Source organism: Pseudomonas siliginis, from assembly GCF_024072275.1.
GTDB lineage: Bacteria > Pseudomonadota > Gammaproteobacteria > Pseudomonadales > Pseudomonadaceae > Aquipseudomonas > Aquipseudomonas siliginis.
Genome location: NZ_CP099598.1, coordinates 3,787,800 through 3,899,296, shown reverse-complemented (window position 1 = coordinate 3,899,296; position 111,497 = coordinate 3,787,800). Strand labels below are relative to the sequence as shown.

The following is a 111,497-nucleotide window of genomic DNA, read 5'->3' as shown; positions in this document are numbered from 1 at the left end:
CCAACGAAACGATGCGCCAAATGGTGACGTTCGGGTCGATGCTTGGCCTCGATCCAGCCAGTCGAACGCGATTGATCGGGGGGAACAAGGAGAAAGAAACCAACGAATTCGCCAAACTGCTGAGTAGCTGATGACCAAATCCGCCCACCCAAACGTCGACAAGGCGATGGCGTGGGGTCGGTCATTGCTCCGTGGAAAGGTCCCTGCCTGCCGTTACATTCATCAAGCGGTTCAGCGCCACTTCGACGACTTGGCCGCCAGTCGCAAGCGCGGGTTTCGATTCAAGTTCGACCCGGCCAAAGCCGAAAAAAAGCTCAAGCTGATGCAGCTCCTACCGCACACCAAAGGGGAGTGGGCATTCAAGCGTCAGCTGATCACTCTGGAGCCGTGGCAGCTTTTCGGCCTTGCCGTGACATTCGGTTGGGTGAAGAAGAAAGGCGGCCACCGCCGGTTCCGTGAAAGCTACTGGGAAGTGCCAAGGAAGAACGGTAAATCCGTTGTCGCGGGCGGTGTGGGCATCAGCATGTTTGTTGCCGACGGCGAATTCGGCGCCGAAGTTTACGCCGGCGCGACCACAGAGAAGCAGGCGTGGGAGGTTTTCCGCCCTGCAAAGCTGATGGTGAGCAAGTCGCCGATGCTGATCCAGGCCGCTGGTATCGAGGTCAACGCCTCGAACATGAACATTCCATCCGACTTCAGCCGCTTCGAACCACTGATTGGGAACCCAGGCGACGGGGCATCACCAAGCTGCGCGATCGTCGACGAATACCACGAACACCCGACGTCGGCCCAGTACGACACCATGCTCACCGGTATGGGCGCACGCCGGCAGCCGCTGATGTTCATCATCACCACCGCCGGCGCCGATATCGAAGGGCCTTGCTACGACAAGCGCCGCCAAGTGGTCGAAATGCTGGCTGGCACCGTGCCTGACGATGAGTTGTTCGGCTGGATCTGGACGCTCGACGAGGGGGACGATTGGACCGATCCGAAGATGCTGGCCAAGGCCAACCCTAACCATGGCGTCTCGGTGTTCCAAGAATACTTGGAGAGTCAGCAGGCCAGGGCCATACGCTCGGCGCGGTTCGCGAACACCTTCAAAACGAAGCACCTCAACCTCTGGGTGAGCGCGAAGTCCGGGTTCTTCAACATGGAAGACTGGAAATCCTGCGAAGACACCACGCTCACGCTCGAGCAGTTCGAGGGGCAGGAGTGGATTGCAGGCTTCGACCTGGCGCGCAAGTTGGACATGAACTCACGGGCGCGTCTGTTCTGGCGAGTGATCGATGGCAAGACCCATTACTACAGCATCGCGCCGAAATTTTGGGTGCCGTATGACACCGCGTACGACAGCGACAACAAGCGCATGTCAGAACGGTTTCAGGCCTGGATCAACTCCAAGCATTTGGAAATCACGGACGGCGCCGAGATCGATTATCGCGAAATCTTCGAAGACACAAAGGAAGCCAATCATCAGGCGCCGGTTCGCGAGTGCCCAATCGACCCGCATGGTGCCACCGGCCTCAGCCACGATCTCGACGACGAAGGCTTCAACCCGATCACGATCACGCAGAACTACACCAACATGTCGGACCCGATGAAGGAACTGGAGGCGGCGATCACCGCGGGCCGGTTCCACCACGATGGGCATCCGATCATGACCTGGTGTATCGCCAACGTGATCGGCAAAAACATGCCCGGGAACGACGATGTCGTGCGGCCCATAAAGCAGGGCGACGACAACAAGATCGACGGCGCCGTTGCTCTGATCATGTCCATAGGGCGGGTACTGGCGAGCGTCAGCGTCCCTGATACAAGCGGCTTCTACGAAAACCCAATCATGGTAGGAATCTAATGGCGCGCGAAAAGAAGCCTGGGCGGGTCAGATCTGCCTTACAAAATTGGCTCGGCGTGCCAGTCGGTCTCAACGACAAAGCGTTTTGGCAGGAGTGGTTCGGCACGTCCGCCAGTGGCCAGGTGGTAACTGTCGACAAAGCCCTTCAGTTGTCAGCGGTATGGTCCTGTGTCCGATTGCTGTCTGAGACCGTATCAACGCTTCCGCTGAGGCTGTACGAACGTGGGGCGAATGGTGAGCGTGTCGCAGCAAAGAATCACCCGCTCTATGACATCCTCACCAAGCGCCCGAACGCTGAAATGACCCCGGGCCGCTTCATGCTCATGGTTGTGGCCAGTATCTGTTTGCGCGGCAATGCATTCGTGGAGAAGAAGCGCATAGGTACGCGCATCGTAGCGCTGAACCCTTTGCTCCCTCAGCTCATGACCGTCAAGCGTCTGGATACAGGAAGGCTTGAATATAAGTACAACCTTGACGGGAAGCCCCGGGTGATCCCCGAGGATGATCTTATGCACATCCGAGGCTTCGGTCTCGATGGGGTTTGCGGGATGCTGCCGGTATCAACTGGCAAAGAGATCATGGGCGCGGCCATTTCCGCCGAGGAAGCAGCGGCCAAAGTGTTTGCCCAGGGGATGCAGGCTTCCGGGATATTGAGCAGTGATACCGCGCTCAAGCCGGAACAGCGAGAGCAACTTCGAGCGAGCCTTCAGGCGTTCATGGGGTCGAAGAACGCCGGAAAAATCATGGTGGCCGAAGCCGGTCTGAAGTACCAAGGCATCACCATGAACCCAGAAGCCGCTCAGATGCTGGAATCCCGTGCCTACGGCATCGAAGAGGTTTGTCGTTGGTTCCGGGTGCCTCCGTTCATGGTTGGCCACATGGACAAGCAGAGCAGCTGGGCCTCGAGCGTCGAAGGCCAGAACCTGCAATTTCTAACCAACTGCCTGCGGCCTTTGCTGGAGAACATTGAGCAGGAGATCGGACGGTGCCTGCTGGATCGTGACGACCGCTATTTTGCGGAATTCGCGGTTGAAGGCTTGCTACGCGCCGACAGCCAGGGTCGGGCGAGCTACTACAACATCTGCTTGCAGAATGGCTGGATGAGCCGTAACGAGGTTCGGCGTCTTGAAAATCTGCCGCCCATTCCGGGGGGAGACGTTTACACCGTGCAATCGAACCTGCTGCCTATTGAGCAGCTTGGACAGGGAGCAGATAGCGGCGAGCGAGTCAGGGCCGCGCTGTCCGACTGGCTCAACCCAACCGATAAAGGCCGATCCCCCGGCAGTTCTGGAGACTGACCCATGACAATTCGTAGCCTTCCGGCAGCGCCGGCGGGTCGCCCGTGCGCGGGCGTTTCCTTCGATCTGATGCCACAGGCAATGGAGCGCTGGAATTCAACTATCCAGGCTGCTGACGCGGATGCCAAGAACACCATCTCCATGCTCGACGCGATCGGCTTCGATCCATGGTCGGGGGAGGGTGTTACTGCCAAACGTATTTCAGCTGCCTTACGGAGCATGGATGGCGCTGACGTAACTGTGAACATGAATTCGCCAGGTGGCGATATGTTCGAGGGGTTGGCGATCTACAACATCCTTCGAGAGTACAAGGGTCACGTGACAGTGAAGGTCCTCGGCCTGGCCGCCTCGGCAGCATCAATTATCGCAATGGCTGCAGATGAACTACAGGTGGCGCGATCTGGTTTTCTGATGATCCATAACGGCTGGACCATCGCCGCCGGTAACCGGCATCAGTTCCGTGAGATCGCGGACATGATGGAGCCCTTCGACGCCGCCATGGGCGATATCTACTCTGCGCGCACCGGCAGTGACCTGAAGTCGATGCAAAAATTGATGGACGCGGAAACTTGGATAGGTGGCTCTGCTGCCGTTGAACAAGGCTTCGCCGATTCACTTCTCGAGTCCGACTCCATCAAAGAAGGCACCAAGGCACAAGCTGGCCTGATCGCCGCCAGAAAGCTCGATTTGATCCTCGCAAAGCAGGGTATGCCCCGAAGCGAGCGACGTTCATTAATTCAAGAAATCAAGTCAGGCACGCCATGCGCTGCCGGGCCCGGTACGCAAGACGCTGCCGACACGCTGGCCAATCTGGCCGAACCGATAGCCGATCTGGAACGAGCGCTCGCTCGCTTCTCGGCAGCCGCCACCAAATAAAGGAAATTCAGTATGTCCGAACAAGCCCAACTGCTTGCGAAAATGAGCGCCGAACTGGAAAAGGCTTCCAGCGAATTCAGCGCCAAGGCCGAATCTGCCTTGGGCGAGGCCAAGAAGGCCGGCGCCTTGTCAGCAGAAACCAAAGCTGCTGTCGATGAGATGGCCCTGAAGTTCAACACCCTTACCGAGGCTGAGAAGCAGCTCAAGGCCCAGCTCGGCGAGCTGGAGCAGGAGTTCGCTCGAATTCCAACCCAGGCATCCGCCGCTCAGCGCGAAACCCTCGGCGGCACCGTAATTAAAAGCGAAGCCCTCGCCGAATTTGCCAAGAGCATTCAAGGCAATCGCCGCGTCAGCGTTCCGGTCAACGCAGCGCTTCTGAGCACCGGTGTTGCCGAAGGCGTGGTCGAGCCTCAGCGTCTGCCAGGCATTGATGTGATGCCAAAACAGCGTCTGTTCATCCGCGATCTGATTGCTCCCGGCCGTACCACTTCCCCAGCAATTTTCTGGGTGCAACAGACCGGCTTCACCAACGCCGCTCGCGTTGTGGCGGAGAACACCACCAAGCCATACAGCGATATCGCATTCGATACCAAGATCACGCCGGTTACCACCATCGCGCATATGTTCAAGGCCTCGAAACAGATCCTCGACGACTTCGCTCAACTGCAATCGACCATCGACGCCGAAATGCGTTACGGCCTGAAGTACGCCGAAGAGTCGGAGATTCTGTTCGGTGACGGTACAGGTGTGCATCTGCACGGTATCGTGCCGCAGGCCCAAGCTTACTCGGCGGCCTTCGAGCCCGACGCGATGACACAGATCGACCAGCTGCGCCTGGCCATGCTCCAGTCTCAACTGGCACGTCTGCCCGCCAGCGGCCATGTGCTGCACTTCACCGACTGGGCGAAAATCGAGCTGACCAAGGACACCCTGGGTCGTTACATCATCGGCAACCCGTTGAGCCTCGCCGGCCCAACGTTGTGGGGCTTGCCAGTTGTTGCGACTGAACTGGCAGCGTTCCTCGGTAAGTTCCTCACAGGCGCCTTCCAGACCGGCGCCCAGATCTTCGATCGCGAAGATGCCAACGTGGTGATCTCCACCGAGAACGCTGACGACTTCGAGAAGAACATGATCTCGATCCGTTGCGAGGAGCGTCTTGCTCTGGCGGTCAAGCGTCCGGAAGCGTTCATCTACGGCACCTTCGCCACTCCAACCCCTTGATGTAGCGGGGCCGCCCGAGCGGCGGCCCCTCGGAGGCCGACATGAAATTGAAGACCCTCAAACCTCTGTACCTCGGCGGTAAAACTCTGATCGAAGGCACCTCGTTTTTAACCGGCGAACAGCACGGGCGGCAGTTGCTTCAGAAAGGTTATGCCGAACCTGATGACGGCAAGGATGCTGCGGTTGTGGATTTGACTGACTCTGAAGCCGAGCCAACGCCCATGACCTCCACCAGTGTGGTTGCCGACACCAAGCCTGGCACCAAGGCGAAAACCGAAAAGAAAAAGGCTGACTAAGCATGAGCGTGATCGACATTGAACTCGCGATGAAGCATTTGTTGGCAGAGCCGGAAGACCAAGTGCTTGTGCAGGCTCAGCTCGATGCTGCCGAAGAGGCTGCCCAGCAGTTCCTTCAGCGACGGTTCTTTGTCGATCAAGCCGCTGTGATTGCGGCAAAGTCAGAAACCGTCCAACGCACCCGAGCTGCCCGTGACGCTTATGCCGCGGCGGTAGCGCTTGCGGATTTACCCGATAATCATGAATTCCGCTGCCGACTGCGCGAGCAAGCAAGGCAATCGCTTGCTGACACTTATGAATCCATCGACATGGACGAGTACGGCATCGTCATCAACGCCGCGATCACGGCAGCCTGCCTGCTGAAGCTGGGCCACCTGTTCGCGAATCGTGAAGAAGTGGTAACCGGGACCATAGCTACCGAATTGCCTCTGGCCTCCAAGTCTCTGCTGATGCCATATCGCATCCGGATGGGTGTCTGATGAGAGCGGGTCGATTGCGCCACCGAATCACTTTCCAAGCGCCGGCCGAAGTTCAAGATCAGGAATCTGGTGAGATGCTTCCTGGATGGCAAACCGTCTGGGAAAAGGTTCCGGCCGAGGTTTCGGCGCTCAGCGCTCGCGATTTGATTGCAGCGCAGGCGGGCCAGTCCGAAGCGTCCGGGCGAGTCGTGATTCGATACCGCCCCGGTGTCGTACCTACGATGCGCATTATCCATCGTGGTGAAGTGTACGAAATCCAAGGTCAACCAATGCCTGATCCAGTGTCCGGCCTTGAGTACCTAACGATGCTGGTGGCGAAGGGAGTGAATGATGGCTGAAAGCATTGAGTTCAGCCTGATCGGCATCGATTCCCTTCTTGGGAAACTCCAGTCTGTTAACTACGACATCAAGCGGAAGGGTGGCAGATCGGCACTTCGCCGGGCTGCGCAGCTGGTTGCGGAAAACGCCCGGGAAGGTGCCGCCCGACTAGACGACAAGGAAACCGGCAGATCCATTGCCCAGAACATCGCTGTTCGTTGGAATGGTCGCCGATTCAGAGCCACCGGCGATTTAGCGTTTCGCATCGGTGTCCTGCATGGGGCCGTTCTGAAGGATGGGGGGAATAAGGCAGAAAACTCTCCAACCCCGCACTGGCGGCTGCTCGAGTTCGGCACAGAACGGATCCGTGCTCAGCCCTTCCTGCGTACGGCTCTCGCCGACCACATCAGCGCAGTGACCGACGAATTCTTGAGTCAGTACGAAAAAGCGATTGACCGAGCTATTCGCCGTGCGCAGAAAGCCCGAGGAAGCAGCTGATGAATACCGCCCCCATTTTCGCAGTGTGCGCAGCAGATGCTGCGGTCATCGCTTTGCTTGGCGCTCAGCCAACACGTTTATATCCGTTCGGCGAAGCGCCTGAAGGGGTGATCAAGCCATACGCGGTTTGGCAGCTCCTGACCGGCTCGCCAGACAATTATCTTTCGGGCAGGCCGGACATCGACGGTTACACGCTTCAGGTCGATGTGTACGCCACAACGGCAGGTGATGCCAGGGCTGTGACGCAGGCGATAGCCCGCGCGATCGAGCTAAAAGCCAACATCACCCGTTGGGGCGGCGAAACGAAAGACACTGCGACAAAGCTTTACCGGTCGAGCTTCGATATCGACTGGCTTGTACCCAGATAACGAACACCCCCTGAACCAGCCCGCCGAGTGCGGGTTTTTTTGTGCCCGACATTTGGAGAATGCCATGTCGATCCTTTCCCAAGGAACCCAGATCTACGCGCTCGTGCCGTCTGCTTCGAACCCTGCAGTGTTTGAAATCCTCGAGATCGAATGCGCCACCGCGTTCAGCCCTGGCGGTAACCCTGCTGACCAAATCGAAACCACCTGCCTCAGTGGCAAGGTGCGCACCTACATGCGCGGCTTGCGCACTCCCGGTCAGGCGTCGTTGACGCTGAACGCGGATCCCCGTAACGCCTCTCACGTGCGCCTGCATCAGTTGTCCGAAGACGACAGCATCGAAAACATCCACTGGGCAGTCGGCTGGTCGGACGGTACTGGCATCGAGCCGACCGTCGCCGTGGCAGGCTCTCTGGCAGAAATCAGCCTCACTGCTGGCGGCACCGGTTACACGACCGCTCCGACCGTGGCCATCACTGGCGGCGGCGGTACCGGCGCGACTGCAACGGCGATCATTAGTGGTGGCTCGGTGACTGGCTTCAACATCACCAACCCTGGCACCGGTTACACCTCGACTCCAGCTGTTGCGCTCACGGGCGGCGCGGGCACCGGTGCGACTGCGGCGGCTGAACTGGCTGAAAGTAACGACTTCGTGCTCCCGACCGGCCGCACCTGGTACGTGTTCGACGGCTACGTCTCCGATTTCCCGTTCGACTTCTCCGCCAACACCGTGGTCACCACGGCCGCAACCATCCAGCGTTCGGGCGGCTCCGCCTGGATTCGCAAAACCACGAACGTTTAAGGCGCCGCTATGCAGCTGAGTATCAAGGCATTGATGGAAAACGGGGCGTTCACCGGGCGTCCCGTCGAGAAAGAGATCGTCTGGGTCCAGAACGGCACCGAGCTGAAGGCCACGGTCTTCGTTCGGCCGCTGGGATATCGGTCTGCCGTGAGCGACGTGCTGTCGTCTTTCGGCAAACAGGACGGGGCAGCAGGCCGCATTGCCGCGTGCATCTGCGACGAAACTGGCGTGCCGGTTTTCACGGTCGGCGACATTACCGGTGAGGCTGATCCGGAGCGCGGTGAACTGAACAGCGAACTTTCCAAAGCGTTGCTCTCTGCCATTGGCGAGGTAACGCAGATGGGAAAGACGAAAAGCTCACCGACACCGACGAGCTCTGGCACGAAATCGCCATCTCGATCGGCGCAACGGTCGCGGAAGCCCAAGAGCGCGTAAGCCTGGCCGAGTTCCGGAGTTGGAATCGGTACCGCGCCAAGCGCGGGTCTCTCAACTTCGGTATGCGGATCGAGTACGGCACCGCAATGCTGGCCAGCCTGTATGCCAACACCCACACGCAGCATGGTGGCTACACCGTTGTGGACTTCATGCCGCACGAATCGGAGCGTCCGGTAACGCTGGAGGAAGCGATGAAATCGTGGGGGTGAGCGCAGCCCTTTTGTAAGCCCGAACGGGTGGTCTCACTTGGAGTTATAAATGGCCAATTCACTGGGCACGCTGACGCTCGATCTGATCGCGCGCATCGGTGGCTTCACTGGTCCGCTCGACAAGGCCGAGGCCTCTGCTCGCAAGTCCGGCAAAGGCATCGCTGAATCGGCCAACGTCGCGTCGCTGGCATGGACTGCGCTCGGCGAGGTCATCGCTGGGGCGGTGGCGGGCTTCTCGGCCGGCGCCGTGTTTACCAGTTTCATCACGGAAACTCGTGACGCAGAAAAAGAACAGGCGCAGCTGGCGGCCGTGCTCAAATCCACAGGCGAGGCTGCCGGGTTCAGCCGTGATCAGCTGAACGATATGGCCGACGCCATGGAAAAGGCGACCACCTTTTCCGGCGGCGACATCAACCAGGCGCAGACCGCGCTTCTGGCGTTCACCGGCATCGTCGGCGACCAATTTACGCGGGCATTGAAGTCTGCGTCTGATATGGCCGCGCGCACCGGAACATCGGTTGTTCAGGCTGCTGAGACGATCGGTCGGGCGCTTGACGTGCCAACCGATGGCCTCGGTGCGCTGAGCAAGCAGGGATTCAGGTTCACCGATGATCAGAAGAAACTGGCTGAAGCCATGGAGTCGACCGGCGATATTGCCGGCGCCCAAGGCATCATCCTGAAAGCGCTGGAAGAATCCTACGGCGGCGCGGCGGCGGCTGCGCGCGACACGTTCGGCGGTTCCCTGGATGCGTTGCGCAATACCGTTGCCGGGCTGTTGACTGGCGAGGGTGGTCTAGATGGCGCACGTGCTTCCATCGAAGCTGTGAATACAGCTCTTGCCTCACCTGCGGCTCGCACTGCGCTGGGCCTTACCGCTCAGGCGGCAACAGCGCTGGCCGTAGTTCTGGCCACACGCCTTGCTGCTGGTGCGGTGGCAAGCGGCGCCGCGTTCGCAATGGCTCAGGTCGAAGCGGTGCGTTACCAGCTCGCTCTTGCTCGAATGGCAGGCGTGGCTCCCGCAACCGCTGCTGGACTTGTGAGTGTCGGCGTTGCAGCGCGTGGTGCGTCTGCGGCCATGGCGTTGCTTGGCGGCCCGGTAGGGGTTGCCCTGCTCGCGGCCAGTGCTCTGGCGTACTTCGCCATGAGCGGGGACGATGCCGAGGAAACGGCTACGTCCCTCGGCCAGAAAGTCGACCTGCTGAATCAGTCGTTCGACGGGTTCACGAAGAACCAGGCTGCCGGCGCGCTGCAGGACATCAACAAGGATTTGATGGATGCCCAGCTGCTCGCGATCGATGCGGAAAGCTCGGTGGCCCTATATCAGCGACTGCTACGTGAGCATCCTGATGACTCACGTCAGCGAGAGTGGAATGAGTCGCTGGTCACCGCGCAGGCCGAACTGGACACCGTACGCCAAAAAGCTGAGGCCTACGGCAATCAAATCAAAGTGCTCAACGGAATCATCGCTGCACCGGTTTCCGTCGAGCAGTCGAAGGCATTCAAGGAACTCGCAAAAAACCTCGACGAACAGATCCTGTTGTCGGGCAAGAAAACCACCGCTGACAAGCTTGCTGCCCGCATTGGTGCCGGTCTGGTTACAGACCTCAAACAGGGCGAGGGTGATCTGCTGATCGCCAAAGCCAAAACACTGGATGCCAGTGAGGCCGCGCTCGACGCTCAGAAGAAATACGCCGCCGAGGCTTTGCAGGCTTCGAAGGCTGCGGAATCTGAAGCCAAAGCGCTGGCGAAGCGCGGCGACGATGCGGCTACGGATTACCAGCGGCAGATCGCGCTGATCAATACTAGCGGCGAGGCGCAGAAGAAGGCCACCGAGACGGACAAGCTCCGTTTCGAATTGGCGTCCGGCAAGCTGACCGGTCTGAACGCTGAACAGCAAAAGCGCTTGCAGGGCTTGGCTGCCGAGATCGACGCCCTGCAAAGCCTGAAGGTTGCGAACGAGGAAGAAGCGAAAGCGGCTGCATTCGCGGCGACGCTGAAATCTGCCAACGACACCACTCGTTCCGGATTCGACATGGAGCTGGCTGGCGCCGGCATGGGCGACAAGGCCCGCGACCGGCTGCGCGAGGATCTCGCCATTCAGCAGGATTACAACCAGCAAATGGCGGATCTGCAAAAGCAGATGAACTCCGGCGATATCACCAAGGAGCTGTACGACAAGGAAACCGGTTTGCTCAAGGAGGCCTTGGCAGAGCGGATGGTGCTGCAGCAGGACTTTTACAACCGTCAGGACGATGCGCAATCAAGCTGGGTAGATGGCGCGTCGGATGCATTCAACGACTACGTCGACAATGCCCGCGACCTGACCACCCAAACACGGCAGGCATTCAGCTCCCTTTATGACGGCCTCACCGACGCGGCTGTCGAGTGGGCATTCGGCGCTGACATGACCTTCAAGGACGTCGCGACCAGCTTCGCGAAGATGATCGCCAAGATGGCCTTGCAGTCGGCGGCGTCCAACGTATTCGCCAGTGTTGCGGGCAGTGCAGTCGGTGCAGCGTTTGGCGGCGGTGGCGGTGCAGCGGCATCGGCGGGCAGCACGGCCGCAGGATACAGCAGCGCATACGGATTCTCTGACGGCGGGTACACCGGAGATGGTGGAAAGTTCGAGCCGAAGGGCGTTGTCCATGGTGGCGAGGTCGTGATCCGCAAGGAAGTGGTACAGCAACCAGGTATGCGGCGGTACCTCGAGCAACTGAACAAAAACGGAAAGGGCTACGCCGATGGCGGTTTCGTCGGATCGTCTTCTGGAGCCGGCGGCGCACCGTCGGCGCCAGGTGTGGTTATCCAGCAATCGTTCGCGATCCAGGGTGCTGACTCTGGCGCGACGCCGCAGGATTCTCAGGCGCTCGGACAAGCCTACGCCGACGTTGCGCGTCGCGGTGCCCAACAGGAAATCGCAAAAGAAAGCGCAGTAGGCGGATCAATCTGGAGGCTCGTAAATGGCCGTTGAGACTTTCACCTGGTGCCCACTGATTTCTACCACCAGCGCCCCGGAGTATCGGAACCGAAGCTCTAAATTCGGCAGCGGTTACGAGCAGGTAGTGGGAGATGGCCCGAACAATCGGGTTGATTCGTGGCCGCTGACCTTTGTCGTGAAAGAGGCCGTCGCGGTGCAGATCAAGGGGTTCCTTGATCGTCACGCTGGGCACAAGTCGTTCTTCTGGACACCGCCACTCGGTGAGCTCTCGTTCTTCCGCGCGACCGCTCCAACCATTACCCCCAACGGCGCCGGCGTATTCACGCTGGCGACCACCTTCACCCAATCGTTTCTTCCATAAGGGGCAACCATGCCGCTGATCAGTGACATCCAGGTGCTTGAGCCTGGCAGCGAAGTGCTGCTCTTTGAACTGGACGGGACGGACTACGGCGCGGATGTTCTGCGCTTTCATGGGCATTCAATTCCGCATACACCGGCCGAACTGATCGCTGCCGGCGCCGATGCCGACCAACTGCCGGCGAAGGCGATCTACTGGCAGGGTAACGAATACAGCGCCTGGCCGATGCAGATCGACGGCATCGAAACCAACGGGGACGGCACTGCGGTTCGTCCGACTCTGTCGGTTGGCAACGTCAAAGGGCGCATCACCGCACTCTGTCTGGCGTTCGAGGATCTGCTCGAGTTCAAGTTGACGATGCGCCATACGCTCGGGAGTTACCTAGACGCGGCGAACTTCCCGGCCGGCAACCCAACGGCCGACCCTACCCAGGAGACGATCGAGGTCTGGTACATCGACCAGAAAACGAACGAGGACGGGGAGAACGTCAGTTGGGAATTGGCCAGCCCGGGCGACGTGGGCAATGAGGCGATCGGACGCCAAGCCACGACCCTTTGCCATTGGTGTCTCACCGGCGGGTATCGCGGGCCGAACTGCGGTTACACCGGCCCGTACGTCACGAAGGACGGCGTCATCACCGACAATCCTGAGCTTGACCAATGCGACGCCACACTGGGCAAGGGCTGTATCCCGCGCTTCGGCGAAGGAAACCCGCTGCCGTTCGGTGGCTTCCCGGCCGTTTCCCTGATCGCACGGAGCTGACATGCGAAAGCACATCTTGAATGCGATCCAGGCGCACGCGGCGGCCGAGTACCCGAAAGAGTGCTGCGGTCTGCTGCTGGCGATCGGGCGCAAGCAGCAATACTTCCCCTGCATCAACGTCTCGACCGAGCCGAACGAAGAGTTCCGAATCGACCCTGAGCAGTACGCAGCAGCCGAGGACATCGGTGAGGTGATCGGCGTGGTGCATTCGCATCCGGACGCTACCAGCAGGCCGTCACCGCGCGACCTCGCCATGTGCGAAGCGACTGCGATGCCCTGGCACATCCTGAGCTGGCCAGAAGCCGATCTGCGCACCATCGTGCCGACCGGCGAAGTCCCTTTGCTGAAGCGGCCATTCGTGCACGGGGCCTGGGACTGCTGGCAGGTTTGCGCCGATTGGTACAAGCGCGAATGGGGGCTGGAGTTTGAGGCCTTCAAGCGCGCCGATGGCTGGTGGGAGAGCAAGGAAAACACCAGCCTTTACGAAGCGAACTACGAGGCCGCCGGTTTCTACCGCGTGGACCAGCCGCAGCGCGGTGACATGATCGTGATGCAAGTGGGGCGCACGGTTTTCCCGAACCACGCCGGGATTTTCCTCGGCACTGATCCGAAGCTGCCGGGCGAAGATGCCGAGACGTTCGGCCCCGGCCCGTTCCTGCTGCATCACCTATATGGCAGACCATCTGAGGTCATTGTCTTCGGCGGGCCATGGCTCGACCGCATGCGGCTGGTGCTTAGGCACAAAGATATTGCAAGCATCTAGGTTAATCTGATGCTTGCATTCTGGGTTTCCAGGTCTATTATGCAAGCATGGCGAATTGGAGATGCTTGCATGTCAGATAAAAACGAATCGAAAGCAGTTGGCGGAAAAGCTCGGGCGAAGGCGCTTTCTCCCACTGAAAGGTCAGCGATTGCGAAGGCCGCAGCGAATGCAAGGTGGGGTCTGACTGTTACGCATAAAGGCAGCTTCCTTGACGCCTTCGGAATCGATGTGGACTGCTATGTCCTAAACGATTTGAAAAAAACAGCCGTGATAAGTCAGCGCGGAATGGCTGAAATCCTGCTCAATGCTGATTCCGGCGGCAGTGCATTACCGCGCTTTGCCAAGGGCCAAACGGTCTCGAAAGCCTTGGGAGCGGAAATCCTTGAAAGGATAGATAACCCTTTGATTTTCAAGGGTGACCACGCGGGAGCGGGAGCTCAGTTTCAGGGGCAAATTAACGGTTACGAAGTGGGGCTGTTGATTGATATTTGCCAAGCTCTCATCATGGCAGATGGACGAGGCGAGCTTGTACCGCGATACCGTTACGAGCGAATCGTCAATCAAGCTCGAATCATTCTAGGGGCATCCGCGAAAGCTGGTATTCAAGGGCTGGTTTACGCTCTTGCTGGCTATGATCGGACAAAAGAAGATGTAATCGAAGCGTACAAACTCTACGTGAGAGAAGAGGCGCGTGAATACGAGAAAGAGTTTTCGCCGGAGCTATATGAGCAATGGTATCGGCTGTACGGCCTGACGAAGCCTGAGCGCGGTCGCCCCTGGGAATTTAAGTATCTGACGATGGACCATATCTACAAGCCCCTCGCTCGCAGCCATGGCAAGGTCTTCGATCTCGCCAAATCAAGCAAGCAGATCAACGGCGAGAAGGGTGACAAGGTCCACATGTTTTTGTCTGAAATTGGCGTGAAGGCTTTGCGAACCCAAATTGGTAAAATTATTGGTATCGCGACGGTTTCAGACTCAAGAGCTGAATATGAAAAATACATCGCTGAAAAGATCTATGGCCAACAGAGCCTAGACCTCAGAGAGTGATGGTATGAGACACGCTCAAGCCCGGCCCAGCGCCGGGCTTTTTCTTTTCCGCCTGCGCCAGTGATATCGTGCATCCTTTCCCACAGGAGTGACCTGCATGAAATTGATCGTAGGAGCGCTGGCGGTAGCGCTGTTGGCGGGGTGTACGTCGCCCGGCGACGTGAAGAAGAATGACCCGACAATCAGTGCTACAACTGGCAAGTCTGCCAAGAAGTACGCGCTATGCGTTTTCCCAAAATGGCAAGAGCAGCGCTCGACGGCGACAATGTCCGAAACTGAGAACGGATATCGGTTGGTGATTGCTACCGACATGATGACGGATGAGGTTCTTGAGGTTTCCAGTGCTGGATCCGGCAGCAAGGTCGCCTTATACCAGCGGATGCCGTGGTCCAAGATGTGGGGCCGAGGCGCGTTGGAAGCCGCTGTCCGCGAGTGTTTGTGACACGATCAAATCAATCAAACCGCCATATGGCGGTTTTTTTTCGTCGGGAGAAAATGCGTAATGGCGGCGACAGCGTCGAATCCTTCAATGACAACCATCCTACTATCAGGGCCTCTGGCAAAACTGTTCGGGCGCACTCATTACCGGGAACTTGGAACAAAGTCAGTGAGCGAAGCCTTTAAAGCTTTGAAATGCACGCTCGATGGATTTGAGCAGGCGATCAAAGATTTAGATCTGCGCGGCATGCGTTTCGCGATTTTCCGTAATAAAAAGAACGTCGGCGAGAAGGATTTCTCATTGGGCGGCACACAGGAAATTCGTATCGTCCCGGTGATTACGGGGAGCAAACGCGCCGGAGTACTCCAAACAATCATTGGGGTGGTGCTCATCGCGGCTTCTTTCTTCGCGGGCGGTGCTGGGCCGACCCTCTTTTCAGCAGGTGTTGGTCTGACCATTGGTGGTGTCGTGCAACTTCTCAGCCCGCAAGCGACTGGACTGAAGCAAAGCGCCTCCCCCGAAAACTCCCCTTCCTACGCCTTCGGCAGCGCTAAGAACACCACAGCCAGCGGCAACCCGGTACCGATCTGCATCGGCGAACGCCGGTGGGGTGGGATGATCATCTCGGCTTCGATCCTGGCTGAAGACAAAGTGTAATCAGGACAGCAGCACAACGACCGCCCGCGAGGCGGTTTTTTTATGCCTGGAGGAAAGCATGGGCGCAGCAGCACAGATCGATATCCACGGCGAAAAGGGCGGCAGCAGCAAGCCGAAGTCGCCGACCGAAGCCAGCGACAGCCTGCGCTCGACCAACCTGGCCAAGCTGCTGATCGCCGTGGGCGAGGGTGAGTTCGACAGCGTCCCGACCGATTACGACATCTACCTGGACAACACGCCGATCCGCGATGCCAGCGGCAACTACAACTTCCCGAACGTGAAGTGGGACTGGCGCCCAGGCTCGGTGGATCAGACCTACATCCCGGGCATTCCATCTGTTGAGAACGAGACGTCGCTGAACATTGAGCTGCGCAGCGATTCGCCGTGGGTGCGCTCGATCACCAATACCCAGCTTTCCGCCGTGCGCATGCGCTTGGCCTGGCCAGCGCTGCAACGCTCGGATGACCAGGGCAACGTCGGCGGCTACCGGATCGAATACGCAATCGACGTGGCCACCGACGGCGGCGCTTATCAGCAGGTGCTGGTGGACGCAGTCGACGGCAAGACCACCACGCGCTACGAGCGCTCGCGCCGTATCGATCTGCCGGACGCTACCACTGGCTGGCAGATCCGTGTGCGCCGCCTGACGCCGAACCAGAACACCAACAAGATCGCCGACACCATGCTGGTGGCTGGTTACACCGAAGTCATCGACGCCAAGCTGCGCTACCCCAACACCGCGCTGCTTTACATCGAGTTCGACGCCGAGCAGTTCACCAACATCCCGGCGGTGACCGTGAAGTGCAAGGCGCGGCGCTGGATGGTGCCGAGCAACTACGACCCGATCCTGCGCACCTACACCGGGACGTGGGACGGCTCGATGAAATCGGCCTGGACCAATAACCCGGCATGGATCACCTACGGCATCTGCACCGAAGACCGCTTCGGGCTGGGCAAGCGCATCAAGCCGTTCATGGTCGACAAGTGGGAGCTGTACCGCATCGCCCAGTATTGCGACCAACTGGTGCCGAACGGACTGGGCGGCCAGGAGCCGCGCTTCCTCTGCGACATGAACCTGCAGGGCAAGGCTGATGCCTGGTCGCTGCTACGCGATATCTCGGCGATTTACCGAGGCATGACGTACTGGGCGCAGGGCCAGTTGGTGATGCAGGCGGACATGCCGCGCGCGCAGGACTTCGACTACGTCTTTACCCGGTCCAACGTGATCGATGGCAAGTTCTCGTATGGCAGCGCCTCGGCGAAGACGCGTTACACCCGGGCGCTGGTGAGCTACGACAACCCGGCGAACAACTACGACACCGACGTCATCCCCTTCGCTGACCTAGATCTCCAGCGCCGCTACGGCGACCGGCCGACCGAGCTGAGCGCCATTGGCTGCACACGCGCATCCGAGGCCCAGCGCCGGGGAAAGTGGGCGATCCTCAGCAACAACCAGGATCGCACCGTCTCGTTCAAAACTGGTATGGAAGGCGTTATCCCGCTGCCCGGGCACATCATCCCTGTGGCGGATTCGCTGCTGGCTGGTCGTGAAGTGGGCGGCCGGATCTCGGCGGTGGCGGGGCGGGTGATCACGCTCGATCGCGACACCCAGGCCAAGGCCGGTGATCGACTGATCATCAACCTCCCCGGCGGCCGCGCCGAAGGTCGGACCGTGCAGAGCGTCAATGGCCGCGCCGTGACTGTCACGGTTGCCTACAGCGAACCGCCGGCGGTGCAGTTGCAATGGGCGCTCGACGCGGACGATCTGGCAATCCCGCTGTATCGCGTGCTGCGCACCAAGCGCACCACCGAGGGCGATTACGAAATCAGCGCGCTCCAGTTCGAGCCGAGCAAGTTCGCTTTCATCGACACCGGCGCACGCCTGGAAGAACGCCCGATCAGCGTGATCCCGATCACCGTTGTGCCGGCTCCGGCGAGCGTGTCGCTGTCGTCGACTTCATCGGTCGTGCAGGGCCTGGCCGTGGCCACCATGACAATCACCTGGCCTGCGGTGGACGGCGCGGTCGGCTACGACGTCGAATGGCGCAAGGACAGCGGCAACTGGATCAAGCTGCAGCGCACCGGCATGACCAACGTTGACGTGGTCGGCATCTACGCCGGTGCTTATGTGGCCCGGGTGCGCGCGGTGAGCGCGTTCGATATCACGTCGCCGTGGCGCAACTCGATCCTGACCAACCTCAGCGGTAAGCAGGGGCTGCCGCCGGCGCTGGCGTTCCTGACTGCCACGCCGCTGTTGTTCGGCATCTATCTCAAGTGGGGCTTCCCTGCTGGCGCCGAGGACAGCCAGCGCACGGAGATCTGGTACGGGCCGACGACTGATCTGGAAGCAGCGACCAAGCTGACAGACCTGGCCTATCCGCAGAGCGATTTCTCCATGCTTGGCCTGCGCGCCGGCGTGACCTTTTACTTCTGGGGCCGGATCGTCGACAAGATCGGCAACATCGGGCCGTGGTATCCGATCGGCATCGGAGTGCAAGGGCAGTCCAGTTCTGACGCTGCGGCGATTCTGGAAATGATCGCGGGCGAGATCGGCCGTACCGAGTTGGGGCAAGACATCCTCGACGAGATCGACAAGATTCCGGGGCTTCAAGCGCAGATCGACGCGCTGGATGGGCTGAAGGGCTACGACCCCGAGGCGACCTACGAGGAATACGATCTGGTTGTGGTTGGCAAACGGATCTATCAGGCGACCGGCCCGGTGCCGAAGGATATGCCGCCGCCGAACCCTGCTTACTGGCTTGACGTCGGGCAAACCGTGCAAACCGCAAATGGCCTGGCTCAGCAGGTCGCAACGAACTCGTCGGATATCACCGAGCTCGACGGAGTGGTCACTGCCCAGGCAACAGCGTTTCAGGCACTCCGGGCTTCCTATCGCGACGAAGATGGCGAGGGTGAAGCGCAGGATGCTCTGCGCGGCTGGAATGCCACGACCAGCTTTGCCGAAGAGGTCAAGGTTCGGGCAACGCAGAACAGCGCACTGACGCAGCGGGTCACAACGCTTGATGCGGAAGTGGGCGAGAACTCGGCCAATCTGACTGAGCTCGAACAGACAGTCGCCACAAACGAAGAAGCCACAGCCACCAAAATCACGCAACTGACCGCCACGGTCGGAGAGAACACATCCGCCATTCAGGAAACCTCCGAGGCTTTTGCAGATCTCGACGGCAACCTGAAAACGATGTGGTCGGTGAAGATGTCGGTTACTGCGAATGGTCAGTACGTGGCAGCGGGCATCGGGTTGGGTATCGAGAACGTGAACGGTGTTTTCCAAAGTCAATTCTTGGTGGCTGCTGATCGGTTCGCCATCGTCAACACGATTGCGGGCGGTGCGATCTCGGTGCCCTTTGCGGTGCAGGGTGGCCAGGTCTTCATGAACTCGGCGTTCATCGCCGACGGCACGATCACCAACGCCAAGATCGGCAGTTACATCAGCTCGACCAACTACATTGCCGGCGTACAAGGCTGGATCCTCAACAAAGACGGAACGCTTGAAATCAACGGCATCGTGCCCGGTCAGGGGCGGCTGGTGATCAACTCGCTGAACGTCTCGGTCTACGACGCAAACAATGTACTGCGTGTCCGTCTTGGCTATCTGGGGTGAACTATGGCTTATGGAATGAGGATCTGGGGCGCTGATGGCGTACTTCAGGTCGATGAGAATTCATTCACCATTCGGGTGCTGTTCTCCGCGCTGGTCACGTTCGCTCTTGGGGCCAGCAAAGGGAATCAAGATTTCTCGGTTCCTGGCATATCGCCGGGCAACGGGACGGCAATCGTGGTTCCCATCGGCGCATACCCAGATTCGCAAATGCAATTTGAAACTGAAGTCCTCGACGGCTTGGTGCGGGTTTACAACCACACGCGCACCTATGCCGCCAGCTTCACGTCGTCTGGCACTATGCGGTTGATCGTAATGAGGTGGGGTTGATGGCTTTTGGACTGCAATACACCAACAACACCAACACAGTGGTCATCGATTCTGAGTTCGCCAGGCTAATGGTGATCTCCACCGGCAGGTTTGCTCCCACGGAAGAGGGAGGTCTTGGGTCGACGACTTATTTCGTTCGCCCCGTGATTTCGCAGGAGCCACCCTTGGTGTTCGTGCGACCCGACACTGTTGGCGGCGTTGCTGGCCTGTGCAGGATGCGGCTTATCGGTTCGCCGGGGAACTGGATCGGCTTTTATGTTCGGGCGTATGACGCAAATACCGCTCAACCGAACGGGCGCTACTTCGTTGCAGCTTTCGCTGCGCAGCCGGTGGCGCAATACGGCATGCGTCTCTGGGATGGTGCGGGGAAGTTGCTTTTTGATTCGGGCACACCCAACGCGACATTCAGCCGGGCTTTCCAGAACTGGAACTACGTCAAATATGACACCACCCCACAAGGGCTGACACGAATCTACTACTCGGTACCGTTCAACTTTCCGCAAAACGAATACATGCTGCTGAACAACTTCGGCATGCCGATGACTTCCGGCAGCGGTATTCCCCGAGAACTCTATTGCTGGTGGGACTTTACCAATAGCACGCTCTACGCAATCACCATTGCGGCGTCGAACCCGTCTGCGTTCTTCCTGCCCGCCGTCTTCGCAAAAATCGCTGCTTAAGCCCTCAAAGGAAAATATCCATGACCTGGTACAAATCAGGAACGGTCTCTGTTGCCCAAAATTCCAATGCGGTGATGGGTGTCGGCACGGCTTTCATCGCGAACTCACGTGTTGGTGATGCTTGGATCGGCCCAGATAGTGGGCTGTACGAGGTCACCAACATCGCGAGCGATACCGCTCTATCGATCTCGCCGCCGTACAAAGGATCTACGGTCGCGGGCGGAACCTACGCCCTCGCACCGATGCAGGGCTATTTGAAAGCCACCGCCGACGCGCTCCGCCAGGCATCGCTTGAGGTGGGCGATGCGCTCGATGGATTGGAGGAGAGCGTGCAGTCGGCGGCTGAGTCGGCTGCGGCCGCGTTTTCTTCCAAAAACACGGCAGCTCAGTCGGCAGCCGCTGCTGGTCAATCCGAAACTGCATCGTTGGATTATAAAAATGCGGCGGGTCTTTCGGCAAACGCGGCGGCGCAGTCCGAAGCGGCATCGCTTAACTATAAGAATGCTGCCGGTACGTCCGCAACCAACGCCGGACAATCGGAACAGGCTGCCCTTGGTTACAAGGACGCTGCGGCAAACTCAGCACTCAGCGCCGCTGCTTCGGCCGGAGCAGCTGCAGCGCTCGGCGTTGGCCGGGGCTACATCGACGGACTAACGCTCGGCTGGGTGTCAGCTACGTCGATAAGCGTTGGAGCGGGCAGTGCGTACATCCCGTCGGTCAACAAGGTTGTTAGTTACGCAGGCGGCACTTTCACGCCATCGGGGGCGGCCAACAGCTTTATCCATGTTTACCTGACCGCTGCCGGCGATATCGAGCAGGCCGCCACGGTGCCTTTACGTTATTACAACCAGGCACACCAGAAAACAGGGGACAACTCACGCCGTTACATCGGCTCGCTGCTGGTAGGAGCGGCGAACAACATCTACAAGTTTCATCACCATCCGCTCGATTCGTCGATGAGTTACACGTTCGGCAACCCATCCATAGCGCCGTTCCGAATTCTCAATGGGGTAACAGGGATCGGCAGCGTCAGCACAGCGGCAAGCTGCCCGACGACAGCGCACACGTTGGCCGGTTCTTTCCAGACAAGCTCGGGCGGTATCGCGCAGTTCACGCCATCCGACGCTGGCACGGCGGCGTCGGTAGGGTGGCAGGTGTTCGTTTCAGCGGGGACGGTGCAGAACGGAACCTGCCGTATCGCTGACGATAGGACCATCACCTATTGGACGTCTTCTTCGAACCTCGCCTACATCTACACGCTCGGCTACTACTTCGACAGGTGACGAATATGCCTTATGCAATTACAGCTACCGGCTGGAGAGCGATTAACCCCGACATGGAGCTGCAGGACGGGGAAACTTTCGCTGAGGAGATTCCGCAGTGGCTCATAAATGCGAGTGCCGCTGCGGATGCGCTGCGCGAGGTATCACGCATTGAGGAGGAATGGCGAGCTACCGAGATTTTGGAGATCAACGACCAGTTGATGGCGCTGGAGGAGGGGGCCGACGCGCTTCCGGGTACGCGTGAACAGTGGCTGGCCTACCGAACCCGAGTCAGGAACTGGAAGGAAGGGGCAGAGGGATTCCCCGAACCAGCCAACAGGCCGTGGCGCCCAGCCGCATAAGCCAACCGCAACCTGCCATTGAGCGGGTATTTTTTTGCTTGGAGAAAAGCACATGCCTGTAAACGAACGAGATCGCGACATCCTCGCGCGCACGCTGTGGGGCGAAGCTCGCGGCGAAGGGACTGCCGGCCAGATTGCCGTAGGATGGACGATCCGCAACCGCGTGTTCGACGGAAAGGAGAAGTCGTGGTGGGGGGAGGGGTATGCCGGCGTGTGCCAGAAGCCGTACCAGTTCAGTTGCTGGAACAAGACCGACCCGAACTATCAATTCCTTATCGGCGTGAAAGAGATCCCGTTCCGCGAGCTGGCGCAATGTCGGATCGCTGCTGACCAGGTGATCGACGGCAAGGTGCCTGACCCAACTGGCGGCGCCACTCATTACTACGCCACCAGCATCAAGGCGCCGGCTTGGGCGGCGAAGGCCAAGCAGACACTCAGGCTTGGCCACCACATCTTCTTCAAGGATGTACCTTGATCAGTTGCGGACGAACAGCTCTTACACAAAAGGCGTATCAGCATAGAATACTGTTTGCCCATACAGCCCCGAGCCGACCATGAACGCCCCTGACCATCTCGAAATATCCCTCGATCAATTACTGAACATTCGAGATCCCGGTACTTACCTGGTGATGTGCGAGGGCGACAGCATGAAAGGCGCCGGCGTTTTCAGCGGCGATTTGCTAGTGGTGGACAGGGGGCGAGAGGCAGTTGCTGGCAACATTGTCATCGGCGTAGTCAACCAGGAGCCAGCAGTGAAGTTTCTCAGCTACGTGCACGGCCGGCCTGTCCTGAGGTCGGCCAACCGTGGCTACCCGGATCGGCACATCCTCGAAGGCGACACATTTGAAGTGTGGGGCGTGGTCACTCACAGCATCCGTGATCACCGGCAATCCGCTTAAGCTCGCTCGGGCGTCACCAGATCAGCCCACTCCTGCATCATTGCCCGTCGCTGTTCGAGATAGGAAGCATGGTTGTAAACGTCTCGGATGAAGCTGCTGTCTGCGTGCGCAAGCTGACGCTCGATCCAGTCTCGGTTATAGCCCCTCCCGTTCATCTCGGTTGAAAAGAGATGGCGGAAACCGTGTGGAGACTGCTTTCCGGTCAGGCCGCAGGCATCCAGAACGTTGTTGGCATAGTTGGTGCCGATCGGCATCGTCGAGTCACTGCGATTGACGAAAACGTAACGAAGGTGGCCCGTGATCGGCAGCATTGCTTTCAAAAGATCAACCGCTTGAGTAGGTAGAGGCACCGAGTGGTCTCTGCGCATTTTCATTTTGGCGGCGGGGGTCGTCCATACGGCGGCATCTAGATCAATCTCCGACCATTCGGCGCGACGCACCTCTCCGGGGCGGGACGCGGTGTAGATCATCAACATGAATGCCGCGCGAAGCTGCTGGCCTGAAGATGATTCTTGAACAGCAGCTATCGTTTTCGGCATTTCGCTGAGTGGCAGGAAGGGGTGAGGCTTGTGCTGGCCCATGCGCTCAGTGACTGCGTGCATCTCTGCGGTAGGGTTGACGTCAATCAAGCCAATTGCAATGGCATAGCTGAAAACCTGGCCTGTTCGCTGACGCACCTTGACGGCGGTGGCCACCGAGCCGCGCTTCTCAATCTTGCGTATCAAGCTGATGACGTCAGCGCGCTTGATGGAGTCGATCTGCCGTGTGCCGAACACCGGCAGTACATCCAGTTCCATCAAGTTGCTGATGATTCGGTATGTCCCAGGCGAAATGCTCCCCTTCCTGAATGCCAGCCACTCGTCGTAAACACGACGAAAGGTCCGGCCCCAGGCCTCGATCATCTCGGCCTTCTTCTCCCTTCTCGAATTGCGCGGGTCGATCCCGCTGGCAATGTCTTCCCGTGCAGCGTCTCGACGCGCGCGCGCTTCCTTAAGGCCTGTATCCGGGTAAGTCCCGAATGAAATCCGCGCCTGTTTACCAAGCCAAGTAAATCGAAAGTGCCAGCTTTTTATGCCGCTGGTGGCTATATAGAGGGAAAGCCCCAAGGAGTCGGCGATTGTGTATGCCTTGTCCTTCGGCTTGGCCTGCCTGGCCGCAGTGTCCGAGATTGCCACTAGTACATCCTCTGCTTTCAATTCTCAATGTACTGGATGATGTACTAAGTCTTTGCCACTGGGAAGGTATCGCACGGTACAGCTTGGTACATGAATGTCGTGTAAAGCAGCGGTTTTGTGGGGAGTTGTGAAACGGAGGGGTTTTAGGCGGGAGGCTACCGTGGAATCTTTGAAGATTTCCACGGTATTTTCGGCTCTGTTCAGATGGCGTTCGCCGCAGCGATTCGGGCAGGCGGCGAGTTTATCAGCTTGTCTTTGGCCGTGCTGACTAAAGGGTCAGCAAGCGGTCGGCGAGGCGTCCGTTGGCCGTCAGCTCGAGGAATTCGTCACCCAGTCTCCGGCTCTCGTCCATCGCCGTGTGCCAGTATTTCTGCCGGCCCGGCGCATCGCCCATGAAGCGTTTGAAGTCGTTGCGATCGGGCAGCTTGCCGTAGGGCAGGCGCGCCAGATATTCCTTCGATGGCGCGACCAGCAGCACATCCTGCAGACGCTGCACCGAAGCGCGGCGCCATGGCAGCGTCTTGTCGAACCAGCCGGGAATCACCCGATCGGTGAAGTGCGGATACAGCACGATGCCGTCGCCGCTGTAGGGCAGGTCGAGGTGGTAGTCGAGCAAACCGCCGTCACGGAACGTACCCGCGCCGGCGCCGGGCAGGTCGCGCACGCCTTCCATCACCATCGGAATCGACCCGGAAGCGAGCAGGGCCTGGCGCAGGTTGCCGGTATTGAGCGCAACGAAACGCGAGGGGAAATCGGTCAAGGCATCAAGCGGCGGCGCCAGGCGTGGATCGTGGATGATCAGCCGCTCAAAGTGTCGCGACAGCCGTGCACGGCCGCGCAGGTTGTCGGCGATCACCGAACCCAGCGCCAGACCGAGGCGTCCGCGATGGTCTTCGGCGAGGCGGCCCTGGCTTTTCACCACCATGATGTTCAAGCGGTAATCGGCGTTCTCGAGGATGCTCGCATCGCGGCCGTCGAGCAGGTCATTGAGCATGCGCTGCGAGCTCTGGCTGATCTCGGCCATGGTCACGCCTTTGTTGAAATGCTGCTCGGCGTACAGCTCACCGAGGCGGCGAATGCCTTCGGTGGCGACCGGCAGGCAGGCGCTGGCGAAGCGCCAGGAACCCACCGAGGCGCCGATCAGCGAACGCTCACGCGGCGCATCCGGCAGCCACTCGCCGAACAACGCCAGATCCAGCCCCTGAATCCCCAACGCCTTCGGCCCACCGGCCGCACCGGGCAGGGTGCCGACGTCAGCGGCGTGCAATCCCTGCGCACGAATCCGCGCCATGGCCCGTGGGCCGGCCTTGAGGGTGAGGGCGGGAAACTTGATGTGGATGGCGGTCATACCGGTCTCGATCGTTAGCAAGCTGGCGATTATAAGCACATGTTGCAGGCCCATGTAGGAGTGAGCCTGTCCCACAAACGGGGCAGACGCAAAACCAGTGTGGGAGCGAGCCTGCTCGCGAAAGCGGCGGGTCAGAAACATCGCTGCAGCTGACACTCCGTCTTCGCGAGCAGGCTCGCTCCCACAGGGAATCTTGCCAACAGTGGGGCACAATGATGGCCATTCAGTTTCAGTTAAGTTGACCTCGCTATGGTGCCCACCGTAAGCAACATATAAGAATTCGGAGACACCATGAAAACCCTGACTGCCCTGACCACTGCCTCGATCCTCGGCCTTGGCGCCAACACTGCGCTGGCGCGCGATCTCGGGCCTGACGAAGCGCTTCGTTTGCGAGACGCTGGTACTATCGTCTCCTTCGAGAAGCTCAACGCCATCGCGCTGGAAAAACACCCCGGTTCGGAAATCACCGAGACCGAGCTGGAGGAAGAGTACGGCAAGTTCATTTACCAGATCGAACTGCGCGACCCGAAAGGGCTGAAGTGGGATCTGGAGTTGAACGCGGTCGATGGTGAAGTGCTCAGGGATCATCAGGATACGTAATGAAGCTGAATAGTCGCGCCACCCGCCTGACGGCGCTGGCGCTGGTGTTGTTGTGCAGTACGGCCATGGCTCGCGACCTCGATCAGGACGAGGCGCTGGCCCTGCGTCGCGATGGTGTGATCCTGCCGCTGGAGCAAGTGCTGCAGCAGGCCATGGATCGCTACCCCGGCGCCAAACTGCTGGAAGTCGAGCTGGAAGAAAAACACGACGTGTACATTTACGAAGTCGAATTGCTGACGGTCGAAGGCGTGGCGCGCGAGCTGCACCTGAAGGCCGATACCGGCGAGTTAGTCAAAGACAAGGAAGATTGATCGATGCGTTTGCTTCTGGTGGAAGACCACGTACCGCTGGCCGACGAATTGCTCGCTGGCCTGCAGCGCCAAGGCTACGCGGTGGATTGGCTGGCCGATGGTCGTGATGCGGTGTATCAGGGCAGCAGCGAGCCCTATGACCTGATCATCCTCGATCTCGGCCTGCCCGGCGTGCCGGGGCTGGACGTGTTGGCGCAGTGGCGCGCGGCCGGTCTGGCGATTCCGGTGCTGATCCTTACCGCGCGCGACTCCTGGGCCGAGCGCATCGAAGGGCTGAAGGCCGGCGCTGACGATTACCTGACCAAACCGTTCCACCCGGAAGAACTGTACCTGCGCATTCAATCGCTGCTGCGTCGCTCCAAGGGCCAGTCCAACCAGCCGACCCTGCAAGCCGCCGGCCTGCATCTGGACGAAGGCCGCCAGTGCGTGGTTCGCGACGGCGCCGACATCCAGCTGACCGCCGCTGAATTCCGCCTGCTGCGCTATTTCATGCTGCACCCCGAGCAGATCCTCTCGAAAAGCCACCTCGCCGAACACCTCTACGACGGTGAGACCGAGCGTGACTCCAACGTCCTCGAAGTCCACGTCAATCACCTGCGGCGCAAGCTCGGCAAAAGCGTGATCGAAACCCGTCGCGGTCAGGGATACCTGTTCGGCGGACAAGCTTCATGAGATCAATCCAGCGCCGTCTGAGCTTGGGTCTGATCAGCGTGATGGTGGTGGTCGGTCTGGTGCTGGCGCAAACCAGCCTGTGGTTGTTCGAAGTCGGTTTGCAGCGCTACCTCGAAGCCGGCCTGCGCAACGACAGCGAAAGCCTGCTGGTGGCGCTGGTGCGCGGCCCGCAAGGTTTGCAATTGGATGAGCGGCATCTGTCGCCGGCCTATCAGCGGCCGTTTTCCGGGCATTACTTTCGCATCGATTTCTCCGACAGCCACTGGCGTTCGCGCTCGCTGTGGGATCAGGAACTGCCGCTGCTGCAGCACCCGGGGCTGCACAGCAACCTGCAACTAGGCCCGGGCGGGCAACGCTTGCTGATACTGCGCTCGGACTATCGACGCCTGGGTCAGTCGATCTCGATCAGCGTCGCCCAGGATTACACGCCGGTCAGCGACAGTTTCCAGCGCATGCGCCAGATCGGCCTCGGTCTGGGGCTGGCGGCGTTGCTTCTGATTCTGTTCCTGCAACGCCTGACCGTACGCCGCGCCCTTAAACCGCTGGAACGCGCGCGCGAGCAGATCGCTCAGTTGCAGCAGGGCCAGCGCTCGCAACTCGACGATCAGGTGCCGGTGGAGCTGGAGCCGCTGGTGGCGCAGATCAACCATTTGCTCGCCCACACCGAAGACAGCCTCAAGCGCTCGCGCAATGCCCTGGGCAACCTTGGCCACGCGCTGAAAACCCCGTTGGCGGTGCTGCTCAGCCTGGCCTCCAGCGACAAGCTCGATGACCATCCCGAGCTGCGCAGGATCCTCAAGGAACAACTGGAGCAGGTGCAGCAGCGCCTCAATCGCGAACTCAATCGCGCGCGGTTGTCGGGGGATGCGCTGCCCGGCGCGTTGTTCGATTGCGATGCCGAGCTGCCAGGGTTGCTGGCGACCTTGAACATGATTCACGGCGAGCATCTGGCCCTGAGCTACGTCGCACCGCCGGGTTTGCAGCTGCCGTGGGACCGCGAGGACTTGCTCGAACTGCTCGGTAACCTGCTCGACAACGCCTGCAAATGGGCCGATGCCGAGGTGCGCTTGAGTGTGATCGAAAGGTCTGACGGCTTTGCCCTGAGCGTGGAAGATGACGGCCCGGGGATTCCCGAAGAGCAGCGCACTCAGGTGTTCAGCCGTGGCACGCGGCTGGACGAGCAGACCCACGGGCATGGGCTCGGCCTTGGGATCGTGCGGGATATTGTCGAAACGTGGGGTGGCTTGCTGGTGTTGGGCGAAAGCGAGTGGGGCGGGTTGAAAGTGGTGATTGAACTGCCTAAGCGCTAATTGCCAAAACACCCTACATCCCCTGTGGGAGCGAGCCTGCTCGCGAATGCAATCTGTCAGATAAATGTTCGCTGACTGATACGACGCTTTCGCGAGCAGGCTCGCTCCCACATTGGGTTTTGCGGTGGATTCTAGACCCGAAACTGATCCATCAACCGCTGTTGCTGATTCGCCAGGCTATTGAGCGACTGACTGACCCGCGCCGACTCGTTCGCCTGCCCGGACAGCGATTCGGTCACATCGCGAATCGTCGCCACGTTGTTATTGATCTCCTCAGCCACCGCGCTCTGTTCTTCGGCAGCACTGGCGATTTGCAGGTTCATGTCGCTGATCACGGTCACCGCATCGCCGATCTGCCGCAGCGCCGTCACCGCCTGGCCCACCTGCTCAACGCTGCCCTGGGCCTGACGATGGCTGTTGCCCATCGAACCGACCACTTCCTGCGTGCCGTTCTGCAATTGCTCGATGACCTGGCGGGTTTCCTCCACCGACTCCTGAGTGCGGCGCGCGAGGTTGCGCACTTCGTCGGCGACCACGGCAAAACCGCGTCCGGCTTCACCGGCGCGGGCGGCTTCGATGGCGGCGTTGAGTGCGAGCAGGTTGGTCTGCTCGGCGATGGCGCGGATGGTTTCCAGCACCGTGCCGATTTTCTCGCTGTTGGCGGCCAGGCCTTCGACCTGAACCATCGCTGCGCTCATGTCGGCGGCGAGGGTGTCGATGCTCGCGGTGGTGTGGTCGATCACGGTCAGACCCTGGCGGGTGGCGCGGTCGGCGTCCTTGGCGGCTTCGGCGGCCTGGGCGGCACTGCGCGCGACGTCCTGGGCGGTGGCGCTCATTTCATGGGACGCGGTGGCGACCTGATCGACCTGACGGTATTGCTGCTCCATGCCGGCGCTGGTCTGGGTGGCGATGGCCGAAGACTGGTCAGCAGTGTTGCGCGCGTCCTGCACCGAGCGTTTTACCTCGGCAATGATCGGCTGCAACTTGTCGAGGAACTTGTTGAACCAACCGGCCAACTGGCCGAGCTCGTCCTGCTTGTCGTAGGCCAGACGCCGGGTCAGGTCGCCTTCGCCGCTGGCGATGTCTTCAAGCATGTGCGCCACACCGAGGATCGGCTTGGTCACGCTGCGCGCCATCAGCCACACCAGCAGCAGACCGATCAGGGCGGCGAACAGGCCGAGGCTCAGTTCGATCAGCGTGCCTGAGGTATTGCTCGCATCCAGTTGCTGCTTGAGCGCTTCGGCACGGCTGACCAGGACTTTCTCCGGCACATCGAGCAATACGCCCCACGCCGGTCCATCGGGAATCGGCTGGAACGGCGACAGCACTTTCAACTGGCCGTTGCTGTGCAGGCTGCTCACGCCAGTGCTCGAGGCGAGCAGGCGCAGCAACTCGCTGCCGCTGGCCTGATCCACCGCATCCAGGCGCTGGCTGAGTTTGCCGGCATCCGGGCTGTAACCGGCGAGCAGGCCGGCGGGGCTGACAATACTGACGGCGGTCTGACCGTCGTAAAGCTTGCGGCTGGCGTTCTGGCTGATCGCTTGCAGGCTATTGAGGTTGATGTCGACCGACAGCGAGGCGATGACTTTGCCATTGACCTGCAGCGGGAAGACGATGCTGGTCATCAGCACTTTCTGGCCGTCGATGACATAGAAGTACGGCTCGATCACGCAGGGTTTGAGCGTGGTGCGCGGGCAGGTGAACCAGGCATTCGCAGCCTGACCGCTGGGGCCGGTGCTGGTGTCGCTCATGTCGCTTTCCGGCAGCGCCATCGAAGTGACTTTGCCCGGGGTCGGCTGCGACCAGTACAGGGCGAAACGGCCCTTGTCGTTGCTGCCCAGCTCAGCCTGATCGGCGAACAGTTCGTCCTTGCCGTCCAGCGCATTGGCTTCGAACACCAGCGACAGGCCGAGCAGGTCCGGGTTGGCTTGCAGCGCGGATTTGACCTGACGGGTCATGTCCTCGCGCAGGTCGAAGGCATCGAGAAAGCGCTTCTCGGCCTGCTCACGCAAAAACAGTACCTGCCGCGAGAAACCGTGGCCGTACTGATAGGCGTCCATGAATTGCTGACGAATGCCGGCGGCCTGCACTTCACCTTGCGATTCGATCCGCGCCTGCGCCGACTCGGTGAGCATCTCCATGCTCGAGGCCTTGACCAGCGCCGAGCTGTGTTCCATGCGATACAGCGAAAGACCGACCAACAGGGTCACGATACCGGCCAGGCAGAGGCCGGCGAGCAGGGTGATTTTCCACTGGATGGAAAGTTGTCTGAGCGACATGGAAAACATCCTTATCCGATAAATATCTGAGACTTTGCACTGTAGCGGCCGCGTTTCGGCTTTCTTTATGCCGTGAGCGCAATATGACCGATTGCCGCATGCGGGGCCTGTGGTCCTGTGGTCCTGTGGTCCTGTGGTCCTGTAGTCCTGTAGTCCTGTGGCGAGGGGATTTATCCCCGTTCGGCTGCGAAGCAGTCGTGACACCTGCCTACAGGATTGATTTAAAGTTTGCCGGGGGCGGCTTCGCCACCCAACGGGGATAAATCCCCTCGCCACAGGGCTTTGACAGCGCCGCCACTCTGCGGCACAGTGCGCGCCCTCTAACAAGACCCTCTGTACAAATCCGCCGGCCAACCCCGGGCGGACTCATCCTGTCTGGCGGTGTGTTTCCACCCGCAGTGTTTTTTGAGGTAGTGAAATGAATGCAGTCATAGCAGCCGTCGGCGTCATGCTGATCCTCAGCCTGTCGCGCGTGCATGTGGTGATCGCGCTGATCGTCGGGGCGCTGGTCGGTGGCCTGACCGGCGGTCTGGGCATCGACGCAACACTCAAGGCGTTCAACAGCGGCCTGGGCGGCGGCGCGACGGTGGCGTTGTCCTACGCCTTGCTCGGCGCGTTCGCCGTGGCGATTGCCAAATCCGGTCTGGCCCATGCGCTGGCCGACAAGGCCCTGGCCATGGTGGATCGGCAGCACGCAACCGGCGGCGGTAACGTCAAATGGCTGCTGATCGGCCTGCTGTGGGTGGTGGCGATTGCCTCGCAGAACATCCTGCCGATCCATATCGCGTTCATTCCGCTGCTGGTGCCGCCACTTCTATATGTACTGACCAAGCTGCAACTCGATCGCCGTCTGATCGCCTGCGTCATGACCTTTGGCCTGATCACCCCGTACATGTTTCTGCCGGTGGGTTTCGGCAACATCTTCCTCAACGAAATCCTGCTGGCCAACGTCGCCCGCAGCGGTGTCGACATCAGCGGCATCAATGTCACCCACGCCATGGGCATTCCGGCGCTGGGCATGGTTTTCGGACTGGCGATCGCGTTCATCAGCTACCGCAAGAAGCGCGTTTATGACCTGGCCAAAATCGAACAGGTCGAGCAGACGGCGGTGCACTACAACCCGCTGAGCCTGATGATCGCCGGTGTGGCCATCGCTTCGGCATTCGTGGTGCAGTTGCTGCTGGACTCGATGATTATCGGCGCTCTGGTCGGCTTCCTGATTTTCTCGGTGTCGGGCATCGTCAAATGGCGCGAGACCGATGACCTGTTCACCGAAGGCATGAAAATGATGGCGATGATCGGCTTCATCATGATCGCCGCCTCAGGTTTTGCCGAAGTGATGAAGGCCACCGGGCAGGTGCAGACGCTGGTCGAATCGTCGGCGGCCTGGATCAATCACAGCAAAGGCGTCGGGGCTTTGTTGATGCTGCTGGTGGGCTTGCTGGTGACCATGGGCATCGGTTCGTCGTTCTCCACCGTGCCGATTCTGGCGGCGATTTTCGTGCCGTTGTGCGTGCAACTGGGCTTCAGCCCGATCGCCATCGTCTGCATCGTTGGCACTGCCGGTGCGCTGGGCGATGCCGGTTCGCCGGCCTCGGACTCGACCCTCGGCCCGACCTCGGGCCTGAACATCGACGGCCAGCATCACCACATCTGGGACACCGTCGTGCCGACCTTCCTGCACTACAACCTGCCGCTGCTGGTGTTTGGTTGGGTTGCGGCGATGGTTCTCTAAAAAATCCACAATTGCCCCATGTGGGAGCGAGCCTGCTCGCGAAGGCGTCGTGTCAGTCGACACACAGGTTGCTGAGCCAACGCTTTCGCGAGCAGGCTCGCTCCCACAGGGGGGGGCGGCGATGTTTCAAGACTCAACTTTTGCCCCGGCGTGCCGTTAAAGCCTTTAACCACGCCAACAAAATCAAAAGAGTGAGTCCCCCGATGCGCCTGAGTCTCAAGGCTAAAGTCCTGTCCCTTGCCGTTCTGCCGGTGCTGCTCTTTGCGCTGGTCATCAGCGTGACCACGCTGTTCATCCTCCAGGAACAGGCGCGCAAGGAGGTCGAACAGACCCGCGAGCGGCTGCTCAGCGACGCCAAGGCCACCCTGCAAAGTTACGTCGCCGTGGCCATGACCACGATCAAACCGCTGTACGACGCCGCCGCACCGGGCGACGACGCGGCGCGGGCGCAGGCGATCAAGTTGCTCTCGGGCATCCGCTACGGCAAGGACGGCTACTTCTTCGGCTACGACTCCGAAACCGTGCGCCTGTTCAAGGCCAACGATCCCGATGGCGTGGGCAAAAGCTTCAAGGACAACCGCGATCCGAACGGCGTCTACGTCAACCTCGGCCTGGTCAAAGTGGCCAAGGACGGCACCCACTATCTGCAATACAGCTCACCGCTGCCGGGTAACGCCAAGGTGCTGGTGCCGAAACTCGGCTACACCGAATACCTGCCGAAGTGGGACATGGCGGTCGGCACCTCGGTCAACCTCGACGGCATCGAAGCGCAAGTGGCGCAGGTCGAGGCGCAAGTGCAGGAGCGCGTGCAAGGCGTGGTGCTGAGCATCGTCGGCGTTGCGGTGCTGGTGCTGTTGGTGATCGCGGCAGCGGGCATGCTGCTGGCCAACACCATTCTGCGCCCGCTGACCCTGATGAAAGCCAACCTCGACGACATCGCGGCGGGCGAGGGCGACCTGACCCGGCGCCTGAACATCACCAGCCAGGACGAACTCGGCGAACTGGCCGGCTCGTTCAATCGTTTCGTCGACAAGATCCACGGCCTGGTGCGGCAGATCACCGAGATGACCACGCAACTGACCGGTCTGGTCACCCAGGTCTCGGAACAGGCGCAGCGTTCCGATCAGGCCATGGAGCGTCAACGCCACGAAACCGATCAGGTCGCCACGGCGATCAACGAAATGTCCGCCGCCGCCCAGGAAGTCGCCAAGAGCGCACAGAACGCCGCCGTCGCCGCTCAGCAGACCGACGAAGAAGGCCAGAGCGCCAAGCGCGTGGTCGCGGGCAGCATCAAACAGATTCATGCGCTGGTCGACGACATCCGCAACAGCGGCGTGTCGCTGGACAGCCTGCAGCAGGACGTCAGTTCGATCGTCGGCGTGCTTGGGGTGATTCGTTCGATTGCCGAGCAGACCAACCTGCTGGCGCTCAACGCCGCGATCGAAGCGGCGCGCGCCGGTGAGGCCGGGCGCGGGTTTGCGGTGGTTGCGGACGAAGTACGCGCGCTGGCCAGCCGCACGCAGATCAGCACCCAGGAAATCCAGGGCATGATCGACCGCTTGCAAGCGGGCACGCAGCAGGCGGTCGAAGCGATGCGGCGTTCCAGCGAGGCCGGCGACGGTACTTCGCAGCAAGCCAATCAGGCCGGTGCATCGCTGGATGCCATGGCGCAGTTGATCGCGACGATCAACTCGATGAACGCGCAGATCGCCAGCGCAGCGGAAGAGCAGACGGCGGTGGCCGAAGAGATCAACCGCAGCGTGCATCAGATTGCGGTGGCGGTGGACAGCGTCGCCGATGAAACGCAACTGGGCGCGCAAACGTCGCGCAGTCTGGCGGAGCTGGGGCAGCGGTTGGGCAAGCTGGTGGGGCAGTTCCGTATCTGATGGCCTGAAAAGCCCCTCACCCTAGCCCTCTCCCAGAGGGAGAGGGAACCGATTGGGGAATATTGCGGGATTACGCCGACCTGAAAGTCCTGCTTTGAATCCATAATCGACGCGGTTTTTCAGGTCGATGCAGTAGGTGGGACACCTCGGCCGGTTCCCTCTCCCTCAGGGAGAGGGCTAGGGTGAGGGGGCTCTTGATCTTCAGGCTCTGTCCCAATAGGGAATCTCGCCAAAGCACTCGACAAAAAAATCAATTACCGTCCTCACCTTCACCGACAGCCGTCGGCTCCCCGGCCACAGCACGGCGATCTGCTGCGGTTCCAGGCTGTTCGAGACCTGATATTCCCCCAGCACCGGCACCAGTGTGCCTTCGCGCACCGCTTCGCCAATCAGCCACGACGGAAACATCACCAGCCCGAGGCCTTGCTGAGCGGCCTGGGTCAGGGTGTCGGCGTGGTTGCCGGTGATCGGGCCTCTGACCGTGTATGGCGTCCAGTCCTCGCCGTCGCGGCGGAAAAACCAACGCTGCTGACCGGCCGCGCCTTTATAGGCCAGGCACTGATGTTGCGCGAGTTCGTCCGGGTGCTGCGGCGTGCCGTGGCGTTTGAGGTAGGCCGGGCTGGCGGCGACCTGAAAACGGTGCGGCGCCACAATGCGTGCCTGCATGCTCGAATCGTGCAGCGCGCCGATGCGAAACAGCAGGTCGGCGCCTTCCTGTAGCGGGTCGATGTAATGGTCGGTTTGCTGGATATCCAGTTGCAGCTTCGGATAGCGCGCGCAGAGCTCGCCCAGCCAGGGCGTCAGATGGCGTTGGCCGAACACCACCGGGGCGTTGATGCGCACCAGTCCGGTGGGTTCGCTTTGCTGCTCCTGCAACGCCTGCTCGGCCTCTTCCAATTGCACCAGCAGTAACCGCGCATGGTGGCCGAGCGTGCGCCCGGCTTCAGTCGGCGTGACGGCGCGGGTGTGGCGGTAGAGCAATTGCTGGTTCAGCGCCTGTTCCATCAACTGGATCTGCCGCGAAATGGAGGAGGGCGCGACCCCTTCGCGGCGGGCGACTTCGGAAAAACTGCCGTGGTCGAGGACCGCCACAAACAGCCTTAACGCTTTGAATCCGAGTTCGTTGAGCCCGTGCATGCCGTGTCTCGCTGTGCGTGTTGCGCAAAAGTGTTGTCCGGATGCTCCCATTTATCGCACAGCGGCGCCAGCCGATAATCCGCGCCATTGTTTTTGAGTGTGGAAGGTTATGTATGCAGACGTTGGATGAAGGGGTGGTTGCTGCACCGGTGAAAAGATCGGTGTTGCGTCTGCTGTTGCTGCCACTGGTAATTCTCGCTGGCATGGGCTTGTCGGTAGAAGCCGGATTGCTCGGGCCGCTGGGTGAGCAGGTCGGGCATTTGTGGGCGACTTTGAGCATCTTCGGCGTGGGTTCGGCGATCCTGTTTTTGCTCCTGCTGTTTGCCGGCCCACAGAAAGGTCCGGCGCTGACCGAACTGCCGCGCTGGCAATTGATCGGTGGTTTTCTCGGGCCGATCTACGTGGTGGTGCTGACGCTGGCGACGCCGCACATCGGCATTGCCATGACGATGATTGCGATTTTGTCCGGTCAGGTCGGCAAGAGTGTGCTGATCGACCATTTCGGCTGGTTCGGCGCGACGCGCAAGAAGGTCAACGGCGAGCGCTGGCTGGCGTTGGGCTTGATTGTGGTGGCTTTGGTTCTGATTGCGCGGGGGTGAATGATGGGTCTGGTGATTTTGTTGGCGGTGGTGGTATTGGCCGGTGCGGTGTTGAGTGTGCAGGCCGCGATCAATGGTTGTCTGGGTGAAACGGTCGGTGTGCTGCGCTCCAGTCTGCTGACATTTGCGGTGGGCGCGGTGGTGACCGGGTTGTTGATTCTGTTTTTCGAGCCGGCGCAGGCGGTGAGTCTGCTTGAGGTGCCGAAGTGGCAGTTGACCGGGGCGCTGTTTGGTGTGGTGTACATGATGGTGATGGTTGGCGCGGTGCCGGTGGTCGGGACGGCTGTGGCGACGGTGGCGGTGATTGTCGGGCAGTTGGGGATGGGGATGTTGATCGACAATTTTGGCTGGTTGGGGAATCCGGCGATCGGCTTGTCTCCGAGTCGGATGTTGGCGATGGTGTGTCTGGCGGTGGCTTTGGTGTTTATGTATCGGAGTTCGCGGCAGGCGCAGTGATTTTATTTGTTTGACTGTGTACATATCCGTTGCTGCGGGTGTTGCTGATTACGGTTCCGCTCTTACAGCGGGTCACTTTTTCAGACGCCAAAAAGTAACCAAAAGGCTTGGCCCCGGCGTTCGGCCCGCTCGCTGGGGCTCGGGGTTCCTTCGCTGCGGGATCGATCCTGGCGCAGCGGCTCCGGTTTGCTTCGCTGCACCTACACTCGCTGTGTTTGGCTGCGCCAAACGGTCGCTGCGCTCCCACGCCCGGATCGATCCCTTCGCTCAGCCTGCCGATGGGGCCGGCACGGCAAGATCAAGGGCGGTACTCGAGCTTGCGCTCATTGTGTGTAGGAGCTGCCGAAGGCTGCGATCTTTTGCTTTTGCTGTTTTGTTGGAGCGAGCCTGCTCGCGAAAGCCATCTCTGCGTCGCCCAATCTCTCAACAGTTGGCCAGCCTGCAACACCACCTTCTACACTGTCCCTTATGGCTTGATCGCAAGCCTCAGACAACCACCACGCAAGGAGTCTGTCCCATGTCCGATAAAAAATGCGACTGCCCGGGCTGCAACTGCACGATCAAAGAAGGCGAACATTCTTACGCTGTACACGGTAAACACTATTGCTGCGAGGCTTGCGCTCATCACCACAAACACGGTGAAGAATGTGCGATGAAGGGCTGCGGTTGCGCTCATCCGAAATAAGCGGGGCAAAAAAAAGTGGAGCCTAATCAGGCTCCACTTCCATTTTCAGACTGTCGTCTTCCTGTCGTTCAAAGTGCCTCACCGTACCTTGCAGTGTTCGCCCTTCGACCTTGACCACCACAACCTTGGCTTGGTGGAGGTCTTCCGGTACCGGTGCCTGGACGCACAAGGTGAAGCGGTAAGGGTCATCCGCGACCGTTTCCAGTGCGACTGCGCAATTCACCGTTTTGGTGATCTGGCCGAAGAAGGTGGTCAGGCCGTAGTCCAGTCGGGCCGTGTGATAAGTGTCGGTCATCGGTCGATTCCCCCTGTCGATTGCCAAGCCTGCGGTGGAGGCGGTGGGGTCAGTTGGTCTGGCGCCAGGTGACGTTTTCCAGACCGAATTTTTCTGCCATCGGTTTGCTGGTCTTTTGCACTTTCTCGCGGCCGAAGCGCGGGATGCGACCCACGCCCGCGTCGCAGCTTGCCCAATGCCAGGCTTCGGCGTTGTCCATTTTGTCCGAGCGGATAATGAACGACTTGGGGGTGCCATGCAGTGTGTAGTCGATGACGTAAAGTTTTGCGTTGTTCATAAAGCCCGAATTCCTCCCTGTGGTATTAAACGGATCGCGCTGTGCCGGGAAAATTCATTCGGATTGTCCGACGGTATCTATCGTTGGCGAGTGCGCGGCGTGCTGGTTACCATGGCGGCTTCGCCAACCCCCTGTGAATGCTCGCCATGGCCCTCGCCGCGCCCCCTGATCTGACCGACACCGATGTGCCCGTGCAACCGCTGGCGCGGACCTATCCGCGTGGTTTGTTCATCGAGCCGCACGAGCATGTCTGGGGGCAGTTGCTGTATGCGATGAGCGGGGTGATGTGGGTCGAAACCCCGCACGAAGCGCTGGTGGTGCCGCCGCAGCGGGCGGTGTGGTTGCCGCCGGGGGTGCCGCACGGGATTCGGGTGGTGTCGGATTTGCAGATGCGCAATATCTACCTGCGCCCGGCGCTGGCGGCGACGCTGGATGCGACGGTGCAGGTGATCGAGGTCGGTGGTTTGCTGCGAGAGTTGATCGTCGGGCTGGTGGCGCAGGGCGATGCCGGCGAGGCTGAGTATTACGACGCACTGGTCGGGCTGGCGTTGCTGGAGCTGCGCCGGGCCAGGCGTTCGCAGTTGAAGATTCCACTGCCGGACGAGTCCGACCGGCGTTTGATGAATCTGTGTCAGGCCGTGATGGCCGCGCCGTCGCTGGAGATCCCGTTCGAGCAGCATGCGGAAAACGCCGGGGCCAGCGTGCGCACCCTGGCGCGCTTGTTCAAGGACAGCCTCGGCATGGGCTTCGCCGAATGGCGGCGCCAGGTACAGTTGGCGACGGCGGTGGCAGCATTGATTCAGGGCGTGGCGGTGAGCGTCATTGCTCGCGAACTGGGTTATTCACCGAGCAGTTTCAGCGACATGTTTCGCCGGGAGCTTGGCGTAGCGCCTTCGCAATTCTCGGCAACTTGAACAGATCCATGTGGGAGCGAGCCTGCTCGCGAAAGCTTTGCACCAGGCAATGAAGTGCTGACTGGAAGACCGCATTCGCGAGCAGGCTCGCTCCCACACGGTTCTATGGCGGCTGCAGAAGGTTTGTCCGAAATTCAGAAGTCCTTGGCCGATACCGCTCCGCCCGTTTCCCTAGACTCTGCCCATCACTTATCGCGGCGGAGTTCCTTTCATGAACTACCTCATTTCTCTGGCCATCGGCCTGGGCGTCGGCCTGCTCTACGGCGCGCTCGATTTCCGTTCTCCCGCCCCACCGGCCATCGCGCTGGTCGGTCTGCTCGGCATGTTGGCCGGTGAGCAGTTGTGGCCGCTGGGCCGGCAACTGGTCGCTGGCTGGGTGTCCTGAATTTCCCTTTTTCTTTTCGGTGGATGTGCCCATGAAAGCGTTGCAATTCGATCAGACCGGCGACCTGTCTTCCCTGCGCTTCGTCGACGTTCCGACCCCGGTGCCCGGCGCCGATGAAGTGCTGGTGCAGATCAAGGCTGCCGGCCTCAACCCCAGCGATGTGAAAAACGTCCTCGGGCGTTTTCCCTACACCACACTGCCACGGGTTCCGGGGCGGGATTTTGCCGGGGTGGTGGTCGAGGGGCCACAAGCACTGATCGGTCAGGAAGTCTGGGGTACCGGGCGCGAGTTGGGCTTCTTCGCCGACGGCGCCCATGCGCAATTCGTCAAACTGCCGGCCAGTGGCGTGGCGCACAAACCGGCGCATTTGAGTTTTGCTCAGGCGGCTAGCCTTGGCGTGCCGTACACCACGGCGTGGGATGCGCTGGAACGCAGCCTGGTCAGCGCCGACACGCGCTTGCTGGTGATCGGCGGCGGGGCAGTGGCAACTGCGGCTTTGGCCCTGGCAAAAGTGCGCGGCGCGCAATTGCTGGCGGCGGCGCGCCGGCCCGAGCAGGTCGCGGATCTGCAGAAGCAGGGCTATCAGACGATTCAACTGGATAAGCCTGAAGACCTCGGTGCGCAGGTCAATGCGGTGTATCGCGGCGGCGCCGATGTGATCTTCGACACCACCGGTTTCTGGCTGCCGGCCTCGGTCGCCGCACTGGCGACCTTCGGCCGCATCGCCATCATCGCCGCACCGGTCGACGGCCATGTGCAATTGCCGGCGCTGGCGCTGTATCGCAAGGGCGGCTCGGTGGTCGGGATCAATTCGTTGTTGTACGGCGTTGAGGCGTGCGCGGCGATGCTCGAGCAGTTCGGGCGCTTCTTCGATGAGGATCGCTTGCCGCTGCCGCAGGGCTTGGTGGAGGTGCCGCTGGCTGAAGGGCCGGCGCGCTATGCTGAGGTCAATCAAGGTGGTGGCGACAAGATCATCTTGCTGCCCTGATTCACGCAAATCCCTGTGGGAGCGAGCCTGCTCGCGATGACGGTAGATCAGTTAAACCGTCGGCGACTGACACACCGTTTTCGCGAGCAGGCTCGCTCCCACAGGGGAAAGGCATAGGATTCGGGATGATTTCCGTAGGATCCAGGGCGTTTCTCTGTGGGCCACGTCCTTTTCGCTCGCAGACCGGCAAAACAGGGAAACCTCTGACTTCACCCATTGCAGTGCACCGTTGCACAGTCCCGTCTTTCAATCAGACACAGGGACAGGTGGATGCGCATCGCTGGCAGGCCCGTTGTTTTCACTCTCGAGATAGAAGGCGTTTTCCACGATCTTCAAGTGTTCGGTTTTCGCACCCGGGAAGTGCTCAACCAGACCTATGAACTGGATCTCGAGCTGGTCAGCGAGCGGCCCGATGTGGATCTGGAAGGCTTGCTGCATCGGCCGGCCTTTCTCTGTTTCGGTGCCGACGGTAGCGGCATGCACGGGCTGGTCTATCGGGTCGGTCAGGGTGATTGCGGTGTTCGGCTGAGCCGTTACCAGATCACCCTGGCGCCACACCTTGCCTACCTCGCGCATCGGCGCAATCAGCGGATTTTCCAGAACCTGAGCGTGCCGCAGATCATCGCCAATGTGTTGAGCGATCACGGCATGCAGGCCGATGTCTGGTGTTTTCAGCTCAGCGCCGAGTACCCGGCGCGGGTGTATTGCGTGCAATACCAGGAATCCGATCTGCACTTCATCCAGAGGCTGTGCGAAGAGGAGGGCCTGCACTTTCACTTCCGTCACCGCCGTGAGGCGCACCTGTTGGTGTTCGGCGACGATCAAACGGCGTTCCTCAAACACGACGTGACGACGCGCTATTTGCAGGGCAACGGCCTGGTTGCCGATGCGCCGGTTATCGACCAGTTCACTGTGCGCCTGGAGCCACGCTCCAACCTCGTCGAGCGCCGCGATTATCACTTCGAAAAGCCTGCGGTGCAGTTGGACGCCAAGGTCAGTGCAGCGCGGTTTCCGCTGCTGGAAGATTATGAGTTTCCCGGGCAGTTCACCCATCGCGAGCGCGGCAAGCACCTCAGCCAGCGTGCGCTGGAGCGCCATGGTGCCGACTATCGTCTTGCTAACGGGCGCAGCAATCAGGCGCTGATGCGCGGCGGCAGTTTCATGACCATGGCGGATTACTCGCGCGCCGACTGCAACGATTTATGGTTGCTGACCGAGGTCGAGCACATCGGCAAACAGCCGCAAGTGCTCGAGGAAGCGTTCACCGAGCAGGCTGACGCAGATGGTTTCAGTCAGGGCTATCGCAACCATTTCGTCGCGACGCCGTGGGACGTGGTGTTTCGCCCGCAGCTCAAGCATGTCAAACCGCGCGTCAGTGGCAGTCAGTTGGCGGTGGTGACCGGCCCGCCCGGCGAAGAAATCTACAGCGATGCCTACGGCCGCGTGAAAGTGCAAATGCTCTGGGATCGCGACGGCCAGCGTGATGAACAGTCAAGTTGCTGGCTGCGCGTGGCCACTGCCTGGGCGCATGACCGCTACGGCAGCGTGCAGATTCCTCGCGTCGGTATGGAAGTGCTGGTGGGCTTCACCGATGGCGATCCGGACAAACCGTATGTGCTCGCCTGCCTGCCCAACGCCGAAACCCCGGTGCCACTGGACCTGCCGGCGCAACAGACGCGCAGTATCTGGCGCAGCCAGAGCAGTCCCGGTGGCGGTGGTTACAACGAACTGCGCATCGAGGACCGGCAAGGCGCGGAAGAAATCTCCATCAGGGCGCAGCGCGACTTGGTGCAGCACGTGCTCAACGACTTGCGTGTGCAGATCGACAACCTGCACAGCCAAGTGATTGGCGGCGTTTCCAGCCTTGAGTTGCGCGACGAAGAACATCACCTGACCCACGGCAACCGCCTGACTGAACTCAAGCAGGACGATCATCTGTGGGTGCAGGGCGAGCAGCATGTGCGGGTCGCCAGCCAGCGCGTCAGTGCCGCGCAGCAGCTGCATTTCGGCGCGGGCGAGCAGGTGGTTTTCAACAGCGGCCTGCAGATCACCCTGGCTGCTGGCGGGCATTGGCTGACGGTCGGCGCCGCCGGCATTTTCAGCAGTGTGCCGGTGGTGCAGGGCGGGGCGCCAACGGTGTGTCTGCCAGCGGAACCGTTGCTACCGGGGGCTGCGCCGTTGCTCAAGGCGACGTTCGATGCCGTGCAGCAACGGCATGCGCTGCTGACCACGCGGACCTCGCGTTGCCTGATTTGCGAGGCGGCCCAGGCATGAGCCTTTTGACGGATTGGCCTGAAGGTTTGCCGTGGGCTGAGCAGCAGGCGTTTGTGCTGCTCGACGGCGCGACGATCGCCGATTTACCGGCGCAACTGCGAAGGCTCGACCCCGCCGCCAACGCTTTTGCGCTCTACGACCAGCCACCGTTTTCGGCCCTGCGCGATGTCTCGCCGCTGCTGGTGGCGCTCGCGGACGCTGACGATCCGGTGGCGCGGTTTTATCGCCAGCATGCCCAACAGGAATGGGGCGTGCTGTTGTTCAGCGCCGCGCCGGCGCATGAAATCGTCGCGCATTTGCGCCAGTTGCTGATCGTCGAGTTGCCGGTCGGCTCGCCGGTGTTGTTGCGGCTGGCGGATGCCGCCGTGGCGCAGGCGCTGTTTGCCAGCGGCGATGCGAGTCTGTTCGGGCCGCTGGGGTGTGTGGTCACGGCGGATGGCGCGCGGCAAGTCTGGCACTGTCAGCGACCTCGCCAAGGGCAGGGTGGGGCGTTGGTGGCGCCGTATCGGCTGAGTGCCGAGCAGGATGTCGCGTTGGATCGGGTGGATCGGCGGCGGGTGTTGCTCGACATCGATACGCACCTGCTCAAGCACTTTCCTGACTTTCATGTCGGGGACACGGCAGTTGAACGCTGGCAATTGTTGGAACGCATCCACGCCCATGCCAGCGAGCTTGCCTTGAGCAGCCCGTCCGAGATTCTGCTGTACGCCAACGTGGTGGGATGGCTGGACGATGCAGCGTGCAGTCGGCACCCGCAGATCCATCAGCTGATGCACACACCTTCGCTGCAATCCCCCGGCGAGCGCGTTGCGATTGCCGCTGCAATGGCCTTTCGATGGGCCTCTGAGAGACATCAATCATGAATCACCCCGCCATCCTCGATGCGTTAGCCGCCTCGAAAGCGCCCATTGGTGCACCCGCCGCCTGCCCCTTGCGCAACACCCACGTGCAACTGCTGCCCCTCGCGTACGGCCTGGTGGAAAAACCCTTCGACCCCAGCACCGAACTCACGCTGCCGTACACCCTGACCACGCGCCCCATGGGCATCCGCCGCCTGCGCGATGGCTGGCTGTACATCGTCGACAGCCTCAGCGGTGAGCTCTACGAATACCGCGTGCTCGACGGCGTCACCAGCGCATTGCTGCATCGCGGCAAAAGCGTCAGCGAGGATCAGCGCAGCGCCATCGAAGAACGTCCGGCGTTGATCTTTTCGCGCAAAAGCACCCTTTACGTGACCTTCGCCGACGTGCAGTTGAGCGCGGCGAAGTGCCGACAGGTGCTGGACAGTGCGCAGGAACGCGAGCACTTCATGCAGGCGGTCGATCTCGGCCCGGTGCATTGTCTGATCGGCGGCGAGCATCTGCTTACCGTGGCTCAGGCGAAACAGTGGCTGGCGGAAGTGGCCTGCACAGCGAAACCGCTGGCCGAGGCGGACGCCACGCGTATGCCGACGGTGCAGGTCAGCGATGCGCCCGAGCACGAACGCGAACCTTATCTGTGGGAAAACCCACGACGTTTTCGCGAGGCGCATATCGGCGAATTTCTCGGTCGGGTGCGCGGGCCTTATCAGGACGACACGCTGTTTCTGCTGGTCAACGACGACCTTGGAGTAATGCGCGATCTGGCCGATTATCAGGACCTGGTAGTCGGCTGGATCGAGCAGTGGAGCAACACCGACAACAACGAGCGCGACTATCTGCTGGCCAGTTACATCGAGTCGCTGAGCCAGCTCGGCGCTCAGGATTTCGACACCCTGGCCAAGGCCAGCGACGATCCGCGCGCCCAGGCATTGTTTGCTGAACTGGAGCAATTGCCCGAGCCGGATCGGGAAAATACCCGGCAGGCGCTGCTCGACTATTTGAACAAGGGTGGTGAGGTCGAGCCAGTTGCAGTCGAAGCCACGCCTGAGTTGCAACAGCTTCGCGAAAAGGCATTGGACGAGTCACTGGCGCTGAACCGCTTCGACGGCGTTGCCCCGGATTTCACCGCGCACGCTCGCGTCACCGCCGAGGCGGACCGACGCTTTTACACCCGCGAATATTTTTCTGAAGTCGCCCCGGCCGACTTCGTCGAGCGCCACCTGAACACACTGGTCGACCTCGGCAAGGATCAGAGCCGACGCATGAAAGACGTGCTCGACGGCCCATTGCTCAGCGGCAAACGCGGCATCAACGACCTGATCGACCGCCCGGCCATGGACGAGGTGCTGAACAGTCATCGCGACAACCTCGGACGCTGGAATCGCCTGCTCGAACGCATCACCGCCGATCGCGCGCAACTGCTGTGCGCCGGGCGTTTCCATCGCTCGGCTTGGTATTTCGACGGGCAACTGCCGGCGCAGATCGATCAGGCGCTCGCCAGCGAATACGCCTGTCTCAAGGACATCGGCCGCAGCGACGCGGCCAATGAGCAAATGCTCGGATACCTCGAGCAACACCCGCAACTGACCCGCCCGCTGTTCTACACCTTGCCGCTGCGCTTGCAGACCGAACAGGCCGGGCAATATTCAACGCTGTTCAACGCCGGCATGGCGATGTTCAACAACCTGCCGGACTGGCTGGCCAAGTTGCAGAGCATCGAGCATCCGCAGTTGCCGGCCCTCGACGATCTGCCGGCACACAGCCGCGTCCTCGCCGATGCGGTGCAGGACACCTACAGCCCAGCGCTGAACCTCGGCCTGAGCCGGGCGCTGGAAGGCTTCGATCTTGCCGGCGAGAAAATCCCCGACCTCGACGAACTGTTCCAGCGCCTGCCCAAAGCCCTGCGCCTGCGCGTCTTCGACGCCGCACGAACCAGCGGCGTGACCTTCACTGTGTCCACTCCGGCGGAACAAGCGGCGCTGCAAGCCACGATCAAGGAAGTGCTGCGCGAGCGCGACTACCTGAAAACTCTCAACCGCGAACGCAACCAGCTCACCCACAACAAAAACCGCCAGGGCCACAAAACTGCCCGGGCGGTGGAATTGCAGGGGGAAATCGTTCGCGTGCGCACGCAACTGGCCTTGTTCGAAGGCCGCCTTGCGGCAGCGCTAAGCCCGATTGACGAACTGCCGGATCGCTCGGCACGGCTGTATGGCGCCACCCCGGCGAAAGCGGGCGTGACGGTGGTGTTTCCGCCGGCGCAGCACGGGGAATTGCGAGGGTTGCTGGAGAATATTCGCGCGGGGGTGGCGGGGGTTTCGAAGGCGAGTCTGGTGCGGACGGAGGGGATGGGGTTGGTGGTGGTGTTAGTGCAGGTGGTGAATTTGGCAGCAGTTTTCCATGAGTTGCGTAGGCAAACAGCGAATAAAAGGGTGTGGGGGCCTTTCGCCAATGCGCTCGCTGCTACGGGGGCTGCTGGATTCACTGCAGGGCAAAGCCTCGCCAATACTGCGTTGCAGGCTCGCAGCGACGCGCTGATTGCCAGGGTTCAGCACGAGGCATTGCAAAGCGTACACATACAAATGGGCAAGTTGCACATCGGACTGGGCTTTCTTACCTACGGTCTGGGGTTGGTAACCTCAGCAGTCAATCTCGCAAAACAACTCGAAAATTGGCAACAGTCAATTCGCAGTGGTAATCCGTCGGCACAGAGGGCCGCCGCGCTCGCAGTTTTAGGCGCAAATGGAATGACGTCGGCTAATGCCTATGGTCTGGGACAAACTTTGTCTGCAAGCTACAAGGTACTCACTGCATCAAACAACGCTGCGAGAACAGCTGCATGGGCCGCCGCCGGAACCCGTCTCTCTACAGTCTTTTTCCGGTTTAATCTTGCCGGCGCGTTGTTCACCTTGCTTGAGTTGAGCGGGGCCTGGCTGTTCAACCGCTACAACATCAGTGCTCATGACAAATGGTTACGGATCACACCATGGGGTAGAGATGCCGAGATGCGTGGCGATCATACACTTCACGACTATCAAAGTTATTTAGCCTTTCTGATCAACGCTCCCTATGTTCAGATCGGTTCGAATCAGGACGTGTCATGGTTGAGAAAACTGTTGCTCACACCCAAACCCGGCGATATCCATCTAGTCATACCCAGCCTGACACTAAGTGAATTGCTGCCACCCTTTGGCGGGAAATCCAAGCATCGTTTAGGTATAGGAGCGCATCGTATTTCCGTTCCGCTGCATAGCCGAGGAGTGCCACGGGAAGAGCGAGAAGTTATCAGCGACGAGATTTTAGCCAGTCTAAGTATCGCTAAGTCTGATCCCGATGGATTAGTGCTGTGTCTTAAGTATCCAGTCAATCTCGATTCTGAATACACGCCCGCGAAAGAAACCCTTGAGTTGGCAGTTTGCATTGAGTCAACGAATGAAAAAGGTGAGGGGATATCGCGAACTCGTGTCATTCACCTTGATCCACGGGGAAAGGGCCACTTTCCGGTGGTAGGAGCCAAGCAAATAAAAACGAAACCACCAATACTGCTGGTCGAAGTCCAGTTTCTTGAGCGGGTTGACCATGCAGATTAAACCCCACAAGCCGATTAACACGACGATCTGTGAGCAAGCCAGAAAAGCTGGAAGCATCGAACCATTTTCGAGTGGAAAAATCACTTATCTCGCACCACTTCCATTACCAACTTCCATCCCCCCCTATGGGCCTCATATAGGCGAACTCAGTCAGGTCTACATGGATCTTGGCACAGGCTCTCCACAGATATTTTCTTGGCAGATGACCTTGGGCGGTCCTTTCAGTCTTGCTTTCTGGTTCGTCTGTCTGACACCTGTGGCAGGAGGCATTCTTGGGCTGGCATCCGGAGACGGGTGGGAAAGTTGGACCTACGTACAAGAGATTTTTCGAGAGTCCAAAATACTTGGCTTAGAGGTTTTATTTCTCACTCTAACAATCAGTCTAGGCGTCTGGCACCACCACCACAAAAAACGCCTCTACCTCATCCCAACCCGCTTCAACCGCCAACGCCGCGAAGTCTGCTTCATGCCCGAAGGGGCGTCCGAACCAGTCTTCGTTCCATGGGAATCGCTCAGCGCGTGGATCATCGAAGCCAAGGGCGTCACCCAGTTCGGCGTCCATCGCCAATACGGCATGGGCATCGGTTTTCATCACGGCGAAACCCTCACCAGCCTCGAATTCCAATGCGCCGGCCTGCAGCTCGCGATCAGCCATTGGGAGGCGATTCGCGGTTACATGGAGTACGAAGTCAACGACCTCAAATCGATTCAGGACCTGCAAGACCTGCAAGGCCCGGGCGACCCGCCCCACGAAGGCCTGCATACATTCCACAATGCCCGCGCGCGGATGCACCAGCAGATCCGTGAAGGCCGCCGCTCGCGGTTGTCGGGATTTTTTTGGTACCTGTATCACGTCATGACTTTATGGACGGTTCCCAACCGTTTGGTCGAATGGGAAGTGCGCCGTCTGGAAAGAATCGGCAAGCAGGCGTTGCCGGAAGTCATGCGTGCCTGGTCCGAGCCGCTGCCGAAAGAGCAATGGGCCAAGCCCAGTGAAGAGTTGCTGCGGCTGAGCGAACAAGTGCGGCGGATGCACAAGCGCCAGCCGCATCGGCCGATTACGCAGATTTTCGCTGAGGTTTGCAGGCGGGCTGTGGACTGATGCAGAGCAGTTTTGTGACCAGAGGGAGGGAGGTTTTTTGCCTGTTTGAGCGCCTTCGCGAGCAGGCTCGCTCCCACAGGGGACCGCGCTGGATGCGGATGTTTCGGTTGATCTTGGCCGAGGTAGGAGACCCTCGGGGTGGCGGCCATTTCTCAGTTGTTGCTACCGGGTCGGTCAAGGAAAACCCGATGGTTATGCTGGTTGAAACCCAATACCTCGAATGGGCTGACCATGCTGAATAATCGCAGTAATCCTCCTTCCAGTTCGGAATATGAGGGGGTTAAAAAAGCGGGCGATATTGAGCCGTTCCCAAGCGGGAAGATTACCTATCTCGCACCGTTGCCATTACCTACATCAATGCCGCCTTACGGACCTCATATTGGAGCGTTCAATGACGGATACATGGACTTTGGTCTCGGCTCACTGGAGGTATTCCCATGGCAGCTAATTCTCGGCGCGACGACCGCAGGAACTTTTATGGTTCTCGTTTTAATTCCTTTATTTACGGGCTTGCTAGGGATTCTTTTTGGCTATGGAAACGAGGCGATTTGGGAATCAATGGTTGGTGTATTCGAAGTGGCGTTGGAAAATGAATTAATTTGCGGTCCCTTGATCTTGCTCATCGGTATTGGCGTCTGGCACCACCACCACAAAAAACGCCTCTCCCTAATTCCAACCCGCTTCAACCGCCAACGCCGCGAAGTCTGCTTCATGCCCGAAGGCGCCACCGAGCCGGTCTTTGTCCCGTGGGAGTCGCTCAGCGCCTGGATCATCGAAGCCAAGGGTGCCACCCAGTTCGGCATCCATCGCCAATACGGCATGGGCATCGGTTTCTACCAAGGTGAAACCCTCATAAGCCAGGAATTCCAATGCGCCGGCCTAGAGCTCGCGATCAGCCATTGGGAAGCAATTCGCGGTTACATGGAGTACGAAGTCAACGACCTCAAGTCAATTCAGGATTTGCAGGATCTGCAAGGCCCGGACGACCCACCCCACGAAGGCCTGCACACTTTTCGTAACGCCCGCGCGCGGATGCATCAGCAGATCCGTGAAGGCCGCCGCTCGCGGCTGTCGGGGTTCTTTTGGTACCTGTATCACGTCATGACTTTATGGACGATTCCAAACCGTTTGGTCGAATGGGAAGTGCGCCGACTCGAAAGAATCGGCAAGCAGGCGCTGCCGGAAGTCATGCGTGCCTGGTCCGAGCCGCTGCCGAAGGAGCAATGGGCCAAGCCCAGTGAAGAGTTGTTGCGGCTGAGCGAACAAGTGCGGCGGATGCACAAGCGCCAGCCGCATCGGCCGATTACGCAGATTTTTGCTGAGGTTTGCAGGCGGGGCTGACTGGGCGGTGCAGGCAGGTTCGATTGCCTTCGCGAGCGGGCTCGCTCCCACAGGAGACCACCGTACAAATGTGGGAGCGAGCCTGCTCGCGAAGGGGCCGCTCGGTCAGCACAAAAATCTGCGCTCTCGCGCTCTGCTAGAATCCGCCCCATTCATTGCCAGAGACTCTCCCATGAGCGAGCCGATTCGTCTGACCCAATACAGCCATGGCGCCGGTTGTGGCTGCAAGATTTCCCCACAGGTGCTGGAAGTGATCCTCGCCGGCAGCGGCGCACAGAACCTTGATCCAAAACTCTGGGTCGGCAACGCATCGCGCGATGACGCGGCGGTGTATGCGATCGATGCCGAGCGCGGTGTGGTGTCGACCACCGATTTCTTCATGCCGATTGTCGATGACCCGTTCGACTTCGGCCGCATCGCCGCGACCAATGCGATCAGCGATATCTATGCGATGGGCGGCGATCCGTTGATGGCGATCGCGATCCTCGGTTGGCCGGTGAATGTGCTGGCGCCGGAGGTGGCGCGGGAAGTGATTCGTGGCGGTCGCTCGGTGTGCGACGCGGCGGGCATTCCGTTGGCGGGGGGGCATTCGATCGATGCGCCGGAGCCGATCTTCGGCCTCGCCGTCACCGGCCTCGTGGAAAAGCGCCACATGAAACGCAACGACACCGCTACCGCCGGTTGCCTGTTGTACCTGACCAAACCGTTGGGCATCGGCATCCTCACCACCGCCGAAAAGAAGGGCAAGTTGCGCGCCGCCGACGTCGGTGTCGCCCGCGACTGGATGTGCACCCTGAACAAGCCTGGCAGCCGCTTCGGCAAACTCGCCGGCGTTACGGCGATGACCGACGTCACCGGTTTCGGCCTGCTCGGGCACTTGGTGGAAATGGCCGACGGCAGCCAGTTGACCGCGCGCATCGCCTACGACCGCGTGCCGCGTCTGGACAGCGTCGAGTACTACCTCGATCAGGGCTGCGTGCCGGGCGGTACGCTGCGCAACTACGACAGCTATTCGAGCAAGGTTGGCCGCGTGCAGGAACTGCACAAACGCGTGCTGTGCGATCCGCAGACCAGCGGCGGTCTGCTGATTGCGGTCACGCCTGAAGGCAATGACGAGTTCCTCGGCGTTGCCGCCGAACTGGGCCTGAACCTTGCGCCGATCGGCGAACTGGTTGAGCGACAGACGAACGCGGTCGAGGTGATTTGATGCTCCGCGACTGCACCGACTACCGCGACATTTTCCTCAACGACCGGCCAATGATGGATGTCCGCGCGCCGGTCGAGTTTCACAAAGGCGCGTTCCCCGGCGTGGTCAATCTGCCGCTGATGAATGATCTGGAGCGGCAGAAGATCGGCACCTGCTACAAGCAGCATGGCCAGCAGGCGGCAATCGAGCTGGGCCACCAACTGGTGTCCGGCGCAGTCAAGGCCGAGCGCATCCAGGCCTGGGCCGAGTTCGCCCGGGCTCATCCCGATGGTTATCTGTATTGTTTTCGCGGTGGCTTGCGCTCGCAGATCACCCAGCAATGGTTGCGCGACGAGGCCGGCATCGACTATCCGCGCGTCGGCGGCGGCTACAAGGCGATGCGCAGCTTTTTGATCGACACCCTTGAGCAGGCCGTCGCGCAGTGTGATTTCGTTTTGCTCGGCGGCATGACCGGCACCGGCAAGACCGAAGTGCTGGTGCAGTTGCGCAACGGTGTGGATCTGGAAGGCCACGCCAACCATCGCGGCTCCAGTTTCGGCAAACGCGCCACCGGGCAGCCGTCGAACATCGATTTCGAGAATCGCCTGGCCATCGACTTTCTGAAGAAACGCGATGCTGGGATCGAGCAGTTTGTGCTCGAAGACGAGAGCCGTGTGGTCGGCAGTTGCGCCTTGCCGTTGACGTTGTATCAGGGCATGCAGCAGTACCCGATGGTCTGGCTGGAAGATCGTTTCGAGGATCGTGTCGAGCGGATCCTGCGTGATTACGTCATCGATCTGTCGGCGGAATTTGCCTCGCTGCACGGCGAAAACGGTTTTGCGCTGTTTTCCGAACGTCTGCTGGAGAGCCTCAACAACGTACAGAAACGCCTCGGCGGTGAGCGCCATTCGCGGATGCTGGCATTGATGGAACAGGCGCTGGCCGAGCAGGGCCGCAGCGGCGCGGTGGACCTGCATCGCGGCTGGATCGAGGGTTTGCTGCGTGAGTACTACGACCCGATGTATGTATTCCAGCGCGAGAAGAAGGGCGGGCGGATCGAGTTTGCCGGGGAGCGTCAGGCGGTGATCGAGTATTTGCGCGCGAGGGTGAGTCAGAAGGCTTGAGGTGCAAGCAACTGGCCTCTTCGCGAGCAGGCTCGCTCCCACAGTTGAAATGCGTTCCCCTGTGGGAGCGAGCCTGCTCGCGAAGACGCAAGATCGGGCGATACAAAACTCAGGTCGGGCAAGTGTCCTTGCCGTTATCCAGCCCCTGTTTGTAGACATGGCTCTGCAAACTGGCCTTGCCGTTGTGCCACTTCAGGGTCAGCACATACAGCGAATCGAAGTCATCGCCGGCCCAGTCATCGGTGATCTTCTGTCGCTCGCCCACTGCGTTGCCGGCGACCTTGTTGATCAGATCCGGCAGATAACCGTGGGACCAGGCGGTGTAGATCGTCGAGTTGTGGTACTTCTCGTCCAGCAGCTCGCGGGCCAGATCGCTGGTGTCGTTGGCAGAGAATTCGATGTTCACCGGCAGGCCGAGCTTGATCGCGGCCGGGCTGATGGTCATCAGCGGACGAATGTAGCTGTAGGAATTATCCAGCTCGCCTTCCTCGACATTGCGCGTGGGGTTGGCGGCGAATACGTAATCGGCCTTGCCGAATTTTTCCGGCAGCAGCGTCGACAGGTCGATGGCGCGGTTCAGGCCCTGGCAGTTGAGCTGGCCGAGGCCGCCTTCGGGCTTTTCCGCGTGGCGCAGGAACACCAGCGTCTGTGTGCCGTCCGCCGGTTGGGCGCGGCTTTCGCTGGATTCGAGGGACAGAAAAAGCGCGCTGACTGCCAGCAGGGAGGGCAGGGCCACGTACGCGCGATGTTTGAAACGTTTGGCGAAACTCATCAGGTTCGTCATCAATTCGAGGGTTCTTCAGCAAAATCGGTTAAGGCTGACAAACCTTTGCACCGCGGGCTCCCAGCACCGGGTGTTTCCCTGTCATAAACAGCTTCCTCTGCGAGAAAGGCATAACTCAGAGTCCTGTAATGCCCGTTTGGTTCGATCCGGGCCAGTGCGCAGCACTCTAACGGCAACCTTTGCGGGCATGCAGGCAGGTTAGCGACAGGATGTTACGGTTCGTGTAGGCGCAGCGGCAGGCCTACTTTATGATCGGTTTTCAATTTGTGACTGGATGCTTCCAATGACCGATCTGTCTGCATTCCCGATTACTCAGAAATGGCCGGCGCAGTACCCGGACTGGATTCAGCTCTACTCCCTGCCGACCCCCAACGGCGTCAAAGTGTCGATCATGCTCGAAGAGATCGGCCTGCCGTACGAGCCGCACCGCGTCGGTTTCGACACCAACGACCAGACCTCGGCGGAATTTCTCTCGCTGAACCCGAACAACAAGATCCCGGCGATCCTCGACCCGCATGGCCCTGAAGATAAACCCCTGCCGTTGTTCGAATCCGGCGCGATCCTGATTTATCTGGCCGACAAGAGCGGCCAGCTGCTCGCTCAGGAAGGCGCGCTGCGCTATGAGACCCTTCAATGGCTGATGTGGCAGATGGGCGGCATTGGCCCGATGTTCGGCCAGCTCGGTTTCTTCAACAAATTCGCCGGCAAGGATTACGAGGACAAGCGTCCACGCGATCGCTATGTCGAGGAGAGCAAACGCCTGCTGAATGTGCTCAACACTCGCCTCGAAGGTCGTGACTGGATCATGGGCGAGCGCTACACCATCGCCGACATCGCCACGTTCCCGTGGGTGCGCAATCTGCTCGGATTTTACGAGGCGGGGGATCTGGTCGGGATTGAGAATTTCCCCAACGTCACCCGAGTGCTGGAGCGGTTTCTAGCTCGCCCGGCAGTCATCCGCGGCCTGACCATCCCATCCTGACTTTCAGTTGTACACATGCCCCCTGTGGGAGCTGGCTTGCCAGCGATGAAGCCAGCACAGTCAACCTCATTGGTGACTGACCTGCCGCCATCGCTGGCAAGCCAGCTCCCACAGGAATTTGAAATGTACATGCAGGATTATTACAAGCCCGGTAACGCTCTCTTGATTGATCCAGGTTTGTCCCGCACCCGCCGCAAGGCATAAGCTTCGCCCCCTACGACTTTCGTCTCATCCGCTGTTTTCAGGAAAGGCCCCATGTCCAGTCAGTTCCCCGAAGCACGTCCCCGCCGTCTGCGCCGCAATGCGAGCCTGCGCAGTCTGTTCCAGGAAACCGAGTTCAGCCTGAACGATCTGGTCCTGCCAATCTTCGTCGAGGAAGACATCGACGACTTCGTGCCGATCACCAGCATGCCCGGCGTGCAGCGCATCCCCGAGCGTAAACTGGCCAGCGAAATCGAGCGCTATGCCCGTGCCGGCATCAAGTCGGTGATGACCTTTGGCGTGTCCCATCATCTCGATGCCAACGGCAGCGACACCTGGCGCGAAGACGGCCTGGTCTCGCGCATGTCGCGCATTGCCAAGGACGCCGTGCCGGAAATGATCGTGATGTCCGACACCTGTTTTTGCGAGTACACCGATCACGGCCATTGCGGCGTGATGCACAACCACGAGGTCGACAATGACCAGACCCTGATCAACCTCGGCAAGCAAGCCGTAGCGGCCGCCCGCGCCGGTGCTGACGTGATTGCGCCCTCGGCGGCGATGGACGGCCAGGTGCGCGCGATTCGCCAGGCGCTCGACGCTGCCGGCTTCACGCAGATTCCGATCATGGCCTACTCGACCAAATTCGCTTCGGCACTCTACGGCCCGTTCCGCGAGGCTGGCGGCAGCGCGCTCAAGGGCGATCGCAAAAGCTATCAGATGAACCCGATGAACCGCCGCGAAGCCCTGCGCGAATCGCTGCTCGATGAACAGGAAGGCGCCGATGCGCTGATGGTCAAACCGGCCGGTGCTTACCTCGACATCATCCGCGACATCCGCCAGGCCTCGAACCTGCCACTGGCGGCGTATCAGGTCAGCGGCGAGTACGCGATGATCAAGTTCGGCGCCCAGGCTGGGGCGATCGATGAGGATCGCGTGGTCCGCGAAAGCCTTGGCGCAATCAAGCGTGCGGGGGCGGATCTGATCTTCACTTACTTTGCGATGGATCTGGCGTTGGCGGGGATCTGAGAAAGGAATCGCAACTTGCAGCATTGCCTGTATGGAATGGTTGCTCCTTGTAGGCAGAGGCGTCAGGTTGCGATCGTCTCCATGATTCGATTTTTATCAGAAAAGAGCTTTGCTGAGTTTGACACCTAGCGACGCAGTGACATACAGCGTTGAAGCACCAGTTTTGTGTTCGACTGGATCGAAATCAGCTTTGATTACTCCACTGAAACGAGTTTTATTTTCAGAAATCGTTAGATGCAAGATTGATTGATTGGGCGATGCGTACGTCCAACCTGCATGATTTGCAAAGTAGAATGCGGCGTACTGGTAGTAGGTCGAAGGTATTTCATATGTTCCATCTTCCAGATCGCTGAAAATTTGAAATATAAAAGACCTGTCGTTGGCCTCCGTTCTCCCTCGGAACTCATATTTTACCCGCTGGGTTGAACGCAACTCGATCAAAGCAGCATTTAAAGGTTGGTGGTCGGCGACTTCGAACAGTGCGTTTAATGTTCCAGTGACCTCTATGTCTTGCACTTGGTCTGCGGTGGACAGTTCCATCTTGATTGCTCCTTGAAAACGGTGAGCAATGATTAGAGGTGGCGCTGCGCAATGCGTCCACTGTCAGAGTTGACAGGTGTTCAGGTCTTTCCGACGAATGGCTGGCCAACAAAGTGTGAAGGTCACTGAAAAGGCCGGATGCCGTGATCGAGGAAGTAGCGTTCGATCACCTTCGGATCGGCGCTGCTATCGGCAATCGCCACATAGGTATCCGGCCGCAGCAGGTAAAACCCGTTGCGCCCCAACCCCGCCGTTTTGAACGCCGGGCGCCAGTCGAAGACGTGCAGCGGCAAGTGGTGTTCGGCGCACCAGGCGATCATCTCGTCGCTGGTGTCGCCATAGACATGCACCTGCCAGCATGGCTGCCGTAGCGGTTCGAAATTATCCCCTTCGCCATCATGCGCCCACGGCAAGCGGTCGCCGCCGTGCACGTGGCCGGCTTCACCCTGGCTCAGTGGCATGCCGCGATAGTTGAGGGTGACTTGCGAGACCGTGCGAAACAGGAATTCGCGGCTGGCTTCGAACCCGGCCATTTTCGGCAGCAGAAACGGCGCCACACGCATCCGTAGCAGATCGGCCATGCGACCCTGCGCGGTGACGAAACTGAAGACCTTGTCGGTGGTGGAGACTAGTCGGCGAGCGAAGGCGATGCGCTCGGTTTCGTAGGTGTCGAGCAGTTTCGGTTCGGCACCACCGCTGAGCACGGCGGCGAGCTTCCAGGCCAGATTGATTGCATCGCCAATGCCCGTGTTCATGCCCTGGCCACCGGCCGGACTGTGTACATGGGCGGCATCGCCGAGCAGAAACGCCCGGCCGTTGCGAAAGTGCTCGGCCACGCGGTGATGCACGCGGTAGGTGGAGAACCAGTGCACGTCTTCGATATGCACTTTCAGGTGTTCGATGGCGCGGCTGCTGACGTCGGCAAATTGCAGGGTTTCGGCACGCTCGGCGCGTTCGTCACGCACCGTGCCGATCAGTCGCGCGCGGCCTTCGCCGGCCAGTGGAAACACCGCGAGAAAATCCGCTTGGTCCAGGTCCAGATGCAACTCGCCATTGAGCGCCGGGCCGCTGGCCGTGATATCGGCGACGTAGAAAATCTGCTGATAGGTGCCGCCGGGGAAGTCGGTGTCGAGGGCTTTGCGCACCACCGAACGGGCGCCGTCGCAACCGGCCAGATAGCAGGCCTGACAGACTTCCTGCCGGCCATCGGGCAGGCGCAGGTGGGCGGTGAGGGTGTCGCCGGTTTCCTCGAAGCTGTCCAGTGCGGTATTGCGCTCCACACTGACGCCGTAATCTTCGAGGCGCTCGAGCAACAGCCGTTCGTGCTCGTCCTGCGGGAAAATCTCGACAAACGCGTAGGGCGTCAGGCCTTCGCCGATGCGCTTGAGGGGCAACTGCGCGACCGGTTTGCCGTTGACCCAGAAATTCGCCGCAGCGACCTGATGGCCGCGACGCACGATGGTGTCGGCGAGGTCGAGTTGGCGATACAGCTCAAGGGTGCGTGCCTGCACGGCCAGAGCGCGGGAAGTCGTGCCTGGCGCCGAGGTCTTGTCGATGATGCGCACGCGCACGCCGAGTTTGCTCAGCCACAGCGCCAGGACCAGACCGGTCGGGCCGGCGCCGATGATCAGCACGTCGCTGCGGTTCATGGGGCTGTCCTCCTGTGGCTGTGCAGCAAGTATGGATCAGGTCGCCAGTTCCGGCCTCTTCGCGAGCAGGCTCGCTCCCACAGGGGACGCATTCCAGTGTGGGAGCGAGCCTGCTCGCGAAGCGTCCGGTCAAGCACCACAAAAACCAGAAAGGCCCCGCAACCGTTAAGCTGCGGGGCCTTTTTTTACGACGCAATGACGCTTAGAAGTCGATCGTCCCCGACAACTTCGCCACTCGCGGTTCGCCCTGGGTCAGGTAGCCGCCCTGAGCCGATTCCCAGTACTTCTTGTTCGCCAGGTTCTCAACACCGAACCGCACGGTCACATCCTTCTCCGACACCTTGAACGCATAACGCGCGCCTGCATCGAAGCGGTTCCACGTCGGCAGGCTGAGGTTGTTTGCTGCGTCGGCGTATTGTCCGCCGGTGCGCAGCATCCGCGCGTTCAGCGCAACGCCTTGCAGGCCTGGCACGTCCCAATCCACGCCAGCGTTGAACTGGAAGGTCGGCACGCCGATGGCGTGGTTACCGTCGTTGGCGCCGTTGAGGGTGTTCTTCAGTTCGGTGTCCATCAGGGTCAGGCCGCTGATCAGGCGCAGGCCGTCGATCGGCTCGCCGAACACGTTCATCTCCACGCCTTTGTTGATCTGCTCGCCTTCGCGCACGTAGGTGCAGGTGGTGGCGCTGTTGATTTCGCAGTAGCCGTCGCTTGGCTGTTCGATGCGATAAACACCGAGGCTCGCGCCATAGGTGCCCATGTCGACTTTCACGCCCAGTTCGGTCTGCTTGGAGCGTTTCGGTGCGTAGACTTCGTTGCCGTTGGTGACGCGGAAACCGCCGGAGCTGGTCGGCGAAGTCGGGCCTTGGGCCAGGCCTTCGATATGGTTGGCGTAGAACGACACATGCTCCCACGGCTTGAACACGATGCCGTACACCGGAGTGGTGATCGATTCGTCGTAGCTCGACGAACGCGGGCCGCTGCCGTAGCTGGCGTAGCTGTAACCCTGCACCACCAGTTGCTGACGACGCAGACCGGCGGTGACCAGCAGGCGATCGTCGAAGAACCCGAGGGTGTCGGAAATCGCCACGCTGCGGTTGAAGGTCTTGCCGACGATGCCCGGATCGTTGAGATCGCCACCGGCGAAGTTGCCGACCGGCGCTGGGGTAGTGATCGGGTGATAGATGTTGTTGGAGTAGCGGGTCAGGTCGAAGTCATAAGCACTGCGCTGCTCGGCCCAGATCCCGGTCAGGCCGAAATTCAGCTTGTGGCTGACCGGGCCGGTGTTGAATTTACCGTTGAGGCCGGCCATCACGCTGGTGTTGTCCTCGTCATGCGGGACGAACGAGCCGGTGGTGAACGAGGCGCCGCTGTTGCCGACCAGCGTGGTCGAGTTATAGCGCCCGACTTCACGGGTGTGCTTGGCGCCACCGGCGGCGTAGGCGGTCCAGTTGTCGTTGAGGTCGTACTCGGCGCGGAGCATGCCGAAGGTGTCTTCGATGTCGGTGTAACCCCATTTCGGCGCGTAGTTGGTGTCCGCCGATGGCGCGTCCGGGATGTGCGTGGCGGTGCCGAGGTTGACCGAGCTGCGGCCACCGTTGACGCGTTCCTTCTGATAGGCAAAGTCACCGGAAACCCGTAGCGCGTCGCCGCGATAATCCAGGCCGATGGCGAACAGTTTCGAGCGCTGGTTCTCGTGATCGATGCCGGTGTCGCCCTCGCGTTGCGACAGGTTGACCCGCGCACCGAAGCGGTTGTCTTCACCGAAACGCTGGCCGATATCGAAGTGATGACCGATGCGGCCTTCGCTGTTGATGTCGGTGGTGTAACGGCGCAGCGGCACGTCGCCGGCACGCTTGGGTTGCAGGTTGACGCCGCCGCCGATGCCGGAGCCGGTCGGCGTTACGCCGTTGATGAAAGCGTTGGGGCCTTTGAACACTTCCACGCGCTCCAGCGCATCGGTGGAAATGATCTGCCGGGGCAACACGCCGTACAGGCCGTTATAGGAAATGTCGTCGCCATTGAGCGGCAGGCCGCGAATCATGAAGACCTGCGCCTGGTTGGAGAAGCCCGAGGCCTGGCGCACCGAGGAATCGTTGAGCAGTACATCGGCGACGTTTTCCGCCTGCTGATCCTGGATCAATTGCTCGGTGTAGGACGCCGCGCTGAACGGCACGTCCATCATGTCCTGATTGCCGAGCACGCCCAACTGGCCGCCGCGAGCCACCTGACCGCCAGCGTAGACCGGGGGCAGGGCGTTGGGTGTCGGGGCTTGGGCATTGACGTTGACGTCGTCGAGCATCAGCGCTTTGCTGTTGTCTTCAGCGGCGTGGGCGGTAACGGTCAGGGAGCACAGCAGGGCAAGCAAAGTCGGGCGAAATGGAGCGCCGAGTCGAGCTGAAGCGGGCATGTCGGATCCTGGAGGCGAGCGGCCAAAGAAAAATAAGGGCGGCGCGGAACTCCTTGCGCTAATGCGACTCCAGGCGCGAATGATAGGGTTTCGCAGTAACGTTTTGCAATCAGTTTGTCATCAGCGTGTTGGAGCTGCCGAAGGCTGCGATCTTTTGATTTTGATCTTGATCTGATCTGCAAAAAGCAAGATCAAAAGATCGCAGCCTGCGGCAGCTCCTACGGGGGTTGTGTATGGTGTTGTGGCTAATTTGATTGGATGGAGCAACATGCGATTACTCATTACTCTCGGCGCGGTGCTACTGCTCGCCGGTTGCGCCAGCCAGCGCAGCAACGAACCGGCGCCGCGTCCGCCGGCCGAAGTGAAGGCTGAAATCGTTCGGCTGTTGCCGGCGAAAACTGCCGACCGTCAGGGTTGGGCCACGGACATCTACGCCGCGTTCGCCGCGCAAGGCATCAACACCACCACGCAGAATCTGTGTTCGGTACTGGCCGTGGCCGAGCAGGAATCGACTTTCCAGGCCGACCCGACGGTGCCCGGGCTGGGCAAGATCGCCCGCGACGAAATCGACCGCCGCGCCGCCAAGGTGCACATCCCCAGCCTGCTGGTCAGCGGCGCTCTGCAAGTGCGCTCGCCCAACGGCAAGAGCTACAGCGAGCGTCTGAATGCGGCGCGCAGTGAAAAGGAACTGAGCGCGATTTTCGACGACTTCATCGGCATGGTGCCGATGGGCCGTACGCTGTTCGGCGGCTTCAACCCGGTGCACACCGGCGGGCCGATGCAGGTCAGCATCGAATTCGCCGAGGAGCACGCCAAGGATTATCCGTACACGGTGGACGGCACGATCCGCCGTGAAGTGTTCAGCCGGCGCGGCGGCATGTATTTCGGCATCGCCCATTTGCTCGGTTACCCGGTGAATTACCGCGAGCCGTTGTATCGTTTCGCCGATTTCAACGCCGGCTGGTACGCCAGTCGCAATGCCGCGTTTCAGAATGCGGTCAGCCGCGCGTCCGGCATCCCCCTGACCCTGGACGGCGACTTGATTCGTTACGACTCGATCATGCCCGGCAGTACCGAACTGGCGGTGCGCACCCTCGGCAAGTCGCTGGGCATGCGCAACCCGACGATTCGCGATCAACTGGAGAAGGGCAAAACCCTGGAATTCGAAGAGACCAGACTCTATCAGCGCGTGTTCGAACTGGCGGAGCGGGCCGAAGGCAAGGCGTTACCGCGCGCGGTATTGCCGGGGATTGTGCTGCAGAGTCCGAAGATCACCCGCAAACTCACCACAGCCTGGTTCGCCAAGCGCGTGGACGAGCGTTACAAGCGCTGCATGGCCAAGGCCGGATAAAACACGCAGACATAAAAAACCCGGCTGCGGGAGCCGGGTTTCTCTGCGGTGTTGCGCTTGCAGTCATGCATCAGGCAACACGGCGTTCGATCAGGCGATCCGAGCCACCTTCGGCAACACGGCGTTCGATCAGACGATCCGAGCCACCTTCGGCAACGCGGCGTTCGATCAGACGATCCGAACCGCCTTCAGCAACACGGCGTTCGATCAGACGATCCGAACCACCTTCAGCAACGCGGCGTTCGATCAGACGATCCGAACCACCTTCGGCAACGCGGCGCTCGATCAGACGATCCGAACCACCTTCGGCAACGCGGCGTTCGATCAGACGATCCGAACCACCTTCGGCAACGCGGCGCTCGATCAGACGATCCGAGCCACCTTCGGCAACGCGGCGTTCGATCAGACGATCGGAACCACCTTCGGCAACGCGGCGTTCGATCAGACGATCCGAACCGCCTTCAGCCAGACGGCTTTCGATCAGTTTGTCCGAGCCGCCTTCGGCGATCATGGTGTGCGCCGGGGTGGCGGCGAAAGCGTTAACTGCGAAAACCGAGAAAGCGATGCTGAGAAGAGTCTGGCGTTTCATGATGGTGTGCTCCGGGGTGTTGTTGGTTGGTATGGAGCTGATGTTACGCCCGGAATTTTTTATGAGAACTTCATTGCCGTGATGGTGAACATCGACGTCGATGATGGTTGCGGACAACCGCGTAGCAGAGCCTCAGAGCACCTTCACCGCACGCCCGATCGCCTGAATCGGCCCGGTCGGTTTGCCGATCGGTGAGCCATTGGCGCCTTCCAGGGTCAGCTCAAACAGCTGGTTGGGTTGCAACGGCGGCAACTTGTCCAGCGGCACCGACAACGCTTGCCCCGGTTTGACCAGTCCCAATGACACCGGTCCCGACCAGCCGTCAGCCTTGGTCCAGAACTCCAGCGCCTTGTCCGCCGGCACCTCGACCACGCCCAGCGGGATCAACTGAATCTCCCGCGCATTGCTCGCCTGAATCACCCAGCCCGGCGCCTTGTCCTGCGGCGCTACCAGCACCACCAGATAACTCGGTTTCGGCGCAGTCTGGGTCAGTAGCATCGCGCCCAAAATCAGCGTCGCAGCCAGGCCCGCCGCACTCAAACCGCGCCACAGTGGCAGCAGATTCCACCACGAGGTCAGCGGCTTCTTCACCGTCAGCCGTTCGAGACTGCGCTCGATACGTGGCCATAACTGCGCCGAGGGTTGCTGAGGTTCGGCCAGATCGGTCAGCTCCAGCAGACGTCGCTCCCATGCGTCGACTGCCGCGCGCAACTCAGGATCGTTCGGCAGCCGCCGTTGCACCTCGATGCGCTGCTCGAACGACAAGGTGCCGAGCACGTATTCGCCGGCCAGTTCATCCCGTTCCTGCGCTGATTCGCCGGTCATCCCATGCACTCCCGCAAAGCATTGAGGCTGCGCTTGATCCACGCTTTGACCGTGCCCAGCGGCGTGCCGAGGCGCGCGGAAATCTGCGCGTGGCTGTAACCGTCGACGTAGGCATGGAGGATGCAGCTGCGCCGCTGCGGTTCCAGTTGTTCGAGGCAGCGATGAATGCGCGCCGAGTGAATATCGGCCAGCTCATCAGGCGCCGCTGCCTCATGTTCTTCGCTGAACGGCGTTTCCCGACTTTGCTTGCGCAACTGATTCAAGGCAAGGTGCCGGGTCACGCTGAACATCCAGCCCCGCGCCGAGCCGCGCGCCGGGTCGAACCCGGCCGCGCCGTGCCAGATCTTGATGAATGCCTCATGCACAATGTCCTCCGCCAGCGCCGTATCGCGCACCAGCCGCTTGGCCACACCGAGCAGGCGCGGGCCTTCCTGCACATACAAATCGCGCAAAGCCGCGCGCTCGCCTCGGGCACAGGCGGCGAGGCGGGCTTCGTAATCGAAAACGGATTCGGGTAAAGGCATGGGGTGCAATCTAGCTCACATTTCCCAAACATCCAGAGGCATGGTTCCCTGTGGGAGCGAGCTTGCTCGCGAATGCGGTGGGTCAGAAAGTAATAAGGCGACTGACACTCCGTCTTCGCGAGCAGGCTCGCTCCCACAGGATTGTGCACTGCTTCCGGATATCAGTTCGCCGCCCAGAAAATATAATCCGCTTGGTACTTCACCACTTCCTGCTTGCCCTTGTTCGCCATGGTGCACTCACTGCCCGGCGCGACGCCGCCCTTGAGCGCAACACGCTGGATATAGCTGACCCCGGTCATCGCGCCTTTGCCCTCGGCCGGATTGGCCTTGACCAGTTGATAAGGCAGGTTGCCCGGGCTCGACGGTGCCACGGCGAGTTGCGTGCCGGTGACTTTCGAACCGTCCTTGGCTTGCCACGTCGCTGGCGGGCCGAAATAGGTGCCGACCTGTTTGCCGCTGCGATCATTGAGCACCGCTTTCGGGCCGACAAAGGTCCATTCGGTCTGCCCGGCCATATTGGGTTTGTCGCGGCATTCGTAGGTGATCTCGCCAACCCCGGTGGTTTCCAGGGCAATCTTGTGCCCGTCCGGCACCTTGATCGCGTCGGGATAACTGCTCTGGGCGAAGGTGGTCGCGGTGAAGGCGAGCAAACCGGTGAAGCCAATCAGCTGGGTGATGTTCATCCGATGATTCTCCGAAAAGGGTAGGGCGCTTACAGCACCAGAGTGGGCTGTTACAGGGACTACCCGTGACGGAGGCGATTGGATGCAGTGCCGGAAAAATAAATTTCAAACACCACCTATCAAACCTGTGGGAGCGAGCCTGCTCGCGAAAGCGTCGGGCCAGCCAGCACTTATGTGACTGATGCACCGCATTCGCGAGCAGGCTCGCTCCCACAAGGTTCTTCATCAGGCTTCAGGCCGGAGGCTTTCAGGAGTTCCTGGGTATACGGATGTTGCGGCGCAGCGAAAATCTCCCGCGACGACCCTTGTTCAACCACCTTGCCATCCTTGATCACCATCAAGTCATGCGCCAGCGCATGTACCACCGCCAGATCATGGCTGATGAACAGATAGGTCAGCCCATGCCTGATCTGCAACTGGCGCAACAATTCCACCACTTGCTTCTGCACCGTGCGATCCAGCGCCGACGTCGGTTCGTCGAGCAGGATCAGCGCCGGTTCCAGCACCAGTACGCGGGCGATGGAGATGCGCTGGCGCTGGCCGCCGGAAAACTCGTGGGGGTAACGATGGCGGCTTTGCGGATCGAGGCCGACTTCCTCGAGCACGCGAATCACCGCTGCCTCGCGCTCGGCCTCGCTGCCGATGCCATGGGTCAGCAAGCCTTCGGCGATGATCTGCTGCACCGACATGCGCGGGCTGAGGCTGCCGAACGGGTCCTGAAACACCACCTGAATCTGCCGGCGCAACGGGCGCATCAGACGCTGATTGAGCAGGCTCAACTGCTTGTTGCCGAAACGGATATTGCCCTCTGATTCGACCAGTCGCAGGATCGCCTGGCCCAGCGTCGACTTGCCCGACCCCGACTCGCCGACAATCCCCAGAGTCTTGCCGCGTTGCAGGGTGAAACTGACGCCGTCCACCGCTTTGATGTAATCCTGCTGGCGGCTGAAGAGTTTTTTCGGCAGGGCAAACCACACCTTCAAATCATCGACTTCCAGCAGGTTGTGCTCGTACTTACTTGGCACTGGCGCGCCGCTCGGTTCCGCTTCGATCAACAACCGGCTATAGGGGTGTTGCGGCGCTTGGAACAGCGTCTCGCAATCGGCCTGTTCAACGATCTCGCCCTGACGCATTACGCACACGCGCTGAGCGATCCGGCGTACCAGATTGAGGTCGTGGCTGATCAGCAACAGCGACATGCCCAGGCGCTGCTGCAACTCGATCAGCAGCTCAAGAATCTTCTTCTGTACGGTCACGTCCAGCGCCGTGGTCGGTTCATCGGCAATCAACAGTTCCGGCTCGTTGGCCAGCGCCATGGCGATCATTACCCGTTGCCGCTGACCACCGGAAAGCTGATGCGGATAGGCTTTGAGTCGCTGCAACGGCTGGCGAATACCCACCAGCTCGAGCAGCTCCAGCGTCCGCGCGCGGGCGGCGCGGCCTTTGAGGCCCTTGTGGATTTCCAACACTTCGCTGATCTGTTTTTCCACCGTGTGCAACGGGTTCAGCGAGGTCATCGGCTCCTGGAAAATCATCGCAATGCGATTGCCGCGCAAACCACGCATCTGCTGTTCGCTGGCGTGCAGCAAATCCACGCCGTTGTAGCGAATCGCGCCGCTGCTGCTGACGTTCTTGCCCGGCAACAAACGCAGAATCGAATGCGCCGTCACCGACTTGCCCGAGCCGGACTCGCCGACCAGCGCCAGACACTCGCCACGGCGAATATCGAGGTTCACACCGTGCACCACTTCCTGCCCGGCGAAGGCGACGCGCAGGTCGCGGATCTCGATTAAATGGTCTTGCATGTCAGCTCCTTGGATCAAAGGCATCTCGGCACGCTTCACCGATGAAAACCAACAAAGACAGGATCAGCGCCAGGGCAAAAAACGCCGTCAGCCCCAGCCACGGTGCTTGCAGATTGCGTTTGGCCTGGCCGATCAACTCGCCCAGCGACGCGGTGCCGGCGGGCATGCCGAAGCCGAGAAAATCCAGCGCGGTCAGGGTGGCGATGGCGCCGGTGAGAATGAACGGCAGGTAGGTGAGGGTGGAGGTCATGGCGTTGGGCAGGATGTGCCGGCACATCAGTTCGTTGTCAGTCAGGCCCAGCGCTCGCGCGGCTTTGACGTACTCGAGATTGCGCCCCCGCAGGAACTCGGCGCGCACCACATCGACCAGCGCCAGCCAGGAAAACAGCGCCATGATCCCCAGCAGCCACCAGAAACTCGGCGAGACGAAGCCGGACAGGATGATCAGCAGGTACAGCACCGGCAGCCCCGACCAGATTTCCAGTACGCGCTGCCCGAGCAAGTCGACCCAGCCGCCGTAGTAGCCCTGCAAGGCCCCGGCGAGAATGCCGATCAACGCGCTGATGGCGGTGAGGATCAGCGCGAACAGAATCGAGATCCGCGTGCCGAAAATCACCCGCGCCAGAACATCGCGAGCCTGATCATCGGTGCCCAGCCAATTGCTTGATGACGGCGGGCTGGGCGCCGGTTCGGTGAGGTCGTAGTTGACCGTGTCGTAACTGAACGGGATCGGCGGAAACAGCATCCAGCCGCCCTGATCCTCGATCAGTCTGTGTACGTAGTTGCTGGCGTAATCCGGCTGAAACGGCAACTCGCCGCCGAAATCGGTTTCCAGATAATCGCTGAGGATCGGAAAGTAGAAGGCGTCGTGGTAGCGGATCACCAGCGGCTTGTCATTGGCGATCAGCTCGCCACCGAGGCAGATCAGGCACAGTCCGATAAACAGCCACAGTGACCAGCGCCCACGGCGGTTGGCCTTGAATTGCGCGACGCGGCGCTGGCCCAGAGGCGACAGTGTGAACATCAGGCAGTCCTCGCCGAGAAATCGATGCGCGGGTCGAGCAGGGTGTAGCAGAGGTCGCCGATCAGCTTGATCAGCAGGCCGAACAGGGTGAACAGAAACAGCGCGCCGAACACCACCGGATAGTCACGCGACACCGCCGCTTCGTAGCTCATGCGCCCGAGGCCGTCGAGGTTGAAGATGGTTTCGATCAGCAGGGAGCCGGCGAAAAACACTTCGATCAGCGCCGACGGCACGCCGGCCACCACCAGCAGCATGGCGTTGCGAAACACGTGGCCGTACAGCACGCGCGGCTCGGACAGGCCCTTGGCTCGTGCGGTGATCACGTACTGCCGGCTGATCTCGTTGAGAAAGCTGTTTTTGGTCAGGATCGTCAGCGTGGCAAAGCCGCCGATCACCAGCGCCGTGACCGGCAGTACGAGGTGCCAGAGGTAGTCGCCGACCTTGCCCAATGTGCTGAGGCTGTCGAAGTTGTCCGACACCAATCCCTGCACCGGAAACCAGTTGACGTAGCTGCCCCCGGCGAACACCACGATCAACAGAATGGCGAAGAGAAACGCTGGCATCGCATAGCCAACGATGATCGCCGTGCTGCTCCAGACATCGAAGGCGCTGCCGTTCCTGATCGCCTTGCGAATGCCCAGCGGAATCGAAATCAGGTAGGTGATCAGCGTCGCCCACAAGCCCAGCGACAGCGACACTGGCAGCTTCTGCACGATCAGGTCGGTGACCTTGGCGCCGCGAAAGAAGCTGTTGCCCAGATCCAGTTGTGCGTAGTTTTTCAGCAGCAGCCACAGGCGTTCGTGCAGCGGTTTGTCGAAGCCGTAATGGTGTTTGATTTCCTCGATCAGCGCCGGGTCCAGCCCACGGCTGCTGCGCCCGGCACCGCCGACCGCCGCGACTTCGCCGCCACCGCCCATGCTGTGCCCGCCAAAGCCTTGCAGGCGAGCGATGGCTTGTTCCACCGGGCCACCGGGTGCGGCCTGCACGATAAGAAAATTCACCACCAGAATGCACAACAGCGTGGGGATGATCAGCAGCAAACGGCGACTCAGATAACGCAGCATGTCACTGGCCTCCCGCAAGCTGAGCGCTCATTTGCTGAGTCGTCAGCGGCCTGGCCGAGACTTCCCACCAGGTGTTGAGACCTTCGTCATACGAAGGTTGCACGGCGGGTATGCCGAAGCGGTTCTGATACACCGTCGGCGTGCCTTTGGAGTAGTAGTTGGGAATCATGTAGTAACCCCATTGCAGCACCCGGTCGAGGGCGCGGGCGTAATGCACCATGGCTTCGCGGTTGTTGGCCTGGACCAGCCCGTCAATCAGTTGATCGATTGCCGGATCGGCCAGCACCATCGCGTTCGAGCTGCCGACTTGCGTGGCACTTTGCGAGCCGTACAGGCTGTACAACTCGCGGCCCGGGGACACGATCGGATCGCCACTGCGCGGGAAAGCGCAGACGATCATGTCGTAATCGCGGGCGTTGAGACGGTTGATGTATTGCGCCGAATCGATGCGGCGCAGATTGAGCGTGATGCCGATCTGCGCGAGGGTGCGTTTGAACGGCAGCAGCATGCGATCGAAGCCGCCCTGGCCATCGAGAAAGGTGAATTCCAGCGGCTCGCCGGCGGCGTTGACCAGACGATTGTTTTTCGCCGTCCAACCGGCTTCGGCGAGCAGCTTCAGCGCTTGCAGTTGCTTGTCGCGGATGTAGCCGCTGCCATCGGTTTTCGGCGCTTCATAGACCGTGGTGAACACCTCGTCAGGGACCTTGCCGCGCAGCGGTTCGAGGATCTTCAATTCCTCGGCATCGGGCAGGTCGCTGGCGGCCATTTCACTCTTGGGCCAGAAGCTGTTCTGACGCACGTAGAAGCCGCGCATCATCTGTTTGTTGGTCCACTCGAAATCCCAGAGCAGGCTGATCGCCTGACGCACGCGGCGATCCTTGAAGAACGGGTTCTGCAGGTTGAACACGAAGCCCTGAGCGGCGGTGGGTTTGTCCGGGGCGAGGATCGACTGTTGCAAACGACCGTCGCGCAATGCCGGGCTGTCATAGCCGACCACATAACCGGACGAGGAGAACTCGCGGTTGTAGTCGAACGCGCCGGCCTGCAACAGCTGGCGGGCGACGTCGGTGTCGCCGTAGAAATTCACCGTCAGGCTGTCGAAGTTGTACATGCCGCGACTGACCGGCAGGTCCTTGCCCCACCAGTCCGGGTCACGCTGGAAACTGATGCTGCGCCCGGCGTCGACCTTGCTCACCCGGTACGGGCCGCTGCCCAGCGGTGGCTCGAAGCCGCCGCCGTTGGCGAAGTCGCGGGTTTTCCACCAGTGCTCGGGCAGCACGCGCATCGTCGCCAGATCCAGCGCGAGGGTGCGATTGAGGTTGTTCTTGAAGGTGAAACGGACCTGCCGTGGACCTTCGACCAGCACGTCCTGCACGTCGGCGTATTGCTGGCGGTAACTCAGGCTGCCCTTGGTCATCAGCAGGTTGAAGGTGTAGCGCACGTCTTCGGCGGTGATCGGCGTGCCGTCGGCAAAGCGTGCCTTGGGGTTGAGGGTGAAGCGCACCCACAAACCTTCGGGATCGCGCTCGATCTGCTGCGCGACCAGAGCGTAAACCGTGTAGGGCTCGTCCAGCGAGCGGAACGCCAGCGGCGCGTATACCCAGTCATTGACCTGCACCACCGAAATGCCCTGATCGGCATACGGCGTGATGTAGTTGTACTGACCGATCTCCATCGACGCACGGCTGAGCGAACCGCCCTTGGGCGCGTCAGGGTTAACAAAATCGAAATGCTTGAAGCCGGCCGGATACTTCGGCGCCTCGCCGTACACCGTCAGCGCATAACTGCCGCCGGCCAGCGCCGAAGTGCCGAAGCACAGCAGCGCACTGCCGAGCAGCAGGCCAGCCATGTTGCGCAAGAAACTCATGAAGTCACTCCTGAAAATCCCTGAAAGTCCACGGACCCAATGTGGGAGCGAGCCCTTGTGGCGAGGGGATTTATCCCCGATCGGCTGCGCAGCAGTCGCAAGATCAATGCATGCGGTACTTCTGATGCTCCGCGTCGGCAGGTCTTGGGGGCGCTTCGCACCCCATCGGGGATAAATCCCCTCACCACAAAGGCTCGCTCCCACAGGGGGAGATGTGTTCTGTTTCCGGTTAGAAGTGGTAAGTCATGCGCGCAAACAATGTCCGGCCCAGCGGGTCGGTGTAGCGCGGGTCATAGCCGCTCTGGAAGTTGTAGGCCTGGTTGGAGAACGGCGGGTTGCGGTCGAAAACGTTCTTCATTCCGGCATCAACGTCGAGCACTTTGTTGAAGGTGTAACCGGCCGACAGATCCCACACCGAATACGACGCCACCCGCGCGTGCGTCTCGCGGTCGTAATCGTTGTAACCGGTGGTGAAGCGGTTGGTCAGCGCTGCTCGCGCCGCACCCAGACTCCAGCTGCCGGTGAGGTTGTGCTTCCAGCGCGCGATCACGCCGTCACCCTGAAAGTCGCCGACCTTGTCGGTGAACGGGCCTTTGATGGTGCTCTGGAAGTCGTACTCGTCGACATAGGTGCCTTGCAGGCCGAGGCCGAACTGACCGTAAGGCGTGTTCGGGAAGCGATAGTCGAGCGACACATCGACACCATTGGTTTCGACGATGCCGAGGTTGGCGTTGCCGGTGACGATGTAGTTGAGCGTGCCGTCGGCGTTGCGCACGAAGCGGTCCGGATAGGAGCCGGCCTGATCGAACACGGTGGATTCCGGGAACGGCTGGATCTGGTTGGAGATGTGAATCCACCAGAAATCCAGACCCACCGACAGATTGCTGATCGGCTGGTAGACGAAGCCCAACGTCACGTTGCGCGCCTTCTCCGGGGCCAGATCCTCGTTGCCGCCAATCTGGTTGAGGAATTGCTGACCGCAATCGCGCCCGCCGTTACCGCCCGGTTGCACCACACCGCCGGTACACAGCACGGGATCGTTGTAGAAACCCTGGGTGAAGGTGATGCTGCGCGGCGAATACAGCTCGTACAGCGATGGCGCGCGGAAACCTTCGCTGTAGGCACCACGCACCACCAGCTCTTTGATCGGCTGATAACGGAACGAATATTTCGGGTTGGTGGTGCTGCCGAAGTCGCTGTATTTGTCGTGGCGCACAGCGGCGGACAGTTCGAGGCTGTCGAGCACCGGCACGTTGAGTTCGGCATAGGCGGCCTTGACGCTGCGGTCGCCCTCGACGCTGCCGGCCGGGTCGATGCCGAGGCTCTGGATGTCGCCGGCGAACGACTCGAAGTCCTGATGGAATTTCTCCTTGCGGTACTCGCCGCCCAGAGCCAGACCGGACGGACCTGCGCCGAACCAGTCGCCGATTTCACGGCTGACGCGACCATCGAACCCGGCCACGCGACCCACGGCTGTGGAGTAGGCGCCGTGGTACGCGGCGGCATCGATGTACTGCTGGCCGGCAGCGGTCTGCGGGCCGAACGGGTTGAGCAAACCGCTGGCCAGCCCGTCAATCATCGCCTGATCGCTGACATAGCCACTGGTGACGCTGGAGACGATTTTGTTCTGGTTGTACGAGGCGCCGACGTTGTAATCCCAGCCGCCAACCAGACCATCGAAGCTCAGCAGAAAGCGCTGGCTGGTGTTCTGGTCTTTCGATTCACGCGGGCCGGCAGCGGTTTCACGCCAGTTCACATCGACCGGCTGCGTCGGGTCGAGGGCGAAATCGGTCGGCGCCGGGGTGATGCCGTTGCCGGGGTAGTAGGGCGACGAAGCGTCAAGGCTCAGACCGGTCAGTGGCGCCGGGCCGACGGCGACGGCGTTGTTGTTGCGCGACCAGAAATATTCAAGGTTGGCGTTGTGATCATCGCCGAGCTTGGCAGTGGTCTTGCCGAAGAACGAGGTCTTCTCGGTCTGTGGCACCAGATCGATGTATTCACGGGTGCTGAAGCGGCACAAGCCGTCGCGGGCGATCAGGTTGGGGCCGTTGCAATTGCTGTTGGCCAACGGGTTGGTGGCGTTGCCGTTCTGGCTGTAGTTGCCGGGGAACGCGGTGCCGGAAGTCTGATCGAGACCGCGACCGGGCGCATAGTCGGTGGCGAAGGAGCGGTCGTTGGCGTCGAGGTTCTGCTGCTTGTTGTAGTTGAACACGCCGAGGACGTTGAAGCGGTCTTCTTCGAGATCGCCGTAGCCCCAACTGGCGCTCATGTCTTTGGTCGCGCCGCCACCGCTGTGGGTCGGCGTTTCGCCGCCCAGGGTCAGGGCGCCATCGGTGAGAGATTTTTTGGTGATGAAGTTGATCACACCGCCGATGGCGTCGGTGCCGTACAGGGCCGAGGCGCCGTCGCGCAGCACTTCCACGCGTTCGATGGCGGCAAACGGGATCATGTTCAGATCCACCGCGCCGCCGGCCGAGTTGGTCCCCGACAGGGCGTTATTGGCCAGGCGTCGACCGTTGAGCAGCACCAGCGTTTTGTTCGCGCCGATGCCGCGCATGTCGGCAAACGACGCACCGCCAGTGGCCGCGCCGACGGAGCCGGCGCTGTTGTTGATCGACTGGCTGCCGGTGATGCGCTGCACCAGTTCGGCGGTGGTGGTCACGCCCTGTTTGCGCAGCTCGTCAGCCTTGAGGATGGTGATCGGCACCGCCGTTTCCGCATCGACCCGGCGAATCGCCGAACCGGTCACTTCGACCCGTTGCAGTTGCGTGGTCGGCGCCGCCACGACAGCGGCTGCCGGCGTGGCACTGTTGTCGTCCTCGGCCGCTTGCACGGTCCCGGCGCCCATCCCCATGGCCACCAGATACAGCGGAACGAAACGGTGGCGAGACATCGTTGCCACCAAAGGTTTGAGCGTGAAGCGTGGAGTGTTCATCAGCATGGTTGTTTCCGATTTTCAGACGTTATCGAATTGGCCTTGTGAGCCGCTCATTGCTCCGCTTCCGGTGATACCGCGCGCGGAAAACCACTTTCTTCAAGCAAGCCGATCCCCTCCGAAGACGCGGGGCGTTTTTTCGGTCGGCCGGGTGCGACGGGATTTCTTTTTTTCAGCGGCGCCGGGCGGGTTTTTCAACACCCATCCGGCACCGCACTCAGTGGGTGGTCATCACCGAAATCTTGCTGATGCCGGAGCGTTCGATCGATGCCATCGCCTTGGCCACCTGGCCGTAATTGACGGCGGCGTCGGCCTGCAACTGCACGCGCACGTCGGCGTCCTTGGCCTTGACCTCCTTGAGACTGGCCTCGAGGGATTCCGGGGCCAGTTCGGTCTTGGCCAGATAGAACTTGCCGTCCTGATCGACGCTGACCACCACCGGGTCTTTCTTTTCGGCAGGGGCGACGGCGTCGGTTTTCGGCAGGTTGACCTTGATCGCGTTGGTCATTAGCGGCGCGGTGACAATGAACACCACCAGCAGCACGAGCATCACGTCGACCAGCGGCGTGACGTTCATTTCGCTGAGCACTTCATCGCTGTCTTGGGTAGAAAAGGACATCAGCTGGCCTCCCGCACGGCGTTGGTGCTTTTGCTGGCGATGGCCTGGCGGCTGATGGAAAAGGCACTGCGCGAGGCGAGGGCGTCGAAGTCGTGGGCGAAGTCGTCCATGTCCGCTGAGGCCAGTTTCAGCCGACGCAGGAAGAAGTTGTAGATCAGCACCGCCGGCACCGCGACGGCGATGCCCACGCCAGTGGCGATCAGCGCGTGGCCGATAGGCCCGGCGACCGCCTCAAGGCTGGCCGAGCCGGTTTCGCCGATGCTTTGCAGGGCTTCCATGATTCCCCACACGGTGCCGAACAAACCAATGAACGGCGCGGTGCTGCCGATACTGGCGAGGATCGCCTGGCCGTTTTCCAGCGAGCGACGTTCCTTCTGGATCTGCTGGCGCAGGTTGCGTTCCAGGCGGTCGGAACGGTTGATGGTGTGCGCCAGTTGCTGCGTGGTGCGCGGCGAATCTTCCACCAGCAGGGCTTCGAAACCGCTGCTGGCGATGCGCGCCAGCGAGCCCGGATACTGGCTGGCGTGTTCGGCGGCGGTGAGCAGGTCCGGCGCGCTCCAGAAGGCTTTGGCGAACTGTTTGTTCTGCGCTTTCTGGCGCAGGTACTGGGCCGACTTGACCAGCAGGATCGCCCAACTGACCACGGAAAACAGCACCAGACCCCAGAGCACACCGGGGACAATCATCGAAGACAGTGAATCGTTCATGGCTACACCTCGCTTGCGTTAATCAGTAATGAGTCGGTTGTGCCGTCATTGCGGCAATTTGAAATCGATGGTCTGGGTGGCGAAGCCGTCGATCGGCGTGTCACCGCGCTTGGCCGGAATGAACTTCCAGTTCTTCACCGCCGCGACGGCCGCCTCATCCAGTTGCGGTTTGCCGCTGGACTTGGTCACCGTCACCGCACCGGCACGGCCGTTAGCCAGCACCTGAATGCGCAGCACCACGCTGCCTTCCCAATTGCGGCGCAGCGCCAGCGACGGGTATTCCGGCGGCGGGTTGCCAAGGCTGGCCAGGCCGGAAATCGCCGCCGACTCCTTGACCGGAGCGGGCGCAGCAGGTGGTGCCGGTGGTGCGCTCGGTGTCGTCGGCGCCGCAGGTGCGGCAGGTTGCGCCGGGGCTGGCGGTGCTTTCGGTGGCTCGACTTTCTTCACCGGTTTGGGTTTCTCGACCGGTTTTGGTTTTTCGATTGGCTTGGGCTTCTCCACCGGTTTGGGCGGCGGCTTCACCGCGTCCTCGTCTTCCACCGGCTGCTCGGGTTCCGGCGGCGGTGGAGGCGGGGGCGGCGGTGGTGGTTCCGGTGTCGGTGGGGCCGGAGGCGTCGGGCTGGTCAGCTCGACGGTCATTTCCGGAATTTCCGGCGGCGTCGGCAGTGGCTCCGGCCGCGCCTGATGGAAGAACCACCACGCGCCGCCGTGTATCAGCGCCGACACGGCGATCAGCAAGAGCATCTGTGGTTTGTTCAACCCGCCGGGTCGTGACGTGTTGGCTGTAAACGCCGGCCTGCCCGTTGCCGGCGGGACCGGCGCTTGCCGCAACGGCCCGGGCAGGGTTTTGTGCTTTACCGCATCGTTCATTAAAGCTCCCTCGGGTCAGATGAAGGGCAATAAGGTGCCGTCCGAACATATGGCTGATGTTCGAGTGAGTGGGTGCAACTTTCTTCAAGGTGTACGCGAGCCGATAGTTGGACTATCTGTTTAAACGGCCTCGAACAAACTTATTGGCTTATTAGTATCTATATCGATTGTTCATTATCCATTCCGTGGCTTGTTGTTGTGTGGAGACGTGAGCTGTCTCAGGTTTGTTACAGTTTGCAACAGGTGTGCCAGATGTTGCTGAAACCGGTTGAGCGCATATCTTCGGTATTGCTCATGTCGCATTTATATAAGTTTCAAGTTCGCCCGCTGTTTATTCGGCGCGAAGTGGTCCTCAAGTCCTCGCAGAAGGGCTTTTTCCAGAGCGAGTCAGAGGGAACGCTGTATCACGCCAATCGACGGGATAGAGCGGCTGCTCGGTGATCAGGCTTAGCACCTATCGGTGCGTAGCGAATCGATTTGGTGCAGGTCAGTCATTCAGCGGCTCACGGGACAAGTTCCTTATTTTGATTCTGGAGTATTGGTAACTGCATCACATTTGGGCGTGCGCTTTTGGTGCAACTTCAATGGCAGCAAGTTATTGTTCGACAATCTTGCTAGGCCGCCTTTTATTCATAGGGTATTTAAAAAATAAATAACACTTGGCGCCCGGCGATCGCTCGATCGCCAGGCACGCAAAGTGTGCATTGGGTTTCAGGTAATAAAGGAGAAGCGCGCCAGGCTGAATAGGTTCGGCTGAACTTGCGGCTGGATTTGCGAGTAAGTCGGGTATGTCGTACGGCGGAGCATTTGAAGATTCACGGGTGAACTCCTTGTTGCCAGCTCGGACAGGCGAACTTTTGGTTCGCTGTCGCACCTTACAAGAACGCGGATAGCGTTCGATGAATGCTCTTGGTGCGGGATGGGCACCGCCAGCGCTGATTGGCGAAGGTCGATTTCGCAAGTCGGCAGTGCATGGGAAAAACGTGCCAATCACGACACATTTGCAGAATTTTCTACGTCAGGCCAGCCAGCCATCTACCCTGTGCAAAGGCCTTATCGGGGGAACGGACATGTACCAGCTCTACGGTCACAAGAATTCCGGCGCGGCCGCCATCGAGGCGGCACTGGAGTTGTGCCAGATCGCCTATCGCTTCATTGATACCGAAGCCAGCGCCGAGGCTGACGAGGCGCTGAGCAAACTCAATCCGTTGAAACAGATACCGACCTTGCAACTGCCGGACGGCAGCGCCATGACCGAAAGTGCGGCGATCCTGATTCACCTGGGCTTGACGTTTCCCAAGTCCGGCCTGCTGCCGAGCGAGGCAGCCGATCGTGATCAGGCGATTCGCGGTCTCGCCTACATCGTCAGCAATTGCTACGCAGCGGTTGGCATCATCGATTACCCCGAGCGCTGGCTGAGCGCGCCTGACGAGAGCGCACGGCAAAACCTGATCGCCGGCACGCGCCAGCGCCTGCACTTCAGTTGGGAGGTGTTTGCCGATCAGTTTTCCGGGGAGCTGTATCTGGATGATGAAACGCCCGGTGCACTGGATGTGCTGGCGGCCGTGGTGAGCCGCTGGGCCGGCAGCCGCGAACACCTGCGCCAGACCCGCCCGGGCTTTTATGCATGGCTGCAAAGGATCGACCGGCACCCGGTGCTGGCACCGGTGTTCGAGCGGCATTGGCCGGCCTGACAGGCGCGATCGTTCCCACGCTCTGCGTGGGAATGCCTCAACGGACGCTCCGCGTTCGGCTCTAGAGGGACGCGGAGCGTCCCGGGCTGCATTCCCACGCAGAGCGTGGGAACGATCATCACTGACCTGGCGCATTCGCGAGCAGGCTCGCTCCCACAAGGGGATCACGGCGGTGGGCTCAGTCGCCGCGAATGTACTGCTCCAGCTGTTTGATCAGCTCGGCCTGTTCGGCAATCGCTTCCTTCACCAGATCGCCGATCGACAACAGGCCGATCAACTTGCCGTCCTCGACCACCGGCAAGTGGCGCAGGCGTTTGTCCGACATGATGCCCAGGCAGGTGTCGACGGTTTGTCGGGTATCCACGGTAATCACGTCCTTGACCATGATGTCGCGCACTGGCGTACCGACCGAAGAGCGCCCGTGCAGCACCAGTTTGCGTGCATAGTCGCGCTCGCTGATGATGCCGACCACTTTGTCGTCTTCGACCACCAGCAAGGCGCCGACGTTTTTCTCGGCCATCTTCATCAGCGCTTCGAGCACCATGTGATCGGGTTTGATCTGGTGCACTTCCTGATTTTTCTGATCTTTGAGCTTCAGCAGTTGGGCGACGGTCTTCATGGCGGTTACTCAGGTGTTGTCGTTGTTCATCAAGCATCGTAGACGCAGCTGCGCAGAGCAAGGTGGCAAAGCGGCAGTTAGCGTGCAAAAAACGCCATTTGCCGGAAAAAACTTCTTTGTATCGGTAAATGAAGCGTCTGTGGCTAGGGGATTTATCTGTAACAAGGGGGGATTATCTGTGGCAGAGGAATTATCTGTGGCAATAAGATTTATCTGTGGTGATGGGATTTATCTGTGGCGAGGGGATTTATCCCCGCTGGCCGCGAAGCGGCCCCGCTTTTAATGAAAGGGCCTGCTGCGCAGGCCAAAGGGGATAAATCCCCTCGCCACAAATGCTGCGTAGAATGGCGTTCTGATTGAAACGTTGAGGTCGCAGTGGTGGATTTACAGCAAGGCTTCGTCCTGACCCGGCATTGGCGCGATACGCCGGCCGGCACCGAAGTCGAGTTCTGGCTGGCGACCGACGCCGGGCCGCGCCGTGTGCGTCTGGCGCATCAGCCATCGGTGGCGTTTATTCCCGCCGCACAACGAGAAGCGGCCGAGCGTCTGCTGCACGATGAAAAGAATGTGGAACTGCGACCATTGGCCTTGCTCGATTTTCAGCATCGTCCGGTGCTCGGTCTGTATTGCCAGCAGCACGGCCAGTTGATGCGCCTCGAAACCGCGCTGAACCGCGCCGGCGTCGACGTCTTTGAAGCCGACGTCCGCCCGCCGGAACGCTATCTGATGGAGCGCTTCATCACCGCGCCGGTGCTGTTCGGCGGCACGCCTGATGCTGACGGCGTGCTGATCAACGCCCAACTGAAACCCGACCCCATTTACCGGCCGAAACTGCGTCTGGTCTCACTCGACATCGAGACCACCGAAAACGGCGAGCTGTACTCCATCGCGCTGGAAGGCTGCGGCGAGCGGCAGGTGTACATGCTCGGCGCGCCGAATGGCGATGCCAGCATTGTCGATTTCGACCTCGAATACTGCGATTCGCGCACGCTCATTCTGAAGAAGCTCAACGACTGGTTTGCCCGCCACGACCCCGACGCGATCATTGGCTGGAACGTCGTGCAGTTCGATTTGCGCATCCTTCACGAACACGCGCGGCGTCTTGGCGTGCCGCTGAAGATCGGTCGTGGCGGCGAAGAAATGCAGTGGCGCGAGCACGGCAGCCGCAATCACTACTTCGCCTCGGCAGCGGGGCGGCTGATCATCGATGGCATCGAGTCGTTGCGTTCGGCGACCTGGAGTTTTCCTTCGTTCAGCCTGGAAAACGTCGCGCAGGCCCTGCTCGGCGAAGGCAAGGCGATCAACAACCCATACCAGCGCATGGACGAGATCAACCGCATGTTCGCCGAGGACAAACCGGCGCTGGCCAAGTACAACCTCAAGGACTGCGAACTGGTCACGCGGATCTTCGCCAAGACCGAACTGCTGACGTTTTTGCTTGAACGCGCCAGCGTCACCGGTTTGCCGGCCGACCGCAGCGGCGGTTCGGTCGCCGCGTTCACCCATTTGTACATGCCGTTGATGCATCGCCAGGGCTTCGTTGCACCCAATCTGGGCACCAATCCACCGCAGGCCAGCCCCGGCGGGTTTGTCATGGATTCACGCCCGGGGCTTTACGAATCGGTGTTGGTCCTCGATTACAAAAGCCTTTACCCGTCGATCATCCGCACCTTTCTGATCGACCCGGTGGGCTTGATCGAGGGCCTGCAACACCTGGACGACGCTGACTCGGTACCAGGTTTCCGTGGCGCACGCTTCTCGCGCACCCGCCATTGCCTGCCGTCCATCGTGGCGCGGGTGGCCGAAGGGCGCGAAACCGCCAAGCGCGAACACAACGCGCCGCTGTCCCAAGCGCTGAAGATCATCATGAACGCCTTCTACGGCGTGCTCGGCTCCAGTGGTTGCCGTTTTTTCGATACCCGGCTGGCCTCGTCGATCACTTTGCGCGGCCACGAAATCATGCTGCGCACCCGCCAGTTGATCGAAGAACAGGGCCACGCCGTCATTTACGGCGACACCGATTCAACCTTCGTCTGGCTGCGCAGTCTGCACGGCCAGGAAGAAGCAGCGCAGATCGGCCATGCGCTGGTCAAGCACGTCAACGATTGGTGGCGCGCGCATGTGCGCGAGGAATACGGGCTGGAAAGCGCGCTGGAATTGCAGTTCGAGATTCACTACAAGCGCTTTCTGATGCCGACGATTCGCGGCGCCGAGGAGGGCAGCAAGAAGCGCTACGCCGGCCTCGTTACCCGCGCCGATGGCAGCGAAGAAATGGTCTACAAGGGCCTGGAGACCGTGCGCACCGACTGGTCGCTGCTGGCCCGGCAATTTCAGCAGGAGCTGTATGAGCGGATTTTCCAGCGCAAGCCGTATCAGGATTACGTGCGCGACTACGTGCGCAAGACGCTCGCTGGCGAGTTCGACGATCGGCTGATCTACCGCAAGCGCCTGCGCCGCACCCTCGACGACTACGAACGCAATGTGCCGCCGCACGTCCGCGCGGCGCGGCTGGCCGACGAATACAATGCCGAGCACGGGCGGCCACGGCAATATCAGAACGGCGGCTGGATCAGCTACGTCATCACCCTGGCCGGCCCGGAGCCGCTGGAGGTACGCCGCGCCGCCATCGACTACGACCACTACATCACCCGACAGCTGCAACCGGTGGCGGATGCGATTCTGCCGTTTGTCGACGACGATTTCTCAACATTGGTCGGTGGGCAACTGGGCCTGTTTTGAGTCGAGCAGTTGCAGCGTCCATTCATCGAGAATGCCGTGGAAGTACCGCTCCAGCGCCTGGTTGAACAGACTGTCCTCAGCGCTGAACTGGGCGAACAGGGTCATCGAAGAATGAAATTTCAGGTCATCGGGATGGCCGAAAATGTCTGCAATCGAGCGCTGCGGCACATTCAGCACCAGTTGCGTGCAGGTGCGCAGCCGCGCCCCGAGCAGTTCATGGGCCAGATACGCCTGGGCTTCCTCGGCTGAACCAATGGCAAAGCGCCGGGCCATCTCGCTGCCGCCCAACCCGGCGAATTGCGGGAAGACGAACCACATCCAGTGGCTGCGCTTGCGGCCCGTTTCGAGTTCACGCTGGACCCGGTCGAACACCGGGTCCTGTGCCTGAACAAAACGTTGCAGGTTGTACGGGTCGTGCAGATCTGTGCTTCTCATGGCGAAGCCCTCACAGTCGGCAGCTCAGACCATGGCCAGCCGCTGCTTGCGTTGTGGCGCCGGAAACACCTTGTCCAGCGCCGCCAGATCCCCGGCGTCCAGTTGCAACTGGGCCGCCTCGGCATTGAGTTGCACATGCTCCGGGCGCACAGCCTTGGGAATCGCAATCACGCCGTCCTGGCGCAGGAGCCACGCCAGCGAAACCTGCGCCGGGGTGGCGTTGTGACGGCTGGCAATGTCTTGCAGGACCGGCTCGGCGAGCATCGCGCCGCCCTGGCCGATCGGGCAGTACGCCATCAGCGGCAGGCGCTGATGCTGGCACCACGGCAGCAAATCGAATTCGATACCGCGCTCTTCGAGGTTGTACAGCACCTGATTGGTGGCGCAGGCCGAGCTGGACAGTTCTTCGAGGTCGTCGACATCGAAATTCGACACACCCCAACGGCCGATCTTGCCGTCCTGGCGCAGGCGTTCGAAGGCTTCGACGGTTTCCTCCAGCGGATACTGACCGCGCCAGTGCAGCAGATACAGATCGATGTAGTCGGTGCCGAGCCGACGCAAACTGCGCTCGCAGGCTTGCGGGATGCCCTCGCGGCTGGCGTTGTGCGGGTAGACCTTGCTGACCAGAAAGACTTGATCGCGCAGACCGGCGATGGCTTCGCCGACCACCGTTTCGGCACCGCCCTCGGCGTACATCTCGGCGGTGTCGATCAGGGTCATGCCGAGCTCGATGCCCGTGCGCAGCGCCGCCACTTCACGGCTGTGCGCCGAACGATCCTCGCCCATGCGCCAGGTGCCCTGACCAATCACCGGAACCTGTACGCCGGCCAACTCAAGGGTACGCATTCAAACCTCCTGCCTTAAAGAGTCGATATCTTTAGTGGGCAGCAGGATAGAGCAAGGGTTCCCGGAAGGAAGTCAAGGATGAAACCAGATCAATTGTGGCGAGGGGATTTTGTGGCGAGGGGATTTATCCCCGCTGGGCTGCGAAGCAGCCCCAAAAACCTGCAATAGAACGCTGTCTGATACAGCGCGTGTTGCAGGATCAGGGCTGCTTCGCATCCCAACGGGGATGAATCCCCTCGCCACAGGGGGAGCATGGCAGGTTACTTGGTGGAGAACTTGAGGATCACGCTGTGGGCATAAGTCTGCCCCGGATCAAGTCGCGTGCTCGGGAAGTCCGGCTGGTTCGGCGAATCCGGGTAGTGCTGGGTCTCGAGGGTGAACGCGCCCCAGTGTGGATAGACCTTGCCACCCTTGCCCTTGACCGTGCCGTCGAGGAAGTTGCTGGTGTAGAACTGCACGCCCGGCTCGCTGGTGAACAGTTGCAGGACGCGTCCGGATTGCGGGTCGCTGACTTCGGTGGCGAGCTTGCTGACATCGCCCTTGGTCTCCAGCGCCCAGTTGAAATCGAAGCCGCCCTGTTTCGGCTCGGCGAATTTCAGCTGCGGATGATCAGCCTTGATGTGCGTGCCGATTGCCGTCGGTTTGCTGAAGTCCATCGGCGTACCGGCGACAGGCGCCAGCTCCCCGGTCGGGATCAGTTTGGCGGTGACTGGCGTGTAATGGCTGGAGTTGATCATGGCGACTTGCTTGAGAATATCGCCATTGCCGGCACCGGCCAGGTTGAAGTAGCTATGGTTGGTCAGGTTGAGCACGGTCGGCTTGTCGGTGCTGGCCTTGTAGTCGATGCGCAGCTCGTTGTTGTCGGTCAGGCGATAGGTGACTTCGGTGGTCAGATTGCCCGGGAAGCCCATCTCGCCGTCGGCCGAGAGGTAGGTCAGGGTTACGCCAACCGAATCCTTGTCCTTGGTTTCTTTGGCCTTCCAGACTTTCTTGTCGAAACCTTCGGGGCCGCCGTGCAGGGCGTTGGATTTGTCGTTCTGCGGCACTTGATAACGCTTGCCATCAAGTTCGAAAGCACCTTCGGCCAGGCGGTTGCCGAAACGGCCGATGGTCGCGCCGAAGTACGCGGTGCCTTTCTGATAGCCCTGCACATCGTCAAAACCCAACACGATGTCGTCGAACTTGCCGTGCTTGTCGGCGACTTTCAGCGCTTGCAGGGTCGCGCCGTAGGTGATCACGGTGGCCTGCATGCCGTGGCTGTTGCGCAGGATGTACTGTTCGACAGGCGTGCCGTCATTGGTTTTGCCGAAGGCTTTGTGTTCGGCGGTCAGGCCCGCCGCGTTGGCGGAAAGGGTAGCGATCATCAGGGACAGTCCGAGGCCGGAGAGCAGGTGACGGGATTGAAGCATGGTTGACCTTCCTTTTTGTTGTTGTTTTCGTATTGACCGTGGGAGCTGCCGAAGGCTGCTCCTATATGTCACTAGTCATGCTATTTGAGTCGAGAAAGAAGATTTATAGCGGATTTACCGCTGTTGGCAAATATAAAGTCCGACTAATTGACATGGCGAAAAGCGCCGAAGGTCGGCTTCACCGCCGGAGCACTGCACTTTTTCGTAATCGGCGGCTCTATGCATGGCCAGGATGCGGTGACTCCCGCCGCACAGGAATGTGCCTGTCCGAGATTTCATGCCGAGTGTTTTTGCCCTGATCACCGTCGCTCACCGCCGCCCGTGCCTGCTGCTGGCCTGCCTGTTGTCGCTGTTGCTCAGCGGCTGCAGCCACCAGAACGGCAATGGATTTTTCAATCAGATACGAGAAGGGCAGCCGCAGGAATTTCTGCAGACCAGCGTCGACCGCATGGCCACCCTGGCGATGCGCGACAACCTCGACAGCCTTTACCGGCTGATGGGCAAGCTCTACCTGCGCAACCCGGAAGAACTGCGCAAATCCGGTTTCCTCACCGTCAACGCCGCCGTGAAACAGGTGCGTCTCGCTGTCGAGCAACAGCAGCCGTTGCCCGTGCTGGGCGGACGCAAGGATCTGGCGGCACTGAGCTATGCGATGAGTCCGGAATTCCTCGGCGACCGCGTCGGCGCCTTCATCTATGCAATCGGCAGCATGCTGGTTACCGCCCACGGCAATCGCACCGAGTTCTACATGACCGACGCGATCAACCCGACGTTCGTGCACAACGCCGCGCGCAACATCGAAAAAGCCATGTGGATTTTGTCGCAACGGCAGAACAAGGAAGGCCAGCCGTTGCTGTTCTCCAACGAAATCTCGGAGGAGGGCAGCAACCTCAGCTTCGCCACCGAATTCAGCAAAATCGTCGCGCGCCTCGACCTGCTCACGCAGATGCTCGATGAGCGCTATCGCAGGATCGGCCTGAATTACGCGCAGAGCCTGCTGTTTCTGAATTTCCTGCCGGTGCAGTGAGCCTTGCAGGTTTTCTGTAGCGCCAGGGGCCACTGTGGGAGCGAGCCTGCTCGCGAATGCGTTGCGTCATTCAACTCATCGGTCGGCTGACACCCCCTTCGCGAGCAGGCTCGCTCCCACAGGGAACTGCAGCAAATTCGATATGGCATAACCATAGACCGCATCGATATATGTGGTTATAAGAAAAATCGCTATGCTGCGGGCCAGATTTTCCTGTCGTTTTCTGGACGTTTGAATGGAATTGGCAAATTTCGGCTTGGTGATTGCCGGGCTGGTGGTGGGGTTTATCGTCGGCATGACCGGTGTCGGCGGCGGTTCGTTGATGACGCCGATTCTGCTGTGGTTCGGCATCAACCCGGCGACGGCGGTGGGTACGGACCTGCTGTACGCCGCGATCACCAAATCCAGCGGCGTCCTCGTTCACAAAAAAAACAAGAACATCGACTGGGCGATCACCGGCTGGCTGACCCTCGGCAGCGTGCCAGCCGTGGCCATGACCCTGTGGTTCCTCAGCACCCTGCACACCGCGCCGGACGCGATGAACGCCATCATCAAGCAGGCGCTCGGCTTCGTCCTCTTCGCCACCGCCCTGGCGATTTTCTTCAAGAAACGCTTGCTCGAATTTGCCCACAAACGCGCCGGCGGCAACTACAACCCGAGCGGTTCGCGGCTTAACGTGATGACGGTGATCACCGGTCTGATCCTCGGCACCATGGTCGCCCTGACCTCGATTGGCGCCGGCGCACTGGGCACCGTCGCCTTGTTCATCCTCTACCCACTGCTGCCAACCCGCCGCCTGGTCGGCACCGAAATCGCCCACGCCGTACCCCTGACCCTCGTCGCCGGCCTCGGCCACGCAAGCATGGGCAACATGGACTGGGGCGTGCTGGGCTTCCTGCTGATGGGCTCGCTGCCCGGCATCTGGCTCGGCAGCCACCTGACCGGACGCATCTCCGACGAAGTCCTGCGCCCGTGCCTGGCGACGATGCTGGTGTTGATTGGTTACAAGTTGGCGTTCTGAGTCAGCCTGGAGAAAACACTTCCTGTGCAGCGGCCGTAGGGATGTGCCGATGATCGCTTGCGTCATGTTGCGCAAAGTTCTCCCTGACCTAAGCTTCTGACAGGGCAATGCCTTTTTGCCAGACGCCGCCGGAACAATCGCCACGATGCGCAATCAGTAGTGCGTGGATATCAAAAGGAGATGCGCATGCTCATCAGGTCCCTGACCCTGACCCTCTTGCTGGCAATCGCCGGCCCCCTGTTCGCCGCTGACAGCGATTCACCCCTGGCCGGGGACGTGGGCCGCGCCCGTCCGCTGATCGTGATTGCGCAAAGCACCGTTGACCCGGTGTGGCTGAGCCTGAAAAAGTCACTGGAAGACCCGGCCAACAAAAAGGGCGTCACCGACCGCAACATCAAGGTCTACACCATCCTCAGCATGTCCGGCCAGCTCGACGGCAAGGACATGGGCCAGCAGGACACCATGGCCCTGCTGCGCTCGCTGAAGCTCGGCGCCGGCGCTTATCCAAAAGTGTTCCTGGTGGGCAAGGACGGCGAAACCAAGCTCTCCGCCTCGGGTGACGAAGCCAAGGCATTGAGCCTGGCGAAAATCTTCGAAACCATCGACGCCATGCCCATGGCCGAAAAAGAAGCCGCCGCTGCGGCCGCCGCACAAACGCCTGCCGCCACCGAGCCGGAACCGGCCAAAGGCGCAAAGGGCAGCAAACCGGCGAAACCGAGCAAACCGCCGCAGATGCCGGATGATTGATTGCGCGTTGCGTGAGTGAAGCAAAATCCCTGTGGGAGCTGGTAGACCAGCTCCCACATTTTTTTGTGAAGTGCACAGTTCAAATGTGGGAGCGAGCCTGCTCGCGATAGCGGTTTTTCAGGCGCTGAAAGGTGACTGATCGAGCGCAGTCGCGAGCAGGCTCGCTCCCACAAGTCATCTTCTGATCGAAAGTTGTTGCAGCCTGCGACACCTCCAACGTTAACCGAGTGAAAACCCGATCCTGTAGGAGCCGCAGAAGGCTCGGGCTGCGATCTTCTGCTCTTAATCCGCCAACGCCGCGAAAACCGTGTGCGCAATCTTCACCCGTTCGGCATTCGGGTAATTCTTGTTGGCCAGAATCACGATGCCCATGTCCCGCGACGGCACGAACGCCACATACGCGCCAAAGCCGCGCGTAGAACCGCTTTTGTTGAACAGCACATTGGCCGGCTCAGCTTGCGGTGGGGTCAGCCACTCGACTTTGTGAGGTTCCATGGCCATGGGGGTCGAGTTGCCGTTTTGCAGTTTTTCCAGGCTGATCGGGTAGGCGTAGCGTTCCCAGCCCAGGCCTTGGGTCATGTCGTCGACGCGGTAATAACCAATGTGCGTGTTGGCGATGGCTTGGTGCAGATCAGGCCCAAGGCTGGCCGGTTTCAGTTGTGCCTGGACGTAACGCAGCAGGTCGGCGGCGCTGGTTTTGATGCCGTAGGCTTCGGCGTCGAGGGCGCCGGGGCTGACGCGTACCGGTTGGTCGGCGCTGTCGTAGCCTTGGGCGTAAAGCTTCGACTGCGCTGACGGTACGCTGAGGAAGGTGTGCTGAAGGCCGAGTTTCGGCAGCAGGGTTTGCGTCATTGCCTGGTCGAACGGCTGGCCGAGGCTTTTCGCCGTCAGGTAGCCGAACAGGCCCAGGCTCGGGTTGGAATACAGGCGATGGCTGCCGGCGGGAAATTGCGGTTTCCACTGTTGGTAATAGCCGAGCATCTTGTCGGAAGAATCCGCCTCGGCAGGAAATTGCAGCGGCAGACCGCCAGCACTGTAGGTGCCCAGTTGCAGCACGCTGATGTTGTCGAAGGCGCTGCCCTTGAGCTCCGGCCAGAGCTGGCTGGCCTTGCTCGACAGGTCGAGTTTGCCGGTGGCCTGGGCGTAACCGGCGAGGGTGGCGGTGAAGGTTTTACTCACCGAGCCGACTTCGAACAGGGTGTTTTCACTGACTTTTTGCCCGGTGTCTTTGGCAGCGACTCCGTAATTAAAGTAATGCGCCTGGCCATTCAGCGTGATCGCTACGGTCAGCCCCGGGATGTTGTTTTGCTGCATCACCGGGGTGACGGCTTGGCTGACCAGTGCCTGCAATTGCGCATCCGTCGGCGTTGCGGCATGACAGGCAACGCTGCCGAAGAACAGTGCGAAAGCGCTGTGGGAAAAGACCTTGCTCGGTTTGAAGGAACACATGAGTGAATCACTCTCCATGAGTGTCGTTTGTTGTATCCCGCTACACTGCGGGTGATTTTTTCATCGGGCGGCTGATCAGCGCGGTTAATTTAGGCACTTTGCCGACCTTCGACAAACGATGAAAACTCGCACGAACCCTTAGAAAAATTTGGGACAACCCATGATTCGACCGCAACTGCCGCTCAACGCTCTGCGCGCGTTTGAAGCTTCGGCACGCCACCTGAGCTTCACCCGCGCCGCCGTCGAACTGTGCGTAACGCAGGCAGCGGTCAGCCATCAGGTCAAAAGCCTGGAAGCGCAGCTCAACCTGACCCTGTTCAAACGCCTGCCCCGTGGTCTGATGCTGACCAGTGAAGGCGAAACCTTGCTGCCGGTGCTCAGCACCTCATTCGACCACATTGCGCAGATGCTCGAGCGTCTGGCTGGTGGGCAGTATCGCGACATGTTGACGGTCGGCGCGGTGGGCACGTTTGCCGTGGGCTGGCTGTTGCCGAGGCTGGCGGACTTTCGGGCGAAATATCCGCTGATCGATTTACGCCTGTCGACCCACAACAACCGGGTCGATGTGGCGGCGGAAGGGCTGGATTACGCGATTCGTTTCGGCGCTGGCGCCTGGCATGGCATTGAGGCGACACGCTTGCTCGATGCGCCGTTGTCGGTGTTATGCGTGCCGGAGATTGCCCGGCAACTGCACGCGCCGGCGGACCTGTTGCAGCAGACCTTGCTGCGTTCCTATCGCACTGATGAATGGCCGCAGTGGTTTCAGGCGGCGGGCCTGGCGACCCAGGCTGCGCCACCGCAAAGCATCGTCTTCGATTCGTCGCTGGCGATGATGGAAACGGCGTTGCAGGGCGGCGGCGTGGCGTTGGCGCCGCCGCTGATGTTCGCCCGGCAACTGGCAGCGGATGCGATCTGCCAGCCGTTCGCGATCGAGATCACCACCGGCAGTTACTGGCTGACGCGGTTGCAGTCGCGAGCGGAAACGGTGGCGATGAAAGCGTTCAAGGCGTGGTTACTGCAAGTTTCTGCCTGACACAAACCCCCCCCTTGTGGGAGCGAGCCTGCTCGCGAAAGCGGTGCATCAGCGACAGCACTATCGACTGACCTGACGCCTTCGCGAGCAGGCTCGCTCCCACAATTGAAATCAGCGGCGCCTGCTAGATCAACGCACCAGACACGGCCGCTTGTTATCGAATTTCCACCCCGGAATCAGGAACTGCATCGCCACGCTGTCGTCCCGCGCGCCGAGGCCCATGCCTTTGTACAGTTCGTGAGCCTTGGCCACTTGATCCATGTCCAGTTCCACGCCCAGTCCCGGTTTCTGCGGCACTTGCACGAGACCGTCGACAATTTGCAGCGGGGCCTTGGTCAGACGCTGGCCGTCCTGCCAGATCCAATGGGTGTCGATGGCCGTGATGTCGCCCGGTGCCGCAGCGGCGACATGGGTAAACATCGCCAGAGAGATATCGAAGTGGTTGTTGGAATGCGAGCCCCAGGTCAGGCCCCATTCGTGGCACATCTGCGCGACCCGCACCGAACCCTGCATGGTCCAGAAGTGCGGGTCGGCCAGCGGGATGTCCACTGACTGCAACTGAATCGCGTGGCCCATTTCTCGCCAGTCGGTGGCGATCATGTTGGTCGCGGTTTTCAGCCCGGTGGCGCGGCGGAATTCAGCCATGACTTCGCGCCCGGAATAACCGTTTTCCGCGCCGCAAGGGTCTTCGGCGTAGGCGAGTACGTGGTGCTGATCGCGGCATAGACGAATCGCCTCTTTCAATGACCATGCACCGTTCGGATCGAGGGTGATCCGCGCGTCGGGGAAGCGCTCGGCCAGTGCCGTGACCGCTTCGATTTCGGCATCGCCACTGAGTACGCCGCCCTTGAGTTTGAAATCCTTGAAGCCGTACTTGGCGTGCGCCGCCTCCGCCAGACGCACCACCGCTTCGGCGGTCATGGCCTTCTCGTGGCGCACACGGAACCAGTCGTTGTCGGCGTCCGGTTCGCTGCGGTAGGCGAGATCGGTTTCGTGTTGATCGCCAACGTAAAACAGATAACCGAGCATTTTCACTTCGTCGCGTTGCTGACCTTCACCGAGCAGCGCCGCCACCGGCACGTCCAGATGCTGGCCGAGCAGGTCGAGGAGGGCGGCTTCCAGGCCGGTGACCGCGTGAATGGTGATGCGCAGGTCGAACGTCTGCAGACCACGGCCGCCGGCATCGCGGTCGGCGAAGGTCTGGCGCACCTGGTTGAGAATTTTCTGGTACGTGCCGATGGGGCTGCCGACCACCAGATTGCGTGCATCTTCCAGGGTCTGGCGAATGCGCTCGCCACCGGGCACTTCGCCGACGCCGGTATGGCCGGCGTTGTCCTTGAGGATGACGATGTTGCGGGTGAAAAACGGCCCGTGGGCGCCGCTCAGGTTGAGCAGCATGCCGTCGTGACCGGCCACCGGAATGACCTGCATCTCGGTGATGATCGGAGCTTTGGCGGTGTCATGAACAGTCATTATTGTTTTCCTTGTCGAGACGAAGTCAGGCGTGTTTCGGCGCGGCGTCGGCCACGGCTTTTTCAGCAGCGGGTTTGGGCGTGGTGCGCGCAGCGAAGACGATGATTGCGGCGATGATCGAGGTCGCGGCCAGGCCATAGAGGCCGCCCTGAATCGAGCCGGTGTGTTGCTCAAGCAGGCCAAAAGTGGTCGGTGCGACGAAGCCGCCGAGGTTGCCGACCGAGTTGATCAGCGCGATCACTGCCGCCGCGATGCGTGCATCCAGATAAGCCTGGGGGATCGGCCAGAACAGTGACGAGGCGGATTTGAAGCCCAGCGCCGCAAAGCAGATCGCGACGAAGGCGAAGATCGGCCCGCCAGTGGTGGACATGAACATCCCCGCTGCGGCGATCAGCAGGGCAGTGGCGACCCACGCTTGTTGATGTTTCCACTTCGCCGACAGCGAGGCGAAGGCGTACATGCCGACGATCGACAGCAACCATGGAATCGAGTTGAACAGGCCGACCTGCACGTCGCTGAGTTCGCCCATCTTCTTGATGATGCTCGGCAGCCAGAAAGTCGCGGCGTAGATGGTCAGTTGAATGAAGAAGTAGATCAGGCAGAACAGAATGATCTGCCGGTCCTTGAGCAGTTTGCCCAGCGACGGCCGGATCGGCGTCGCCGCTTCGCGGGCCTTTTGCTCGTCGTCGATGGCGCTGACCAGCGCATCCTGTTCGGCGCGGCTCAGCCATTTCGCGTCGTGGGGTTTGGCGTCCAGCCAGAACCAGACAAACACGCACAGGCACACCGAGAACATCCCCTCGATGAAGTACATCCATTGCCAGCCGTGCATGCCCAGCCCATTGATCTGCAGGAGCAAACCGGACAGCGGACCGGAGATCAGCGAGGCCACGGCCGAGCCGCTGAGGAAAATCGCGATCGCCTTGCCGCGCTCAACGCCTGGCAGCCAACGAGTGAAGTAGTAAATCACCCCGGGAAAGAACCCGGCCTCGGCGACACCGAGCAGGAAACGCAGAATATAGAAGTGGGTTTCGTTCTGGATGAAGGCCATGCAGGCCGCGACTATGCCCCAAGTGAACATGATGCGGGTCAGCCAGATGCGTGCGCCGACTTTCTGCAAAAGCATGTTGGACGGCACTTCGAACAGCGCGTAACCGATGAAGAACAGCCCGGCGCCGAAGCCATAAGCGGCAGCACCAATGCCCAGATCGGTTTCCATGTGGGTGCGGACGAAGCCGATGTTCACCCGGTCAATGTAATTGACGATGAACATGATCACGAAGAGCGGCAGGACGTGGCGTTTGACTTTGGAGATGGCTGAGGCGAGCGTCGGGTCGACGCTGTCCTGCATCCCGGAGATGGAGGTTTTCACTGATGTTTCTCCCACTGATTATTTTTATGCGGGTAGGGCTGGGTGCTGCGTTGTTGCTAGACATCATACAACTGTAATTTTTTGTCCTACAAGTGGGGAGGGCGATCAAATTCTTCTGATTGTTCGGTTTTTTATGCGAAAACAGGATTTAAGCTCGTATTTATTGATTGTTGCGCCAGTCGAACGGAGCGCCTTTTTGAGATATGAATGGTGATGCGTGATGGCTGGCTATTGAAAATATTCGACGTAATTGAGTGTTGTCATACAAGTAGATGGCCTATCGACCGCTAAAATCCATCTCAACCGTCATCCCGCAGTGCTACGATCGGCAAGCCCCGATCACCGGAACCGATCATGCAAGAAGACCTCGACGCGCCCGCGCGCAAACGCACGCACAACCTTGCTCATGACCTGGTGGAAAAGCTCACCCAGAGCATCCTGCTCGGACAACTGTCGCCCGGTGACAAGCTGCCTTCGGAGAACTCCATCGTTCAGGAGCACGGCGTCAGCCGCACGGTGGTGCGCGAGGCGATTTCCAAGTTGCAGGCCTCGGGGCTGGTGGAGACGCGCCATGGCATCGGTACTTTCGTCATCGAACGTGCAGCGGAGCAGGGCCTGCGCCTGAATGTCGACACGGCGCTCGGTGTGCGCAGCATTCTTGAGCTGCGCATGGGCCTGGAAACGCAAGCGGCGGCGCTGGCGGCGCAGCGGCGCAGTGAGCAGCAGGTCCAGCAGATGCGTCAGGCGCTGGATGACTATCAACGGCTGCTGGCCAACAACGACAGCTGCGTGGAGGCCGATCGGCGTTTTCATCTGCTGATCGCCGAGGCCACCGGCAACGCTTGTTTCAGCGAGATCATGCAGCACCTGGGCAGTGCGATGATCCCGCGCAATCGCCTGAATGCCGCCGAGCGTGGCGCGGCGGATCTGAGCAAGCTCGGGCACTTGGCCAATCTGGAACACGAGGCGATTCTGAATGCGATCAAACGTCAGGACGCCGATGCCGCCCGTGCCGCGATGTGGCTGCACCTGACCAACAGTCGCGATCGCTTTACCGCCCAAGGCTGATGCCGCTGGTCTGATCTATCGCACGCCGTCAACGGTCGCGCTTCCAAACAATACGCCCCGGATAATCCGGGACAGTATTGTGAGGTGCAGCATGGCTGATGACTCGCTTGTTCCCGGTGGCGTGGCGCCCACCGAGCAGACCCGCCCCGTATCCGGCACCGACGAGCCGACCCTGAGCGATCACGACGCACCGCCGGGCATGGACCCGGGGCGCGACCCATTGAGCGATGCCGACCGCCCGGATGACTGGAAGGATCCGCCGGATGACGACGATGTACCGCCAGCGGATGAGCCGACGCCGTTGTCCGATGATTTGCGCTGAAGTCCGGATGATCCGCTGAGTTCGCCGGGCTCTTCGCGAGCAGGCTCGCTCCCACAGTGGATGACACAAACTCCCTGTGGGGGCGAGCCTGCTCGCGAAGACGGCATCGGCTTCACAGCAAATTACGGCCATGCGGCGAGTGCCAGACAATATCGCCAGTCAACCAACTCGCAAATCCCGCATCAACAACCCAAAGCGCAAATCCACCGCATCCGGAATCGGCACGTACACCGTATGCCCGTCCCCCGGCGCCACTTCGATCGCTTGGCCGCTGACACTCTGCAATTCATGCAGATCAAAATGGAAATTGCCCTTGGGCGTCATCAGTTCCAGATGATCGCCCACGGCAAAACGATTCTTCACTTTCACTTCGGCCAGGCGATCCCGGCGCTCGCCGGTCAGCTCGCCAACGAACTGCTGACGCTCCGACACCGAACTGCCGTGCTGATAATTCTGATATTCGTCGTGCACATGCCGGCGCAGAAAACCTTCGGTGTAGCCGCGCTGGGCCAGCGATTCCAGATCCAGCATCAGGCTGCGATCGAACTCGCGCCCGGCCACGGCATCATCGATCGCCCGGCGATATACCTGGGTGGTGCGCGCGCAGTAAAAGTGCGATTTGGTCCGGCCTTCGATTTTCAATGAGTGCACACCCATGCGCGTCAGCCGCTCGACATGCTGCACCGCGCGCAGGTCCTTGGCGTTCATGATGTAGGTGCCGTGTTCGTCTTCGAAAGCCGGCATCAATTCGTCGGGGCGGTTGGCTTCCTGGAGCAGGAAGACTTGATCGGTCGGTGCGCCGAGACCCAGCGTCGGCTCGGGTTCAAAGGTCTGGACGATCTCGCCGAGCTGGTTTTCCGTCGCTTCTTGCGCCGTGTACTTCCAGCGGCAGGCGTTGGTGCAGGTGCCCTGATTGGCATCGCGCTTGTTCATGTAACCGGAAAGCAGGCAGCGCCCGGAATAGGCCATGCACAGCGCGCCGTGCACGAACACCTCCAGCTCCATGCCCGGCACCTGCTCGCGGATTTCACCGATTTCTTCGAGCGAGAGTTCGCGCGACAGGATGATCCGGCTCAGCCCCTGTTGCTGCCAGAACTCGACGCTCGCCCAATTCACCGTGTTGGCCTGCACCGACAGGTGAATCGGCATTTGCGGAAAATGCCGGCGCACCAGCATGATCAGGCCCGGGTCGGACATGATCAGCGCATCCGGGGCCATCTCGATCACTGGCGCCAGATCCTTGAGAAACGTCTTCAGCTTGGCGTTGTGCGGGGCGATGTTGACCACGACGTAGAAGCGCTTGCCCTGCGCCTGCGCCTCACGGATGCCCAGCGCCAGGTTGGCATGATCGAACTCGTTGTTGCGCACCCGCAGGCTGTAGCGCGGCTGGCCGGCGTAGACCGCATCGGCGCCATAAGCGAAGGCGTAGCGCATGTTTTTCAGGGTGCCGGCGGGGGCGAGAAGCTCGGGGGCGATGAGAGTCTGCATTTGGGTGTCGGTCGCAAAAGCCGCGCAGGGTAGGGCAGCTGTTGCGAGGGTTTATTGATCTGGATCTATGCTCCATGAATAAACATGGCACTCGCGAGCTCGGCGGCTGACTAAGTGGGGCGGGCGTGCGTGACGCCTGACTGACATGGACCGGATATGAACGAAAAGAGTCTGCAATTCAAATCCCTGACGGTGCTGCTGGTGCTGGTCACGGTGGCCTTTATCTGGATTCTGTTGCCGTTCTACGGCGCGGTATTCTGGGCTGTCATCCTCGGCATTCTGTTTGCGCCGGTACAGCGCAGGTTGCAGCAGAAGTTCGGCTGGCAACGCAACGTGACGTCGCTGTGCACCTTGAGCCTGTGCCTGGTGGTCGCGATTCTGCCGGTGATCATCGTCAGCATTCTGCTGGTGCAGGAAGGGGCGACTGTCTACAAGAACATCGAAAGCGGCGAGCTGGACATCGCTGCGTATCTGGCGCAGTTCAAGCACAGCCTGCCGCCGTACTTTCAGCACTTGCTCGACCGCTTTGGCATGGGCGAACTCGACAGCTTGCGCGAGAAGATCGTCAAAGCGGCGATGCAGGGCAGCCAGGTGCTGGCGACTCAGGCGTTCAGTTTCGGCCAGGGCACGTTCGAATTCGTGGTGAGCTTTTTCATCATGCTGTATCTGCTGTTTTTCTTTCTGCGTGACGGCCCCGAGCTGGCGCGCAAGATGCGCACTGCCGTGCCGCTGGAAGAAAACCACAAGCGCCGCCTGCAACTGAAGTTCAACCGGGTGGTGCGCGCGACGGTCAAAGGCAACGTGGTGGTGGCCGTGACCCAAGGCGCGCTGGGCGGGCTGATTTTCTGGTTTCTCGACATTCCCAGCGCGTTGCTCTGGGCGGTACTGATGGCGTTTCTGTCGCTGTTGCCAGCGGTGGGCGCGGGGATTGTCTGGGCGCCGGTGGCGGTGTACTTCCTGCTCAGCGGCATGATCTGGCAGGGCGTGGTGCTGGGCTTGTTCGGCGTATTCGTGATCGGCCTGGTCGACAACGTGCTGCGCCCGATTCTGGTGGGCAAAGATACGAAAATGCCCGATTACCTGATTCTGGTCTCGACCCTCGGCGGCCTCGCGGTCTTCGGCCTCAACGGCTTTGTGATCGGGCCGCTGATTGCCGCATTGTTCCTGTCGAGCTGGGCGCTGTTCGTCGAGACCAAGCCCAAGGTGCAACTGCCTTAAGCGTGAAACGTGCTGCTGGCGACCTGTTGCGACAAAGCCTGCGCTGCTGGCAACGAGGTGAGCGGGCCGCTGATCGGCTCGCCATCGCGCACCAGATACCAGCAAGCGAGCAAACCGGATGCACGCAGCGAAGCGGGAACTGCGCTGCCGATCACCGACATGATTTGAACCTGTGCCATGGGAAAACCTCCATCAAACTGATGGGGCTACCTTAGGGATTTGCCGGCACGACGGACAATCAACGCTTTCGATAGTGGTCATTGATGCCAGTGAGGTCTGGCGTCATTCCACCACTTGATCGAGCATGTGCATGACTTCGCGCTCATTGAGCAGGCCCTTGTGCACGAGGTTTTCGGCGAGCAGGGACAGCAGCTTGGCGCAGCGATGGCCTTCCAGATGCTTGAGCTCGGTAAGTGCGCTGTACACCTTGCTCGAGGTGCACAGACCGACGATGCGGTGCGGGTTTTGTGTGGGCATACAGTCGTCCTTGTTGTTATCGATCTGTTGTTTACGGACGGATTCAGATTGCGGTTCCGTCATGACAAAGCGGTGACCGTTTGATGAAAAAAGCCCGACGGTCGATTCCATCATGCCGACTTTAGCTGGTCGGACTGTCCTCACAGCGACCTTGGCGCGATTTTTTCAGACCTTCGCCGACCAGCGGTCATAAAAAAGCCCCGCTCGAAAGCAGGGCTCTGTGTTGCGCTTACCAGCGTGGACCGCCGTAGTAGCCATGCGGGCCGCCGTAGTAGCCGTGGGGCCGACCGTAATAACCACGAGGCGGGCCGTAATAGACGGGGGCCGGCTGCACGTAGACCGGTTGTTGCACATACACCGGCGCCGGTTGGTAGTAGACCGGTGGCGGCGGTTGCTGCACGTAGACCGGTTGCGGCTGCACATAAACCGGTTGTTGCTGCACATACACCGGCCGATCCTGGTTGATCAGTGCCGAGCCGATGATGGCCGAGCCGACAATCGCGCCAAACACTGCAGGGCCCTGCCAGCCATGGCCACCACCCGCTTCAGCCTGGCCGGTGACGGCAAGTGCGCCAATCAACAAAGCCATGATGGGAAGTTTACGAATCATGATAAGTCCTCGGTTCTTCGACCCGGCGCCGCGGCCTGAATCAGGCCTACAGTTGTCGCGGGGATACAGCTAAGACAGCAAAATTGCGAAATTCAGCACAGCCGCTGGGTAAATTTTGTGTAAGGTCTGTAGCGGCTTCTTTACCCGGCTGCGCGGCGCCACAAACAAGCCTCAATGATGATTCAGAACCCGGTGGGCTGGCCAATCCCGTCCATCCGAAAGTGCGTTTGAAGGAGAAGTTTCATGCAGATGAACCCGAACAAAGACACCCAATTATGCATGTCCCTGTCCGGGCGCCCGGGGAATTTCGGTCTGCGTTTTCACAACCATTTGTATGAACAGCTGGGCCTGAATTTCTACTACAAGGCGTTCAGCAGCCAGGACCTGACCGGCGCGGTCGGTGGCATCCGAGCGCTGGGCATTCGCGGCTGCGGCGTGTCGATGCCGTTCAAAGAAGCCTGCATTGCCCTGGTCGATGAGCTGGATGCGTCGGCGGCGGCGATCCAGTCGATCAACACCATCGTCAACACTGGCGGCCACCTCAAGGCCTACAACACCGATTACATCGCCGTCGCGCAATTGCTGGAGAGCCACGCGGTGCCGAAAGATTCGACCTTCGCCCTGCGTGGCAGCGGCGGCATGGCCAAAGCGGTGGCCAGCGCCCTGCGCGATGGTGGGTACAAGAACGGTTTGATTGTCGCCCGTAACGAACGCGCCGGCCGCGCCCTGGCGGATTCGCTGGTTTATCGCTGGCAGGCCGAGCTGGGTGACGAGCGCCCGCAGATGCTGATCAATGTCACCCCGGTAGGCATGGACGGCGGGCCGGAGGCGGGGCAACTGGCGTTCGAGCCTGAAGTGATCAAGGCGGCTGAGACTGTATTCGACGTGGTGGCGATCCCTTCGGAGACGCCGCTGATCGTGCGGGCGCGGGCCGAGGGCAAGCGCGTGATCACCGGGCTGGAAGTGATAGCGATCCAGGCGCTGGAGCAGTTTGTCCTGTACACCGGGGTGCGGCCGAATGAGGCGCAGTTTGCGGCGGCGGTGGATTTTGCGCGTAGCTGATTGATCTTTTAGTGGCTGGGCTGGCCTCTTCGCGAGCAGGCTCGCTCCCACAGGTTGAGCTGGAATGCGATTGAATGTGGGAGCGAGCCTGCTCGCGAAGGCCGCGCTGCGGTTCTGGATCACTATCTATAATCCTCGCCAGCACGCACAGATGTGCCCACGACAAAAACCCTAACCGAGGCCGCCCATGCATCCGCCCATCCTCAACCTCAACGAGGTCGAACTCGAAGCCCTTCCCGAAGCCCTGGCCCCTGAAGGCGACACCGCCGGGCGTTATCAGCAGCGTTTCGCGCGCATCGGCCAGCAACTCGGTGCGCAGAAACTCGGTTACCGTCTGTACGCGCTGCCAGCAGGCATGCGCGGTAGTCCATTCCACAGCCATCGGGTCAATGAGGAGATGTTCTACGTGGTGGCCGGGGAGGGCGAGGTGCGCTTGGGAGGCGAGCGTTTTCCGATCCGCTCCGGTGATGTGATCGCCTGCCCACCGGGCGGACCCGAGAAGGCTCACCAGATCATCAATACCAGCGCGGATGAGCTGCGTTATCTGGCGATCAGCACTCAGCAGCAGCCGGAGATCTGCGAGTATCCGGATTCGAACAAGTATGCGGTGATGGATAATTTCACGGTGGATGCCGAGGGCAAGGCCTCGGGCTTTGTCGCTGTCGCGCGGCAGGTGGATGGGGTGGATTATTGGGATGGGGAGTGACGCGGGCTGCTGAATATCGCGCAGACCCTGTGGGAGCGAGCCTGCTCGCGAAGGCGGCAGGTCATTCGAGGTCGTGGTGACTGACACTACGCTTTCGCGAGCAGGCTCGCTCCCACAGAGGTTCTGTTGCGATTATTCGAGGCGGGCCAGGCGTTCTTCCAGTGCGGCGATCCGCGCTTCCAGTTCTTCGATACGCTCCAGGGAAACACCAGCGCTCGAGCGCTCCCCAGGATTTTGCCGCGCCGCCAATATCGCCTCGATATCCGCCGGATCGCCCAAGGCGTGGGTGTAGCGATCCTCACGCTGCCCGGCCTGACGCGGGATCAATACCGCCAGACCGCGTGCGATCAGCCGTTCAAGCTGATGAACCACCTGCTCGGCGTCCTCGAACTCGTGCATGCGTCCGCTGCGGGTCAGCAGTTCGTTGACGGTCTGCGGACCGCGCAGAAACATCAAACCCGTCAGAATCACCTGTGCTGGCACCAGTTCCAGCGCCTTGTCGACCTTGTGCTCCCAGCGGTCGGCGCGGCTGCCCATGACCAGCCGGGTAAACCCACGACCCTCCAGTGCCCGCAGGCTCTGCCCGACCTGGCCCTGATTGAGGTTCATCACCGGCTCGCGACTGGTTTTCTGATTGCAGGCCAGCACCAGCGCGTTGAGGGTCAGCGGATAGGTTTCCGGGCTGGTGGCCTGTTTTTCGATCAGCGCACCGAGAATGCGGATTTCCGTGGCATTTAACCGTGGCTGTTCGGAGGTGGATTCTTGTTCGTTGCTCATCGCGCGTTCCCTCTGCAGTCGAAGCCGCCTAGCCTAATCCTTGCCAAACAAAAGGCAAGCCGTGTGCTCATCAAGCATGGCTATAATCGCCACCACGTATTACCCAGCCATCACATGAGATTGCCATGACCATTTCACTGTACGCCGCATCCGTCCCGGTTTTTCAACAAATGCTCAACGCCCTGAGCGATGTGCTGAAAAAGGCCGAAGCCCACGCCAGCGCGAAAAACATCGACCAGAGCGTCTTCCTGCAAGCGCGTCTGTACCCGGACATGTTCCCGCTGGTGCGTCAGGTGCAGATCGCCGTGGATTTCGCCAAAGGCGTGTCGGCGCGTCTGGCCGAAGTCGAACTGCCGAAGTACGACGACACTGAAACTACCTTTGCCGAACTGCAAGCGCTGATCACCAAGGTTCTGGCCTTCATTGGCGAGATCAAGCCAGAGCAGATCGACGGCAAGGAAGGCATCGAAATCGTGACCCGTCCGGGCACGCCGAAAGAGAAGCGCTTCAGTGGTCAGGCGTATCTGCTGACTTACGGCTTGCCGCAGTTCTTCTTCCACGTCACCACCACCTACGCGCTGCTGCGTCATAACGGCGTTGAAGTGGGCAAGCGCGATTACATGGGCGCGTTCTAAACGCCCGGATACGAAAAAGCCCGCCAAGGTTCGCGCCTTGGCGGGCTTTTGTTTTTCTGTGGGAGCGAGCCTGCTCGCGAATGCGGCGTATCAGGCGATATTAATACTGAATGTCTCGCCCCTTTCGCGAGCAGGCTCGCTCCCACAAGGTAAGGCGGTTACGCCGTACGCTGAGCCTTCTCTTCCTCGCCCAGGCAAGCCGCCGCTGTAAACAGCACGTCAGTCGACGAGTTCAGCGCGGTCTCCGCCGAATCCTGCAGCACGCCAATAATGAAGCCCACCGCCACGACTTGCATGGCAATCTCGCTCGGGATGCCGAACAGGCTGCACGCCAGCGGAATCAGCAGCAGCGAACCACCGGCCACACCGGACGCGCCACAGGCGCAAATGGCTGCGACGACGCTGAGCAGGATTGCGGTCGGAATGTCCACTGCGATGCCTAAAGTGTGCACCGCCGCCAGGGTCAGCACGGTAATGGTGATCGCCGCACCGGCCATGTTGATGGTCGCGCCGAGCGGGATCGATACCGAGTAGGTGTCTTCGTGCAGGCCCAGGCGCTTGCTCAATTCCAGATTGACCGGAATGTTCGCCGCCGAGCTGCGGGTGAAGAACGCGGTAATGCCGCTTTCACGCAGGCACATCAGGGTCAGCGGGTACGGATTGCGGCGCAGCTTCCAGAACACGATCAGCGGGTTCATCACCAGCGCGACGAACAGCATGCAGCCCAGCAGCACCGCCAGCAGGTGCGCGTAGCCCAGCAGCGCGCCGAAACCGGAGGTGGCCAGTGTCGACGCGACCAGGCCGAAGATGCCCAGCGGCGCGAAGCGAATGACCACACGGACGATCACGGTGACGCCGTTGGACAAGTCACCGAGCACTTCGCGAGTGGTGTCGCCGGCATGCCGGATGGCAATGCCCATGCCGATCGCCCAGGCCAGAATGCCGATGAAGTTGGCATTCATCAGCGCGCTGACCGGGTTGTCGACGACGCTCAGCAACAGGCTTTGCAGGACTTCGCCGATGCCGCCGGGCGCAGTCACGGCAACGTTCTCGGTGGACAACACCAGATTTGACGGGAACGCCATGCTGGCGACCACGGCCACCACCGCAGCGCTGAATGTACCCAGCAGGTAGAGGAACAGGATCGGGCGGATGTGGGTTTCCTGACCGTGCTTGTGGTTGGCGATCGAGGCCATCACCAGCACGAACACCAGAATCGGCGCCACGGCTTTCAACGCCGAGACAAACACCTTGCCGATGAACGCGGTGGATTTCGCCAGCTCCGGTGCAATCAGGGCCAGGGCAATACCGGCGATCAGACCAATGACGATCTGGCTGACCAGACTCAGGCGTTTCAGGCGTTGCAGTAACGAAGGGGATGAAGCGGTCATAGCGGCATCTCTGTTTTTTATAGGGTGCGAAGCGTCGTGGGCAGTCACGAAACGCCTGTCGAAGTGACATCAACGCCGCCAAACGGCACGTTGAACAACTGTACGATTTTCAGGGCGCGGACTTTATCACAGCGTAGGCGTGAACCTTCAGGCCTGTGACGATCTGCCACCGGATCGGCCCGGCAGATCGGCAGTTTTGGGCAACTCAGTGCGGACGCAGTCTGTTAAGCTTCGCCATCCTCATTTTCAAGTTCTGCCAGCGGGCCTCCGGGTCATCGCTGGTGTCGTCGTTTTGCTGGAGTTGCGCATGCTGTTGCCTATTCTTCTGTTGTCCGCCGCCGGGTTCACGGTGCTGACCACGGAATTCGTCATTGTCGGCCTGTTGCCGGCGATCGCCCGAGACCTCGAAGTCAGCATCCCGCAAGCCGGGCTGCTGGTGACCTTGTTTGCCTTTACCGTGGCGCTGTTCGGCCCATTCCTGACCGCGTATTTCGCCCGATTCGAACGGCGCAAACTGTTTATCAGCATTCTGATCATGTTCGGCCTGGCCAACACCGTTGCAGCGTTGGCGCCGAATATCTGGGTGATGGCCATCGCACGGTTGATTCCGGCGTTGGGTTTGCCGGTGTTCTGGGCCTTGGCCAGTGAGACGGCGGTGGACATCGTCGGCCCGGATTTCGCCGGCCGCGCCATCGCCAAGATCGGCTTCGGTATTGTCTGCGCCACGGTGTTCGGCATTCCGGTCGGTACGTTGATTTCCGATGCGTTCGGCTGGCGCAGCGCATTCGGCATTCTGGCGTTGATCGCGTTTGCCAAAGCCTTGCTGCTGTTTGTCTATCTGCCGAAAACCAGTCTGCACCAGCATCAGGTCAGCTTCCGTTCGCAATTCAAGATCCTGCGCAGCCCACTGATGCTCGGCCATATCTTGTTGTCGATTCTGGTGTTCAGCGGCATGTTCACCGCGTACACCTACCTTGCTGACATCCTCGAACGTCTGGCCGGTTTCAACGGCACCGTAGTCGGTTGGTGCCTGATGGCGTTTGGCGCCGTCGGGCTCATCGGCAACTCGCTTGGCGGGCGCGCGGTGGATCGGCATCCGCTGGGGGCGTCGGTGTTGTTCTGCGCGTTCATGATCGCCGGTATGGTTTCGCTGGTGCCGAACATTCATTCGCCAGTCGGCCTGGCGGTGGCGATGGGCATTTGGGGCGTGACCCAGGCGGCGTTGTTCCTGGTTAGCCATGTGCGCTTGATGAAAGCCGCGCCGGAAGCGCCGGCCTTCGCCGCGTCGCTGAACATCGCCGGAGCCAATCTCGGTATCGGCTTGGGGGCGATGGTCGGCGGCCGGGTGATCGACAGCGCCGGTCTTGGCTTTCTCGGCTTTGCCGCTGCCGGCTTCATTTTGCTTTCGGTGTTCCTCGCCATGGTGCTGATGACGCTGAAGCCGCGCGAAGTCTGCGCTTCATAATCCGGTAAACAGCTCGCGTCGGGCACCCTCGGTAATCGCTACGATGCCCGGGTGCTTGACCTTGCGCTCCACCGAGATGGCATAGAACGACTCGCTCACCGCGTCGGTCTGGCCGATCAACTCGACGCCGTACTGACGCTTCACTTCCTCGGCAATCACGCTCGGGCCAATAAAGATCCCGCTGCCGGATTGGCCGAAGGCCTGCATCAAAGCACTGTCATCGAACTCGCCGACAATCTGCGGCTGGATCTGCTGTTCGGCGAACCAGCGCTGCAAACGGCTGCGCACCACGGTTTCCGCGCCGGGAATCAGCAACGGTGCGCCGTGCAGGCTGCGCGGGAAATCCTGGCCATACTGCGCGGCAAGTTCGGCGGTGGCGAAGAAGCTGATCCCGCACTCACCGAGCTTCTGGCTGTAGCCTTTGATGTCCAGATGCGAAGGCATCGGGCTGTCGGAAATCACCAGATCCAGACGCTGGATGGCCAGATCAGCGAGCAGACGTTCGAGTTTGTCTTCGCGACAGGTGATGCGCAGCGGCTCGCTCAATTCCATGGTCGGCGCGATCAGGCGATAAACAATGGATTTGGGCACCACGTCGGCCACGCCGACGCGAAAGAGGATCTGCTGCTCGTTGGGCTGCGCTCGCAGCATCAGCTCCAGCTCGCCGCCCAGTTGAAACATCTGCTCGGCGTAGGGCAGGGCCTGGCGCCCGGCTTCCGTGAGCTCCAACTGGCGGCCAACCCGGCGAAACAATTCCACGCCATAGGTTTGTTCGAGCAGTGAAATCTGTCCGCTGATCGTCTGTGGCGTCAGGTTCAGCTGCTCGCACGCCCGGACGATGCTGCCGGTTTTGGCTACAACCCAGAAGTAATGCAGTTGTCGGTAATTGAGCATAGTGATGGCCACTTCGTGAAAACCGAAGTATAGCCGCTAAAAATACGAATTTTCCTGAAGTGTTCATCTCCCTAGAATGCCCAGCCATCGACGGCCGGTGTGTGCGCCTGTCTGTTCATTCGAAGGAAACCTTATGAAATACACATTTCCCGCAGTGATGTTTGCGTCTTTACTGGTTCTGGCCGGTTGTGATCAGGCGGAAAAAAGCGCCCAACAACTGATGGGCGCGGCGGCTGAAACCGCCAAACAAGCAATCGACGACACCCATAAAGCCGCTGAGCAAGCGCTCAGCGATGCCACTGGTGGTTTGATCGAGAAAAAAGAAACACCGGAAAAACAAGCGGAAGAATCCGAATCTTCCTCCAAGACCATCTAAACCGTCTTACACAGAGTCAGGACTGACCCATGGAATATCTGTTAGAACTCGCCGCCAGCCCCACCGCTTGGGTTGCTTTGGCCACACTGGTGGTAATGGAAATCGTGCTCGGCATCGATAACCTGATCTTTATTTCGATCCTGACCAACAAATTGCCCGAACAGCATCGGCAGAAGGCGCGTCGTATCGGTATCGGCATGGCCCTGATTCTGCGTCTGGCCCTGTTGAGCACCATCGCGTTCATCGTGCAGTTGACCGAGCCTGTGATCGAAATCCTTGGCCAGGCGTTCTCCTGGAAGGACATGATCCTGATCGCCGGTGGCCTGTTCCTGGTGTGGAAGGCCACGACCGAGATCCATCACAGCATGGACCCGTCGCCGGAAGACCCGAAGACCGCGACTTCGACCGTAACCCTGGGTTTTGCCGCGGCCATCGGTCAGATCCTGATGCTCGACATGGTGTTCTCGATCGACAGCATCATTACCGCTGTCGGCATGACCGAACACTTGCCGATCATGATCATCGCGGTGGTGGTGTCGGTGCTGGTGATGCTGCTGGCGGCTGATCCGCTGGCCAAGTTCATCAACGACAACCCGACCGTGGTCATGCTGGCGCTGGGCTTCCTGATCATGATCGGCATGACGCTGATCGCCGAAGGCTTCGGCGCCCATGTTCCGAAAGGTTATGTGTACGCGGCCATGGCGTTCTCGGCCGGTATCGAAGTGTTGAACATGCTGTCGCGCCGGGCGAAGCAGAAGAAGGTTGTTCAGCAGGCGTAATCGCTGAGAACACAAAAAACCGCCTGGGCTGTTGAGCTCAGGCGGTTTTTTTTCGCTTTGATGTTGGGGGTGTGGTTTAGAGCTTGCCCCTCATCGGAACGCCGCCCGCCCAGCTCTCTCCCGAGGGAGAGGGGGCCGGTCAGTTCCCTCTCCCTCCGGGAGAGGGCCAGGGTGAGGGGCTCTTGATCTTCAATGCGCAGCAGCGTGCCGCACTGGATGCTTCTCTGTTTCCTCAACCGGCATCGTCTGCACCGGATGATGCCGCCGCGAAATCCGCAGCACACCCCACAACATGGCAGTCGCCACGGCCAGCCAGCCGGCTATTAACATTACGATGGTCATGGTCAGGCTCATTGGTGCCTCCTCTTCGCCCTGCGTCGGGCGCTCGCTTTTCGCAATTCGCTCTATTTCAGTGACAGTCTAGTCAATGGGGTGTTTCAAGCTATTGACCAAAGGTCGTTAGTGACCAATCAGTTTGCTCTATGCAATCGCCCGCTCTGCCGTTTAAGGCTATACCTCTGGCGGGTGCGGCTCTATGATCGCTGGCGTTGCCGGAACACGATGACCGGCGTCTGGAAGAGAGTGATTGATGGTGCAGGTATTTTCTCGAGTGCGCGGAGCGTTGCTTGCCGGCGCTTGCGCGGTGGTGCTGAGCGGATGTGCGGGCAACGTAGCGCCAGAAGTCAAACGCTTGCCGGAGCGAGTTGAACTCAGCGGCACCTTTTATCGTGGCGAAGCCAATCAGAGCGGGCCGCAGGTGCTGGCCAGTCTGCTGTCGCAACAAGGCATCGTCATCACCCCGGGCCTTCTGGAAAAACCGCTGCACTTGCCGGGCGCTGAGGACAAGCTGCAGCAGAACATGCAGAACCTCGCCCGCGAATATGGCCTGGTGGTTTATCCGCTCGACAGCCAGCTGCCAGCCTTGCTGACCCAGGTCGCGGCGGGCTACCCGGTCATGGTGCGTTTCAGTGAAGGTTCGGCATTCTGGGCCGAGCCGCGTTACGCGATCCTGTCCGGCTACGACCGCAACAAACAGAAGGTCCTGCTGCGCGCCGGCATGAATCGTCGGCAGTTGATGGATTTCGGCAGCTTTCAAGCAGCGCTCGAAAAGGCCGGTGGCTGGGCGATCCTGATTCAGAAACCGTCGCAGATCCCGGCAGCCGTCGACCGCTCCCGTTGGCTGAAAGCCGCCGATGAACTGGCGCAGGCCGGTGAAGAAAACGCTGCGGCGCAGGCGCGAAAGGCTCTGGCGGCGCAATAAACCTCCGTTCGTCATCTGCCGGGCACGACTGCGCCGGGCCGGCCTCTGAAGATTAATGCCCGTGCTTCGCGGGTGAATCAAGGAGGCAACATGGCAGATTCCCAAACCCCGAAAGGCCCACACTCGTCCGAACATTCCTCGGGCGATGATCTGGGCTTCGATCCGGATTCGCCGGACCTCGAGGATCCGCAAGTTGATCCGGTCGGTCCGGCTAAGGCCCCGCAGGATGTCGAGCCCGGTGAAGATCCGAAGAAACCGGCCAAGCCCTATGATCCGTTAGCCGATCTGAAACCTTGATGTGAGGTGCGTATGAGTACCGATTCAAGCTTCGATGACCACAAACCTGACAGCGTACCGACCACGCCGGAGCCGGAGGTTGATCCGGTGCTGGACCCGGACAGCCCGATGCGCGACCCGATGGCGCGGCCAAATGTGCTGACGCCGGACGTTTCGCCAGAGCCGAGCTCGGGCGATGGCATTCCTGATGACGACAAGATGCCACTGCCCAACGACTGACGCGCAGACGAAAAAAAGCCCCGAACATTCGGGGCTTTTTCATGATTGCCGGATCTACTTTGCCGCTTCGACCACGCCGCTCTGACGGCTCTTGAGGTTCTTGTCGGCTTTGTATTGCTGTGCCACGGCAGGCACGTTGGCGCTGCGCCCGGTTTCCACCCAGCTGCGGATACGGCTGGCGTCGGCAAAATGCGTGTATTTGCCGAACGCATCGAGAATCACGAGGGCGACCGGACGGTTGCCCATCTTCGTCACCAGCACCAGGCAATGGCCGGCCGGGTTGGTAAAACCGGTCTTGGTAATCTTGATGTCCCAATCGGCCTTATTGACCAAGTGGTCGGTATTGCGGAAGCCCAAGGTGTAGTTGGGCTTGCGGAACGCCACGGTCTTTTCCTTGGTGGTGGTCAGTTGCACCAGAAGCGGTTGCTTGTGCGCGGCCACCAGCAATTTGCTCAGGTCGCGGGCGGTGGAAACGTTGCGCTCTGACAGGCCGGTCGGCTCGACAAAGTGCGTGCTGGTCATGCCCAGCGCCTTGGCCTTGGCGTTCATTGCCGCAATAAAAGCAGCGTAGCCACCCGGATAGTGGTGCGCGAGGCTGGCGGCGGCGCGGTTTTCCGAAGACATCAAGGCGATCAGCAGCATCTCGCGGCGCGGCAGCTCACTCTTGAGTTTGACTCGGGAGAACACACCCTTCATTTCCGGAGTGTTCCTGATGTCGACATCGATCCATTCGTCCATGTTCTGTCGAGCTTCCACCACGACAAGGCCAGTCATCAGCTTGCTGACGGAAGCGATCGGTACGATCACGTCAGGATTGCTGGAATAAATGACTTTGTTGGTCTGCATATCCATGAGCAGGGCGCTGCCGGAAGCGATCTTCAATGTCGAAGCGTCACGTGGAGCAGCGGTGGTTTCCGCAGCGTTGATCGTTGGCGTGATGAATGTGCCTGTAACAGCAAACAACAGGCTCAGAATCGAGAGACGAATTTTCACGCGGGCGAACTCTAAAAGGTTGGATATACCGTTAGTTTGTAACGGGTTATTTCTCAAAACCGGCGCATTTTAGGAGTATGGCTGAAGAACTGTCGATGGTTGTTTGTAAGACCTGAAAATCTCGTGAAAAGGCCTGTAAAAAGAGCGGTTTCCGGCGAACGGTTGAAGTTTTTTCTCAGGCACTAAAAACCCCGCACGAGGCGGGGTTCTGGTGCAGCGGAAAAATTCGATCAGACGTGCAGGGTTTCTGCGGCGTAGAGCGTGTTTTCCAGCAGGCAGGCGCGGGTCATCGGGCCAACGCCGCCCGGTACCGGGGTGATCCAGCCGGCGCGGGGCAGGGCGGTTTCGTAAACGACATCACCGACCAGTTTGCCGTCGTCCTGACGGTTGATGCCGACGTCGATCACGATCGCGCCTTCCTTGATCCACTCGCCCTTGACCAGGCCCGGCTTGCCGGCGGCAACGACCACCAGATCAGCGCGGCCGACGTGGCCCGCCAGATCCTTGGTGAAGCGGTGAGTCACAGTGACGGTGCAGCCGGCCAGCAGCAATTCCATGGCCATCGGGCGACCGACGATATTGGAGGCGCCCACGACTACCGCGTCCATCCCGTAAAGATCAGCGCCAGTGCTTTCCAGCAAGGTCATGATGCCTTTCGGGGTGCATGGGCGCAGCAGCGGAATACGCTGGGCCAGGCGGCCGACGTTGTACGGATGGAAACCGTCGACGTCTTTGTCCGGGCGGATGCGTTCCAGCAGCTTGGACGCGTCGAGGTGTTCGGGCAGAGGCAACTGCAGGAGAACGCCGTCGATAGCCGGATCGTCGTTGAGGCGATCGATCAGATCGGTCAGGGCGTCCTGAGTGGTGTCGGAGGGCAGGTCGTAGGCTTGAGAGAGGAAGCCAACCTCTTCACAGTCTTTACGCTTGTGCGAGACATAAACCTGAGAGGCAGGATCGCTGCCGACCAGGATCACCGCGAGGCCGGGCGTGCGCAGGCCTTGCTGGCGACGCTCGGCAACTCGTTGGGCGATCTGCTGGCGCAGGCTGGCGGCGATCGATTTGCCGTCGATTAGTTGTGCAGTCATTGCGCGTGATTAACCATCGAGAGGGGAAAAAATGAGAACGCATTCTCGCATGTCGAGCGGTGAGGGCAAAGGCGCTTGGTCAGCAAATTCCTCTAACTCCTTTAATTAAATGAATTTTTTTCAAAAAGGATTTGACGACCTTTGGAGCCCTCTATACTATTCGTCGCACTTGTCGGGCACAGCCTAGCACTGGTTAAGAAGGTGAGGCGGAATCAAGGTTCTGCGACACTGGAAAGCACTTAGTTTGTAGTCCTTTAAGAGTACAGATTAACAAGGCGCCCGTAGCTCAGCTGGATAGAGCATCCGCCTTCTAAGCGGATGGTCGCAGGTTCGAGTCCTGCCGGGTGCGCCATTAGGCAGCTTTGGCACAAGTAACGCGATATGGTGGGCGTAGCTCAGTTGGTAGAGCACGGGATTGTGACTCCCGTTGTCGTGGGTTCGATCCCCATCGTCCACCCCATATTTCGAAAGGCGCCAGATTTAACGGTCTGGCGCCTTTGCTTTAAAAGCTTCATCCGCGGATGTGGTGGAATTGGTAGACACACTGGATTTAGGTTCCAGCGCCGCGAGGCGTAAGAGTTCGAGTCTCTTCATCCGCACCAAATAAAGCTTCATCTGTGCCTAGGGCCTGATGAAGTTTCGACAAAGAAGTTGTTTGGCTTTTTTGTTACGCAATATGGTGGGCGTAGCTCAGTTGGTAGAGCACGGGATTGTGACTCCCGTTGTCGTGGGTTCGATCCCCATCGTCCACCCCATATTTCGAAAGGCGCCAGATTTAACAGTCTGGCGCCTTTTTTGTTTTAGCGGTTTCGAAATCCGGCCATGGCCGATTTCGAAGCGCAGGGCAGGGCACTTCATCGCTTTTAAAGGATCCGATGACGCTGAGCTGCTCGTCGTTCCGGTTTTGCCGGAACGCCTGTCGGGGCCTATCTGGTAGTTGCTTCTATATATTGAAGCGTTGTTGCAGAGCCCTGACGTGATCGCTTGTATTCGCCAGTGGAGTGCGCGGCATTCGTGCGGCGCTCCCTATAAATTGCCTGCTGTTTTTTTACCCGTTTCCAGTAGGGTGACTTCTTGAGTTTGACCCACTAGAATGCATGCCCTTGATTCTGGGGTCGGAAACGGCCGGCTAACGTCTGTGCAACGAGGAATATCCATGCAAGTTTCTGTTGAAAATACTACTGCTCTCGAGCGCCGCATGAGCGTCACCGTGCCGGCAGAGCGCATCGAGACTCAGGTCAACAAGCGTCTGCAGCAGACTGCCCAAAAGGCCAAAATTGCTGGCTTCCGTCCAGGCAAAGTGCCAATGAGCGAAATCAAGCGCCGTTTCGGTGCTGATGCGCGTCAGGAAGCGGTAGGCGACGTCATTCAGTCTTCCTTCTACGAAGCTGTGGTCGAGCAGAAGCTCAACCCTGCCGGTTCGCCTTCGATCGAGCCAAAGTCGCTCGAGGCGGGCAAGGATCTGGAATACGTTGCTGTATTCGAAGTCTTCCCTGAGTTCACCGTTGCTGGCTTCGAAGGCATCACCGTTGAGCGTCTGAGCGCTGAAGTGGCTGACGCTGATCTGGACAAAATGCTCGACATCCTGCGCAAGCAGAACACCCGTTTTGAAGTGGCCGACCGTGCTGCCCAGAACGAAGACCAGTTGAACATCGATTTCGTTGGCAAGGTTGACGGCGAAGTGTTCGCTGGCGGCTCCGCCAAGGGCACTCAGCTGGTACTGGGCTCCGGCCGTATGATCCCGGGCTTCGAAGAAGGCCTGGTTGGCGCTAAAGCCGGCGAAGAACGCGTTCTGAACCTGACCTTCCCTGAGGACTATCAGAACCTGGACCTGGCTGGCAAAACCGCCGAGTTCACCGTGACCGTCAACACTGTATCCGAGCCTAAGCTGCCTGAGCTGAACGAAGAGTTCTTCGCTCAATTCGGCATCAAGGAAAGCGGCATCGACGGCTTCCGCACCGAAGTTCGCAAGAACATGGAGCGTGAACTGCGTCAGGCAATCAAATCCAAGGTCAAGAATCAGGTAATGGACGGTCTGCTGGCCACCAACCCGATCGAAGTGCCAAAGGCTCTGCTGTCCAACGAAGTTGACCGTCTGCGCGTGCAGGCTGTTCAGCAGTTCGGCGGCAACATCAAGCCAGACCAACTGCCGGCCGAGCTGTTCGAAGAGCAAGCCAAGCGCCGCGTCGTGCTGGGCCTGATCGTTGCTGAAGTAGTCAAGCAGTTCGATCTGAAGCCTGATGAAGCTCGCGTTCGCGAAATGATTCAGGAAATGGCTTCCGCTTACCAGGAGCCAGAGCAGGTCGTATCGTGGTACTACAAAAACGAGCAGCAACTGAACGAAGTGCGTTCGGTTGTGCTGGAAGAACAAGTTGTGGATACTGTTCTGCAGAAAGCTAGTGTGACCGACAAATCGGTCTCCTACGAAGAAGCAGTCAAGCCGGTAGAAGCTCCAGCAGCCGACTGATTGATTTTGCGTTAGAAGTGCACACCATAAGCCAGCTCTCGAGCTGGCTTATGCGTATTCAAGACATAACTATTTGGGAGCGACTGCAGAGCATGTTCCGTAATTCTTATATTCAGCAGAACTCTGATATCCAGGCCGCCGGCGGCCTGGTCCCGATGGTTGTCGAGCAGTCCGCTCGTGGCGAACGCGCCTACGACATCTACTCGCGCCTGCTCAAGGAGCGAGTGATCTTTCTGGTGGGCCCGGTAGAGGACTACATGGCCAACCTGATCTGTGCGCAACTGCTGTTCCTTGAAGCGGAAAACCCGGACAAGGACATCCATCTGTACATCAACTCGCCGGGCGGTTCGGTGACTGCCGGCATGTCGATCTACGACACCATGCAGTTCATCAAGCCGAACGTGTCGACCACCTGCATCGGTCAGGCGTGCAGCATGGGCGCATTCCTGCTTACCGCAGGTGCACCGGGCAAGCGTTTCTGCCTGCCGAACTCTCGCGTGATGATTCACCAGCCACTGGGCGGTTTCCAGGGCCAGGCGTCGGACATCGAAATCCACGCCAAGGAAATCCTCTTCATCCGCGAGCGTCTGAACATGCTGATGGCCAAGCACAGCGGCCGTACTCTGGAAGAAATCGAGCGCGATACCAATCGCGACAACTTCATGAGTGCCGAAGCTGCGAAGGAATACGGCCTGATCGACGAAGTGATCAACCAGCGTCCAGCTTAATATAAGCAGCGCAAAACAGGCCTGATCGGCATGTCCGATCAGCGGCGGGCTTGAAAAAGCCCGCAATAGCCTTCATCTTGTGTTGCAAGCCTATCGGATTTGGATCGAACGAATGACTGACACCCGCAACGGCGAGGACAACGGCAAGCTGCTCTATTGCTCCTTCTGTGGCAAAAGCCAGCATGAAGTGCGCAAATTGATTGCCGGCCCCTCGGTCTTTATCTGCGACGAGTGCGTCGACCTGTGCAATGACATCATCCGCGAGGAGGTGCAGGAAGCACAGGCCGAAAGCAGCGCGCATAAATTGCCTTCGCCTAAAGAAATCAGCGGCATCCTTGACCAGTACGTCATTGGTCAGGAGCGTGCGAAAAAGGTTTTGGCCGTAGCGGTGTACAACCACTACAAGCGCCTGAACCAGCGTGACAAAAAGGCTGACGACGTCGAACTCGGCAAGAGCAACATCCTGCTGATCGGCCCGACAGGCTCCGGTAAAACCCTGCTGGCTGAAACACTGGCCCGCTTGCTGAACGTTCCGTTCACCATCGCTGACGCAACTACCCTCACCGAGGCCGGTTACGTGGGTGAAGATGTCGAGAACATCATTCAGAAGCTGCTGCAGAAGTGCGATTACGACGTAGAGAAAGCCCAGATGGGCATTGTCTACATCGACGAAATCGACAAGATTTCCCGCAAGTCCGACAACCCGTCGATCACCCGTGATGTTTCCGGTGAAGGCGTGCAGCAGGCCTTGCTCAAGTTGATCGAAGGCACGGTCGCTTCGGTACCGCCGCAAGGTGGCCGCAAGCATCCGCAGCAGGAGTTCCTGCAGGTCGACACCCGTAACATCCTGTTCATCTGCGGTGGTGCGTTCTCCGGCCTGGAAAAGGTCATTCAGAACCGTTCCACCAAAGGCGGCATCGGCTTCAACGCCGAAGTGCGCAGCAAGGAAGAAGGCAAGAAAGTCGGTGAATCCCTGCGTGAAGTCGAGCCTGACGATCTGGTCAAGTTCGGTCTGATCCCGGAATTCGTCGGTCGTCTGCCGGTCCTGGCGACACTGGACGAGCTCGACGAGGCTGCGCTGATGCAAATCCTCACCGAGCCGAAAAATGCTCTGACCAAACAGTATGCCAAGCTGTTCGAGATGGAAGGCGTGGATCTGGAATTCCGTTCCGACGCGCTGAAATCGGTCGCCAAGCGTGCCCTGGAGCGTAAAACCGGTGCCCGTGGCCTGCGTTCGATTCTCGAAGGTGTGCTGCTCGACACGATGTATGAGATCCCCTCGCAGTCCGAGGTGAGCAAAGTCGTGATCGATGAAAGCGTGATCGAAGGCAAGTCCAAGCCACTGTATATCTACGAAAACAGTGAGCCGACGGCCAAGGCAGCGCCGGACGCGTAAGCGTCCACCGCGCCGCAACAAAGAAGGGGCCTTCGGGCCTCTTTTTTTTTATGTCGATTTTTACACCCGCTTTGCGCTTGTTTTTTTTCGAGGCAGCCCCCATCTTGGTTTCAAGCTTAATTCCAACTGATTACGGCCATACGGCCGCCGTAGAGGCGAAATCA

At 60.2% G+C, this 111,497-nt stretch carries 110 protein-coding genes, 4 tRNA genes and 1 pseudogene (2 of these 115 cut by a window edge); 75 read left to right on the top strand and 40 right to left on the bottom strand.

The window, feature by feature from the left end:
- From NF676_RS17860 to NF676_RS17735, 27 genes are all read left to right on the top strand, one after another.
- On the top strand, positions 1 to 131 hold the 3' portion of the coding sequence (locus NF676_RS17860; RefSeq protein WP_252886505.1) for a phage terminase small subunit P27 family. Its footprint begins 355 nt before the window's first position; only the last 131 of its 486 coding nucleotides appear in the window; its start codon lies beyond the left edge, outside the window; its stop codon occupies positions 129 to 131.
- On the top strand, positions 131 to 1,855 hold the full coding sequence (locus tag NF676_RS17855) for a terminase large subunit (RefSeq protein ID WP_252886504.1): 1,725 nt from the start codon (positions 131 to 133) through the stop codon (positions 1,853 to 1,855). The genes NF676_RS17860 and NF676_RS17855 overlap by 1 nt, the downstream gene beginning before the upstream one ends.
- A complete protein-coding gene (locus NF676_RS17850) occupies positions 1,855 to 3,153 on the top strand; it encodes a phage portal protein (RefSeq protein WP_252886503.1) in 1,299 nt (432 codons plus the stop codon). The genes NF676_RS17855 and NF676_RS17850 overlap by 1 nt, the downstream gene beginning before the upstream one ends.
- Positions 3,154 to 3,156: 3 nt before the next feature.
- Positions 3,157 to 4,029, top strand: a complete 873-nt coding sequence (locus NF676_RS17845; protein ID WP_252886502.1) for a head maturation protease, ClpP-related — start codon at positions 3,157 to 3,159, stop codon at positions 4,027 to 4,029.
- A 12-nt stretch (positions 4,030 to 4,041) separates the two neighbouring features.
- Positions 4,042 to 5,250 carry a phage major capsid protein gene (locus NF676_RS17840; protein ID WP_252886501.1) on the top strand — a complete coding sequence of 403 codons (1,209 nt, stop codon included), beginning with the start codon at positions 4,042 to 4,044 and terminating at the stop codon, positions 5,248 to 5,250.
- Positions 5,251 to 5,291: 41 nt separating this feature from the next.
- The gene (locus NF676_RS17835) at positions 5,292 to 5,546 is read left to right on the top strand and encodes a hypothetical protein (RefSeq protein ID WP_252886500.1); all 255 of its coding nucleotides are present in this window, start codon (positions 5,292 to 5,294) and stop codon (positions 5,544 to 5,546) included.
- Between the two features lie 2 nt (positions 5,547 to 5,548).
- Positions 5,549 to 6,025 (top strand): head-tail connector protein, encoded by a 477-nt coding sequence (locus NF676_RS17830; protein WP_252886499.1) that lies wholly within the window; start codon positions 5,549 to 5,551, stop codon positions 6,023 to 6,025.
- Positions 6,025 to 6,363 (top strand): phage head closure protein, encoded by a 339-nt coding sequence (locus NF676_RS17825; RefSeq protein WP_252886498.1) that lies wholly within the window; start codon positions 6,025 to 6,027, stop codon positions 6,361 to 6,363. Before NF676_RS17830 ends, NF676_RS17825 begins: the two co-directional genes overlap by 1 nt.
- Positions 6,356 to 6,841, top strand: coding sequence for an HK97-gp10 family putative phage morphogenesis protein (locus NF676_RS17820; protein WP_071171808.1), 486 nt, complete (start codon positions 6,356 to 6,358; stop codon positions 6,839 to 6,841). The genes NF676_RS17825 and NF676_RS17820 overlap by 8 nt, the downstream gene beginning before the upstream one ends.
- Positions 6,841 to 7,209 carry a DUF3168 domain-containing protein gene (locus NF676_RS17815; RefSeq protein WP_122507153.1) on the top strand — a complete coding sequence of 123 codons (369 nt, stop codon included), beginning with the start codon at positions 6,841 to 6,843 and terminating at the stop codon, positions 7,207 to 7,209. Before NF676_RS17820 ends, NF676_RS17815 begins: the two co-directional genes overlap by 1 nt.
- 64 nt (positions 7,210 to 7,273) lie before the next feature.
- Positions 7,274 to 8,008: a phage tail tube protein gene (locus tag NF676_RS17810; protein WP_435406580.1), complete on the top strand. Its 735-nt coding sequence runs from the start codon at positions 7,274 to 7,276 to the stop codon at positions 8,006 to 8,008.
- A gap of 9 nt (positions 8,009 to 8,017) precedes the next feature.
- Positions 8,018 to 8,443, top strand: a complete 426-nt coding sequence (locus NF676_RS17805; RefSeq protein ID WP_252886496.1) for a phage tail assembly chaperone family protein, TAC — start codon at positions 8,018 to 8,020, stop codon at positions 8,441 to 8,443.
- Positions 8,395 to 8,652, top strand: a complete 258-nt coding sequence (locus tag NF676_RS27805; RefSeq protein WP_435406608.1) for a phage tail assembly protein T — start codon at positions 8,395 to 8,397, stop codon at positions 8,650 to 8,652. Before NF676_RS17805 ends, NF676_RS27805 begins: the two co-directional genes overlap by 49 nt.
- 49 nt (positions 8,653 to 8,701) lie before the next feature.
- On the top strand, positions 8,702 to 11,623 hold the full coding sequence (locus NF676_RS17800; protein WP_252886495.1) for a phage tail tape measure protein: 2,922 nt from the start codon (positions 8,702 to 8,704) through the stop codon (positions 11,621 to 11,623).
- Positions 11,613 to 11,951 carry a phage tail protein gene (locus tag NF676_RS17795; RefSeq protein WP_252886494.1) on the top strand — a complete coding sequence of 113 codons (339 nt, stop codon included), beginning with the start codon at positions 11,613 to 11,615 and terminating at the stop codon, positions 11,949 to 11,951. Before NF676_RS17800 ends, NF676_RS17795 begins: the two co-directional genes overlap by 11 nt.
- A gap of 9 nt (positions 11,952 to 11,960) precedes the next feature.
- Positions 11,961 to 12,710, top strand: coding sequence for a phage minor tail protein L (locus NF676_RS17790; protein WP_252886493.1), 750 nt, complete (start codon positions 11,961 to 11,963; stop codon positions 12,708 to 12,710).
- A 1-nt stretch (position 12,711) separates the two neighbouring features.
- Positions 12,712 to 13,473 (top strand): C40 family peptidase, encoded by a 762-nt coding sequence (locus tag NF676_RS17785; RefSeq protein ID WP_252886492.1) that lies wholly within the window; start codon positions 12,712 to 12,714, stop codon positions 13,471 to 13,473.
- A 69-nt stretch (positions 13,474 to 13,542) separates the two neighbouring features.
- Positions 13,543 to 14,523 carry a P63C domain-containing protein gene (locus NF676_RS17780; protein ID WP_252886491.1) on the top strand — a complete coding sequence of 327 codons (981 nt, stop codon included), beginning with the start codon at positions 13,543 to 13,545 and terminating at the stop codon, positions 14,521 to 14,523.
- A 97-nt stretch (positions 14,524 to 14,620) separates the two neighbouring features.
- Positions 14,621 to 14,965 (top strand): hypothetical protein, encoded by a 345-nt coding sequence (locus tag NF676_RS17775; RefSeq protein WP_252886490.1) that lies wholly within the window; start codon positions 14,621 to 14,623, stop codon positions 14,963 to 14,965.
- 60 nt (positions 14,966 to 15,025) lie between these two features.
- A complete protein-coding gene (locus NF676_RS17770; RefSeq protein ID WP_252886489.1) occupies positions 15,026 to 15,619 on the top strand; it encodes a tail assembly protein in 594 nt (197 codons plus the stop codon).
- Positions 15,620 to 15,677: 58 nt separating this feature from the next.
- The gene (locus tag NF676_RS17765; RefSeq protein ID WP_252886488.1) at positions 15,678 to 19,241 is read left to right on the top strand and encodes a TipJ family phage tail tip protein; all 3,564 of its coding nucleotides are present in this window, start codon (positions 15,678 to 15,680) and stop codon (positions 19,239 to 19,241) included.
- Positions 19,242 to 19,256: 15 nt separating this feature from the next.
- The gene (locus tag NF676_RS17760; protein ID WP_252887976.1) at positions 19,257 to 19,568 is read left to right on the top strand and encodes a hypothetical protein; all 312 of its coding nucleotides are present in this window, start codon (positions 19,257 to 19,259) and stop codon (positions 19,566 to 19,568) included.
- Positions 19,568 to 20,248, top strand: a complete 681-nt coding sequence (locus NF676_RS17755) for a hypothetical protein (RefSeq protein ID WP_252886487.1) — start codon at positions 19,568 to 19,570, stop codon at positions 20,246 to 20,248. The genes NF676_RS17760 and NF676_RS17755 overlap by 1 nt, the downstream gene beginning before the upstream one ends.
- A gap of 20 nt (positions 20,249 to 20,268) precedes the next feature.
- Positions 20,269 to 21,531 carry a hypothetical protein gene (locus tag NF676_RS17750; protein WP_252886486.1) on the top strand — a complete coding sequence of 421 codons (1,263 nt, stop codon included), beginning with the start codon at positions 20,269 to 20,271 and terminating at the stop codon, positions 21,529 to 21,531.
- A gap of 5 nt (positions 21,532 to 21,536) precedes the next feature.
- Positions 21,537 to 21,872, top strand: coding sequence for a hypothetical protein (locus NF676_RS17745; RefSeq protein ID WP_252886485.1), 336 nt, complete (start codon positions 21,537 to 21,539; stop codon positions 21,870 to 21,872).
- A gap of 52 nt (positions 21,873 to 21,924) precedes the next feature.
- Entirely contained in the window at positions 21,925 to 22,347 is a 423-nt protein-coding gene (locus tag NF676_RS17740; protein ID WP_252886484.1) for a cell wall hydrolase, read from the top strand.
- Positions 22,348 to 22,426: 79 nt separating this feature from the next.
- Positions 22,427 to 22,771, top strand: coding sequence for a LexA family protein (locus NF676_RS17735; RefSeq protein WP_252886483.1), 345 nt, complete (start codon positions 22,427 to 22,429; stop codon positions 22,769 to 22,771).
- On the opposite strand, the gene NF676_RS17730 is transcribed toward NF676_RS17735, so the two are convergent.
- Entirely contained in the window at positions 22,768 to 23,946 is a 1,179-nt protein-coding gene (locus NF676_RS17730) for a tyrosine-type recombinase/integrase (protein ID WP_252886482.1), read from the bottom strand. The genes NF676_RS17735 and NF676_RS17730 overlap by 4 nt on opposite strands.
- Positions 23,947 to 24,214: 268 nt before the next feature.
- A complete protein-coding gene (locus tag NF676_RS17725) occupies positions 24,215 to 25,294 on the bottom strand; it encodes a patatin-like phospholipase family protein (protein WP_252886481.1) in 1,080 nt (359 codons plus the stop codon).
- A gap of 291 nt (positions 25,295 to 25,585) precedes the next feature.
- Here NF676_RS17725 and NF676_RS17720 point away from each other — a divergent pair, with 291 nt between their 5' ends.
- The 4 genes from NF676_RS17720 to NF676_RS17705 are packed head-to-tail and all read left to right on the top strand — an operon-like array spanning position 25,586 to position 28,187.
- Complete coding sequence (locus tag NF676_RS17720) at positions 25,586 to 25,894, top strand: PepSY domain-containing protein (RefSeq protein ID WP_016775414.1); 309 nt, start codon at positions 25,586 to 25,588, stop codon at positions 25,892 to 25,894.
- Positions 25,894 to 26,205, top strand: a complete 312-nt coding sequence (locus NF676_RS17715) for a PepSY domain-containing protein (RefSeq protein ID WP_016775413.1) — start codon at positions 25,894 to 25,896, stop codon at positions 26,203 to 26,205. The genes NF676_RS17720 and NF676_RS17715 overlap by 1 nt, the downstream gene beginning before the upstream one ends.
- Positions 26,206 to 26,208: 3 nt before the next feature.
- Complete coding sequence (locus tag NF676_RS17710; RefSeq protein ID WP_252876626.1) at positions 26,209 to 26,877, top strand: response regulator transcription factor; 669 nt, start codon at positions 26,209 to 26,211, stop codon at positions 26,875 to 26,877.
- Positions 26,874 to 28,187, top strand: a complete 1,314-nt coding sequence (locus tag NF676_RS17705) for a sensor histidine kinase (RefSeq protein ID WP_252886480.1) — start codon at positions 26,874 to 26,876, stop codon at positions 28,185 to 28,187. The genes NF676_RS17710 and NF676_RS17705 overlap by 4 nt, the downstream gene beginning before the upstream one ends.
- 131 nt (positions 28,188 to 28,318) lie before the next feature.
- Here the strand turns inward: NF676_RS17705 and NF676_RS27800 are convergent, their stop codons facing one another.
- Both NF676_RS27800 and NF676_RS27795 read right to left on the bottom strand, forming a co-directional pair.
- The gene (locus NF676_RS27800; RefSeq protein ID WP_431078557.1) at positions 28,319 to 29,023 is read right to left on the bottom strand and encodes a methyl-accepting chemotaxis protein; all 705 of its coding nucleotides are present in this window, start codon (positions 29,021 to 29,023) and stop codon (positions 28,319 to 28,321) included.
- 201 nt (positions 29,024 to 29,224) lie between these two features.
- A pseudogene (locus NF676_RS27795) lies at positions 29,225 to 29,281 on the bottom strand (hypothetical protein); the annotation flags it as partial.
- Between the two features lie 1,603 nt (positions 29,282 to 30,884).
- Here NF676_RS27795 and NF676_RS17695 point away from each other — a divergent pair.
- Both NF676_RS17695 and ctpM read left to right on the top strand, forming a co-directional pair.
- Positions 30,885 to 32,201 carry a Na+/H+ antiporter family protein gene (locus tag NF676_RS17695; protein WP_056791374.1) on the top strand — a complete coding sequence of 439 codons (1,317 nt, stop codon included), beginning with the start codon at positions 30,885 to 30,887 and terminating at the stop codon, positions 32,199 to 32,201.
- A gap of 203 nt (positions 32,202 to 32,404) precedes the next feature.
- The gene (gene ctpM / locus NF676_RS27900) at positions 32,405 to 34,087 is read left to right on the top strand and encodes a methyl-accepting chemotaxis protein CtpM (protein ID WP_016775408.1); all 1,683 of its coding nucleotides are present in this window, start codon (positions 32,405 to 32,407) and stop codon (positions 34,085 to 34,087) included.
- A 201-nt stretch (positions 34,088 to 34,288) separates the two neighbouring features.
- Here ctpM and NF676_RS17685 read toward each other — a convergent pair whose 3' ends face one another.
- A complete protein-coding gene (locus NF676_RS17685; RefSeq protein ID WP_252886479.1) occupies positions 34,289 to 35,224 on the bottom strand; it encodes a LysR family transcriptional regulator in 936 nt (311 codons plus the stop codon).
- A gap of 113 nt (positions 35,225 to 35,337) precedes the next feature.
- Between NF676_RS17685 and NF676_RS17680 the strand changes: the two genes are divergently transcribed.
- The 3 genes from NF676_RS17680 to NF676_RS17670 all read left to right on the top strand — a co-directional run bounded on the left by NF676_RS17680 (position 35,338) and on the right by NF676_RS17670 (position 36,964).
- On the top strand, positions 35,338 to 35,823 hold the full coding sequence (locus tag NF676_RS17680) for a DMT family transporter (protein WP_016775407.1): 486 nt from the start codon (positions 35,338 to 35,340) through the stop codon (positions 35,821 to 35,823).
- A gap of 3 nt (positions 35,824 to 35,826) precedes the next feature.
- Positions 35,827 to 36,279: a DMT family transporter gene (locus NF676_RS17675; RefSeq protein ID WP_252886478.1), complete on the top strand. Its 453-nt coding sequence runs from the start codon at positions 35,827 to 35,829 to the stop codon at positions 36,277 to 36,279.
- 517 nt (positions 36,280 to 36,796) lie between these two features.
- The gene (locus tag NF676_RS17670; protein ID WP_016775405.1) at positions 36,797 to 36,964 is read left to right on the top strand and encodes a metallothionein; all 168 of its coding nucleotides are present in this window, start codon (positions 36,797 to 36,799) and stop codon (positions 36,962 to 36,964) included.
- A gap of 22 nt (positions 36,965 to 36,986) precedes the next feature.
- On the opposite strand, the gene NF676_RS17665 is transcribed toward NF676_RS17670, so the two are convergent.
- Both NF676_RS17665 and NF676_RS17660 read right to left on the bottom strand, forming a co-directional pair.
- Complete coding sequence (locus tag NF676_RS17665) at positions 36,987 to 37,259, bottom strand: hypothetical protein (protein WP_056791362.1); 273 nt, start codon at positions 37,257 to 37,259, stop codon at positions 36,987 to 36,989.
- Positions 37,260 to 37,308: 49 nt separating this feature from the next.
- Entirely contained in the window at positions 37,309 to 37,536 is a 228-nt protein-coding gene (locus NF676_RS17660) for a DUF6555 family protein (protein ID WP_016775403.1), read from the bottom strand.
- 137 nt (positions 37,537 to 37,673) lie between these two features.
- Between NF676_RS17660 and NF676_RS17655 the strand changes: the two genes are divergently transcribed.
- The 10 genes from NF676_RS17655 to mnmH all read left to right on the top strand — a co-directional run bounded on the left by NF676_RS17655 (position 37,674) and on the right by mnmH (position 51,300).
- The gene (locus tag NF676_RS17655; RefSeq protein ID WP_252886477.1) at positions 37,674 to 38,450 is read left to right on the top strand and encodes an AraC family transcriptional regulator; all 777 of its coding nucleotides are present in this window, start codon (positions 37,674 to 37,676) and stop codon (positions 38,448 to 38,450) included.
- A 211-nt stretch (positions 38,451 to 38,661) separates the two neighbouring features.
- Positions 38,662 to 38,835, top strand: a complete 174-nt coding sequence (locus NF676_RS17650; protein ID WP_081932387.1) for a DUF1427 family protein — start codon at positions 38,662 to 38,664, stop codon at positions 38,833 to 38,835.
- 31 nt (positions 38,836 to 38,866) lie between these two features.
- Positions 38,867 to 39,823, top strand: a complete 957-nt coding sequence (locus tag NF676_RS17645) for a quinone oxidoreductase family protein (RefSeq protein WP_252886476.1) — start codon at positions 38,867 to 38,869, stop codon at positions 39,821 to 39,823.
- A gap of 270 nt (positions 39,824 to 40,093) precedes the next feature.
- Entirely contained in the window at positions 40,094 to 42,097 is a 2,004-nt protein-coding gene (gene tssI / locus NF676_RS17640; protein WP_252886475.1) for a type VI secretion system tip protein TssI/VgrG, read from the top strand.
- The gene (locus tag NF676_RS17635) at positions 42,094 to 42,960 is read left to right on the top strand and encodes a DUF4123 domain-containing protein (protein ID WP_252886474.1); all 867 of its coding nucleotides are present in this window, start codon (positions 42,094 to 42,096) and stop codon (positions 42,958 to 42,960) included. Before tssI ends, NF676_RS17635 begins: the two co-directional genes overlap by 4 nt.
- Positions 42,957 to 46,547, top strand: coding sequence for a toxin VasX (locus NF676_RS17625; protein ID WP_353956297.1), 3,591 nt, complete (start codon positions 42,957 to 42,959; stop codon positions 46,545 to 46,547). The genes NF676_RS17635 and NF676_RS17625 overlap by 4 nt, the downstream gene beginning before the upstream one ends.
- A complete protein-coding gene (locus NF676_RS17620) occupies positions 46,537 to 47,649 on the top strand; it encodes a hypothetical protein (RefSeq protein WP_252876616.1) in 1,113 nt (370 codons plus the stop codon). The genes NF676_RS17625 and NF676_RS17620 overlap by 11 nt, the downstream gene beginning before the upstream one ends.
- A 231-nt stretch (positions 47,650 to 47,880) precedes the next feature.
- On the top strand, positions 47,881 to 48,990 hold the full coding sequence (locus NF676_RS17615; RefSeq protein WP_095182142.1) for a hypothetical protein: 1,110 nt from the start codon (positions 47,881 to 47,883) through the stop codon (positions 48,988 to 48,990).
- A 172-nt stretch (positions 48,991 to 49,162) separates the two neighbouring features.
- A complete protein-coding gene (gene selD / locus NF676_RS17610; protein WP_056788639.1) occupies positions 49,163 to 50,197 on the top strand; it encodes a selenide, water dikinase SelD in 1,035 nt (344 codons plus the stop codon).
- Entirely contained in the window at positions 50,197 to 51,300 is a 1,104-nt protein-coding gene (gene mnmH, locus NF676_RS17605; protein WP_073471374.1) for a tRNA 2-selenouridine(34) synthase MnmH, read from the top strand. Before selD ends, mnmH begins: the two co-directional genes overlap by 1 nt.
- Before the next feature lie 109 nt (positions 51,301 to 51,409).
- Here the strand turns inward: mnmH and NF676_RS17600 are convergent, their stop codons facing one another.
- Positions 51,410 to 52,084, bottom strand: a complete 675-nt coding sequence (locus NF676_RS17600) for a hypothetical protein (protein ID WP_024013504.1) — start codon at positions 52,082 to 52,084, stop codon at positions 51,410 to 51,412.
- Between the two features lie 283 nt (positions 52,085 to 52,367).
- On the opposite strand from NF676_RS17600, the gene NF676_RS17595 reads away from it, so the two are divergent.
- Both NF676_RS17595 and hemB read left to right on the top strand, forming a co-directional pair.
- The gene (locus NF676_RS17595) at positions 52,368 to 53,066 is read left to right on the top strand and encodes a glutathione binding-like protein (RefSeq protein WP_056788645.1); all 699 of its coding nucleotides are present in this window, start codon (positions 52,368 to 52,370) and stop codon (positions 53,064 to 53,066) included.
- A gap of 255 nt (positions 53,067 to 53,321) precedes the next feature.
- Positions 53,322 to 54,296 (top strand): porphobilinogen synthase, encoded by a 975-nt coding sequence (gene hemB / locus NF676_RS17590; protein WP_016775388.1) that lies wholly within the window; start codon positions 53,322 to 53,324, stop codon positions 54,294 to 54,296.
- Positions 54,297 to 54,392: 96 nt separating this feature from the next.
- On the opposite strand, the gene NF676_RS17585 is transcribed toward hemB, so the two are convergent.
- The 3 genes from NF676_RS17585 to NF676_RS17575 all read right to left on the bottom strand — a co-directional run bounded on the left by NF676_RS17585 (position 54,393) and on the right by NF676_RS17575 (position 58,892).
- Complete coding sequence (locus NF676_RS17585; protein WP_150634883.1) at positions 54,393 to 54,836, bottom strand: hypothetical protein; 444 nt, start codon at positions 54,834 to 54,836, stop codon at positions 54,393 to 54,395.
- A 122-nt stretch (positions 54,837 to 54,958) separates the two neighbouring features.
- Positions 54,959 to 56,485, bottom strand: coding sequence for an FAD-dependent oxidoreductase (locus NF676_RS17580; protein WP_252876610.1), 1,527 nt, complete (start codon positions 56,483 to 56,485; stop codon positions 54,959 to 54,961).
- Between the two features lie 202 nt (positions 56,486 to 56,687).
- Positions 56,688 to 58,892, bottom strand: coding sequence for a TonB-dependent receptor (locus NF676_RS17575; RefSeq protein WP_252886471.1), 2,205 nt, complete (start codon positions 58,890 to 58,892; stop codon positions 56,688 to 56,690).
- Between the two features lie 268 nt (positions 58,893 to 59,160).
- On the opposite strand from NF676_RS17575, the gene NF676_RS17570 reads away from it, so the two are divergent.
- Positions 59,161 to 60,243 carry a DUF1615 domain-containing protein gene (locus tag NF676_RS17570; RefSeq protein WP_150741206.1) on the top strand — a complete coding sequence of 361 codons (1,083 nt, stop codon included), beginning with the start codon at positions 59,161 to 59,163 and terminating at the stop codon, positions 60,241 to 60,243.
- Between the two features lie 70 nt (positions 60,244 to 60,313).
- Here NF676_RS17570 and NF676_RS17565 read toward each other — a convergent pair whose 3' ends face one another.
- The 12 genes from NF676_RS17565 to NF676_RS17510 form a co-directional block, all read right to left on the bottom strand.
- On the bottom strand, positions 60,314 to 60,832 hold the full coding sequence (locus NF676_RS17565) for a phage infection protein (RefSeq protein ID WP_217862971.1): 519 nt from the start codon (positions 60,830 to 60,832) through the stop codon (positions 60,314 to 60,316).
- 132 nt (positions 60,833 to 60,964) lie between these two features.
- A complete protein-coding gene (locus NF676_RS17560; protein WP_150741205.1) occupies positions 60,965 to 61,657 on the bottom strand; it encodes an anti-sigma factor in 693 nt (230 codons plus the stop codon).
- Positions 61,654 to 62,181, bottom strand: a complete 528-nt coding sequence (locus tag NF676_RS17555) for a sigma-70 family RNA polymerase sigma factor (protein WP_252878565.1) — start codon at positions 62,179 to 62,181, stop codon at positions 61,654 to 61,656. Before NF676_RS17555 ends, NF676_RS17560 begins: the two co-directional genes overlap by 4 nt.
- Positions 62,182 to 62,342: 161 nt before the next feature.
- Positions 62,343 to 62,864, bottom strand: coding sequence for a DUF3455 domain-containing protein (locus NF676_RS17550; protein WP_016775383.1), 522 nt, complete (start codon positions 62,862 to 62,864; stop codon positions 62,343 to 62,345).
- A gap of 170 nt (positions 62,865 to 63,034) precedes the next feature.
- A complete protein-coding gene (locus NF676_RS17545; RefSeq protein WP_252886470.1) occupies positions 63,035 to 64,669 on the bottom strand; it encodes an ABC transporter ATP-binding protein in 1,635 nt (544 codons plus the stop codon).
- A 1-nt stretch (position 64,670) separates the two neighbouring features.
- Positions 64,671 to 65,693: an ABC transporter permease gene (locus NF676_RS17540; RefSeq protein ID WP_252886469.1), complete on the bottom strand. Its 1,023-nt coding sequence runs from the start codon at positions 65,691 to 65,693 to the stop codon at positions 64,671 to 64,673.
- Positions 65,693 to 66,757: a microcin C ABC transporter permease YejB gene (locus NF676_RS17535; protein ID WP_252886468.1), complete on the bottom strand. Its 1,065-nt coding sequence runs from the start codon at positions 66,755 to 66,757 to the stop codon at positions 65,693 to 65,695. Before NF676_RS17535 ends, NF676_RS17540 begins: the two co-directional genes overlap by 1 nt.
- 1 nt (position 66,758) lies before the next feature.
- Positions 66,759 to 68,624 (bottom strand): extracellular solute-binding protein, encoded by a 1,866-nt coding sequence (locus NF676_RS17530; RefSeq protein ID WP_252886467.1) that lies wholly within the window; start codon positions 68,622 to 68,624, stop codon positions 66,759 to 66,761.
- A gap of 229 nt (positions 68,625 to 68,853) precedes the next feature.
- Positions 68,854 to 71,565 (bottom strand): TonB-dependent receptor, encoded by a 2,712-nt coding sequence (locus NF676_RS17525; protein ID WP_252886466.1) that lies wholly within the window; start codon positions 71,563 to 71,565, stop codon positions 68,854 to 68,856.
- A gap of 211 nt (positions 71,566 to 71,776) precedes the next feature.
- Positions 71,777 to 72,178: an ExbD/TolR family protein gene (locus NF676_RS17520; RefSeq protein WP_041477201.1), complete on the bottom strand. Its 402-nt coding sequence runs from the start codon at positions 72,176 to 72,178 to the stop codon at positions 71,777 to 71,779.
- Positions 72,178 to 72,885, bottom strand: a complete 708-nt coding sequence (locus NF676_RS17515; RefSeq protein ID WP_095182128.1) for a MotA/TolQ/ExbB proton channel family protein — start codon at positions 72,883 to 72,885, stop codon at positions 72,178 to 72,180. The genes NF676_RS17520 and NF676_RS17515 overlap by 1 nt, the downstream gene beginning before the upstream one ends.
- A 45-nt stretch (positions 72,886 to 72,930) precedes the next feature.
- A complete protein-coding gene (locus NF676_RS17510) occupies positions 72,931 to 73,755 on the bottom strand; it encodes an energy transducer TonB (RefSeq protein WP_252886465.1) in 825 nt (274 codons plus the stop codon).
- Between the two features lie 1,070 nt (positions 73,756 to 74,825).
- Here NF676_RS17510 and NF676_RS17505 point away from each other — a divergent pair.
- Complete coding sequence (locus NF676_RS17505) at positions 74,826 to 75,449, top strand: glutathione S-transferase N-terminal domain-containing protein (RefSeq protein ID WP_252886464.1); 624 nt, start codon at positions 74,826 to 74,828, stop codon at positions 75,447 to 75,449.
- A 178-nt stretch (positions 75,450 to 75,627) separates the two neighbouring features.
- Here NF676_RS17505 and NF676_RS17500 read toward each other — a convergent pair whose 3' ends face one another.
- Positions 75,628 to 76,068, bottom strand: coding sequence for a CBS domain-containing protein (locus tag NF676_RS17500; RefSeq protein WP_056788691.1), 441 nt, complete (start codon positions 76,066 to 76,068; stop codon positions 75,628 to 75,630).
- A 378-nt stretch (positions 76,069 to 76,446) separates the two neighbouring features.
- On the opposite strand from NF676_RS17500, the gene NF676_RS17495 reads away from it, so the two are divergent.
- A complete protein-coding gene (locus NF676_RS17495) occupies positions 76,447 to 78,807 on the top strand; it encodes a DNA polymerase II (protein WP_252886463.1) in 2,361 nt (786 codons plus the stop codon).
- On the opposite strand, the gene NF676_RS17490 is transcribed toward NF676_RS17495, so the two are convergent.
- The 3 genes from NF676_RS17490 to NF676_RS17480 form a co-directional block, all read right to left on the bottom strand.
- Complete coding sequence (locus tag NF676_RS17490; protein WP_252886462.1) at positions 78,772 to 79,242, bottom strand: DUF1810 domain-containing protein; 471 nt, start codon at positions 79,240 to 79,242, stop codon at positions 78,772 to 78,774. The two genes, NF676_RS17495 and NF676_RS17490, sit on opposite strands and share 36 nt — an antisense overlap.
- A gap of 24 nt (positions 79,243 to 79,266) precedes the next feature.
- Complete coding sequence (locus NF676_RS17485; RefSeq protein ID WP_252886461.1) at positions 79,267 to 80,088, bottom strand: aldo/keto reductase; 822 nt, start codon at positions 80,086 to 80,088, stop codon at positions 79,267 to 79,269.
- Positions 80,089 to 80,348: 260 nt separating this feature from the next.
- Complete coding sequence (locus tag NF676_RS17480; protein ID WP_252886460.1) at positions 80,349 to 81,497, bottom strand: aldose epimerase family protein; 1,149 nt, start codon at positions 81,495 to 81,497, stop codon at positions 80,349 to 80,351.
- Positions 81,498 to 81,774: 277 nt separating this feature from the next.
- On the opposite strand from NF676_RS17480, the gene NF676_RS17475 reads away from it, so the two are divergent.
- From NF676_RS17475 to NF676_RS17465, 3 genes are all read left to right on the top strand, one after another.
- Positions 81,775 to 82,524: a hypothetical protein gene (locus NF676_RS17475; protein ID WP_056788708.1), complete on the top strand. Its 750-nt coding sequence runs from the start codon at positions 81,775 to 81,777 to the stop codon at positions 82,522 to 82,524.
- Positions 82,525 to 82,759: 235 nt separating this feature from the next.
- On the top strand, positions 82,760 to 83,545 hold the full coding sequence (locus NF676_RS17470; RefSeq protein ID WP_041477188.1) for a sulfite exporter TauE/SafE family protein: 786 nt from the start codon (positions 82,760 to 82,762) through the stop codon (positions 83,543 to 83,545).
- Positions 83,546 to 83,731: 186 nt separating this feature from the next.
- Positions 83,732 to 84,292: a DUF4174 domain-containing protein gene (locus NF676_RS17465; protein WP_116659119.1), complete on the top strand. Its 561-nt coding sequence runs from the start codon at positions 83,732 to 83,734 to the stop codon at positions 84,290 to 84,292.
- 282 nt (positions 84,293 to 84,574) lie between these two features.
- Here the strand turns inward: NF676_RS17465 and ampC are convergent, their stop codons facing one another.
- Positions 84,575 to 85,741 carry a class C beta-lactamase gene (gene ampC, locus NF676_RS17460; protein WP_252886459.1) on the bottom strand — a complete coding sequence of 389 codons (1,167 nt, stop codon included), beginning with the start codon at positions 85,739 to 85,741 and terminating at the stop codon, positions 84,575 to 84,577.
- Positions 85,742 to 85,901: 160 nt separating this feature from the next.
- Here ampC and NF676_RS17455 point away from each other — a divergent pair, with 160 nt between their 5' ends.
- A complete protein-coding gene (locus tag NF676_RS17455; protein WP_252886458.1) occupies positions 85,902 to 86,774 on the top strand; it encodes a LysR family transcriptional regulator in 873 nt (290 codons plus the stop codon).
- A gap of 129 nt (positions 86,775 to 86,903) precedes the next feature.
- On the opposite strand, the gene gudD is transcribed toward NF676_RS17455, so the two are convergent.
- The gene (gene gudD, locus NF676_RS17450; protein ID WP_252886457.1) at positions 86,904 to 88,247 is read right to left on the bottom strand and encodes a glucarate dehydratase; all 1,344 of its coding nucleotides are present in this window, start codon (positions 88,245 to 88,247) and stop codon (positions 86,904 to 86,906) included.
- Between the two features lie 25 nt (positions 88,248 to 88,272).
- On the bottom strand, positions 88,273 to 89,619 hold the full coding sequence (locus NF676_RS17445) for an MFS transporter (protein ID WP_024013478.1): 1,347 nt from the start codon (positions 89,617 to 89,619) through the stop codon (positions 88,273 to 88,275).
- Between the two features lie 354 nt (positions 89,620 to 89,973).
- On the opposite strand from NF676_RS17445, the gene NF676_RS17440 reads away from it, so the two are divergent.
- Positions 89,974 to 90,687: a FadR/GntR family transcriptional regulator gene (locus tag NF676_RS17440; RefSeq protein WP_056788733.1), complete on the top strand. Its 714-nt coding sequence runs from the start codon at positions 89,974 to 89,976 to the stop codon at positions 90,685 to 90,687.
- A 91-nt stretch (positions 90,688 to 90,778) separates the two neighbouring features.
- Positions 90,779 to 91,009, top strand: coding sequence for a hypothetical protein (locus NF676_RS17435; protein WP_252886456.1), 231 nt, complete (start codon positions 90,779 to 90,781; stop codon positions 91,007 to 91,009).
- Between the two features lie 159 nt (positions 91,010 to 91,168).
- Here the strand turns inward: NF676_RS17435 and trhP are convergent, their stop codons facing one another.
- Positions 91,169 to 92,497 carry a prephenate-dependent tRNA uridine(34) hydroxylase TrhP gene (trhP, locus tag NF676_RS17430; RefSeq protein ID WP_252867898.1) on the bottom strand — a complete coding sequence of 443 codons (1,329 nt, stop codon included), beginning with the start codon at positions 92,495 to 92,497 and terminating at the stop codon, positions 91,169 to 91,171.
- 156 nt (positions 92,498 to 92,653) lie between these two features.
- Here trhP and NF676_RS17425 point away from each other — a divergent pair, with 156 nt between their 5' ends.
- The gene (locus NF676_RS17425; RefSeq protein ID WP_076563570.1) at positions 92,654 to 93,715 is read left to right on the top strand and encodes an AI-2E family transporter; all 1,062 of its coding nucleotides are present in this window, start codon (positions 92,654 to 92,656) and stop codon (positions 93,713 to 93,715) included.
- Here the strand turns inward: NF676_RS17425 and NF676_RS17420 are convergent.
- From NF676_RS17420 to NF676_RS17410, 3 genes are all read right to left on the bottom strand, one after another.
- Positions 93,712 to 93,894 carry a hypothetical protein gene (locus NF676_RS17420; protein ID WP_041477171.1) on the bottom strand — a complete coding sequence of 61 codons (183 nt, stop codon included), beginning with the start codon at positions 93,892 to 93,894 and terminating at the stop codon, positions 93,712 to 93,714. The two genes, NF676_RS17425 and NF676_RS17420, sit on opposite strands and share 4 nt — an antisense overlap.
- A 103-nt stretch (positions 93,895 to 93,997) precedes the next feature.
- On the bottom strand, positions 93,998 to 94,192 hold the full coding sequence (locus NF676_RS17415; RefSeq protein ID WP_016770691.1) for a hypothetical protein: 195 nt from the start codon (positions 94,190 to 94,192) through the stop codon (positions 93,998 to 94,000).
- 229 nt (positions 94,193 to 94,421) lie between these two features.
- Positions 94,422 to 94,802, bottom strand: coding sequence for a hypothetical protein (locus NF676_RS17410; protein ID WP_024013471.1), 381 nt, complete (start codon positions 94,800 to 94,802; stop codon positions 94,422 to 94,424).
- Positions 94,803 to 95,045: 243 nt separating this feature from the next.
- Here NF676_RS17410 and NF676_RS17405 point away from each other — a divergent pair, with 243 nt between their 5' ends.
- Positions 95,046 to 95,864, top strand: a complete 819-nt coding sequence (locus NF676_RS17405; RefSeq protein WP_252886455.1) for a shikimate 5-dehydrogenase — start codon at positions 95,046 to 95,048, stop codon at positions 95,862 to 95,864.
- Positions 95,865 to 96,051: 187 nt separating this feature from the next.
- The gene (locus NF676_RS17400) at positions 96,052 to 96,570 is read left to right on the top strand and encodes a cupin domain-containing protein (RefSeq protein WP_252886454.1); all 519 of its coding nucleotides are present in this window, start codon (positions 96,052 to 96,054) and stop codon (positions 96,568 to 96,570) included.
- Positions 96,571 to 96,702: 132 nt separating this feature from the next.
- Here the strand turns inward: NF676_RS17400 and NF676_RS17395 are convergent, their stop codons facing one another.
- Positions 96,703 to 97,347, bottom strand: a complete 645-nt coding sequence (locus NF676_RS17395; protein WP_041477166.1) for a YceH family protein — start codon at positions 97,345 to 97,347, stop codon at positions 96,703 to 96,705.
- Positions 97,348 to 97,472: 125 nt separating this feature from the next.
- On the opposite strand from NF676_RS17395, the gene NF676_RS17390 reads away from it, so the two are divergent.
- On the top strand, positions 97,473 to 97,982 hold the full coding sequence (locus tag NF676_RS17390; RefSeq protein WP_041477165.1) for a DUF1993 domain-containing protein: 510 nt from the start codon (positions 97,473 to 97,475) through the stop codon (positions 97,980 to 97,982).
- 158 nt (positions 97,983 to 98,140) lie between these two features.
- Here the strand turns inward: NF676_RS17390 and sstT are convergent, their stop codons facing one another.
- Positions 98,141 to 99,373, bottom strand: coding sequence for a serine/threonine transporter SstT (gene sstT / locus NF676_RS17385; protein ID WP_024013468.1), 1,233 nt, complete (start codon positions 99,371 to 99,373; stop codon positions 98,141 to 98,143).
- Positions 99,374 to 99,680: 307 nt separating this feature from the next.
- On the opposite strand from sstT, the gene NF676_RS17380 reads away from it, so the two are divergent.
- A complete protein-coding gene (locus tag NF676_RS17380; RefSeq protein ID WP_024013467.1) occupies positions 99,681 to 100,838 on the top strand; it encodes an MFS transporter in 1,158 nt (385 codons plus the stop codon).
- Here NF676_RS17380 and nhaR read toward each other — a convergent pair.
- Positions 100,833 to 101,732: a transcriptional activator NhaR gene (gene nhaR / locus NF676_RS17375; protein ID WP_016775345.1), complete on the bottom strand. Its 900-nt coding sequence runs from the start codon at positions 101,730 to 101,732 to the stop codon at positions 100,833 to 100,835. The genes NF676_RS17380 and nhaR overlap by 6 nt on opposite strands.
- A 133-nt stretch (positions 101,733 to 101,865) precedes the next feature.
- Between nhaR and NF676_RS17370 the strand changes: the two genes are divergently transcribed.
- Positions 101,866 to 102,108, top strand: coding sequence for a hypothetical protein (locus tag NF676_RS17370; RefSeq protein ID WP_024013465.1), 243 nt, complete (start codon positions 101,866 to 101,868; stop codon positions 102,106 to 102,108).
- A 29-nt stretch (positions 102,109 to 102,137) separates the two neighbouring features.
- The gene (locus tag NF676_RS17365) at positions 102,138 to 102,887 is read left to right on the top strand and encodes a TerC family protein (RefSeq protein WP_056788748.1); all 750 of its coding nucleotides are present in this window, start codon (positions 102,138 to 102,140) and stop codon (positions 102,885 to 102,887) included.
- Positions 102,888 to 103,076: 189 nt separating this feature from the next.
- Here the strand turns inward: NF676_RS17365 and NF676_RS17360 are convergent, their stop codons facing one another.
- Positions 103,077 to 103,241: a hypothetical protein gene (locus NF676_RS17360; RefSeq protein WP_252867897.1), complete on the bottom strand. Its 165-nt coding sequence runs from the start codon at positions 103,239 to 103,241 to the stop codon at positions 103,077 to 103,079.
- Between the two features lie 235 nt (positions 103,242 to 103,476).
- Here NF676_RS17360 and NF676_RS17355 point away from each other — a divergent pair, with 235 nt between their 5' ends.
- From NF676_RS17355 to NF676_RS17345, 3 genes are all read left to right on the top strand, one after another.
- Positions 103,477 to 104,148, top strand: a complete 672-nt coding sequence (locus NF676_RS17355; protein WP_252882310.1) for a cysteine peptidase family C39 domain-containing protein — start codon at positions 103,477 to 103,479, stop codon at positions 104,146 to 104,148.
- Between the two features lie 90 nt (positions 104,149 to 104,238).
- Complete coding sequence (locus NF676_RS17350; RefSeq protein WP_056788754.1) at positions 104,239 to 104,445, top strand: DUF6021 family protein; 207 nt, start codon at positions 104,239 to 104,241, stop codon at positions 104,443 to 104,445.
- 12 nt (positions 104,446 to 104,457) lie between these two features.
- Positions 104,458 to 104,664, top strand: a complete 207-nt coding sequence (locus NF676_RS17345) for a hypothetical protein (protein WP_041477156.1) — start codon at positions 104,458 to 104,460, stop codon at positions 104,662 to 104,664.
- 54 nt (positions 104,665 to 104,718) lie between these two features.
- Here NF676_RS17345 and pbpG read toward each other — a convergent pair whose 3' ends face one another.
- Positions 104,719 to 105,657, bottom strand: a complete 939-nt coding sequence (gene pbpG, locus NF676_RS17340) for a D-alanyl-D-alanine endopeptidase (RefSeq protein ID WP_095182110.1) — start codon at positions 105,655 to 105,657, stop codon at positions 104,719 to 104,721.
- Between the two features lie 230 nt (positions 105,658 to 105,887).
- Entirely contained in the window at positions 105,888 to 106,742 is an 855-nt protein-coding gene (gene folD, locus NF676_RS17335) for a bifunctional methylenetetrahydrofolate dehydrogenase/methenyltetrahydrofolate cyclohydrolase FolD (RefSeq protein WP_016775338.1), read from the bottom strand.
- 275 nt (positions 106,743 to 107,017) lie between these two features.
- On the opposite strand from folD, the gene NF676_RS17330 reads away from it, so the two are divergent.
- From NF676_RS17330 to lon, 8 genes are all read left to right on the top strand, one after another.
- Positions 107,018 to 107,094: transfer RNA gene (locus NF676_RS17330), tRNA-Arg, on the top strand.
- Between the two features lie 32 nt (positions 107,095 to 107,126).
- A tRNA-His gene (locus NF676_RS17325) sits at positions 107,127 to 107,202 on the top strand.
- A gap of 57 nt (positions 107,203 to 107,259) precedes the next feature.
- Positions 107,260 to 107,344 (top strand) — tRNA-Leu (locus tag NF676_RS17320).
- Between the two features lie 77 nt (positions 107,345 to 107,421).
- Positions 107,422 to 107,497 (top strand) — tRNA-His (locus NF676_RS17315).
- Positions 107,498 to 107,898: 401 nt separating this feature from the next.
- A complete protein-coding gene (gene tig / locus NF676_RS17310; protein ID WP_016775337.1) occupies positions 107,899 to 109,209 on the top strand; it encodes a trigger factor in 1,311 nt (436 codons plus the stop codon).
- A gap of 92 nt (positions 109,210 to 109,301) precedes the next feature.
- Positions 109,302 to 109,937: an ATP-dependent Clp endopeptidase proteolytic subunit ClpP gene (gene clpP, locus NF676_RS17305; protein WP_016775336.1), complete on the top strand. Its 636-nt coding sequence runs from the start codon at positions 109,302 to 109,304 to the stop codon at positions 109,935 to 109,937.
- A gap of 112 nt (positions 109,938 to 110,049) precedes the next feature.
- Positions 110,050 to 111,333, top strand: coding sequence for an ATP-dependent Clp protease ATP-binding subunit ClpX (gene clpX / locus NF676_RS17300; protein ID WP_016775335.1), 1,284 nt, complete (start codon positions 110,050 to 110,052; stop codon positions 111,331 to 111,333).
- Positions 111,334 to 111,496: 163 nt separating this feature from the next.
- Position 111,497, top strand: partial view of an endopeptidase La gene (lon, locus tag NF676_RS17295; RefSeq protein ID WP_016775334.1) — a 1-nt sliver only. It continues 2,396 nt past the right edge of the window; a 1-nt sliver of its 2,397-nt coding sequence is all that appears in the window; the start codon is cut by the window's right edge — 1 of its three bases falls inside, at position 111,497; its stop codon lies off the right edge, out of view.

What these genes read in the sequence shown, in the direction of transcription:
- NF676_RS17810 (WP_435406580.1), top strand. Translation starts at nt 7,274, where the DNA reads ATGTCGATCCTTTCCCAAGGAACCCAGATCTACGCGCTCGTGCCGTCT.
- trhP (WP_252867898.1), bottom strand. Translation starts at nt 92,497, where the DNA reads ATGCAGACTCTCATCGCCCCCGAGCTTCTCGCCCCCGCCGGCACCCTG.
- NF676_RS17745 (WP_252886485.1), top strand. Translation starts at nt 21,537, where the DNA reads ATGCCTTATGCAATTACAGCTACCGGCTGGAGAGCGATTAACCCCGAC.
- NF676_RS17405 (WP_252886455.1), top strand. Translation starts at nt 95,046, where the DNA reads ATGCAGATGAACCCGAACAAAGACACCCAATTATGCATGTCCCTGTCC.
- NF676_RS17660 (WP_016775403.1), bottom strand. Translation starts at nt 37,536, where the DNA reads ATGAACAACGCAAAACTTTACGTCATCGACTACACACTGCATGGCACC.
- NF676_RS17710 (WP_252876626.1), top strand. Translation starts at nt 26,209, where the DNA reads ATGCGTTTGCTTCTGGTGGAAGACCACGTACCGCTGGCCGACGAATTG.
- NF676_RS17570 (WP_150741206.1), top strand. Translation starts at nt 59,161, where the DNA reads ATGCGATTACTCATTACTCTCGGCGCGGTGCTACTGCTCGCCGGTTGC.
- NF676_RS17780 (WP_252886491.1), top strand. Translation starts at nt 13,543, where the DNA reads ATGTCAGATAAAAACGAATCGAAAGCAGTTGGCGGAAAAGCTCGGGCG.
- NF676_RS17805 (WP_252886496.1), top strand. Translation starts at nt 8,018, where the DNA reads ATGCAGCTGAGTATCAAGGCATTGATGGAAAACGGGGCGTTCACCGGG.
- selD (WP_056788639.1), top strand. Translation starts at nt 49,163, where the DNA reads ATGAGCGAGCCGATTCGTCTGACCCAATACAGCCATGGCGCCGGTTGT.
- NF676_RS17550 (WP_016775383.1), bottom strand. Translation starts at nt 62,864, where the DNA reads ATGAACATCACCCAGCTGATTGGCTTCACCGGTTTGCTCGCCTTCACC.
- NF676_RS17770 (WP_252886489.1), top strand. Translation starts at nt 15,026, where the DNA reads ATGGCGGCGACAGCGTCGAATCCTTCAATGACAACCATCCTACTATCA.
- nhaR (WP_016775345.1), bottom strand. Translation starts at nt 101,732, where the DNA reads ATGCTCAATTACCGACAACTGCATTACTTCTGGGTTGTAGCCAAAACC.
- NF676_RS17750 (WP_252886486.1), top strand. Translation starts at nt 20,269, where the DNA reads ATGACCTGGTACAAATCAGGAACGGTCTCTGTTGCCCAAAATTCCAAT.
- NF676_RS17815 (WP_122507153.1), top strand. Translation starts at nt 6,841, where the DNA reads ATGAATACCGCCCCCATTTTCGCAGTGTGCGCAGCAGATGCTGCGGTC.
- NF676_RS17520 (WP_041477201.1), bottom strand. Translation starts at nt 72,178, where the DNA reads ATGTCCTTTTCTACCCAAGACAGCGATGAAGTGCTCAGCGAAATGAAC.
- NF676_RS17735 (WP_252886483.1), top strand. Translation starts at nt 22,427, where the DNA reads ATGAACGCCCCTGACCATCTCGAAATATCCCTCGATCAATTACTGAAC.
- NF676_RS17345 (WP_041477156.1), top strand. Translation starts at nt 104,458, where the DNA reads ATGAGTACCGATTCAAGCTTCGATGACCACAAACCTGACAGCGTACCG.
- NF676_RS17380 (WP_024013467.1), top strand. Translation starts at nt 99,681, where the DNA reads ATGCTGTTGCCTATTCTTCTGTTGTCCGCCGCCGGGTTCACGGTGCTG.
- NF676_RS17395 (WP_041477166.1), bottom strand. Translation starts at nt 97,347, where the DNA reads ATGAGCAACGAACAAGAATCCACCTCCGAACAGCCACGGTTAAATGCC.
- NF676_RS17795 (WP_252886494.1), top strand. Translation starts at nt 11,613, where the DNA reads ATGGCCGTTGAGACTTTCACCTGGTGCCCACTGATTTCTACCACCAGC.
- NF676_RS17390 (WP_041477165.1), top strand. Translation starts at nt 97,473, where the DNA reads ATGACCATTTCACTGTACGCCGCATCCGTCCCGGTTTTTCAACAAATG.
- NF676_RS17425 (WP_076563570.1), top strand. Translation starts at nt 92,654, where the DNA reads ATGAACGAAAAGAGTCTGCAATTCAAATCCCTGACGGTGCTGCTGGTG.
- sstT (WP_024013468.1), bottom strand. Translation starts at nt 99,373, where the DNA reads ATGACCGCTTCATCCCCTTCGTTACTGCAACGCCTGAAACGCCTGAGT.
- NF676_RS17705 (WP_252886480.1), top strand. Translation starts at nt 26,874, where the DNA reads ATGAGATCAATCCAGCGCCGTCTGAGCTTGGGTCTGATCAGCGTGATG.
- NF676_RS17675 (WP_252886478.1), top strand. Translation starts at nt 35,827, where the DNA reads ATGGGTCTGGTGATTTTGTTGGCGGTGGTGGTATTGGCCGGTGCGGTG.
- NF676_RS17645 (WP_252886476.1), top strand. Translation starts at nt 38,867, where the DNA reads ATGAAAGCGTTGCAATTCGATCAGACCGGCGACCTGTCTTCCCTGCGC.
- NF676_RS17680 (WP_016775407.1), top strand. Translation starts at nt 35,338, where the DNA reads ATGCAGACGTTGGATGAAGGGGTGGTTGCTGCACCGGTGAAAAGATCG.
- NF676_RS17765 (WP_252886488.1), top strand. Translation starts at nt 15,678, where the DNA reads ATGGGCGCAGCAGCACAGATCGATATCCACGGCGAAAAGGGCGGCAGC.
- NF676_RS17635 (WP_252886474.1), top strand. Translation starts at nt 42,094, where the DNA reads ATGAGCCTTTTGACGGATTGGCCTGAAGGTTTGCCGTGGGCTGAGCAG.
- NF676_RS17565 (WP_217862971.1), bottom strand. Translation starts at nt 60,832, where the DNA reads ATGAAACGCCAGACTCTTCTCAGCATCGCTTTCTCGGTTTTCGCAGTT.
- NF676_RS17360 (WP_252867897.1), bottom strand. Translation starts at nt 103,241, where the DNA reads ATGAGCCTGACCATGACCATCGTAATGTTAATAGCCGGCTGGCTGGCC.
- NF676_RS17595 (WP_056788645.1), top strand. Translation starts at nt 52,368, where the DNA reads ATGACCGATCTGTCTGCATTCCCGATTACTCAGAAATGGCCGGCGCAG.
- NF676_RS17365 (WP_056788748.1), top strand. Translation starts at nt 102,138, where the DNA reads ATGGAATATCTGTTAGAACTCGCCGCCAGCCCCACCGCTTGGGTTGCT.
- tssI (WP_252886475.1), top strand. Translation starts at nt 40,094, where the DNA reads ATGCGCATCGCTGGCAGGCCCGTTGTTTTCACTCTCGAGATAGAAGGC.
- NF676_RS17625 (WP_353956297.1), top strand. Translation starts at nt 42,957, where the DNA reads ATGAATCACCCCGCCATCCTCGATGCGTTAGCCGCCTCGAAAGCGCCC.
- NF676_RS17755 (WP_252886487.1), top strand. Translation starts at nt 19,568, where the DNA reads ATGGCTTTTGGACTGCAATACACCAACAACACCAACACAGTGGTCATC.
- NF676_RS17440 (WP_056788733.1), top strand. Translation starts at nt 89,974, where the DNA reads ATGCAAGAAGACCTCGACGCGCCCGCGCGCAAACGCACGCACAACCTT.
- NF676_RS17665 (WP_056791362.1), bottom strand. Translation starts at nt 37,259, where the DNA reads ATGACCGACACTTATCACACGGCCCGACTGGACTACGGCCTGACCACC.
- NF676_RS17790 (WP_252886493.1), top strand. Translation starts at nt 11,961, where the DNA reads ATGCCGCTGATCAGTGACATCCAGGTGCTTGAGCCTGGCAGCGAAGTG.
- NF676_RS17835 (WP_252886500.1), top strand. Translation starts at nt 5,292, where the DNA reads ATGAAATTGAAGACCCTCAAACCTCTGTACCTCGGCGGTAAAACTCTG.
- NF676_RS17515 (WP_095182128.1), bottom strand. Translation starts at nt 72,885, where the DNA reads ATGAACGATTCACTGTCTTCGATGATTGTCCCCGGTGTGCTCTGGGGT.
- ampC (WP_252886459.1), bottom strand. Translation starts at nt 85,741, where the DNA reads ATGTGTTCCTTCAAACCGAGCAAGGTCTTTTCCCACAGCGCTTTCGCA.
- NF676_RS17465 (WP_116659119.1), top strand. Translation starts at nt 83,732, where the DNA reads ATGCTCATCAGGTCCCTGACCCTGACCCTCTTGCTGGCAATCGCCGGC.
- NF676_RS17490 (WP_252886462.1), bottom strand. Translation starts at nt 79,242, where the DNA reads ATGAGAAGCACAGATCTGCACGACCCGTACAACCTGCAACGTTTTGTT.
- NF676_RS17545 (WP_252886470.1), bottom strand. Translation starts at nt 64,669, where the DNA reads ATGCAAGACCATTTAATCGAGATCCGCGACCTGCGCGTCGCCTTCGCC.
- hemB (WP_016775388.1), top strand. Translation starts at nt 53,322, where the DNA reads ATGTCCAGTCAGTTCCCCGAAGCACGTCCCCGCCGTCTGCGCCGCAAT.
- NF676_RS17655 (WP_252886477.1), top strand. Translation starts at nt 37,674, where the DNA reads ATGCTCGCCATGGCCCTCGCCGCGCCCCCTGATCTGACCGACACCGAT.
- NF676_RS17470 (WP_041477188.1), top strand. Translation starts at nt 82,760, where the DNA reads ATGGAATTGGCAAATTTCGGCTTGGTGATTGCCGGGCTGGTGGTGGGG.
- NF676_RS17370 (WP_024013465.1), top strand. Translation starts at nt 101,866, where the DNA reads ATGAAATACACATTTCCCGCAGTGATGTTTGCGTCTTTACTGGTTCTG.
- NF676_RS17850 (WP_252886503.1), top strand. Translation starts at nt 1,855, where the DNA reads ATGGCGCGCGAAAAGAAGCCTGGGCGGGTCAGATCTGCCTTACAAAAT.
- NF676_RS17670 (WP_016775405.1), top strand. Translation starts at nt 36,797, where the DNA reads ATGTCCGATAAAAAATGCGACTGCCCGGGCTGCAACTGCACGATCAAA.
- NF676_RS17820 (WP_071171808.1), top strand. Translation starts at nt 6,356, where the DNA reads ATGGCTGAAAGCATTGAGTTCAGCCTGATCGGCATCGATTCCCTTCTT.
- NF676_RS17840 (WP_252886501.1), top strand. Translation starts at nt 4,042, where the DNA reads ATGTCCGAACAAGCCCAACTGCTTGCGAAAATGAGCGCCGAACTGGAA.
- NF676_RS17535 (WP_252886468.1), bottom strand. Translation starts at nt 66,757, where the DNA reads ATGCTGCGTTATCTGAGTCGCCGTTTGCTGCTGATCATCCCCACGCTG.
- NF676_RS17455 (WP_252886458.1), top strand. Translation starts at nt 85,902, where the DNA reads ATGATTCGACCGCAACTGCCGCTCAACGCTCTGCGCGCGTTTGAAGCT.
- NF676_RS17650 (WP_081932387.1), top strand. Translation starts at nt 38,662, where the DNA reads ATGAACTACCTCATTTCTCTGGCCATCGGCCTGGGCGTCGGCCTGCTC.
- NF676_RS17685 (WP_252886479.1), bottom strand. Translation starts at nt 35,224, where the DNA reads ATGCACGGGCTCAACGAACTCGGATTCAAAGCGTTAAGGCTGTTTGTG.
- NF676_RS17400 (WP_252886454.1), top strand. Translation starts at nt 96,052, where the DNA reads ATGCATCCGCCCATCCTCAACCTCAACGAGGTCGAACTCGAAGCCCTT.
- NF676_RS17825 (WP_252886498.1), top strand. Translation starts at nt 6,025, where the DNA reads ATGAGAGCGGGTCGATTGCGCCACCGAATCACTTTCCAAGCGCCGGCC.
- NF676_RS17760 (WP_252887976.1), top strand. Translation starts at nt 19,257, where the DNA reads ATGAGGATCTGGGGCGCTGATGGCGTACTTCAGGTCGATGAGAATTCA.
- NF676_RS17420 (WP_041477171.1), bottom strand. Translation starts at nt 93,894, where the DNA reads ATGGCACAGGTTCAAATCATGTCGGTGATCGGCAGCGCAGTTCCCGCT.
- NF676_RS27800 (WP_431078557.1), bottom strand. Translation starts at nt 29,023, where the DNA reads ATGAGCGCCACCGCCCAGGACGTCGCGCGCAGTGCCGCCCAGGCCGCC.
- NF676_RS17415 (WP_016770691.1), bottom strand. Translation starts at nt 94,192, where the DNA reads ATGCCCACACAAAACCCGCACCGCATCGTCGGTCTGTGCACCTCGAGC.
- NF676_RS17555 (WP_252878565.1), bottom strand. Translation starts at nt 62,181, where the DNA reads ATGCCTTTACCCGAATCCGTTTTCGATTACGAAGCCCGCCTCGCCGCC.
- NF676_RS17800 (WP_252886495.1), top strand. Translation starts at nt 8,702, where the DNA reads ATGGCCAATTCACTGGGCACGCTGACGCTCGATCTGATCGCGCGCATC.
- clpP (WP_016775336.1), top strand. Translation starts at nt 109,302, where the DNA reads ATGTTCCGTAATTCTTATATTCAGCAGAACTCTGATATCCAGGCCGCC.
- NF676_RS17530 (WP_252886467.1), bottom strand. Translation starts at nt 68,624, where the DNA reads ATGAGTTTCTTGCGCAACATGGCTGGCCTGCTGCTCGGCAGTGCGCTG.
- NF676_RS17355 (WP_252882310.1), top strand. Translation starts at nt 103,477, where the DNA reads ATGGTGCAGGTATTTTCTCGAGTGCGCGGAGCGTTGCTTGCCGGCGCT.
- NF676_RS17600 (WP_024013504.1), bottom strand. Translation starts at nt 52,084, where the DNA reads ATGACGAACCTGATGAGTTTCGCCAAACGTTTCAAACATCGCGCGTAC.
- NF676_RS17615 (WP_095182142.1), top strand. Translation starts at nt 47,881, where the DNA reads ATGCTGAATAATCGCAGTAATCCTCCTTCCAGTTCGGAATATGAGGGG.
- NF676_RS17715 (WP_016775413.1), top strand. Translation starts at nt 25,894, where the DNA reads ATGAAGCTGAATAGTCGCGCCACCCGCCTGACGGCGCTGGCGCTGGTG.
- NF676_RS17480 (WP_252886460.1), bottom strand. Translation starts at nt 81,497, where the DNA reads ATGCTTCAATCCCGTCACCTGCTCTCCGGCCTCGGACTGTCCCTGATG.
- NF676_RS17525 (WP_252886466.1), bottom strand. Translation starts at nt 71,565, where the DNA reads ATGCTGATGAACACTCCACGCTTCACGCTCAAACCTTTGGTGGCAACG.
- NF676_RS17720 (WP_016775414.1), top strand. Translation starts at nt 25,586, where the DNA reads ATGAAAACCCTGACTGCCCTGACCACTGCCTCGATCCTCGGCCTTGGC.
- NF676_RS17580 (WP_252876610.1), bottom strand. Translation starts at nt 56,485, where the DNA reads ATGAACCGCAGCGACGTGCTGATCATCGGCGCCGGCCCGACCGGTCTG.
- NF676_RS17620 (WP_252876616.1), top strand. Translation starts at nt 46,537, where the DNA reads ATGCAGATTAAACCCCACAAGCCGATTAACACGACGATCTGTGAGCAA.
- NF676_RS17510 (WP_252886465.1), bottom strand. Translation starts at nt 73,755, where the DNA reads ATGAACGATGCGGTAAAGCACAAAACCCTGCCCGGGCCGTTGCGGCAA.
- clpX (WP_016775335.1), top strand. Translation starts at nt 110,050, where the DNA reads ATGACTGACACCCGCAACGGCGAGGACAACGGCAAGCTGCTCTATTGC.
- NF676_RS17540 (WP_252886469.1), bottom strand. Translation starts at nt 65,693, where the DNA reads ATGTTCACACTGTCGCCTCTGGGCCAGCGCCGCGTCGCGCAATTCAAG.
- NF676_RS17855 (WP_252886504.1), top strand. Translation starts at nt 131, where the DNA reads ATGACCAAATCCGCCCACCCAAACGTCGACAAGGCGATGGCGTGGGGT.
- NF676_RS17410 (WP_024013471.1), bottom strand. Translation starts at nt 94,802, where the DNA reads ATGATTCGTAAACTTCCCATCATGGCTTTGTTGATTGGCGCACTTGCC.
- NF676_RS17575 (WP_252886471.1), bottom strand. Translation starts at nt 58,892, where the DNA reads ATGCCCGCTTCAGCTCGACTCGGCGCTCCATTTCGCCCGACTTTGCTT.
- NF676_RS17775 (WP_252886490.1), top strand. Translation starts at nt 14,621, where the DNA reads ATGAAATTGATCGTAGGAGCGCTGGCGGTAGCGCTGTTGGCGGGGTGT.
- NF676_RS17560 (WP_150741205.1), bottom strand. Translation starts at nt 61,657, where the DNA reads ATGACCGGCGAATCAGCGCAGGAACGGGATGAACTGGCCGGCGAATAC.
- mnmH (WP_073471374.1), top strand. Translation starts at nt 50,197, where the DNA reads ATGCTCCGCGACTGCACCGACTACCGCGACATTTTCCTCAACGACCGG.
- NF676_RS17725 (WP_252886481.1), bottom strand. Translation starts at nt 25,294, where the DNA reads ATGACCGCCATCCACATCAAGTTTCCCGCCCTCACCCTCAAGGCCGGC.
- NF676_RS17740 (WP_252886484.1), top strand. Translation starts at nt 21,925, where the DNA reads ATGCCTGTAAACGAACGAGATCGCGACATCCTCGCGCGCACGCTGTGG.
- ctpM (WP_016775408.1), top strand. Translation starts at nt 32,405, where the DNA reads ATGCGCCTGAGTCTCAAGGCTAAAGTCCTGTCCCTTGCCGTTCTGCCG.
- NF676_RS17695 (WP_056791374.1), top strand. Translation starts at nt 30,885, where the DNA reads ATGAATGCAGTCATAGCAGCCGTCGGCGTCATGCTGATCCTCAGCCTG.
- NF676_RS17475 (WP_056788708.1), top strand. Translation starts at nt 81,775, where the DNA reads ATGCCGAGTGTTTTTGCCCTGATCACCGTCGCTCACCGCCGCCCGTGC.
- NF676_RS17830 (WP_252886499.1), top strand. Translation starts at nt 5,549, where the DNA reads ATGAGCGTGATCGACATTGAACTCGCGATGAAGCATTTGTTGGCAGAG.
- NF676_RS17505 (WP_252886464.1), top strand. Translation starts at nt 74,826, where the DNA reads ATGTACCAGCTCTACGGTCACAAGAATTCCGGCGCGGCCGCCATCGAG.
- NF676_RS17785 (WP_252886492.1), top strand. Translation starts at nt 12,712, where the DNA reads ATGCGAAAGCACATCTTGAATGCGATCCAGGCGCACGCGGCGGCCGAG.
- tig (WP_016775337.1), top strand. Translation starts at nt 107,899, where the DNA reads ATGCAAGTTTCTGTTGAAAATACTACTGCTCTCGAGCGCCGCATGAGC.
- gudD (WP_252886457.1), bottom strand. Translation starts at nt 88,247, where the DNA reads ATGACTGTTCATGACACCGCCAAAGCTCCGATCATCACCGAGATGCAG.
- NF676_RS17350 (WP_056788754.1), top strand. Translation starts at nt 104,239, where the DNA reads ATGGCAGATTCCCAAACCCCGAAAGGCCCACACTCGTCCGAACATTCC.
- NF676_RS17585 (WP_150634883.1), bottom strand. Translation starts at nt 54,836, where the DNA reads ATGGAACTGTCCACCGCAGACCAAGTGCAAGACATAGAGGTCACTGGA.
- NF676_RS17435 (WP_252886456.1), top strand. Translation starts at nt 90,779, where the DNA reads ATGGCTGATGACTCGCTTGTTCCCGGTGGCGTGGCGCCCACCGAGCAG.
- folD (WP_016775338.1), bottom strand. Translation starts at nt 106,742, where the DNA reads ATGACTGCACAACTAATCGACGGCAAATCGATCGCCGCCAGCCTGCGC.
- NF676_RS17500 (WP_056788691.1), bottom strand. Translation starts at nt 76,068, where the DNA reads ATGAAGACCGTCGCCCAACTGCTGAAGCTCAAAGATCAGAAAAATCAG.
- NF676_RS17485 (WP_252886461.1), bottom strand. Translation starts at nt 80,088, where the DNA reads ATGCGTACCCTTGAGTTGGCCGGCGTACAGGTTCCGGTGATTGGTCAG.
- NF676_RS17845 (WP_252886502.1), top strand. Translation starts at nt 3,157, where the DNA reads ATGACAATTCGTAGCCTTCCGGCAGCGCCGGCGGGTCGCCCGTGCGCG.